The 114,296-nt window shown below is 66.9% G+C and carries 101 protein-coding genes (2 of these 101 running past the window's edge); 53 read left to right on the top strand and 48 right to left on the bottom strand.

Features of this window, described 5'->3' with window-relative positions; all coding sequences use genetic code 11:
* The 5 genes from D3877_RS22050 to D3877_RS22030 all read left to right on the top strand — a co-directional run.
* Positions 1-1,087, top strand: the 3' portion of a protein-coding gene (locus D3877_RS22050) for an ABC transporter substrate-binding protein (protein ID WP_238475024.1). It extends 101 nt beyond the left edge of the window; the window shows 1,087 of its 1,188 coding nt (coding positions 102-1,188); its start codon lies off the left edge, out of view; its stop codon occupies positions 1,085-1,087.
* A 70-nt stretch (positions 1,088-1,157) separates the two neighbouring features.
* Complete coding sequence (locus D3877_RS22045; protein ID WP_119832916.1) at positions 1,158-2,027, top strand: branched-chain amino acid ABC transporter permease; 870 nt, start codon at positions 1,158-1,160, stop codon at positions 2,025-2,027.
* Positions 2,024-3,067 (top strand): branched-chain amino acid ABC transporter permease, encoded by a 1,044-nt coding sequence (locus tag D3877_RS22040; protein ID WP_238475023.1) that lies wholly within the window; start codon positions 2,024-2,026, stop codon positions 3,065-3,067. The genes D3877_RS22045 and D3877_RS22040 overlap by 4 nt, the downstream gene beginning before the upstream one ends.
* On the top strand, positions 3,064-3,819 hold the full coding sequence (locus tag D3877_RS22035; RefSeq protein WP_119832915.1) for an ABC transporter ATP-binding protein: 756 nt from the start codon (positions 3,064-3,066) through the stop codon (positions 3,817-3,819). Before D3877_RS22040 ends, D3877_RS22035 begins: the two co-directional genes overlap by 4 nt.
* The gene (locus D3877_RS22030; protein ID WP_119832914.1) at positions 3,809-4,534 is read left to right on the top strand and encodes an ABC transporter ATP-binding protein; all 726 of its coding nucleotides are present in this window, start codon (positions 3,809-3,811) and stop codon (positions 4,532-4,534) included. The genes D3877_RS22035 and D3877_RS22030 overlap by 11 nt, the downstream gene beginning before the upstream one ends.
* Positions 4,535-4,536: 2 nt before the next feature.
* Here the strand turns inward: D3877_RS22030 and mog are convergent, their stop codons facing one another.
* Complete coding sequence (gene mog, locus D3877_RS22025) at positions 4,537-5,073, bottom strand: molybdopterin adenylyltransferase (protein ID WP_119832913.1); 537 nt, start codon at positions 5,071-5,073, stop codon at positions 4,537-4,539.
* Between the two features lie 197 nt (positions 5,074-5,270).
* Between mog and D3877_RS22020 the strand changes: the two genes are divergently transcribed.
* The 4 genes from D3877_RS22020 (at position 5,271) to D3877_RS22005 (ending at position 11,883) form a co-directional block, all read left to right on the top strand.
* Positions 5,271-5,471: a hypothetical protein gene (locus tag D3877_RS22020; protein WP_147395255.1), complete on the top strand. Its 201-nt coding sequence runs from the start codon at positions 5,271-5,273 to the stop codon at positions 5,469-5,471.
* 207 nt (positions 5,472-5,678) lie between these two features.
* Positions 5,679-8,018 carry a heavy metal translocating P-type ATPase gene (locus D3877_RS22015; protein WP_119832911.1) on the top strand — a complete coding sequence of 780 codons (2,340 nt, stop codon included), beginning with the start codon at positions 5,679-5,681 and terminating at the stop codon, positions 8,016-8,018.
* A 136-nt stretch (positions 8,019-8,154) separates the two neighbouring features.
* Positions 8,155-8,610, top strand: coding sequence for an RrF2 family transcriptional regulator (locus D3877_RS22010; protein ID WP_119832910.1), 456 nt, complete (start codon positions 8,155-8,157; stop codon positions 8,608-8,610).
* A 369-nt stretch (positions 8,611-8,979) separates the two neighbouring features.
* A complete protein-coding gene (locus D3877_RS22005) occupies positions 8,980-11,883 on the top strand; it encodes an EAL domain-containing protein (protein WP_119833156.1) in 2,904 nt (967 codons plus the stop codon).
* Positions 11,884-11,901: 18 nt separating this feature from the next.
* Here D3877_RS22005 and D3877_RS22000 read toward each other — a convergent pair whose 3' ends face one another.
* Positions 11,902-13,095: a 4-hydroxybenzoate 3-monooxygenase gene (locus tag D3877_RS22000; protein WP_119832909.1), complete on the bottom strand. Its 1,194-nt coding sequence runs from the start codon at positions 13,093-13,095 to the stop codon at positions 11,902-11,904.
* A 164-nt stretch (positions 13,096-13,259) separates the two neighbouring features.
* Here D3877_RS22000 and D3877_RS21995 point away from each other — a divergent pair, with 164 nt between their 5' ends.
* Positions 13,260-14,225 (top strand): helix-turn-helix domain-containing protein, encoded by a 966-nt coding sequence (locus tag D3877_RS21995; RefSeq protein WP_119832908.1) that lies wholly within the window; start codon positions 13,260-13,262, stop codon positions 14,223-14,225.
* A 40-nt stretch (positions 14,226-14,265) separates the two neighbouring features.
* Positions 14,266-15,099 carry a serine O-acetyltransferase gene (gene cysE, locus D3877_RS21990; RefSeq protein WP_119832907.1) on the top strand — a complete coding sequence of 278 codons (834 nt, stop codon included), beginning with the start codon at positions 14,266-14,268 and terminating at the stop codon, positions 15,097-15,099.
* 144 nt (positions 15,100-15,243) lie between these two features.
* On the opposite strand, the gene D3877_RS21985 is transcribed toward cysE, so the two are convergent.
* Complete coding sequence (locus D3877_RS21985; protein ID WP_119832906.1) at positions 15,244-16,008, bottom strand: substrate-binding periplasmic protein; 765 nt, start codon at positions 16,006-16,008, stop codon at positions 15,244-15,246.
* A 327-nt stretch (positions 16,009-16,335) separates the two neighbouring features.
* On the opposite strand from D3877_RS21985, the gene ppc reads away from it, so the two are divergent.
* A complete protein-coding gene (gene ppc / locus D3877_RS21980; protein WP_119832905.1) occupies positions 16,336-19,107 on the top strand; it encodes a phosphoenolpyruvate carboxylase in 2,772 nt (923 codons plus the stop codon).
* Positions 19,108-19,153: 46 nt separating this feature from the next.
* On the opposite strand, the gene D3877_RS21975 is transcribed toward ppc, so the two are convergent.
* Both D3877_RS21975 and D3877_RS21970 read right to left on the bottom strand, forming a co-directional pair.
* Complete coding sequence (locus tag D3877_RS21975; RefSeq protein ID WP_147395254.1) at positions 19,154-19,708, bottom strand: hypothetical protein; 555 nt, start codon at positions 19,706-19,708, stop codon at positions 19,154-19,156.
* Between the two features lie 109 nt (positions 19,709-19,817).
* Positions 19,818-21,083, bottom strand: a complete 1,266-nt coding sequence (locus D3877_RS21970; RefSeq protein WP_119832903.1) for an MgtC/SapB family protein — start codon at positions 21,081-21,083, stop codon at positions 19,818-19,820.
* A gap of 311 nt (positions 21,084-21,394) precedes the next feature.
* Here D3877_RS21970 and D3877_RS21965 point away from each other — a divergent pair, with 311 nt between their 5' ends.
* Both D3877_RS21965 and D3877_RS21960 read left to right on the top strand, forming a co-directional pair.
* Positions 21,395-21,589 carry a hypothetical protein gene (locus tag D3877_RS21965; protein WP_119832902.1) on the top strand — a complete coding sequence of 65 codons (195 nt, stop codon included), beginning with the start codon at positions 21,395-21,397 and terminating at the stop codon, positions 21,587-21,589.
* Positions 21,586-22,926 (top strand): DUF3422 family protein, encoded by a 1,341-nt coding sequence (locus tag D3877_RS21960; protein ID WP_199720888.1) that lies wholly within the window; start codon positions 21,586-21,588, stop codon positions 22,924-22,926. The genes D3877_RS21965 and D3877_RS21960 overlap by 4 nt, the downstream gene beginning before the upstream one ends.
* A gap of 36 nt (positions 22,927-22,962) precedes the next feature.
* Here D3877_RS21960 and D3877_RS21955 read toward each other — a convergent pair whose 3' ends face one another.
* The 6 genes from D3877_RS21955 to D3877_RS21930 form a co-directional block, all read right to left on the bottom strand.
* On the bottom strand, positions 22,963-25,581 hold the full coding sequence (locus tag D3877_RS21955; protein WP_199720887.1) for a methyl-accepting chemotaxis protein: 2,619 nt from the start codon (positions 25,579-25,581) through the stop codon (positions 22,963-22,965).
* Between the two features lie 275 nt (positions 25,582-25,856).
* Positions 25,857-26,936, bottom strand: a complete 1,080-nt coding sequence (locus D3877_RS21950) for an aldose epimerase family protein (protein ID WP_119832900.1) — start codon at positions 26,934-26,936, stop codon at positions 25,857-25,859.
* Positions 26,933-27,265 (bottom strand): cupin domain-containing protein, encoded by a 333-nt coding sequence (locus tag D3877_RS21945; RefSeq protein WP_119832899.1) that lies wholly within the window; start codon positions 27,263-27,265, stop codon positions 26,933-26,935. The genes D3877_RS21950 and D3877_RS21945 overlap by 4 nt, the downstream gene beginning before the upstream one ends.
* 110 nt (positions 27,266-27,375) lie before the next feature.
* Positions 27,376-28,659, bottom strand: a complete 1,284-nt coding sequence (locus D3877_RS21940; protein WP_119832898.1) for a TRAP transporter large permease — start codon at positions 28,657-28,659, stop codon at positions 27,376-27,378.
* Positions 28,650-29,189, bottom strand: a complete 540-nt coding sequence (locus D3877_RS21935) for a TRAP transporter small permease (protein WP_119832897.1) — start codon at positions 29,187-29,189, stop codon at positions 28,650-28,652. Before D3877_RS21935 ends, D3877_RS21940 begins: the two co-directional genes overlap by 10 nt.
* A 70-nt stretch (positions 29,190-29,259) precedes the next feature.
* Positions 29,260-30,255 carry a TRAP transporter substrate-binding protein gene (locus D3877_RS21930; RefSeq protein ID WP_119832896.1) on the bottom strand — a complete coding sequence of 332 codons (996 nt, stop codon included), beginning with the start codon at positions 30,253-30,255 and terminating at the stop codon, positions 29,260-29,262.
* A gap of 555 nt (positions 30,256-30,810) precedes the next feature.
* On the opposite strand from D3877_RS21930, the gene D3877_RS21925 reads away from it, so the two are divergent.
* Positions 30,811-33,003, top strand: coding sequence for a methyl-accepting chemotaxis protein (locus tag D3877_RS21925; protein WP_119833154.1), 2,193 nt, complete (start codon positions 30,811-30,813; stop codon positions 33,001-33,003).
* Between the two features lie 27 nt (positions 33,004-33,030).
* Here the strand turns inward: D3877_RS21925 and D3877_RS21920 are convergent, their stop codons facing one another.
* The 12 genes from D3877_RS21920 to kduI all read right to left on the bottom strand — a co-directional run bounded on the left by D3877_RS21920 (position 33,031) and on the right by kduI (position 43,057).
* Entirely contained in the window at positions 33,031-33,747 is a 717-nt protein-coding gene (locus D3877_RS21920; RefSeq protein ID WP_119833153.1) for a FadR/GntR family transcriptional regulator, read from the bottom strand.
* 198 nt (positions 33,748-33,945) lie between these two features.
* Entirely contained in the window at positions 33,946-34,719 is a 774-nt protein-coding gene (locus tag D3877_RS21915; RefSeq protein WP_119832895.1) for a GntR family transcriptional regulator, read from the bottom strand.
* Complete coding sequence (locus D3877_RS21910; protein ID WP_119832894.1) at positions 34,716-35,654, bottom strand: sugar kinase; 939 nt, start codon at positions 35,652-35,654, stop codon at positions 34,716-34,718. Before D3877_RS21910 ends, D3877_RS21915 begins: the two co-directional genes overlap by 4 nt.
* Positions 35,655-35,656: 2 nt before the next feature.
* Positions 35,657-36,586: a 2-hydroxyacid dehydrogenase gene (locus tag D3877_RS21905; protein WP_119832893.1), complete on the bottom strand. Its 930-nt coding sequence runs from the start codon at positions 36,584-36,586 to the stop codon at positions 35,657-35,659.
* Between the two features lie 7 nt (positions 36,587-36,593).
* Positions 36,594-37,436 (bottom strand): fumarylacetoacetate hydrolase family protein, encoded by an 843-nt coding sequence (locus tag D3877_RS21900; RefSeq protein WP_119832892.1) that lies wholly within the window; start codon positions 37,434-37,436, stop codon positions 36,594-36,596.
* Between the two features lie 28 nt (positions 37,437-37,464).
* A complete protein-coding gene (locus tag D3877_RS21895) occupies positions 37,465-38,205 on the bottom strand; it encodes an SDR family oxidoreductase (RefSeq protein ID WP_119832891.1) in 741 nt (246 codons plus the stop codon).
* A 154-nt stretch (positions 38,206-38,359) separates the two neighbouring features.
* Positions 38,360-39,160 carry a transporter substrate-binding domain-containing protein gene (locus tag D3877_RS21890; RefSeq protein ID WP_119832890.1) on the bottom strand — a complete coding sequence of 267 codons (801 nt, stop codon included), beginning with the start codon at positions 39,158-39,160 and terminating at the stop codon, positions 38,360-38,362.
* 41 nt (positions 39,161-39,201) lie between these two features.
* Positions 39,202-39,930, bottom strand: coding sequence for an amino acid ABC transporter ATP-binding protein (locus D3877_RS21885; RefSeq protein WP_119832889.1), 729 nt, complete (start codon positions 39,928-39,930; stop codon positions 39,202-39,204).
* Positions 39,905-40,567: an amino acid ABC transporter permease gene (locus D3877_RS21880; protein ID WP_119832888.1), complete on the bottom strand. Its 663-nt coding sequence runs from the start codon at positions 40,565-40,567 to the stop codon at positions 39,905-39,907. Before D3877_RS21880 ends, D3877_RS21885 begins: the two co-directional genes overlap by 26 nt.
* A 17-nt stretch (positions 40,568-40,584) precedes the next feature.
* The gene (locus D3877_RS21875) at positions 40,585-41,268 is read right to left on the bottom strand and encodes an amino acid ABC transporter permease (RefSeq protein ID WP_119832887.1); all 684 of its coding nucleotides are present in this window, start codon (positions 41,266-41,268) and stop codon (positions 40,585-40,587) included.
* 194 nt (positions 41,269-41,462) lie between these two features.
* The gene (kduD, locus tag D3877_RS21870) at positions 41,463-42,224 is read right to left on the bottom strand and encodes a 2-dehydro-3-deoxy-D-gluconate 5-dehydrogenase KduD (protein WP_119832886.1); all 762 of its coding nucleotides are present in this window, start codon (positions 42,222-42,224) and stop codon (positions 41,463-41,465) included.
* A complete protein-coding gene (gene kduI, locus D3877_RS21865; RefSeq protein WP_119832885.1) occupies positions 42,221-43,057 on the bottom strand; it encodes a 5-dehydro-4-deoxy-D-glucuronate isomerase in 837 nt (278 codons plus the stop codon). Before kduI ends, kduD begins: the two co-directional genes overlap by 4 nt.
* Before the next feature lie 258 nt (positions 43,058-43,315).
* Here kduI and D3877_RS21860 point away from each other — a divergent pair, with 258 nt between their 5' ends.
* Together D3877_RS21860 and D3877_RS21855 are read left to right on the top strand one after the other, a co-directional pair.
* Positions 43,316-44,236 carry a MurR/RpiR family transcriptional regulator gene (locus tag D3877_RS21860; RefSeq protein WP_119832884.1) on the top strand — a complete coding sequence of 307 codons (921 nt, stop codon included), beginning with the start codon at positions 43,316-43,318 and terminating at the stop codon, positions 44,234-44,236.
* Positions 44,233-44,880, top strand: coding sequence for a bifunctional 4-hydroxy-2-oxoglutarate aldolase/2-dehydro-3-deoxy-phosphogluconate aldolase (locus tag D3877_RS21855; RefSeq protein WP_119832883.1), 648 nt, complete (start codon positions 44,233-44,235; stop codon positions 44,878-44,880). Before D3877_RS21860 ends, D3877_RS21855 begins: the two co-directional genes overlap by 4 nt.
* A 61-nt stretch (positions 44,881-44,941) precedes the next feature.
* Here D3877_RS21855 and D3877_RS21850 read toward each other — a convergent pair whose 3' ends face one another.
* A complete protein-coding gene (locus tag D3877_RS21850; protein WP_119832882.1) occupies positions 44,942-45,247 on the bottom strand; it encodes a DsrE family protein in 306 nt (101 codons plus the stop codon).
* Positions 45,248-45,250: 3 nt separating this feature from the next.
* Entirely contained in the window at positions 45,251-46,273 is a 1,023-nt protein-coding gene (locus D3877_RS21845; RefSeq protein WP_199720886.1) for an ABC transporter substrate-binding protein, read from the bottom strand.
* 203 nt (positions 46,274-46,476) lie between these two features.
* Between D3877_RS21845 and D3877_RS21840 the strand changes: the two genes are divergently transcribed.
* Both D3877_RS21840 and D3877_RS21835 read left to right on the top strand, forming a co-directional pair.
* The gene (locus D3877_RS21840; protein ID WP_147395253.1) at positions 46,477-46,797 is read left to right on the top strand and encodes a cupredoxin domain-containing protein; all 321 of its coding nucleotides are present in this window, start codon (positions 46,477-46,479) and stop codon (positions 46,795-46,797) included.
* Between the two features lie 16 nt (positions 46,798-46,813).
* A complete protein-coding gene (locus D3877_RS21835; protein ID WP_119832880.1) occupies positions 46,814-48,313 on the top strand; it encodes an adenylate/guanylate cyclase domain-containing protein in 1,500 nt (499 codons plus the stop codon).
* Here D3877_RS21835 and D3877_RS21830 read toward each other — a convergent pair.
* Entirely contained in the window at positions 48,255-49,481 is a 1,227-nt protein-coding gene (locus D3877_RS21830) for a Bcr/CflA family multidrug efflux MFS transporter (protein ID WP_119832879.1), read from the bottom strand. The two genes, D3877_RS21835 and D3877_RS21830, sit on opposite strands and share 59 nt — an antisense overlap.
* Positions 49,482-49,754: 273 nt before the next feature.
* On the opposite strand from D3877_RS21830, the gene D3877_RS21825 reads away from it, so the two are divergent.
* From D3877_RS21825 to D3877_RS21800, 6 genes are all read left to right on the top strand, one after another.
* Complete coding sequence (locus tag D3877_RS21825) at positions 49,755-50,771, top strand: BMP family lipoprotein (protein WP_119832878.1); 1,017 nt, start codon at positions 49,755-49,757, stop codon at positions 50,769-50,771.
* A 139-nt stretch (positions 50,772-50,910) separates the two neighbouring features.
* Positions 50,911-51,930, top strand: coding sequence for a quinolinate synthase NadA (gene nadA / locus D3877_RS21820; RefSeq protein WP_119832877.1), 1,020 nt, complete (start codon positions 50,911-50,913; stop codon positions 51,928-51,930).
* A 215-nt stretch (positions 51,931-52,145) separates the two neighbouring features.
* Positions 52,146-53,810, top strand: coding sequence for an L-aspartate oxidase (locus D3877_RS21815; RefSeq protein WP_119832876.1), 1,665 nt, complete (start codon positions 52,146-52,148; stop codon positions 53,808-53,810).
* Complete coding sequence (nadC, locus tag D3877_RS21810) at positions 53,795-54,628, top strand: carboxylating nicotinate-nucleotide diphosphorylase (RefSeq protein ID WP_119832875.1); 834 nt, start codon at positions 53,795-53,797, stop codon at positions 54,626-54,628. The genes D3877_RS21815 and nadC overlap by 16 nt, the downstream gene beginning before the upstream one ends.
* Before the next feature lie 269 nt (positions 54,629-54,897).
* On the top strand, positions 54,898-57,036 hold the full coding sequence (locus D3877_RS21805) for a 3-hydroxybutyrate oligomer hydrolase family protein (protein ID WP_158599967.1): 2,139 nt from the start codon (positions 54,898-54,900) through the stop codon (positions 57,034-57,036).
* A gap of 25 nt (positions 57,037-57,061) precedes the next feature.
* On the top strand, positions 57,062-57,808 hold the full coding sequence (locus D3877_RS21800) for an outer membrane protein (protein WP_119832873.1): 747 nt from the start codon (positions 57,062-57,064) through the stop codon (positions 57,806-57,808).
* Positions 57,809-57,866: 58 nt separating this feature from the next.
* Here the strand turns inward: D3877_RS21800 and D3877_RS21795 are convergent, their stop codons facing one another.
* Complete coding sequence (locus D3877_RS21795; protein ID WP_119833151.1) at positions 57,867-58,580, bottom strand: ArsR/SmtB family transcription factor; 714 nt, start codon at positions 58,578-58,580, stop codon at positions 57,867-57,869.
* A gap of 133 nt (positions 58,581-58,713) precedes the next feature.
* Here D3877_RS21795 and D3877_RS21790 point away from each other — a divergent pair, with 133 nt between their 5' ends.
* Positions 58,714-59,619 (top strand): DMT family transporter, encoded by a 906-nt coding sequence (locus D3877_RS21790; protein WP_119832872.1) that lies wholly within the window; start codon positions 58,714-58,716, stop codon positions 59,617-59,619.
* Between the two features lie 4 nt (positions 59,620-59,623).
* On the opposite strand, the gene gspD is transcribed toward D3877_RS21790, so the two are convergent.
* On the bottom strand, positions 59,624-61,933 hold the full coding sequence (gene gspD / locus D3877_RS21785; protein ID WP_158599966.1) for a type II secretion system secretin GspD: 2,310 nt from the start codon (positions 61,931-61,933) through the stop codon (positions 59,624-59,626).
* Between the two features lie 376 nt (positions 61,934-62,309).
* Between gspD and D3877_RS21780 the strand changes: the two genes are divergently transcribed.
* The 12 genes from D3877_RS21780 to D3877_RS21725 all read left to right on the top strand — a co-directional run bounded on the left by D3877_RS21780 (position 62,310) and on the right by D3877_RS21725 (position 71,660).
* Positions 62,310-63,899: a GspE/PulE family protein gene (locus D3877_RS21780; RefSeq protein ID WP_158599965.1), complete on the top strand. Its 1,590-nt coding sequence runs from the start codon at positions 62,310-62,312 to the stop codon at positions 63,897-63,899.
* Positions 63,900-63,911: 12 nt separating this feature from the next.
* Positions 63,912-65,114, top strand: coding sequence for a type II secretion system F family protein (locus D3877_RS21775; protein WP_119832869.1), 1,203 nt, complete (start codon positions 63,912-63,914; stop codon positions 65,112-65,114).
* Entirely contained in the window at positions 65,098-65,532 is a 435-nt protein-coding gene (gspG, locus tag D3877_RS21770) for a type II secretion system major pseudopilin GspG (protein ID WP_119832868.1), read from the top strand. Before D3877_RS21775 ends, gspG begins: the two co-directional genes overlap by 17 nt.
* Positions 65,486-66,010: a GspH/FimT family pseudopilin gene (locus tag D3877_RS21765; protein WP_119832867.1), complete on the top strand. Its 525-nt coding sequence runs from the start codon at positions 65,486-65,488 to the stop codon at positions 66,008-66,010. The genes gspG and D3877_RS21765 overlap by 47 nt, the downstream gene beginning before the upstream one ends.
* Complete coding sequence (locus tag D3877_RS21760) at positions 66,007-66,390, top strand: prepilin-type N-terminal cleavage/methylation domain-containing protein (protein ID WP_119832866.1); 384 nt, start codon at positions 66,007-66,009, stop codon at positions 66,388-66,390. The genes D3877_RS21765 and D3877_RS21760 overlap by 4 nt, the downstream gene beginning before the upstream one ends.
* Positions 66,387-67,061, top strand: coding sequence for a prepilin-type N-terminal cleavage/methylation domain-containing protein (locus D3877_RS21755; protein WP_119832865.1), 675 nt, complete (start codon positions 66,387-66,389; stop codon positions 67,059-67,061). Before D3877_RS21760 ends, D3877_RS21755 begins: the two co-directional genes overlap by 4 nt.
* Positions 67,058-67,885 (top strand): type II secretion system protein GspK, encoded by an 828-nt coding sequence (locus D3877_RS21750; protein ID WP_147395252.1) that lies wholly within the window; start codon positions 67,058-67,060, stop codon positions 67,883-67,885. Before D3877_RS21755 ends, D3877_RS21750 begins: the two co-directional genes overlap by 4 nt.
* Positions 67,882-68,880: a PilN domain-containing protein gene (locus D3877_RS21745; protein WP_119832863.1), complete on the top strand. Its 999-nt coding sequence runs from the start codon at positions 67,882-67,884 to the stop codon at positions 68,878-68,880. The genes D3877_RS21750 and D3877_RS21745 overlap by 4 nt, the downstream gene beginning before the upstream one ends.
* Positions 68,867-69,424 (top strand): type II secretion system protein GspM, encoded by a 558-nt coding sequence (gspM, locus tag D3877_RS21740; protein ID WP_119832862.1) that lies wholly within the window; start codon positions 68,867-68,869, stop codon positions 69,422-69,424. Before D3877_RS21745 ends, gspM begins: the two co-directional genes overlap by 14 nt.
* The gene (locus D3877_RS21735) at positions 69,421-69,834 is read left to right on the top strand and encodes a hypothetical protein (protein ID WP_119832861.1); all 414 of its coding nucleotides are present in this window, start codon (positions 69,421-69,423) and stop codon (positions 69,832-69,834) included. The genes gspM and D3877_RS21735 overlap by 4 nt, the downstream gene beginning before the upstream one ends.
* Positions 69,835-70,012: 178 nt before the next feature.
* The gene (locus D3877_RS21730; protein ID WP_119832860.1) at positions 70,013-70,666 is read left to right on the top strand and encodes a chemotaxis protein; all 654 of its coding nucleotides are present in this window, start codon (positions 70,013-70,015) and stop codon (positions 70,664-70,666) included.
* A 13-nt stretch (positions 70,667-70,679) separates the two neighbouring features.
* Entirely contained in the window at positions 70,680-71,660 is a 981-nt protein-coding gene (locus tag D3877_RS21725; protein WP_119832859.1) for an endonuclease/exonuclease/phosphatase family protein, read from the top strand.
* A gap of 12 nt (positions 71,661-71,672) precedes the next feature.
* Here D3877_RS21725 and D3877_RS21720 read toward each other — a convergent pair whose 3' ends face one another.
* The 6 genes from D3877_RS21720 to exbB form a co-directional block, all read right to left on the bottom strand.
* The gene (locus tag D3877_RS21720; protein ID WP_119832858.1) at positions 71,673-72,932 is read right to left on the bottom strand and encodes a PepSY-associated TM helix domain-containing protein; all 1,260 of its coding nucleotides are present in this window, start codon (positions 72,930-72,932) and stop codon (positions 71,673-71,675) included.
* A gap of 41 nt (positions 72,933-72,973) precedes the next feature.
* On the bottom strand, positions 72,974-73,654 hold the full coding sequence (locus D3877_RS21715) for a Fe2+-dependent dioxygenase (RefSeq protein ID WP_119832857.1): 681 nt from the start codon (positions 73,652-73,654) through the stop codon (positions 72,974-72,976).
* Positions 73,655-73,778: 124 nt separating this feature from the next.
* Positions 73,779-75,917, bottom strand: a complete 2,139-nt coding sequence (locus D3877_RS21710) for a TonB-dependent receptor (protein ID WP_119832856.1) — start codon at positions 75,915-75,917, stop codon at positions 73,779-73,781.
* Positions 75,918-76,114: 197 nt separating this feature from the next.
* Positions 76,115-77,008: an energy transducer TonB family protein gene (locus tag D3877_RS21705; protein WP_119832855.1), complete on the bottom strand. Its 894-nt coding sequence runs from the start codon at positions 77,006-77,008 to the stop codon at positions 76,115-76,117.
* Entirely contained in the window at positions 77,005-77,433 is a 429-nt protein-coding gene (gene exbD, locus D3877_RS21700) for a TonB system transport protein ExbD (RefSeq protein ID WP_119832854.1), read from the bottom strand. The genes D3877_RS21705 and exbD overlap by 4 nt, the downstream gene beginning before the upstream one ends.
* Positions 77,434-77,439: 6 nt before the next feature.
* A complete protein-coding gene (exbB, locus tag D3877_RS21695; RefSeq protein WP_119832853.1) occupies positions 77,440-78,300 on the bottom strand; it encodes a tonB-system energizer ExbB in 861 nt (286 codons plus the stop codon).
* Positions 78,301-78,641: 341 nt separating this feature from the next.
* Here exbB and prs point away from each other — a divergent pair, with 341 nt between their 5' ends.
* On the top strand, positions 78,642-79,541 hold the full coding sequence (prs, locus tag D3877_RS21690; protein ID WP_119832852.1) for a ribose-phosphate diphosphokinase: 900 nt from the start codon (positions 78,642-78,644) through the stop codon (positions 79,539-79,541).
* 216 nt (positions 79,542-79,757) lie between these two features.
* A complete protein-coding gene (locus D3877_RS21685; protein WP_119832851.1) occupies positions 79,758-81,488 on the top strand; it encodes a methyl-accepting chemotaxis protein in 1,731 nt (576 codons plus the stop codon).
* A gap of 51 nt (positions 81,489-81,539) precedes the next feature.
* Here the strand turns inward: D3877_RS21685 and thiD are convergent, their stop codons facing one another.
* The 7 genes from thiD to D3877_RS21650 all read right to left on the bottom strand — a co-directional run bounded on the left by thiD (position 81,540) and on the right by D3877_RS21650 (position 88,852).
* Positions 81,540-82,340 (bottom strand): bifunctional hydroxymethylpyrimidine kinase/phosphomethylpyrimidine kinase, encoded by an 801-nt coding sequence (gene thiD / locus D3877_RS21680; protein WP_119832850.1) that lies wholly within the window; start codon positions 82,338-82,340, stop codon positions 81,540-81,542.
* Positions 82,337-83,713 carry a phosphoglucosamine mutase gene (glmM, locus tag D3877_RS21675; RefSeq protein WP_119832849.1) on the bottom strand — a complete coding sequence of 459 codons (1,377 nt, stop codon included), beginning with the start codon at positions 83,711-83,713 and terminating at the stop codon, positions 82,337-82,339. Before glmM ends, thiD begins: the two co-directional genes overlap by 4 nt.
* Before the next feature lie 161 nt (positions 83,714-83,874).
* Positions 83,875-85,038, bottom strand: a complete 1,164-nt coding sequence (gene folP / locus D3877_RS21670; RefSeq protein WP_119832848.1) for a dihydropteroate synthase — start codon at positions 85,036-85,038, stop codon at positions 83,875-83,877.
* Between the two features lie 134 nt (positions 85,039-85,172).
* A complete protein-coding gene (locus tag D3877_RS21665) occupies positions 85,173-85,721 on the bottom strand; it encodes a cytochrome b (RefSeq protein WP_119832847.1) in 549 nt (182 codons plus the stop codon).
* Between the two features lie 187 nt (positions 85,722-85,908).
* A complete protein-coding gene (locus D3877_RS21660; protein ID WP_119833150.1) occupies positions 85,909-86,169 on the bottom strand; it encodes a hypothetical protein in 261 nt (86 codons plus the stop codon).
* A 102-nt stretch (positions 86,170-86,271) separates the two neighbouring features.
* The gene (locus D3877_RS21655; protein WP_119833149.1) at positions 86,272-87,138 is read right to left on the bottom strand and encodes a universal stress protein; all 867 of its coding nucleotides are present in this window, start codon (positions 87,136-87,138) and stop codon (positions 86,272-86,274) included.
* Positions 87,139-87,298: 160 nt separating this feature from the next.
* The gene (locus tag D3877_RS21650; RefSeq protein WP_119832846.1) at positions 87,299-88,852 is read right to left on the bottom strand and encodes a bifunctional aminoglycoside phosphotransferase/ATP-binding protein; all 1,554 of its coding nucleotides are present in this window, start codon (positions 88,850-88,852) and stop codon (positions 87,299-87,301) included.
* Between the two features lie 115 nt (positions 88,853-88,967).
* On the opposite strand from D3877_RS21650, the gene D3877_RS21645 reads away from it, so the two are divergent.
* From D3877_RS21645 to D3877_RS21630, 4 genes are all read left to right on the top strand, one after another.
* Positions 88,968-89,639 carry an acyloxyacyl hydrolase gene (locus tag D3877_RS21645; protein ID WP_238475022.1) on the top strand — a complete coding sequence of 224 codons (672 nt, stop codon included), beginning with the start codon at positions 88,968-88,970 and terminating at the stop codon, positions 89,637-89,639.
* Positions 89,640-89,780: 141 nt separating this feature from the next.
* Positions 89,781-90,347: a DUF2934 domain-containing protein gene (locus tag D3877_RS21640; protein ID WP_119832845.1), complete on the top strand. Its 567-nt coding sequence runs from the start codon at positions 89,781-89,783 to the stop codon at positions 90,345-90,347.
* A 150-nt stretch (positions 90,348-90,497) separates the two neighbouring features.
* A complete protein-coding gene (locus tag D3877_RS21635; RefSeq protein WP_238475021.1) occupies positions 90,498-91,394 on the top strand; it encodes a DMT family transporter in 897 nt (298 codons plus the stop codon).
* A gap of 130 nt (positions 91,395-91,524) precedes the next feature.
* Positions 91,525-94,158, top strand: a complete 2,634-nt coding sequence (locus D3877_RS21630) for a TIGR02302 family protein (protein ID WP_119832843.1) — start codon at positions 91,525-91,527, stop codon at positions 94,156-94,158.
* A 20-nt stretch (positions 94,159-94,178) separates the two neighbouring features.
* Here the strand turns inward: D3877_RS21630 and D3877_RS21625 are convergent, their stop codons facing one another.
* Positions 94,179-96,452, bottom strand: coding sequence for a methyl-accepting chemotaxis protein (locus tag D3877_RS21625; RefSeq protein WP_119832842.1), 2,274 nt, complete (start codon positions 96,450-96,452; stop codon positions 94,179-94,181).
* 427 nt (positions 96,453-96,879) lie between these two features.
* Between D3877_RS21625 and D3877_RS21620 the strand changes: the two genes are divergently transcribed.
* The 4 genes from D3877_RS21620 (at position 96,880) to D3877_RS21605 (ending at position 102,798) form a co-directional block, all read left to right on the top strand.
* A complete protein-coding gene (locus D3877_RS21620; RefSeq protein WP_158599963.1) occupies positions 96,880-98,529 on the top strand; it encodes a PAS domain-containing sensor histidine kinase in 1,650 nt (549 codons plus the stop codon).
* A gap of 3 nt (positions 98,530-98,532) precedes the next feature.
* Positions 98,533-99,735, top strand: coding sequence for an HDOD domain-containing protein (locus tag D3877_RS21615; RefSeq protein WP_119832840.1), 1,203 nt, complete (start codon positions 98,533-98,535; stop codon positions 99,733-99,735).
* A gap of 196 nt (positions 99,736-99,931) precedes the next feature.
* Complete coding sequence (locus D3877_RS21610) at positions 99,932-101,083, top strand: hybrid sensor histidine kinase/response regulator (protein WP_119832839.1); 1,152 nt, start codon at positions 99,932-99,934, stop codon at positions 101,081-101,083.
* Positions 101,084-101,106: 23 nt separating this feature from the next.
* Complete coding sequence (locus D3877_RS21605; protein WP_119832838.1) at positions 101,107-102,798, top strand: response regulator transcription factor; 1,692 nt, start codon at positions 101,107-101,109, stop codon at positions 102,796-102,798.
* Positions 102,799-102,826: 28 nt separating this feature from the next.
* Here D3877_RS21605 and D3877_RS21600 read toward each other — a convergent pair whose 3' ends face one another.
* From D3877_RS21600 to D3877_RS21590, 3 genes are all read right to left on the bottom strand, one after another.
* Positions 102,827-103,513: an MJ0042-type zinc finger domain-containing protein gene (locus tag D3877_RS21600; protein WP_119832837.1), complete on the bottom strand. Its 687-nt coding sequence runs from the start codon at positions 103,511-103,513 to the stop codon at positions 102,827-102,829.
* 140 nt (positions 103,514-103,653) lie between these two features.
* Positions 103,654-104,898: an ABC transporter substrate-binding protein gene (locus D3877_RS21595; protein WP_119833147.1), complete on the bottom strand. Its 1,245-nt coding sequence runs from the start codon at positions 104,896-104,898 to the stop codon at positions 103,654-103,656.
* A 60-nt stretch (positions 104,899-104,958) separates the two neighbouring features.
* Positions 104,959-106,227, bottom strand: coding sequence for a hydroxymethylglutaryl-CoA reductase, degradative (locus tag D3877_RS21590; protein WP_119833146.1), 1,269 nt, complete (start codon positions 106,225-106,227; stop codon positions 104,959-104,961).
* A 157-nt stretch (positions 106,228-106,384) separates the two neighbouring features.
* On the opposite strand from D3877_RS21590, the gene D3877_RS21585 reads away from it, so the two are divergent.
* On the top strand, positions 106,385-107,779 hold the full coding sequence (locus D3877_RS21585; RefSeq protein WP_119832836.1) for an aminotransferase-like domain-containing protein: 1,395 nt from the start codon (positions 106,385-106,387) through the stop codon (positions 107,777-107,779).
* A gap of 10 nt (positions 107,780-107,789) precedes the next feature.
* On the opposite strand, the gene D3877_RS21580 is transcribed toward D3877_RS21585, so the two are convergent.
* Both D3877_RS21580 and D3877_RS21575 read right to left on the bottom strand, forming a co-directional pair.
* Entirely contained in the window at positions 107,790-108,974 is a 1,185-nt protein-coding gene (locus D3877_RS21580) for an MFS transporter (RefSeq protein WP_119832835.1), read from the bottom strand.
* A 178-nt stretch (positions 108,975-109,152) separates the two neighbouring features.
* A complete protein-coding gene (locus D3877_RS21575) occupies positions 109,153-110,166 on the bottom strand; it encodes a LacI family DNA-binding transcriptional regulator (RefSeq protein ID WP_119832834.1) in 1,014 nt (337 codons plus the stop codon).
* A gap of 188 nt (positions 110,167-110,354) precedes the next feature.
* Here D3877_RS21575 and hemP point away from each other — a divergent pair, with 188 nt between their 5' ends.
* Positions 110,355-110,522: a hemin uptake protein HemP gene (gene hemP / locus D3877_RS21570; RefSeq protein ID WP_119832833.1), complete on the top strand. Its 168-nt coding sequence runs from the start codon at positions 110,355-110,357 to the stop codon at positions 110,520-110,522.
* 366 nt (positions 110,523-110,888) lie between these two features.
* Here the strand turns inward: hemP and infC are convergent, their stop codons facing one another.
* Positions 110,889-111,428 (bottom strand): translation initiation factor IF-3, encoded by a 540-nt coding sequence (gene infC / locus D3877_RS21560; protein WP_119832831.1) that lies wholly within the window; start codon positions 111,426-111,428, stop codon positions 110,889-110,891.
* A gap of 473 nt (positions 111,429-111,901) precedes the next feature.
* Here infC and D3877_RS21555 point away from each other — a divergent pair, with 473 nt between their 5' ends.
* The 3 genes in view from D3877_RS21555 to D3877_RS21545 are tightly spaced (at most 59 nt apart) and all read left to right on the top strand, a layout consistent with a single transcriptional unit that may run on beyond the window.
* Positions 111,902-112,321 (top strand): SRPBCC family protein, encoded by a 420-nt coding sequence (locus tag D3877_RS21555; protein WP_119832830.1) that lies wholly within the window; start codon positions 111,902-111,904, stop codon positions 112,319-112,321.
* A 59-nt stretch (positions 112,322-112,380) separates the two neighbouring features.
* Positions 112,381-113,772, top strand: coding sequence for a GntP family permease (locus tag D3877_RS21550; protein WP_119832829.1), 1,392 nt, complete (start codon positions 112,381-112,383; stop codon positions 113,770-113,772).
* A 2-nt stretch (positions 113,773-113,774) separates the two neighbouring features.
* Positions 113,775-114,296, top strand: the 5' portion of a protein-coding gene (locus tag D3877_RS21545) for a CoA transferase subunit A (RefSeq protein ID WP_119832828.1). 135 nt of this gene lie beyond the right edge of the window; only the first 522 of its 657 coding nucleotides appear in the window; the start codon lies at positions 113,775-113,777; the stop codon falls past the right edge of the window.

Genomic DNA, 114,296 nt, shown 5'->3' with positions numbered 1-114,296 from the left:
CGCCCCCTTCTCCGGCCCCTTCGCCATGTTCGGCCAGACCTTCAAGGAGGGCATCGCCATCTATCAGGCCGAACATGGCAAGACGGTCGGCGGCGACACGGTGGAGTTTGTTTTCAGGGATCTCGATCAGGCCAACCCGGCGCAGTCGAAGGCTTTGGCGCAAGAGTTGATCGTCAAGGAGCGGGTGAGCTTCCTGGCCGGATTCACCTTCACCCCCGACGCGATGGCCGTGGCCCCCCTGATCGACGAGGCCAACATCCCCGCCGTGATCTTCAACGCCGCGACCTCCGCCATCACGGAAAAATCGCCGCGTTACGTCCGCACCTCCTTCACCTTGTGGCAGAACACGGTGCCGCTGGCCAACCACATCGCCAAGCTGGGCGTCAAAAAGGCGATCACCGCCGTCAGCGATTACGGCCCCGGCATCGACGGCGAAACCGCCTTCAAGGCCACCTTTGAAAAGGCGGGCGGCGCAGTGGTGGACACCATCCGCATGCCGCTGAAATCAAACGATTTCGCCCCCTTCATGCAGCGCATCAAAGACAGCGGCGCCGAAGCGGTCTACGCCTTCCTGCCCGCCGGGCCGACGACTCTGGCCTTCGCCAAGGCCTTCACCGACAATGGCCTGAAGGAGAAGGGCATCCAGTTCTTCGGCCCCGGCGACATCACCCAGGAACCCGACCTTCCGGCGCTGGGCGACGCGGTGCTGGGGATGACCACCAGCTTCCATTACAGCCAAGCGCACGAGTCGGCGGCGAACAAGAGCTTTCTGGCGAAATACAAGGAGCTGTTCGGCTCGTCGGACAACGCCACCTTCACCTCGGTCGGCGCTTACGACGGCGTGCATCTGATCTACACCATGATCGCGAAGACCGGCGGCAAGATCGACGGGCTGAAGGCGGTGGAGGCGGTGAAGGGCATGAGCTGGGAAAGCCCGCGCGGCCCCGTGACCATCGACCCCGACAGCCGCCACATCCGCCAAACCGTCTATCTGCGCACGGTGGAGCGGGTGAACGGCAAGCTGCAAAACACCGAAAAGGCGTCCTTCGCCGACCAACCCGATTTTGGTTACAAGGTCGGCAAGTAAGCGGGTTGCGTGACGCCCCCCTCTTCCCGTGTGGGAGAGGGGACGGCCCAGCGAACAGGCGGAGCGTTTCATGGAAACCATGTTTGGCATCGCCGTGGACGGCGTCGCCTATGGGATGATCCTGTTCATCATTTCGGTCGGCCTGTCGGTGACGCTGGGGCTGATGCGGGTGGTCAATCTGGCCCATGGCGCCTTCGCCATGGTCGGCGGCTACGTCGCGTCCTACGCCGCGCAATCCTTCGGGCTGCCCTACGCGGCGGCGCTGCTGGTCGCGGTGCTGCTGACGGTGTTGGCGACGCTGCCGCTGGAAAAGCTGCTCTACCGCCGCATCTACGGCCATGCGAACGAGCTGTCGCAGGTGCTGCTGACCATCGGCTTGACCTTCGTCATCGTCGCGTCGGTCAATTACCTGTTCGGCCCGTCGCTGAAGCGGATCCCGTTGCCCGACCTGCTGCTCGGAACCGTTTCCTTGGGGCCGAAATCGATCCCGACGCACCGCGCCTTCGTCATCGCCGCCGGAGCCGTCACCCTGCTTGGCCTGTGGTGGTTGCTGGAGCGCACCGATTTCGGCATCCGCCTGCGGGCGGCGGTCGATGATCCGGCGATGGCTGCCGCGCTCGGCATCCGCACCGAACGGCTTTACATGGCGACCTTCGCCTTGGGCACCGGCCTCGCGGCGCTGGGCGGCGTGTTGGGGGCGGAACTGCTGCCGTTGGAACCCTATTACGCCATCCGCTACATCGTGCTGTTTCTGGCGGTGGTGGCGGTCGGCGGGGCGGGCAGCATCTTCGGATCCGCCGCCGCCGCTCTGGCCTTGGGAATCACCGACACGGCGGGCAAATATCTGATCCCGAATTTCGGCGAGTTCTTTTTCTACGCGGCCTTGATCCTGATCCTGTTCCGCTGGCCGCACGGCTTCTTCAAGGGGAAGATGGCATGAGCGCCACCATGACCGATGGCCTGAGCAAAGGAACGACCGGCCCGATGACCCGCGACACCACCGCCCTGGCGGCGCCCCGGCGCGATTTCGGTTGGCTGGCCGCGCCGATCACCGGCGCGCTGGGGTTGGCGGCCTTCTGGCTGTTCCCCGAGGATCTCGGGCTGATGACCCGCATCGCCGCGACCGCGCTCTATGTGCTGTCGCTCGATCTTGTGCTGGGCTATTGCGGAATCGCCACGCTGGGGCATGCGGCGATGTTCGGAACCGGAGCCTACGCGGCGGGGATCGCGGCGGTCCATCTGGTCAACGACCCGCTGGTCCTGCTGCTGATCGGCGGCGCGGCGGGCGGCGTGATGGCGCTGGTCACGGGCGGCTTGATCCTGCACGCGCGCGGCCTGACCCTGCTGATGCTGACCATCGCGGTGACGCAGATCGTCCAGGAGGTCGCCAACAAGGCGCGCGACTGGACCGGCGGCAGCGACGGCCTGTCCGGCGTCGATCCCGCCCCGTTGTTGGGCCTGTTCCGCTTCGACATGTTTGGCCGGACCTCCTACCTGTTCGCGGTGGCGGTTCTGGTGGTCGGCATGGTGGCGGCGCGGCGGATCGTGCGCTCCCCCTTCGGGCTGGCCTGCCGGGGGGTGAAAGAGGATCCCTTGCGGATTTCAGCGCTGGGCGGCTCGCCGCGCGCCTATCTGGTGACGATGTACGCGGTGGCCGGGATTTTCGCCGGGGTGGCCGGGGCGCTGACCGCCGTCAGCAGCGGCATCGTCGGCTTGGACAGCGTCAGCTTTTCCTGGTCGGCGGAGGCGCTGGTCATGCTGGTGCTGGGCGGAACCGGGCGGCTCTATGGCGCGGTGATCGGCACGGTGGCCTTCATGACCGTGCACCACATTCTGGCGGCGACCGATCCCTTTCACTGGATGCTGTTCATCGGCCTGTTCCTGATGGGCATCGTCCTGTTCCTGCCTGGCGGCATCGCGTCGGGCGGCGAGCGGTTGCGCGCCCTGCTGGCCCGCAAGGGCGAGGGAGATCAGGCATGACCATTCTTTTGGAGGTTCAGGGACTCAGCAAGAATTTCGGCGGGCTTCAGGTGTCCTCCGACATCAGCATGAGCCTGAAGGCGGGCGACCGCTGCGCCCTGATCGGGCCGAACGGCGCCGGGAAAACCACCTTCGTCAACCTTGTCACCGGCGTGCTGCCGCCGACCGCCGGGGCGATCCGGCTGGATGGCCGCGACGTCACCAAATTGTCGGCGGCGGATCGGGTGCGGCGCGGCTTGATCCGCTCCTTCCAGGTCGCCCGCCTGTTCAAATCCATGACGGTGCGCGAGCATATGGAGCTGGCGGTGCTGCAACGCGACCGCCGCACCTTCCGCCTGTTCGCCTCCGTCGCCAAAACCGCCGGGCTGGCCGACGAGGTGGCGGAGTGTCTGGGCCTGATGGGGCTGGGCGCGGCGGCGGAAACGCCGGTCGGCTCGCTGGCTTACGGGCAACAACGCTTGCTGGAAATCGCCTTGGCGCTCGCCATGCGTCCGAAAGTGCTGATCCTCGACGAGCCGGCGGCGGGCGTTCCCCATTCGGAAAGCCAGCGCATCCTGGACGCCATCGACCGCCTGCCCAAGGATCTGGCAGTTTTGATGATCGAGCACGACATGGATTTGGTGTCGCGCTTCGCGTCCTCCATCGTCGTGCTGGCGCAGGGCAAGCTTTTGTGCAGCGGCGCGACGCGCGACGTCATGGCGGACCCCCGCGTCCGCGAGGTTTATTTGGGGAGCCGGGCCAATGCGCATTGACGGCCAGGGTATCGAAAAGGGCTTGCTGGAGATCGGCGACCTGCGCGCCGGGTACGGCGCCACGGTGATTTTGGAGGGCGTCTCCTTCACCGTGCCGCCGCGTGGGCGTCTGGCCCTGTTGGGGCGCAATGGCGTCGGCAAATCGACGACTCTGGCGACGCTGGTCGGGCAGACGACGCGCCATGGCGGCTCGATCAAATTGGACGGGGTGGAGTTGAGCGGCTTGGCCTCCTCGGCGCGGGCGGCGGCGGGGTTGGGTTATGTGCCGCAGACCCGCGACGTCTTCAAATCCCTGACGGTCGAGGAAAACCTCGTCACCGGCCTGAAGGGCCGTCCGCGCGCCGCGTTGGAGGAGGCCTACGCCCTGTTCCCCCGCCTGGGCGAGCGGCGGCGCAACGGCGGCGCCGAGCTGTCGGGCGGCGAGCAGCAAATGCTGTCGGTGGCCCGCGCGCTGCTGGGCCAACCCACTGTCCTGCTGCTCGACGAACCGTTGGAGGGGTTGGCCCCGGTGATCTGCGACCTGCTGATGGACGCCCTGTCCAAGCTGGACATGACCGTCATCCTGGTGGAGCAGCAGATCGACCGGGCGCTGGAGTTCGCCGACAGCGTCGTCTTCCTCGACCGGGGCCGTGTGGTCCACGCCGGACCCGCCCAACACGCGGCGGACGACGCGGCGCTGCTGGAACGCCATCTCGGAGTCGCCTTGGCGGCGTGACCTTATGAGCCGGGGCGGAAGGCGCGGCAGACCTCCGGGTCGGTGTCGATCCGCCCCGCCCCGATCAAATCCAGGCAATAGGGAATCGCCGGAAACACGGCCATCAAGCAATCCTCGATGGCCGAGGGTTTGCCCGGCAGATTGACGATCAGGCAGGATCCGCGAATCCCCGCCGTCTGGCGCGACAGGATGGCGGTCGGCACGACCTCCAGGCTGACCTTGCGCATCACCTCGCCAAAGCCCGGCATCATCTTCTGGCACACCCGTTCGGTCGCCTCCGGCGTCACGTCGCGCGGGGCGGGGCCGGTGCCGCCGGTGGTGACGATCAACCCGCAACCCGCCGCGTCGGCCAACGCCGCCAACGTGGCGGCGACGCCGTCCAGATCGTCGGGGATCACCCGCGCCTCGGCGACCCAGGGGGAGGCGATGACGCGCGCCAACACGGCGCGAATCGCCGGGCCGCCCTTGTCCTGATAAACGCCCTGGCTGGCGCGGTCGGAAACGGTGACAATGCCGATGCGGATCGGGGTTGCGGTCATGACGCGTGGCGTCCTTCTGACGGTCGAACAGACAAGAGCGCGACCATAGCCGAAAGCCGCCCCCGCCGGGTTTGACCGCCGTCAAGTCGCGCGGACTCCCTCACAAGGATGTGAACCCTCATTAGATTTAATTCATGATGGGCGTCATGACCCCGGTGCTAAGGTTCGACCATTGCGACAACATTGGGAGAATCATCATGATCGGTGGGGTATCATCCTCGACGCCGTCCTATTCCCCCCAACAGCTTCAGGCCGCCGCGTCTCAGGTTGCGAAGGTGGACAGCGACGGCGACAACGACGCCACGGAATCGGCGTCGGTGAAAGCCAAGGAGTCGGGCGGCGCGCCGTCGTTGCCGACCGATCCGAACCGTGGGCGGAACCTCAACATCTCCGCGTAACGGCGCAGCATGGTCAAGGAGCGCCGCCGTTTCGGCGCCCGCTTGGCCGTGCCGTGTGCAGCCCTGACCATTTCGACCCGTTGATCTCCCTTCACTCCGCCTACGCCCCGCAGGGCGCCTATGGCGGATGCGCAGGGTCGCCACGCCTGACGCCGTGCTACCATTGACCTGACAATCTGTGTGCCTTTGGCGCCGGAGGAGCGTGTCATGGCCCTCCCTCTTTTCCGCAAGCTCGCCTTGTTCGCCCTCGCCGCCGCTGGCCTGATGTTTGGGATTGGCGCCTGGTGGCTGGGCGAGGATCGGATCGCCGCCTGGATTTGGGCGGCGGGCAGCCTGCCGACGCTGGCGGTTCTGCTGCTCCACATTGTTCAGGCGATCCGACGCGGCGAAGCCGGGCTGGACATCATCGCCGTGCTGGCCCTGTCGGGAACGCTGGCCTTGGGCGAGCCGCTGACCAGCGCCGTCATCGCCCTGATGGTCTCCAGCGGGCAGCTTTTGGAAGGCTGGGCGGCGGCGCGCGCGCAGCGGGAAATGACGGCGCTGCTCGACCGGGCGCCGCGTCAGGCCAACCGCTGCGAGGCCGACGGGCAGATCGTCACCATCCCCCTCGACGACGTCAAGGCGAACGACCGGCTGCTGGTCCGCGCGGGCGACGTGCTGCCGGTGGACGGCACGCTGGCGGCGGGCGTCGCCGTGTTGGACGAAGCGGCCCTGACCGGCGAACCGCTGCCGACCCGTCACGAGGCGGGCGGGCGGCTGCGCAGCGGCGCGACCAACGTCGGCGACGCGTTCGAGTTGATCGCCGTCACCACGGCGGCGGACAGCGCCTATGCCGGAATCATCCGGTTGGTGCAGGCGGCGCAGACGTCGAAGGCTCCGGCCTCGCGGCTGGCCGACCGTTACGCCTTGCTGTTCGTGCCGTTGGCGCTGCTGGTGGCCGGACTCGCCTGGCTGTTGTCGGGGGATCCCAACCGCGCCCTGGCCGTTCTGGTGGTGGCGACCCCCTGTCCGTTGATCCTGGCGGTGCCCGTCGCCATCGTGTCGGGCATGTCGCGGTGCGCCAAACGCGGCGTTCTGGTCAAGGGGGCGGGGGCGTTGGAAACGCTCGCCACCGTGAAAACACTGCTGTTCGACAAGACCGGCACGCTGACCGGCGGGCGGGCGCGGGTCGTGGCGCTGGAGATCGGAGACGACGGCAAAGACGCGAACGGGCAGGGCGGCGCCATCGACCCCAGCGAGATGTTGCGGTTGGCCGCGTCGCTCGATCAGGCGTCGCAGCATGTGCTGGCGGAGGCGATCATCGCGGCGGCTCAGGCGCGCGGCCTGTCCCTGTCGGCCCCGACCGCCGTCCACGAACAGCCCGGCGCGGGGTTGACGGGACAGGTCGATGGCCGCCGGGTGTCGGTCGGCAGCGTCGCCTATGTCGAGGAACAGGCCCCGGCCCCACAGCCGCCACCCTGGCGCGCCCGCTTCCTGCGCCGCATGGGCTATGAGGGGGCGGCTGGCGTCTTCGTCGCCGTCGATGGCGACATGATCGGCGCGATCCTGCTGGCCGACGAGATTCGCCCAGAGGCCGCCCGCTCGCTCCGCCTGCTGCGCAAGGCCGGGGCCGAACGGCTGGTGATGGTGACGGGCGACCGCAGCGACGTCGCCGAAACCATCGGCGCCGCGCTGGGGCTGGATGACGTGATCGCCGATTGCACCCCTGCCGACAAGGTGGCGGCGGTTGAGGCGGCGAAGCGCCTTGGTCCGACCCTGATGGTGGGCGACGGCGTCAACGACGCGCCCGCCCTGGCGTTGGCCGACGTCGGGGTGGCGATGGGCGCGCGCGGCGCCGCCGCCTCGTCGGAAAGCGCCGACGTGGTGCTGCTGGTGGATCGGCTTGACCGGCTGGCCGAGGCGATGCGCATCGCCCGCCGCTCGTGCCGCATCGCCGTGGAAAGCGTGCTCGTCGGCATGGGGTTGTCCTTCGTCGCCATGGGCGTCGCGGCGGCGGGCTTTTTACCGCCCTTGAGCGGCGCGGTGTTGCAGGAAATCATCGACGTCGCGGTGATCGCCAACGCCCTGCGGGCGCTGGGCGACGGGCGCTTTGGCCGCAAAGCCGACGCCTTCCCCGCTGGCGAAGCCGCCGGGCTGAAGGCCGAACATGACGCGCTGCTGCCGCTCCTCGACCGCATCCGCGCCACCGGCGACCGGCTGTCGGCGGGACAGACGGCGCCGACCAAACAGGATTTGGCCGATCTGGCCACTCATCTGCGCGACGAGCTGCTGCGCCACGAGCAGGAGGACGACCGCGCGCTCTACCCGAAGGTCGCCCGGCTGATCGGCGGCGCCGATCCGATGGCGGCGATGAGCCGGGGCCATCGCGAGATTGGCCAATTGGTGCGCCGCTATGGCCGGATGGTGGCCGACCTCCCCGACGACGCCCCGGACGATCCGGCGGCCTTGCACGAGACGCAGCGCGTTCTTTACAGCCTGGACGCCATCCTGCGCCTGCATTTCGCGCAGGAGGAAGAGATTTATCACGCGCTCGCCGACGCGGCGTAAGGAAGCGGCGCCGCTTCCCTTGTGTGACGCTCGCCTTGCGCGGGGAAAGTCACTACAGTCCGCGCTATGGGATTGGCGGAGAAACCGCGCCGATCATGGGTTGTCACGGTTCCGAACAGGGTGGGTTGTCTCCGGGATGCTGTCGCAAAAAGCCAAATACGCCCTTCGCGCGCTTATCATGCTCGCCGAACAGGCCAACAACGACGATCTGATTTTGATCGCCGACATCGCCGAACGCGAGAACATCCCCCGCAAATTCCTGGAAGCCATCCTGGTCGAATTGCGCAAGCACGGGCTTCTCTACGCCAAACGCGGCAAAAGCGGCGGCTATCGTCTGGCCCGCCCGGCGTCGGAGATCTCCTTTGGCGAGGTGATCCGGTTGATCGACGGGCATCTCGCGCCCTTGCCCTGCGCCAGCAAATTTTCCTTCAAGCCGTGTGAGGATTGCGGCGATCCCGCCGTCTGTTCGGTGCGCTGGTTGATGATGCAGGTCCGCGACGCCACCGCAGGGGTTCTGGACAATCACAGCCTGTCCGACGCTCTGCGCCACCGTCAATCCACCGGCGCTTTGGCGATGAACTTCGACATTTGAGCGGGGCCTGGACCGTCCAGGAACATCCCGCAAATCGAGCGCCGCCGCAATTCGGGTCGCCCCCAATCGGTGGAACGGTCGTGGGCGGGGGAAAGTACAATCCAATTCCCTTATAAAAGAGTATCATGAACCACAAGGGGTTTGCGGGCGTTCGTCCCCTGCAAGCGCCGCCAAGTGGCGCACGTCGCGCGGCGACCGGGATCAAATTTGGATCCAGGTCGGAGGGGGTGATTCATGGTCGAAGCAATCAAATCAAAAATTCCGAGTCCAACCCACAAAAAAGACAGCGGCGTTCATCTTTCAAAAACATTGATTTTATTGCTGCTTCCACTCCTTTTTTTCCTCCATCTTCCCATCGCCGTTGGGTCGATGGAAATCCTGCACTACCTGCCGCTCCACACGCTGTTTGAGACCTTTTCCATCGCTGTGGCGGCTCTTGTCTTCGCCATCGGTTGGAACTCCTACACCCAACAGACGACTCCGGCCCTTCTGGCGCTGTCCACGGGTTTCCTCGGCGTGGCTTTGCTGGATTTCGGGCATCTCCTGTCCTACGCCGGAATGCCGGATTTCGTGACCCCCTCCGGCCCGGAAAAAGCCATCGTCTTTTGGCTGGCGGCGCGGTTCCTTGCGGCGATCTCCTTGTTGGCGGCGGCCGTGCTGTCCTGGAAGCCGCAACCGTCGCAAGCGCCGCGCTATCTCCTGATCGTCGCCGTGTTGCTGGCGACGGCGGCGGTCTATGGCGTCACCCTGTGGTTTCCAGAGATTTTGCCGCGCACCTTCATTCCGGGGCAGGGGCTGACGCCGATCAAGCTTTACGCCGAATACACGCTGGTTGCGCTGTATGGTGGAGCGGCCCTGGCCTTCCACTGGCGCCGCCGCCGCCCATCGACGTTGGACGTGCCCCGGCTGATCGTCGCCGCCGTCGCCATCGTCATGAGCGAGCTGTGCTTCACCCTCTATTTCAGCGTTTACGACCTGTCGAACGCCGCAGGCCATGTCTACAAGGTGATTGGCTATTGGTTTTTGTACCGGGCGATCTTCGTCACCTCCGTTCACCACCCCTATGACGCGCTGAACCAATCGCAATGGGAGTTGTGGGCGGAAAAGGAGCGGATGCGCGTCACGCTGCTGTCGATTGGCGACGGGCTGATCGCCACCGACACCGACGGACGGGTGACGCTGATGAACCGCGCCGCCGAACGGCTGACCGGCTGGACCATGGCCGAGGCGCTGGGCAAGCCGGTGTCGGATGTTTTCACCATCGAAAACGCCGAGACCGGGCGGGCGGTCGCCGTTCCGGTCGAACAGGTTCTGCGGGATGGCGAGATCGTCGGTTTGGCCAATCACACCATACTGGTGTCCCGCGACGGCGCCCGCAGCCACATCGCCGACACAGCCGCGCCGATCCGCGACCGCAGCGGCGCGTTGCACGGCGTCGTGCTGATTTTCCAGGACGTGACGGAAACCTACAACAGCCGCGAAGCCCTGAAGGAAAACCTGTCGCTGACCACGGGCGTTCTGGAAAGCGCGGCTTGCGGCGTCATCGCCACCGGCCTGGACGGCGTCGTCCGCGTCTTCAACCGGGAGGCCGAACAGATCACCGGCTACAGCGCCGGGGAGATGTTGGAACAGCCGTCCTCGGCCCTGCTGCGCCTGCACGACGCCGAGGAGTTGCGCGCCCAGGCCGAACGGGTGAGCCGCGCGCTGCAACGCCCGATCAAGCCGGATTTTGAGCTGTTCGTCGCCGCCGCGCAGGACAGCGGCCTGCCCGAACAGCGGGAATGGACCTGCGTCCGCAAGGACGGGGCGCGGCGAACGGTGTCGCTGGTGGTCAGCGTTCTGCGCGACAGCGGCGGGGTAATTCGGGGCTATTTGGGCATCATGCTGGATGTCACCGAAAAGAAGCTGGCCGAACGGCAAATCGAAAATTTGGCCTATTACGACCCCTTGACCAATTTGCCCAACCGCCGCTTGCTGCTGGAAAGTCTGAGCCAAGCGCTGCAAACCGCCCGTCGGGCCGGGCGGCATGGCGCGCTGCTGTTTCTTGACCTCGACCATTTCAAAAATCTCAACGACGCGCGCGGCCACACGGCGGGCGACGCCCTGCTGCGCGAGTTGGCACAGCGTCTGCGCGGCGTTCTGCGCAAGGAGGAGATGGTCAGCCGTTTGAGCGGCGACGAATTCGTCATCCTGTTGCCCGACCTGGGCGCCGATCAGACGGCGGCGGCGTCCATCGCCCGGCAGGTTGCCGACAAGCTGCGGCTGGCCGTGGCCCTGCCGTTCCGCTTGGACCAGCAGGATTACAGCCTGTTCGCCAGCGTCGGTCTGACGGTGTTTCCCAAGACGTCGGATGAAACGGTGGACGACATCCTGATCCAGGCCGACAGCGCCATGTACGCGGCGAAGGACGGCGGCCGCAACGGTGTTCGCGAATTCGATCCGCAGATGCGGGCGGAGGCGGAATCGCGCCTGCGGCTGGAGCAGGATTTGCGCAAGGCGGTCGAAGGCGACGAATTCACCCTGTTCCTGCAACCGCAAACCACCGCCGACGGCGCGTTGGTCGCCGCCGAAGCGCTGGTGCGCTGGAACCACCCGACGCGCGGGCTGGTCGCCCCCGGCGGGTTCATCGCGGTGGCTGAAAATTCCGGGCTGATCCTGCCCTTGGGCGATTGGATTTTAACCGAAGCCTGCCGCATCCTCCGCCGGTTGGAGGACGCGGGCAGCCCCTGCCATTTGTCGGTCAACATCAGCCCCCGGCAGTTTCGCCAAACGACTTTCTGCGCGACGGTGCTCGCCATCCTGAACCAGACGCGGGCCAACCCACGGCGGTTGACGCTGGAAATCACCGAAGGCATCGCCATCGACGACGTCCATGACACGGTCGCCAAGATGCGGGAATTGAGCGCCTGCGGGGTGTCCTTCTCGTTGGATGATTTCGGCACGGGTTACTCGTCGCTGTCCTACCTGAAGCAGCTTCCGGTCAGCGAAATCAAAATCGACCGCTCCTTCATCCAGGATGTGGACGGCAACAGCCACAACGCCGCGCTGGTCGACATAATCCTGTCCATCGCCGACCGGCTGGGGTTGCGGACGGTGGCGGAAGGCGTGGAAACCGCCGAGGATCGGGATTTCCTGAAAGAGCGCGGCTGCGCCATCTTCCAGGGCTATTATTTCAGCCGCCCGATCCCGGTGGACGCCTTTTTCCGCGCCTATGCGCCACCTGCGCTCCCGGAAAACGTCCAGCCGCGCGTGGAGGCCGACGCCCTGTCCTAGCCTCCGCTCGCCGGGCCGTCACTCCATCGGCAGGCCGACGTAATTTTCCGCCAGCGCCGTCATCGCCGCGCGGGAATGGACGACGTAATCCAGATCGGCCAGATGAATGCGCTGCTCGAACGAGGTTTCGTTCGGGTTGTGGTGCAGCATCGTCGTCATGTACCAGGAGAAACGCTCGGCCTTCCAAATGCGGCGCAGGCATTGCGCGCTGTAGCCCGCCAAACCGTCGCCGTCGTTCGATTTGAAAAAGGCGGTCAGGGCGCGGGACAGGACCAGAACGTCGGCGACCGCCAGATTCAGCCCCTTGGCCCCCGTCGGCGGCACGATGTGGGCGGCGTCGCCCGCCAGGAACAGGCGGCCATGCCGCATCGTTTCGCAGACGAAGCTGCGCATGGCGATGATGCCCTTTTGGAACACCGGCCCTTCGGTCAGGGACCAGCCGCTTTTGTCCTCCAACCGGGTGTGCAGTTCCGACCAAATGCGGGCGTCGGACCAGTTGGCGATGTCGTCTTTGGGATCGACCTGGATGTAAAGCCGCTGCACCTCCGGCGAACGGGTGCTGAGCAGAGCGAAGCCACGCTCGTGCGCGGCGTAGATCAACTCCGGGTGCGAGGGCGGGGCGGAGGTCAGAATGCCAAGCCAGCCAAAGGGATAGACGATCTGATGCTCGCTGCGGATCGCCGTGGGGATCGTCTGACGGCTGGGGCCGTGGAAGCCGTCGCAGCCAGCGATAAAGTCGCAGCGCAGCTCTTCGACCGGCCCGTCGGGGCTGCGGCGGAAGGTGATGGACGGCTGGTCGGTCTCCACGCCATGAAGCTGGACGTCGGACACGCCGAAAAGAATCTCTCCGCCATCCTCCAGCCGGGCGGCGACCAGATCGCGGATCACCTCATGCTGGGCGTAGACGGTGACGCGCTTGCCGCCGGTCAGCTCCGCCATGTCGATGTGATGGCTTTCGCCGTTGAAGCGCAGGGTGATGCCGGAATGGAAATGGCCCTCGCGCATCATGCGCTCGCCCAGGCCCATCTGATTCATCAGATCAACCACCCACTGCTCCAACACCCCGGCGCGGATGGTGCCTTCGACCTCCGCCCGGCTGCGGCTTTCCAGAATGACGGTTTCGATGCCTTGACGGTGCAGCAGATGCGCCAGAAACAAACCGGCGGGTCCGGCGCCGATGATGCCGACGGGCGTGCGGGTGATGGTGGCCATGTCTCTCAAACCTTCTGCGCGGGATTTTGCGGATGGAGCTTTTGAATAACAATCGGCTCCATCAATCGTTCTGAGCCGATCCTACCCCGCGCTTGGCGAGGGCGGACATAGACGAAGCGCTGAAAGTCTTGTACTTTTCATCGTCCATTTCTCCGGTCCCCGGCATGCCCGCATCCCTTGAACCCATTCCACGCTATTGGCTTTATGGCGAACCTCCAGCGGTTCCCGAGCTGCGATTCGTCCATGTTGAAACGATTCCAGAGCGGATGCGCTTGCACAATTGGGAGGTTCAACCCCACCGCCATGACGGGTTGAGCCACAGCCTGCTGGTCACGCGCGGCGGCGGGCGGCTGACGGTGGACGCGGAGGAGTGGCGGTTCCGCGCGCCCGCCCTGATCGCGGTTCCGGCCCAGGTGGTCCACGGCTTCCGCTTCGATCCCGACACCGACGGGTCGGTGTTGACCATGTCGGAGGGGTTTCTCGCCAGCGTGCTCGCCGCCGTTCATGACGCGGAGTTGCGGGCGGCGTTGGCGCTTCCCTTCGCCCATGATCTGGCCGCCGACGCGCCGGAAACCGCCGACCTCGCCGCCGCCTTCGCCGCCATCACCGCCGAATTCCGCGCCCACCACGTCGGCCGGGCGAGCGCCATCGCCGCCCAGGTCACGCTGACGCTGGTGACGACGGCCCGGCTATTCGCCGCGCAGGGCAGGGGGGAACAGGGGCAATCGCCCGACATCCGCTTGCTGGCCCGGTTGCGCCACCTGATCGACGAGCGGTTTCGCGCGCATTGGCCGGTGGACCGCTACGCCGCCGCGCTGGGCGTCACCACCGGACGGCTCAACGCCGCCTGCCGCCGCGTCACCGGGCGGTCCACCCTGCAACTGATCCACGCCCGCCTGATGCTGGAGGCGCAGCGGTCGCTGATCTACACCGGGCATGGCATGGCCGAGATCGGCTACGCGCTGGGCTTTGAGGATCCGGCCTATTTCTCGCGTTTTTTCACCCAACGCGGCGGGCAATCGCCGCAAGCCTTTCGTCGGGCGCATTGGGAAGATCGCCGACATGCGTCAACCGGGGGCGATCCTGACCGCATAGAGCTTGACCCGGACGGGGCGTCCTTACCAAACTAGTCCCGTTGGATTTTAGCAAACGGCTGGGAAAGACGGACGGATGGACACCCTCGGCCTTACGGTGCGCGACCCGTCGCCGGTCGGGCAAAACCTGTGGCGAACCCTGTGCGCCGACGCCACCCGCGTCGCGGCGGAAGAAAAGACGCTGCGCGTGTTCCTGAACGAATCCGTCCAGTCGCATGATTGTTTTGGCTCGGCGCTCGCCGCGCTTTTGGTGCGCAAGCTGGCCGACCGGGTGATGCCGCCGGACCGGCTGGCCGTCACCGTGCAGGCGGCCTTTGATTCCGAGGCGGGCATCGTGGATTCCGCCGCCGCCGATCTGGCCGCCATCCTGGCCCGCGACCCGGCGGCGGACAGTTGCCTGACGCCGTTTCTCTATTTCAAGGGCTACCACGCCTTGCAATGGCACCGCGTCGCCCATTGGCTGTGGAAGCAGGACCGCCACAACCTCGCCCATTTCCTGCAAAGCCGGGTGTCGGAAACCTTCGCCGTGGACATCCACCCAGCGGTGCCGGTCGGGCGCGGGGTGTTCATCGACCATGGCACCGGCGTCGTCATCGGTGAAACGGCGGTCATCGGCAACGACGTCTCCATCCTGCAAAACGTCACGCTGGGCGGCACCGGCAAGGAGCATGGCGACCGTCACCCCAAGGTGCGCGACGGCGTGCTGCTGGCGGCGGGGGCCAAGGTCCTGGGCAACATCACCATCGGCGCCCACGCCAAGGTTGGCGCGGGCAGCGTCGTTTTGAAGGACGTGCCCGGCTGCGCGACGGTGGCCGGCATCCCGGCCCGCATCGTCGGCTGGTGCCGCGACGAGCTGGCCCCGGCGCTCAGCATGGACCAGAGCCTGCAACAGGGCGATTACAGCATCTGAGGGAAGCGCCGCGCGCCCGGTTCGGGCGTGTGGCGCTTCAGGATAGAACCCACCGATTCAGGCAAATTAAACGCATAATTATTCTTATGGAAAATAAATCCGTCTCACACGACAAACCGCCGCCACGCGGGAATCCCTGCGCGCTTAATCAATCTGTTCCGGGTTCAAATTGTATTTTCCATAAATCGCGGCAACCCGACCGCTCGCGGCCATATTCTTCAGGATGCCGTCGAGTTCGGCGGCGCGCTTGGCCAACCCGCTGTTCTTGGCCATGCCGTAATAATTTTCGCCGTCGATGGCTTGCTGGTAGGGAGCGTAGGCCACATTCGTGACGTTCAGCGCCTTCAGCGTCGCGTCCAGGGCGGGTTTGTCCACGGTGGCGATGACGTCAAAACGCCCGGCGGACAGCATGTTGACGAGGCTGCCGTCATCGTTGGATTCAACCTTCTTCAGAGTCTTGTCCGCGTCGAAACGATCAAAATACGCGGTGCCGCGCTTGATCCCCACGGTCAGCCCCGCGAGATCCTCGTATTTCGACACGGATGCTTTGCCATTGGGAGCGAGGAAATACACCTTTCGCTTTTGCACCGCGATCGGGCCAAGGAAGGTGATGTAGGGTTCCCGGTCCGCCGTCCGCCGCACCCGTGGCACAATCACATCCTTGCCGCTCTGCAAATCTTGGACGCTGCGGGGAAATGGGACGTTTTCCCAAGCCAGCGTGACGCCCATCTTCGCCACGGCCTCGTCCAGAACATCTTTCAAGGGGCCGGAAATCGTGCCGCTCTCCACCGTAAGCTCCGGTGGGCGGGGCCGGGCGTGGGCGGTCACGGTGTCCGCCCGAACGGATGAGAGCGACGCGGACAAAGCCGCGACCGTCAGAAACACCGCCGCTGTGATCGACAGCCTCATTCCTTCCTCCCTGACCTGTTTGGCGATCCGGCCACGCTCATGCGCCGCCAGAGAAACCCCATTCTGCTGATTGTTTTATTAACAAACCAATATGGTCCACTGGCGTTCTTCCTCCATCGGACATGATCCGGCCACGCCGCCATACGCCCCAGCACAGTTTGGAAAACATATTGCAGGTGCGCACGGATGGTTGAAACTTGAACAGGAATCGGCATTCTGTTCACTCTGGTCTGACCAATTGAAACGCAGAGTCTTGTCTGCCGCTTTTTTGGCCACATCCGTTCCGACTGACCCGCGACGCCCGCCTTTTTGAGGAATCAACCGCCCATGCCCGACATCGTGCTCCAGGAAGAACCCGAGAAGGATCGCCCGCTTCGCGACGACATCCGCCTGTTGGGCCGCATCCTGGGCGACACCGTGCGCAGCCAGGAAGGCGAGGCCGTCTTCGACATCGTGGAACTGATCCGTCAGACCTCCATCCGTTTCCACCGGGATGAGGACCAAGGCGCGCGGCGCGAGTTGGAAGGCATTTTGAACAGCCTGTCGCCCAAGCAGACCTCGCGGGTCGTCCGCGCCTACAGCTTCTTCTCGCATTTGTCGAACATCGCCGAGGATCAACACCACATCCGCCGCACCCGCGCCCACGCGCTGGCCGGATCGGCCCCGCGCCCCGGCACCATGGCCCACGCGCTGGGCGAGGCGCGCAAGGCGGGCGTGACGTCGCAGCAATTGCAAGAGTTCTTCGCCACCGCCCTGGTCAGCCCGGTGTTGACCGCCCACCCGACCGAGGTGCAGCGCAAAAGCATCCTGACCGTCCAGATGGATCTGGCCCGCCTGCTGTCGGAGCGTGAGCGCGGCCCGATGACGGCGGAAGAGGAGCAGGTCAATCTGGAAGGCATGCAGCGCGCCGTCCTGACCCTGTGGCAGACGGCGATCCTGCGCGGCTCCAAGCTGGCGGTGATCGACGAGGTGGTCAACGGCCTGTCCTTCTACGATTACACCTTCCTGCGCCAGATGCCGCGCTTCTACGCCGCGCTGGAAGACCAGTTGCGCGCCCAGGATCCAAGCTGGTCCAGCACCGAGCTGCCCTCCTTCCTGCGGATGGGAAGCTGGATTGGCGGCGACCGCGACGGCAACCCCTTCGTCACCGCCCCGGTCCTGCGCGACGCGATGCGGATGCAAAGCACGCGGGCGCTGACCTTCTACCTTGAGGAATTGCACACGCTGGGCGCGGAGTTGTCGCTGCACACCCGCAACGTCAGCGTGTCGGAACCGTTGCGCCAACTGGCCGATCTGTCGCCGGACACCTCCACCCACCGCAAGATGGAACCCTACCGTCAGGCGATCTCCGGGATTTACGCCCGCTTGGCGACGACGTTGCAACAATTGGACGGGCGCGAATCCGCCCGCCACGCCGTCGGCGCGGCCAACCCCTACGCCACGGCGGCGGAACTGCGCGCCGATCTCGACATTCTCGACCGTTCGCTGACCGTCAACGGCTCGGCGGCGCTGGCCAAGGGGCGGTTGCGCCATCTGCGCCGGGCGGTCGAGCTGTTCGGCTTCCACCTCGCCAGCGTCGATCTGCGGCAGAATTCCGACGTGCATGAGCGTTCGGTCGCCGAACTGCTGGCCTTCGCCAACCCCGACATCCGTTACAGCGACTTGTCGGAGGATGAGCGGATCGAGCTTCTGCTGACCGAGTTGCAGACCAACCGCCCGTTGGCTTCGGCCTACGCCGACTATTCGGAGGAAACCAGTTCGGAACTGGCGATCCTGCGCGCCGCCGCCGAAAGCCGCGCCCGCTTCGGCGCCAACGCCGTGGTCAATTGCGTCATCTCCAAAACCGACGGCGTGTCGGACATTCTGGAGGTCGCGGTCTTGCTGAAAGAGGCGGGGCTGCTGCGCCCGAAGGACGGCGCGCTCGACCTCAACATCTCCCCGCTGTTCGAGACCATCGGCGATCTGCGCAACTGCGCCGCCACGATGGACCGTTTGCTCTCCCTGCCCGCCTACCGCCGTTTCCTCGACAGCCGGGGCGGCGTGCAGGAGGTCATGCTGGGCTATTCCGACAGCAACAAGGATGGCGGTTTCCTCACCTCCGGCTGGGAGCTTTACAAGGCGGAAATCGCCCTGGTCGAGGTGTTCGCCCGGCACAAGGTGCGGCTGCGCCTGTTCCATGGCCGGGGCGGTTCGGTCGGTCGCGGCGGCGGACCCAGCTATCAGGCGATCCTGGCCCAACCGGCCGGCGCCGTTCAGGGATCCATCCGCATCACCGAGCAGGGCGAGGTGATCGCCGGCAAATACTCCAACCCCGAGGTTGGTCGGCGCAATCTGGAAACGCTGGCCGCCGCCACGCTGGAAGCGACCCTGCTGCACCCGGAGGCCGCCGCCCCCTGCTCCGCCGAGTATCTGGCGACGATGGAGGAGCTGTCTGGCCACGCCTTCGCCGCCTATCGCGGTCTGGTTTATGAAACCGAAGGGTTCGAGACCTATTTCTGGCAATCGACGGTCATCGGCGAAATCGCCAATCTGAACATCGGCAGCCGCCCGGCCTCGCGCAAGAAATCGACCAGCATCGAGGATCTGCGCGCCATTCCCTGGGTGTTCAGTTGGGCGCAATGCCGCCTGATGCTGCCGGGCTGGTACGGCTTCGGTTCCGCCGTCAAGGCGTGGCTGGCCGCCAACCCGGACGACGGTTTGGCCCGCCTTCAGGCGATGCACCGCGATTGGGGCTTTTTCCGCACGCTGCTGTCCAACATGGACATGGTGCTGGCGAAGTCGAACATCGCCATCGCCTCGCGCTATGCCGAGTTGGTGGTCGATCCGGTCCTGCGCGAAACCATCTTCTCGCGCATCCGGGCGGAATGGCAGGACAGCATCGACGCCCTGCTGGCCATCACCGGGCAAAGCGCCCTGCTCGACGGCAACCCGCTGCTGGCCCGCTCGATCCGCAACCGCTTCCCCTACCTCGACCCGCTCAACCATGTGCAGGTCGAGTTGCTGAAGCGCCATCGCTCCAGCGACAGCGGCGAACAGATCGCGCGCGGCATCCACCTGACCATCAACGGCATCGCAGCGGGCCTGCGCAACAGCGGTTGAACGGGGGAATGGCGAGGGGATTTTTTCCCCTCGCCTGCCCTCTCGCTCACTCGGCGAAGACGTCGCCGATGCTGACGCCCGGCATGCCGGGAAGATTGGCCCAGGACTCATCGCTGGGCGTCGATTGCACCATGTAGGACCAATGGGTGACGTTTCCGGCGCCGGTCCCGTTGGTCATCTGCATCAGGAACGCCCAGACGCCATCGCGCTGGATCATGCGGCCCGCGCCGGTGCTGAGCGACGCGGTCGTGACGCCGTCGCGCAACGACAGGCTGACGGTGTCGGTGGACGCGAAACTCACCGACACGTCGCCCAGCGGCGTGACCGAGCCGACCATCGTCAAGGGCGAGAATTCCGCGCCATCCAGGCTGATGGCCGCCCGACCGATCAGATAGCCGGATTCGTAACGCTCGATGAACCACAGGGTTTGGTCGTTGATGATGCGGCTGCGCTGTTCGCGAATGTCGACAACCTGAAGAGCGGGCAGCGTTTCGGTCGGCACATACCAATAGGTTCCGGCCAACCACGCCCAGCGGTCAGACGTGAAATCATCGGAATAGGGGGATGGTTGGGCGCTGCCCGTGCTGGGGGACGCGGTCATCGGGGGACTCTCCTCCTGAAGGATGAACATCACGGAGGGTAGGCAAGCAATCCGGGAGTCTTCGTAAAAATCATACCTTTAAATGGAAAATCGTTGTTGCGCCCGATCGTCAGTTCAACGGCGAGAGCCACAGCGCCGCGCCGCCCAGCGCCAGGCTGACCAGCAGCGACGCGGCGACGGCGAGCGCCATCCGGCCTCCGGCGACGACGGCGACGATCACCGTTTTGGCCGTGGTGTTGACCGCCGCCGTCAGCAAAATGACGCTGGCCGCCGTGAACAACGGCAGGCCGCCGCTCACCATCCCCCCGGTGGACAGGGTCATGGCGTCCACATCGGCCAGCCCGGCGATGAGCGCCAACGCGTAAAGCCCGACGTCGCCCAACCAATCCTGCAAGGCCCTCGCCAATAGCTGAATTCCGGCGAGCAGCGCGCCAAACTTCAAGGCGATCCCCAACTCAAAGGGGGACGCCGGGGCGCCCGTCGATTCGACGGCGCGCTCCGCCGCCCCGGAGCGGACCAGCAGGATAACCGCAATGCCGCCGCTGACCGCCATCGCCAGCACCGGCGCCAACAGAAACGGCAACAACGCCGGAGCGATCGCCAAAGCCATCAGCATCATCCGGGGAACCATGATGATCGACGCCATGACGACCCCGGCGGCCAGCGTGTGTTCCAGCCCCGGTTGACGCGCCGCCATGCGGGACAGCGACAAGGCCGTCGCCGTCGAACTGGCCAGACCGCCAAAGGCGGCGGTCAACAGCACGCCCCGCCGCGCCCCAATCAAGCGGGACGCGGCGTGCCCGACAAAGGACAGCCCGGCGACCAGAATCACCATCCACCAGATGCTGTAGGGATTCAGCGCGCCATAGGGACCATAGCCATGATCGGGCAGAACCGGCAAAACCACGGCGGTGATGAGCGCCAGTTGCAGGGCGGCGGACAGTTCCACCGGAGCGATGGCGCGGATCCAGCGGTGCAGGACCGGCTTGCCGCTCAACAGAATGGCGATGACCACGGCGCAGGCCACCGCCGGAACGGCGTGGCCGACCGCCGCCATGCCGCCCAACCCGAAAACGGTCATGGCCGTGACTTCGGTGGTCAAGCCCCGGTCGCGGTCCTCGCGGGCGGCCAGCCAATGGGAGGCGGTCAGCAATCCCACCAGCGCCAGCAGGGCCAGCCCGAACACCGCCGCGCCCAAGGATTGGGCGAGCAACCCCAGAACCCCACCGGCCAACCCAACCAGCGCGAAGGAGCGCAGCCCCAATTCACGGCTGCCGTCCGCCGCGTCGCGTTGCTGCCAACCGCGTTCCAGCCCGACGATCAGGCCGACGCCCAGGGCGACCGCCAAACGAACCAAAACCTCTCCCTGCTCCATCCCCGCTCCTTGGCCTCATCCCGTCGGTCCAGCGACAGTATGCGGATCGTGGCGCTGTGACGCCAGACGCGCGTCCGCTTGTTTCATGAGAAACTAAAACAATCCGCAGTCCTGACAGATTGGTGACAGGTTTTTCGGTTAATCTGCCGACAAGCCCGATCTTAACCACCAATCGGATCCGTTGTGGCGACCAAGAAACATACGCTTCCGAACTGTCCGGGCCGGAATCATTTCGGCTCTGATTGCTTGGATTTTGGTTGATTGGCTTTCGGCCATCTGATAGACGGGCGCCCACCACAGGAGGAACTGGTATGACCACTCAATCTCAACAGCAGACCATGGCCCAACCGGAAACGGCGCAAGCGGGCCAGCCCCAGGACACAGCCCCGACGCAGGGCGGCGCGCTCGACGGTTTCGTCGGCGCGGCTTGCGGCGCCGGCGCCGGCGCGGCGATGATCTGGCAGCCGGTGACGGTGCGCAGCGATCGGCCGTCGGGTTCCCGGTGATCGCCTTGCCGGCGGGCCGCCCCGCCGCCGACAGCGCCGCCAACGCGGCGGGGGAGCAAAGCCACCCGCTGCGTTGGTCGTTGAACGCGGAGATGCACGCCCGCCCCTTCATGACGGTCGAAGCCCCGGCGCGTTTGCTGCACATCGCGCTGCTCGACACGCCGGATGGCCCGAGCGGTGCCGATCTGCTGGCCAGCTTCTGCCGCTGTCTTGGCGTCACCCCGCCACAGGTCGATCAAGCCCATCACACGCTTGATCTCGGCGATCTACGGCTGAAGTGGGAGCAACACACCGAATTCACCAGCTTCACCCTGCTGTTGCCCGGCGTGTTCGACCATCCGTTCGACAACGCGCTGCTTCAGGCGGTGCCGATGAGTTGGTGGAAGGGCTTGCAAGGCCGCGTTCTGGCCGCCGCCCAGGTCGCCATCGGCAAGGGCGACCGCCCCGACATTCTGTCCGACGCCGACAGCCGCTGTTTCAGCGGCATCCCGGTGGCGGGATCGCGGGTTCTCGGCGGCGGCGCGCGGATCTGGAGCGATTTCCGCATCGGCCCCGACGGGTTTTCGCGCTTTCTGCTGTGGGACACGGCGCTGCGCGAACAGCAGGCCGGGCGGCTGATCCAACGCATTTTGGAAATCGAAACCTACAGCATGATGGCGCTGCTCGCCCTGCCGATGGCCCGCCGTTCGGTGGCCGAGGTGACGGCGGCGGAGGCCCGCACGGCGGAGCTGACCAACCGCATGCTGGGCAACCCGCATGGCGAGGTCGAGCATGGGCTGTTGGAGGATCTGACCGAACTGGCCGCCAACGTTGAGGGCATGATCGCGGGCAGCAGTTACCGTTTCAACGCGACGCTGGCCTATCACGCCCTGGTCGAATCGCGCATCGCCGAACTGCGCGAGGAGCGCATCGAAGGCACGCCGACCTTTGGCGAGTTCATGGAGCGGCGGCTGGCCCCCGCCATGCAGTTCTGTCGGTCGATGGCCCGCCAGCAAACCGACCTGTCGCAACGGATCATGCGGGCGACGGAGTTGCTGCGCACGCGGGTGGACGTCGCGCTGGAGCGGCAGAACCGCGATTTGCTGCATTCCATGGACCGGCGCGCCACCATGCAGTTGCGGCTTCAGGAAACGGTGGAAGGGCTGTCGGTGATCGCCATTTCCTACTATCTGGCCTCGCTGCTCGGCCATCTGGCGGAATGGGCGTCGTCCGCCCTGTTCGGCCATGAGCTGCACCACGTCACCGGCGCGCTGGTGCTGCCGATCCTGGCCACGGTTTGGCTGGGCGCGCGGCGGATGCGCAAGCTGTTGCACGGAGCTGGGGCGACGCCAAGCTGACGCCGCCCCCCTGCCCTGTTCGTCTTGCGTCGCGGGTCAGCCCGCCCGCATCCGGTCCACCAGCGTATCGACCTGCGAGCCGAGCGACCGCACCTCCTCCGTCACCGTCGAGGAGGCGGCGAGCACCCGGTGCGCCGATTCGCCCGATTCAGCGGCGGCGCGCGCCACCGAATCGATGTTGCGGCGAACATGCTGGGTGCCGTCGGCGGCCTCCACCACGTTGCGGGCGATTTCGCGGGTGGCGGCGCTCTGCTGATCGACGGCAGCGGCCACGTTGGTGGCGATGTCGTTGATTTCGCGGATCGTCGCGGCGATGGAGCGGATGGCGTCCACCGTTTCCTGAGTCACCGCCTGCATCGCCGTGATCTGCCCGGAGATCTCTTCGGTCGCTTTCGCCGTCTGGTTGGCCAGACTCTTGACCTCCGACGCGACGACGGCGAAGCCCTTGCCCGCTTCGCCCGCGCGCGCCGCCTCGATGGTGGCGTTCAAGGCCAACAGGTTGGTTTGGCTGGCGATGTCGTTGATGAGCTGCACCACCTCGCCGATCTTGTTGGCGGTGTGCGACAGTCCTTCCACCGTGCGGTCGGTGCGGGTGGCGTCGTCCACCGCCTTGCGGGCGATGCGGCTGGAGGTGTTGACCTGACTGCCGATTTCCTGAATGGAGGCTGACAGCTCTTCGGTCGCGGCGGCCACCGCCTTGACGCTGCCCTCCGCCTGTTGCGAGGTGGTGGCGGCGGTCGCCGCTTCGCCGGTGGTGGTTTCGGCGTTGCGGCTCATCCGCTGGGCCATGTCCTGCATCTCGCTGGCGGCGTGCGACACCCGTTGCAGAACGGCGCGGACGCTGCTTTCAAAGCTTTCCGCCATTTCGATCCGCGCGCGGCGACGCTCCTGGGAGGCGCGGCCGCGCTCCTCCTCGGCCTGGGCGGCGGCCTCGTTGGCGCGGTTGGCGGTGTCGCGGAAGACGACCAGCGCTTGCGCCATGTCGCCGATTTCGTCAGACCCCGCTTGCGGAATCGCCGCGTCCAGATTGCCGCCCGCGATGGCGCGCATGGCGTCCGACAATTGGCTGATGCGGGCGACGATGGTGCGGCCAACCACGAACCAAGCCAACGCGGCGGCGATGACCAGGCTGGCCACCGCGAACAAAATCAGCACCATCCGCCCGGCGTCGATGGAGCGCAAAGCGTCGGCGGCGGCCAAATCGGCTTCGGCCTTCATCGCCGCGATCTGCCGGTCCACCGTGATGGCGAATTGCTGAGCCAATTGGCGGTTTTCGTTCAACACGCCTTCGTTGTCGCTGATGGCGCTCAGCTCCGCCCGACGCAGTTCGAACAGGCTGGTGTCGCCCTTGCCAAAAGAGGCCAGCTTTTCCGCCGCCTTGGCCAGTTTGGGCAGGCCGTCGTCGCCACCCTGGCTCAAGAATTTAACTTTCTCGTCCAACGCCTTGGCGGCGGCGGCGTAGCGCGACAGCAGAACGCGCAACCGCGCGCCGTTCGGGGCCTGCGCCGCTTCGTTCAACGCGCTGGTCAGGGCGTTGCCCTGGGTGGACAGCTCCAGATAGGTGCGGAAGCGCGCCAAGCCGTCGCCCAGCAACTCCTGCATGGAATCGCGGGTTTGCGAGCGGACATTGACGGCGGACAGGCGAATTTCCGCCTTCAGCCGCATCAAGGGCGCTTCCAACTGACCAACCAGCACGCTTTGCTGCATCTGCGCGTCCGCCAGCCGCTCGACAATGCGGGCCAGAATCGGCGCGCGCTGGGCGTCTGGGGTTTCCAGCGCCTTGCGGCGCAAATCGAAGATGCCGTCGTCGCCGTCGCCCAACAGGAAAAACTCGTCGAGCGCGTCGGAGGTGGTCTTGCTCAACCGGCTGCCAACCTGGGCGGTGGCGCTGACCAGACGCGCGGCGGCCTCCAGATAGGCTTGCTGGTGGGTGGTGACGGCCATCGCCGTGGTGGCGGTTCCCGCCCGCACCATGGATTCCGAGGCCAAACCGATGTCGCCGCGCAACTCATACAGGCTGATGAGCGACCGCACGGCGTCGGTCAGACCGTCCATGTCCTTTTCGGTGCTGGCGTCCAGCTCCTCGCCCTTGGCGCGCAGCTTGACGCCCGCCCGCTCGGTCAACGGAGCCAGAGCGACCAGGAAATCATCATAGGCGGTGGACAGCGCGATGACGGTTTCCTCGCGCTTGGCGCGCACGGCCAGCCGCTGGCTCACCGCCTTGTTTTCCGCGTCCAACGTGGCGATCAGCGCGTTGGTCTTGGCGCGGACGTCGGGCAATTGCGGGTCGTTCGGGCGACGCGCGGCCAATTCATCGACCAGCGCCACCAGCCCCTTGCCGCGCCCCATGATTTCGGTGAAAAGGGTTTCCCGCGCGGTTTGATTTTCGGCGGCGTCCAGCGTCGGGGCGGCGGCGGCGATGCCGCTGCTTTCGCCCGACAGGCGCTTGGCCAGCTCCATTTCCGGCAGGCTGGTGCCGACGATCCGGGTCAGCGGCCCTTCCACGGCGGAGAAGGACGTCAAGCCGACAAGACTGGCGGCGACCGTCATGCCCGCCATCCCGGCAAACGCCAACAACAACTTGGCCCGCACGCCAAAGCGGCGGCCTTGTCTGGCTGTGGATGGGGACAAAACAGTGTGGGTGTCGATGGTCATCGTGTGCATTTCCTCCCGGCGCCGCTTTGTTTTCCCAGGCTTGCCGCCTGTGTGTCGTATTTATGACAATGCTTATGGAGTTGCTCCAATCACCCGACGCGTTGCCGCGCGGCTGCTTGACGCCCTCTAATTGGTTGTCTTACCAACCATACTCCAGTGTGACCAACAGATCATCACCGGAAAAGTCCTAATTTATTAAACACGACTGAATGATTTAAGCACGCGACACGCGTGCTTTGGTCGGCGGTCGGTCGGATTTCAGGGAATGCACCGTTTCACGTCTGCGTCGTGAAACGGTAGGCGATGACTCCCCGGAAAATGGCGCCGGGTTCCAGGACCGTCGACGGGAAATGCGGGTGATTGGGGGCGTCGGGAAAGCCCTGCGGTTCGATGCAGAAGCCGCCGCGCCGCTGGAACGCCACGCCCCCCTTGCCCAGATCGCGCGGGACGGCGCCGGTCAGCGCGTTGCCGGAATAGAGTTGCGCGCCCGGCTCCGTGCTCGACACCTCCAGCACGCGGCCCGACGCCGGATCCTCGAACACCGCCACCAATCCAAACGCGCCGGGCGCCTTGTCGATGACCAGCGTGTGGTCGTAGCCATCGGCGTGACGAAGCTGTTCGTCGTCCGCGTCGATGCGCGCGCCGATGGGGTGAGGGCGGGTGAAGTCGAACGGCGTTCCGGCGACGGCGCGGATTTCGCCCGTGGGAATGGCGGTGGAGTCGATGGGCAGGAACGACCGCGCGTTCATCGTCAGCCGATGGTCGAGGATCGTCCCCCGCCCCGCCAAATTGAAAAAGGCGTGGCCGGTGAAGTTCACCACGGTGCGGCGGTCGGTGGTCGCCTCATACTCCAACCGCAGCGTGTCGCCGTCGAGCCGGTAGAGAACGGAGGAGCGCAGCTCCCCCGGATAGCCTTCTTCGCCATCGGCGTAGGTCAGGCTCATGCGGACGGCTCCGGGAGCGAGGCGTTCGGCGTCGAACACGCGAAAGCGGCTGCCTTTCAGCCCGCCATGCAGATGGTGCGCGCCGCCGTTCCGGGCCAAACGCCGCTCCACCCCGTCAAGCGTGAAGCGCCCATGGGCGATGCGATTGGCGAAACGCCCGATGAAGGCCCCCATCGACGGCTGTCCGCCCTGGATCGCCGCAAGGCTGTCATAACCCAACACCACGTCGCCCAACCGGCCCTGACGATCCGGGGCCAGAATCTGAACGATCCGCGCCCCAAAATCGCACAGATTGACGGTGACGCCGCCGTCGCCGGTCAGAGTCCACAACGCGGTCGGCGCTCCGTCGATTTCCCCGCGAAAGGCGGCGGGGGCGAGCGCGACGGGCGGCGGCGGCTCCGTCGTCGTCATGCCAAAAAATCATCCCGGATTGGGGTGAAGGCGTCGACCAGCACGGTCGGCTCCAGGATCGTCACGCCGTGCATCGTGCCGGGTGGCACGTAATAGCTGGCCCCCGGCCCCAAGCGCTGGGTTCCGTAGCCGTCCATCGTCAGATCGAGCGCGCCCGACACCACGTAACCAACCTGCTCATGCGGGTGGCTGTGCATCGGCGCGACGATGCCCGCCTTGAAGGTGAATTCGACCAGCATCAACCCGGCGCCATGGCTCAACACCCGGCGCTCGGCCCCCTCGGGCGTGATGACCGGCGTCTCTTGCGCCGCATCGGCCAAAATTTTCATGATTCAGCATCCTCGTCAGCAAAAGATCGGACGGAAAAGAAGGCCCGCCGCATGGGACATGCGCCGGGCCGCGAGTTGGGGAGGAACGCACGCTCAGAAAACGAACAGGCTCAATGGATCAGCAGGCGCGGCAACCACATGGAGAAGGCTGGCATGTAGGTCACAAGCCCCAGCGCCAAAATCAGCGCCGCGTAGAAGGGCATGATGGTCTTCATCACCTCGCCCACTGAAATCCCGCCGATGGCGCAGCCGACGAATTGCGTGGTGCCGACCGGCGGGGTGTTCAAACCCAGGGCGCAGTTGATGAGCATCACCATGCCGAACTGCACCGGATCCATGCCGTATTGCTGGGCGATGGGCAGGAAGATCGGCGTGCAGATCAGGATCGTGCTCGCCATGTCCATGAAGGTGCCGAGAACGAACAGGATGATGTTGATGAGCAGGAAGATGACCCAGGGGTTGGACGAAATGCCCGCCATCATCTCGCCGGTCAGATCGGCGACCCCATACAGCGCCATCAGATATTGGAACATGGTGGAGACGCCGATCAACAGCAGCACGACGCCGGTGGTCTTCACCGCTTTCATCGTCGCCGTGACGAATTTCGGCCAGGTCAGCGTCTTGTAGGCGAAAACGGTCAGGCCCAGCGAATAGACCACCGCCACCGACGCGCCTTCCGTCGCCGTGAAGATGCCCAGCAAAATGCCGCCCAGGATGATCGCCACGACGAACAGGCCGGGCAGAGCGTACAGGAAGGATTGGAGCACCGTCGGCCAGCCAGGGAAGGTTCCCGCCGGATAGCCGCGCTTCACCGCCACGAAATAGGCCGCCGCCAGCATGCACGCCGTCATCACCACCACCGGCATCAGCCCGGCGGCGATCAACGAGCCGATGGACACCTTGCCGCCCGCCGCCAGCGAATAGAGGATCATGTTGTGGCTGGTCGGCATCAACGCGCCGACCAGGGAGGCGTGCGTCGTCACATTCACGGCGTAATCGGTGTGGTAGCCCTCGCGCTTCATCATCGGAATCATCACCGATCCCATCGCCGACACGTCGGCCACCGGCGATCCCGACACGCCGCCGAACAGCGTGCAGGCGACGACGTTCGCCATGCCCAACCCGCCCCGGATGTGGCCGACCATGTTGCGGGCCAGCGTCACGATCTTGTCGGCGATGCCGCCATGCAGCATCAACTCGCCGGAAAAGACGAAGAAGGGAATCGCCAGGAAAGAGAAGATGTTCATGCCCGAGGTCATCTGTTGAAAGATGACGGCGCTGGGCAGCCCCTCATACATAATCGTGAAGAGCGACGAGAGGCCGATGGCGAAGGCGACGGGAACGCCCAGGATCAACAGACCGAAGAATGAGACGGAAAGGACGATCAATTCCATGTCGGCTCGACCTCTTCATGGCGCAGCAGGGCGAGCGTATGCTCGACGGAGAACAGGACGATCAGGCAACCCGACAGGCTGAGCGGGATGTAGCGTGAGATTTCCGGCAGGCCCAGATTGGGGATCAGGTAGGACGACACCGACATGCCAAGGATCCAGCCGTTGTAGGCCATCGCGGCGCCGAACCCGGCGACCAGGATGTGAATGACGATCTCGAACCAACGCTGAACATGCAGGGGCAGCAGCACGACCACCGAATCCATGCCGATGTGCCCGGCGTCGCGCACAGCGACCGCCGCGCCCAGCATCGTCACGTACAGCACCAGAACCAGGGCCAGACTTTCCGCCCAGGTCGGCGTCTGGTTGAAGACGTAACGTCCGACAACCTCATAAAAAACGATGGCGACGATGCTCATCAATCCTGTGACCGCGATCACCGTGCTGATCCGCGCCAGGGTGATGTTCACCGAGGTCAAAAGCCGCCGGGGTTGCGCGCGCGTTCCGCCGTCCACCAAGCAATCTTGCATCATGGCTGCTCCCAGGGGCCGGGGCGGGCGGCGGGCGTTGCGGAACGCCCGCCGTCCGAACCGGCCTTGATCGTTACTTGCTCTGTTGAATGCGGGTGACGAGGCTTTGCAGGGCCGGGGTGTTGGCGAACTTCTCGTAGACCGGCTTCATCGCGTCGATCAGTTCCTGCTTGTTGGCGATGGTGGTGATCTGGGCGCCGCCCGCCTCCACCAGCTTGCGGGAATTGATCTCGCGCTCGTCCCACAGCTTGCGCATGTAGGGAACGGAGTCCTTGGCCGCCTTGCGGATCAACGCTTGATCGTCCTTCGACAGCCGGTCCCAGATGGGCTTGGAGAAGACCAGCACTTCCGGGGCCAACGAATGTTCGGTCAGGCTGTAATAGCGGGCCGCTTCAAAATGGCGGGAGGATTCATAGCTCGGCCAGTTGTTCTCGGCCCCATCGACGATGCCGGTCTTCAGCGCGGTGTAGACCTCGCCATAGGGCATCGGCGTCGGGTTGGCCCCCAGCGCGTTGACCATGCCGACGAAGAGTTCCGAGGGCTGGACGCGGATCTTCAGGCCCTTGAAATCCTCAAGCGACTTGATCGGCTTTTTGGCGGTGTAGAAGGAGCGCGATCCGCTGTCGTAAAAGGCCAGACCAATCAGCCCCTGCGCTTCCATCGCCTTCAGAATGTCCTCGCCGATGGGGCCGTCCAGCACGTTGCGCATGTGGGCGGTGTCGCGGAAGATGAAGGGCAACACGGTGACAAGAGTTTCCGGAACGACGCTGTTCAAGGCGCCGACGTTGATCCGCATCATGTCGAGGCCACCAAGCTTCAACTGCTCGATGGTGTCCTTTTCCGTGCCCAGCGCGCCCGAGGGGAACACGCGGATGTTCATCTTGCCGCCAGTTTTCTCGGCAAGCGCGCGGCCCATCTGCTTGACCGCTTCAACGGTCGGATAGTCGGCGGGGTGGACGTCGGCGGAGCGGAAATCGCGCGCTTGGGCGGTCATGGGCGCGGTCAGGGCGACCGTCGCGCCAAAAGTGAGCGCCGCAGCGACGGCCAGTGAACGAAGCAACCCGGACATCAACGTCTCCTCCGTTGTTGTTCGCGCGCGGCGGCAAGGCCGCGTTCGCGTTTGGTGTGTGGGGTCTGGATAAGGCTGACGCACGGCGCGACGCCGTGCGCCGCGCCAACGCCTTTGTTCATCAACAAAAACGAATGAATTGTGGAAAACCCGTAACCCGTTCAGAACCGTATGCGGGTTCTGTCAGACAACTGACCCGAAATTCTCAGACAACCACCATCGATTCCTGTCTCAATCCGGGATCGCTTGTGGATTCTCCTTATTTCTTTCTTACGTCACTTTGCGCATTCATATCGTCAACGGGGTTGCACCTGTTCAATGGCGTCCGATTTGTGTGGATCGGCTTGGCCAGCTCTGCGTTTGGAGCGGCGGCTTTCGACGACTCCGCAAACACTTTGTTTGGCCAGCCATTGATTGGACCCGCTAAAGCCACTCTAGCCGCGTCGCGCGCAAGTGGTCAAGTGGTAAGATGACTTTGTGCGGCGTCTGAACGATTCAGGGTTCGCAGGGCGGCGCGTTGACGATGGGGCGAACGAGATGTCAAACAAGGCGACGATGGCAGTGACGCAAACAGCGGCGACCCAGGATCCCCACGGCTCCAAGCACGCCGACGAAACCAACGGCCCATGGTATTCCGGGCTGCGCGGCAAGCTGATGATCGCCATCGGCGTGGTTCTGTCGGGCACGCTGATCGCGGCGGCGGTGGCCTTGGCCGGTTACGCCAACGTGCGCGCCACCATCGACGTCATCGTTGGGCAGGCCGTCCCCGCCATGAAAGAGGGCATGTCCGTCGCCCAGCAAGCCGAACGGCTGGTCGCGCTGGCCCCCGCCCTGTCGTCGGCCAGCGACGTCAAGACGCGCGAAGAGGTGTCCGCCCGCATCCAGCAGGCCCGTCAAGAGTTCGCCAACCGCCTGGATCGCCTGCGGGCCACCGGGTCGGGCGGCGAGCAGCTCGCCGCCATCGAAGAGGCGTCAAAGGCCCTGCTTGGCAATCTGGCCCAGTTGGACGCCGCCGCCGCCGAACGGGTTCGCCACGCCGGACAGCGGGCCGCCCTGCTGCCCAAACTGCTGGAGGCCGACGGCCAGATCCAGAAATTCACCGCTCCCTGGCGCACCGTGATGGCCAACGAAGAGGAGCAGGCGCGCGAGACCCTGGCCGACGCCGATTCGTCCGCCGATGAGTTGCGCGGCGCCGCCGACACGCTGAACGATGTCAGCAAGCGGGCCAAGCCGCTGATCGGCGTGATCGAGGAAGCCACCAGCGCCCGCAACATGCTGTTGGAAGCCTCTGGAAGCAGCGACGAGCAACGCTTGTCCATCATCGAAACCCGGTTGGGTCTGGTCTTCGCCAACCTCGCCAACGCCGCCGCTCTGCTGCCGGAAAAACTGGCCGCCGCCATTGGCGCCCAAACCAAAGCGTTGCGGAGCATAGCCCTTGGCGACAACGCCCTGATTGAGTCGCGCCGCAAGGAGTTGGCGATCCAAAGCCAGTCCTTGGCTCTGCTGGAGAGCAACCACGCCCTGACCGAGCGGATGGCGACCAGCATCGCCGCGATGGTGCAGAATCAGGAACGCGGCATCGCGGCGGCCAGCGGCGCCACCGGGCGGATGCTGGACAACAGCCGTTTGACGCAAATCGCCGTCAGCGTGGTCAGCGTCATCGTGTCGATTCTCGTTGTCTGGCTTTATGTCGGGCGCAGCGTGGTGCGGCGGTTGATGACGTTGAAAAGCGGCATGCGGCGCATCGCGGCGGGCGATCTCGACACCGACATCGCGCTGGACGGGCGCGACGAGATCGCCGAAATGGGCGCGGCCCTGCGAATCTTCCGCGACACCGCGCGGGAGGTCGAACACACCCGCGCCGAAGCCGAAAGCGAGCGGACGCGGGCGGCGGGCGAGCGGCGGCAGGCGATGCTGACCATCGCCGATCAATTTGAAAGCGGCGTCAAGATCGTGGTGGAAACCGTGTCCGCCGCCGCCACCCAGATGCACGAAACCGCGTCCACCATGGTGGAAACCGCCGAGGACACCTCCCGCCAAGCGGGCAGCGCGGCGGCGGCGGCGCAACAGGCGTCCAGCAACGTGGACAGCGCGGCCTCGGCGGCGCATCAACTGTCGCTGTCGATCAGCGAGATCTCCCGCCAGGTGACGGAATCGGCGACGATCACCGGGCAGGCGGCGCAGGACGCCCAACGCACCGACGCCACCATGCGCAGCCTGAACGACGCCGCCACCCGGATTGGCGCCGTGCTGGATCTCATCACCGACATCGCCGGGCAAACCAACCTGTTGGCGTTGAACGCCACCATCGAAGCGGCCCGCGCCGGGGAGGCGGGCAAGGGCTTCGCCGTCGTGGCCTCAGAGGTCAAACAACTCGCCAGCCAAACCGCCAAGGCGACCGATCAAATCGCCGGGCAAGTCGGCGCGATGCAAACCGCCACCAACGAGGCGGTTGGCGCCATCCGCACGATTGGCGCCACCATCGCCCGACTGAACGACATCGCCACCGGCATCGCCGCCGCCGTCGAGGAGCAAGGCGCGGCGACGGCGGAAATCGCCCGCAACGTCCAACAGGCGGCGGGTGGCACGGCGCAGGCGTCGGAAAACATCGGGCAGGTCCGCACCGCCGCCGGACAGACCGGCGAATCAGCGCAAGCCGTGCTGTCGGTCGCCGGGCAGGTGTCGAACGAAACCTCCCGCCTGTTGCAGCAGATCGACCGCTTCCTGCGTCAGGTCCGTTCGGCGTGATTTGGCGGCGGCGATGCGCGCCGCCGCTTAGACGTCTTGGTGCTGGTCGGTGATGCGCTGGCGGGCGCGGTTGATGTGGTAGCGCATGGCGAGGTTGGCGGCGTCGGCGTCGCCCATGGCGATGGCCTCGTAAATCCGGCTGTGCTCGTCCAAAACCCGGCGGATCCGCTGGTCGGAGCCTTCGCGCGTGATGTTCAGCGCCACCGCCATGGAGTTTTCAATCGCGGCGTGCAGGGATTCCAGGATCGAGACGAACATCTCGTTGCAACTGGCCTCCGCCACCGCGCGGTGAAAGGCGAAATCGGCGGCGCTGGCCGACGCGCGGGCCTCGACCACCCGGCCCAGATCGTCGAGCGCCGCCTTGATCTGGCCAAGCTGTTCCGACGAACGGCGTTTGGCGGCGAGCGCCGCCGCTTCCCCCTCCAACGGCACGCGCAACTCGTAGCAGCGCAGGATTCCGGCGATGTCGGACGCCCCGGCGATGGCGATCAAGCCCTGCGGCGGGCGGCGCTGCACATAGGTGCCCGATCCCTGGCGGGCGACGACCAGACCATCGGCCTGCAACAGCATCATGGCTTCGCGCACCACAGGGCGCGAAACCTCGAACATCAGGCACAGTTCCTTTTCCGACGGCAGCTTGTCGCCCTCTTTCAGCGCGCCGGACACGATCTGCTCCAGGATTTGTCCATAAAGCTGATCGCCCAGCCGCTCCTTGCGCTTGGGCTGCAACGTCAAACCGGCCATCTTCGCCATTCCCAACACCTGCCACAACAGATCCTACAGATCATGTTAGCAGACAAGTTGACCTATAGGAACGCCGCAATTGGGAGTATTGGCCAACGCCGACAAGACCGGCGACCCACGTCGCCAGCCCACATGCGATCCAGACCCTGAAAAAAATCCGCCTTCTCTTTTTAAAAACTCTCCATCGCTGTGAAGGATTCAGGCCGACCCGCGTGGCGGGCGGTCGTCGATGAAACAGTCCGGCTCCTCGATGCGGAAGGCGTCGATGCCCTCGCGCAGCTTTTCCAGATGATGCTTGATCGCGCGGGCGGCGCCGTCGCCGTCATGGGCGGCGATGGCGGCGACCACCGCCGCGTGCTCACCGATCACCCGCTCCATCCGGCCCGGTTCGGGCAGGGTCAGACGGCGGTAACGGTCGATCTGCACCTTGACCTGTTGGATCAGCGTCCACACGCCGGGCAAGCCGGCGGCCTCGGACAAAGCCGCGTGGAAATCCTCGTCGGCCAGATGGAAGCCGTCCCGGTCCGCCGCCGCCGCCATGGCGCGTTGCCGGTCGATGATCGCCGACAGGCGCGCGACCTGATCCGCCGTCGCCCGTTCGGCGGCGTGGCGCACGCTGGCCTCTTCCAGCGCCGAGCGGATGACGATGGTTTCCGGCAGATCGGACAGCGGGATGCGGGCGACGAAGGTGCCGGATTGCGGAAACACCTCGATCAAGCGTTCCGAGGCCAGCTTCAGCACGGCCTCGCGCACCGGGGTGCGGCTGACGCCATGGGCCTGAGCCAGATCCTTTTCGCTGATCGGTTCGCCCGGCTTGCGGTGCAAGCCCAGGATTTCAGCGCGGAGCTGCTGGTAGACCTGTTGGGCTGCGGTCAAGCCACGCTCGCGGGCCACCGCCGCCGGTTTTGGCGCTCGCCGGCGCGGCCCGTTCAGAGCCGGGCCGGAGGCGGAAGCGTCATCCGCCGCCGTCATGCCGCCCCCCGCAGTTCCGCGACAACCGCCGCCGTCGCCTCCGCCGGAACGATGGCGCCGGGATGGCCAATGACGATTCCGGCCAGCCGATGGCCAAGCCGCGCCGCCGCCGCGATCCCCTGCCCGGCTTGCCGCGCCGCCAGATAGCCCGCGCAAAAGCTGTCGCCCGCCGCCGTCGTGTTCACCACCCGCGTCACCCGCGTCGCCGGAACCTCATCAACCGCGCCGCCCTGCTCCCACACCAGACAGCCGTCGCCACCGTTCTTCACGATGATTTCGCTGGCGCCAGCCGCGCGCCAACGGTCGATGATGGCCGTGGGAGCTTCCGCGCCGAACAGCAACGCCTCGTCCTCCACCCCCGACAGCACGATGTCCACTCGGCCCGAGAGCGCGGCGTAGGCGTCGCGGGCGGCGTCCAGGCTGGGCCAACCGCGCGGGCGCAGGTTGGTGTCGAAGGCCACCTTGGCCCCGGCGGCGCGCGCCCGGTCCAGCGCCGCGTGCAACCGCGCCCGCCCCTCCTCGCCATAGAGCGACAGGGAAATGCCGGACAGCATCAACAACCCGTAACCGGGCAAGGCGTCCACCAGGGGCGCCGCGTCGGGGTGGGTGAACAGCTCGCGCGCCGGGGCGCGGTCGCGCCAATAGAAGAAGGAGCGTTCGCCCGTGGCGTCGGTTTCGATCACGTACAGGCCGGGCATCCGCCCGGGCAGACGGACGACGCGGCCCGTGCCGACGCCCTCCGCCGCCCAAGCCGTCAGCATGTCGGCGCTGTAGGGATCATCGCCCAGCAGCGTCACATAATCGACCGCCACGCCCAGCCGGGCCAGATACAGCGCGCAATTCAGCGTGTCGCCGCCGAAGCCGAAGCGGGCGGTTCCGTCGCCGGTCCGCCGGATCTCCACCATGCACTCACCGATGGCCGCGATGCTCGTCATTCTCAAACGCTTCCCTTGCCTGCAAAATGAGTCACCAGCGCGTCGCGCATCATCCGCGCCATGCGCGCCCGCGTCTCTTCCGTCGCCGAACCGACATGGGGCAGCAGCACGATGTCGGGATGGCCGATCAATTCCGGGCGCGGCGTCGGTTCATGCTCGCACACGTCCAGCCCGGCCCCGGCGATGGTCCCGTTGGCCAGCGCCGCCAACAGCGCGTCCTCGTCCACCACGCTGCCGCGCGCCACATTCACGACGACGCCACCCGGCCCCAACGCGCGCAAAACCGCCGCGTTCACCAGATGGCGCGTTTCTGGCCCGCCTGGACAACAGACCACCAGAAGGTCGGACGCCGCCGCCAAACCCTCCGCCGTCGGGTGGAAGGGATAGGGGAAGGCCGCCTTTTCGCGTGGCCCGTGATAGGCGACCGACAGGCCGAACACCGCCGCCCGCGCGGCGATGGCCGCCCCGATGTGCCCCAGCCCGATGATTCCCAACCGCCGCCCGGCCAAACTGCGCGACAGCGGAAAGGCTCCCTCGGCCCAGGCCCCGGCCCGAACGAAGCGTTCCGCCGCCGAGAAGCGGCGCAGCGTCGCTAGCATCAGCGCGATGGCCGTGTCGGCCACGTCGTCGGTCAGCGCCGCCGACGTGTTGGCGATCGCCAGACCGCGCCGCCGCGCCGCGCCCAGATCGACATAGTCCAATCCGGCGCTGTAGGAGGACAGGATTTCCAGATTGGGCAGCGCCTCCAGCAGCGCCGCCGTCACCGGAACCGGCGGACGCGCCGCCAGCCCCCGGATGCGCGGAGCCAGTTCGGCGAAGCCGGGGGACTCGACCACCTCCGGCCCATGCACAAGGAAGCGCTCCGCCAGATCCTCGGCCACGCCGGGGGGCATGGGCGCGGTGAGCAGAATGTCGATGCCGGTCTGGCTCATCGTGGGGTCAGCCCTGCACGGTGGTCTGGCGCTGGCTGCCCAGCCCGTCGATGCCCAGCGTCACCACGTCGCCCGCCTTCAGATAGGTCGGCGGCTTCTGCCCCATGCCGACGCCCGGCGGCGTGCCGGTCGAAATGATGTCGCCGGGTTGCAGCGACATGAAGCGCGACAGATAGGACACCAGGAAACGCACGCCATAGACCATCGTCGCCGTGCTGCCGTTCTGGTAACGGTGGCCGTTGACCTCCAGCCACATCGGCAGGGCCTGCGGGTCGGCGACCTCGTCGCGCGTCACCAGCCAGGGGCCGGTCGGGCCGAAGCTGTCCGCCGATTTTCCCTTGGTCCATTGGCCGTGATGTTCGGTCTGGAAGGCGCGCTCCGACACGTCGTTGATGACGCAGTAACCGGCGACATGCTCCATCGCGTCCTCTTCGGACACGTATTTCGCCGTCTTGCCGATGACGACGCCCAACTCGACCTCCCAATCGGTCTTGAACGAGCCGCGCGGGATTTCGATGACGTCGTTCGGGCCGGTGATGGCGCTGGTCGCCTTCATGAAGATGATCGGTTCCGGCGGCACGGTCGCCCCGGTTTCCGCCGCGTGATCGGAGTAATTCAGGCCGATGCAGATGAATTTCCCGGTCCCGGCGACGCATGGCCCCAGACGCGGATCGCCCACCACCAACGGCAGTGACTCCGGATCCAGCGTGCGCAGCGCGTCCAGCCCTTCAGGCGACAGCACAGCGCCCGCGATGTCGGGGACTTGGGCGGACAGGTCGCGGATGCGGCCCACGGAATCGAGCAGACCGGGCTTTTCCTGGCCGACCGGGCCGTAACGAAGCAGTTTCATCGGAGTTCCCCGTGAATGTGAAACAGTGTCAAGCCGCCCAACCGCCATCGATCACATGGACCGCCCCGGTGGTGTAGCCCGCCGCGTCGGAGGAAAGATAGACCACCAGCTCGGCGATTTCCTCCGGCTTTCCCAACCGCCCGATGGGCTGGCGGGCGACGAAAGCGGCGCGGGTGGTCGCATAATCGCCCTGCGCGCGCAAGCGCTCCTCCAGCGAGGGGGATTCGACGGTGCCGGGGCAGACGACGTTGCAGCGAATTCCGCGCCCGATGAAATCGGCGGCGACCGCCTTGGTCAAGCCGATCACAGCCGCCTTGGTCAGGCTGTAGACGTAGCGGTTCGGCACCGCTTTCACGCTCGACGCAACCGACGCCATGTTGACGATGGAGCCGCCGCCCTTCTCCACCATGCCGGGCAGCGCGGCGCGGATCATCCGGTGCATGGATTTGACGTTCAGATCGACGCTGACATCAAAGGCGTCGTCGTCGCAGTCCAGAATCGTGCCGCTGTGGACGAAGCCCGCGCAGTTGAACAGCGCGTCCACCGGCCCGATGTCGGCCACCGTCGCGGCGATGGCGGCGGCGTCGCGCAGGTCGAGCCGCCGGGTGGTCACGCCGGGAAGGGCGGCGAGGTCGGCCAAGCGCGCGTCGTTGATGTCGAGCGCCCAGACCCGCGCGCCCTCCCGCGCGAAGGCCTCCACCGTCGCCCGGCCAATGCCTTGCGCGGCGGCGGTGATGATGGCGGTTTTGCCGTGAAGTCGTCCGGGCATGGTTGGTCCTGATGTTGCGGCAGGAACAGGCCCCCTCCCCGACTCTCCCCCGCTGCGCGGGAGAGGGAGATTGTGGCGGAAGCCGAACCTGTCCCCTCTCCCGCGCAGCGGGGGAGGGTTAGGGAGGGGGCGCGCGGCGTGACCTTTGCGCGTCTCACTGACGCGTCAGCAAATCCGCAGGCAGATCGCGGTCGTGAAAGGACGAGAAGATGGCGTTCATCTTGCCATTCTCGAAATTGGTCTTAAGCCAAGCGTTCACCCACGCCTTCAGCCGGTCCTCGCCCTGTGGCAGCGCGATGCCGAGATTCAGCTCCTGCTGAACGAATTTGACCTTCAACAGGCTTTGCGGGCGTTTTTCGTTCATCGCCGCCAGCACGGCGGTTTGGGTGGACACGACGTCGACCTGCCCCGACACGGCGGCGGTGATGAGCGTCGCGTCATCCTCGAAACGCAATATCTCCGCCCCCTTGGCCCCCTTCGTCACCATGCTGTCGTTGACGGTGGCGCGGGTCAGACCGATCTTTTTGCCATTCAGGTCATCATACCCCTTGATCGCGTTGTCGGCGGTTCCAGCGACGATGATGTCGAGCGTCGCGTAGGGAATCGTGAAATCCACCACCTTCTTGCGTTCCGGCGTGATCGCCAGCGTGGCGATCAGAAGATCGGCCTTGCGGGTTTGGATGGTCGGCACCCGGGCGGCGTTGGTGATCTCCACCAGCTCCAACTCAACGCCCATGTCGCGGGCCAGCAGCCGGGCGGTTTCCACGTCGGAGCCGGTGGCCTTCACGTTCTTGTCGACAAAGGCGAAGAGCGGAATGCCCATCGCCACGGCGATGCGGATCTTTTTGGCCTTCAGGATGTCGTCCAACTGGTCGGCGTGGGCCACCGGCGCGGCGGCCAGCCACAGGGCGGCGACGGCGGTCACGGTGGCGGCGAGAAGTTTGCGGATGCGCATCGTCGGTTTCCTCCAGTTTTGTTTTTTGAAAAGGGCGAGCGTCACAGGCCGTTGGCCAGAAAGGCGCGCAGTTCGGGCGTTTGCGGGTCGTCCAGCATCGCGCCGGGGCCGGTTTCCCAGACGCGGCCCTGATGCATGAAAATCACCCGGTCGGCGACGCGGCGGGCGAAGGCCATTTCATGCGTGACCACCGCCATCGTCATGCCGCCCTGGGCCAGAATTTCCATGACGCGCAGCACCTCCCCGGTCAGTTGCGGGTCGAGCGCCGAGGTCACTTCGTCGAACAGCATCACCTTCGGCTGCATCGCCAGCGAACGGGCGATGGCGACGCGCTGCTGTTGACCGCCGGACAGTTGCTCAGGGTAGGCGTCGATCTTCTCGGCCAGCCCGACCCGTTCCAGCGACGACAGCGCCAGCGCGCGGGCGTCGCGGGTCGGCAGCTTCTTCACCCGGCGCGGGGCCAGCGTGATGTTTTCCTCCACCGTCAAATGGGGGAAGAGGTTGTAGCTTTGGAACACCATGCCGACATCCTGGCGCAGCGCGCGCAGATCAAGGTCGGCGTGGTCGATGCGGTGGCCGCAGACCTCCAGCGTGCCGGATTGGATGGTTTCCAGTCGGTTGATGCAGCGCAGCGCCGTGCTCTTGCCCGAACCGCTGCGCCCGATGATGGCGACCACCTCGCCCTTGTCGATCTCGAACGACACGCCCTTCAGCACCTCGACGCTGCCGAAGGATTTGTGGATGTCATGCAGCTTGACGACGGCCGACATTGAGCTTCCTCTCAAGCGAACGGCTCCAGCGCGACAGCGGGTAGCACAGGGCGAAATACAGAACGCCCGCGATCCCGAAGACGAGGAACGGCGTGAACAGCGAGTTGTTGACGACCTGCGCCGCGCGGGTCAGTTCGACAAAGCCGACGACCGAGGCGAGCGAGGTGCTTTTGAGAACCTGGACCAGAAAGCCGACGGTCGGCGGCGTGGCGATGCGCGCGGCTTGCGGCAGGATGACGTCGACCAGCGTTTGCCAACGGGTCAGCGCCAGCCCCTCCGCCGCCTCCCACTGGGTGCGCGGCACCGATTCCACGCAGCCGCGCCAGATTTCGCCGAGAAAGGCGCTGCAATAGACCATCAGCGACACCCCGGCGGCGAGCAGCGGCGGCAGTTCGATCCCGACGACGCCCAGACCGAAATAGACGACGAACAGCACGATCAACAGCGGCGTGCCTTGGATCACTTGGACATAGACGAAAGAGATCTGCCGCAAAAGGCGCGTGCGCGCGGTGCGCATCAGCATGACGCCGAACCCGGCGACGCTGCCCAACAGGAAGGCCAACGCCGACAGCACGACCGTCCACATCATGCCCTGAAGCAGATAGACCAGATGGTTGATGGTGAAGCTTCCGCCCATGATGGTTCCCTCCGGCCTTACAACGGCGTGCCGAGACGGCGGCGGCGCGGAAAAATCGCCTGCCCGAACAGGTGAAAGGCCAGCTTCAGCAGCATCGCCAAAACGAAATACAGCCCGGCGACGACGATGAAGGTTTCAAAGGAGCGGAAGCTTTCCGACTGGACGGAGTTCGCCACGCCGGTCAACTCCTCCGCCGAAATCTGCGAGGTGACGGAGGATGACAGCATCATCAGCACGAACTGCCCGGTCAGCGACGGATAGACCCGCTCCAGCGACGGGCGCAGGATGACGTCCCAATAGATTTGCGGAACCGACAGGCCCAACGCCTCCGCCGCCTCGATCTGGCCGGGATGGATGGTGTCCATGCCCGCCCGCACGATTTCGGCGGTGTAGGCGCCGACGTTGAAGACCATGGTCAGCACGGCGGCGGCGAAGATCGGCAGCCTCAACCCGGCGGACGACAGGCCGAAGAAGATGAAGAAGATCTGGATCAGATAGGGCGTGTTGCGCACCACCTCGACATAGGCGCCGCACAGGGCCGCCAGCCATTTGCGCTTTCCCCGCCGCCCGATGGCGCACAGCACGCCGATGACCAGACCAAAGACGCAGGCGATGACCGTCATTTCCAACGTCATCAGCGCGCCGCGCAGAAACTCCGGCCAGTATTCTTGCAGGCTGGCGAAGTCGAACGTGTATTTCACAAGGCGTCCTCCCGATGTCAGCCCGGCTTGGCGTCGGGTCTTTGGTGATTGTGGGGAAAAAGGCCCTTGCGGCGCTTGCCCCCTCCCCAACCCTCCCCCGCTCACGCGGGAGAGGGGGCCTTATGAACAGGGGCACGCCATCCCCTCTCCCGCGTGAGCGGGGGAGGGTTAGGGAGGGGGCATGGCGAAACAACTCACCGCGCCATCCACCCGCCATCGACCGGCAGCACCACGCCATGCACGTAATCCGACGCGGCGGAGGCCAGGAACACGGCGGCGCCGCCCAACTCCTTGGGTTGGCCCCAGTGACCGGCGGGGATGCGGGCCAGGATGTCGGCGTTGCGTTTTGGATCGTTGCGCAGGGCTTCGGTGTTGTTGGTGTCGAAATAGCCGGGCGCGATGGCGTTCACGTTGATCCCCTTGCCCGCCCATTCGCAGGCCAGCAGCCGGGTCAGCCCGGCCAGACCACTTTTGCTGGCGGTGTAGGACGGGATGCGGATGCCGCCCTGGAAGGACAGCAGCGAGGCGATGTTGATGATCTTGCCGCCGCGCCCGTCGCCGATCATCGCCCGGCCCACCGCCTGGGTCAGAAAGAAGGTGGTCTTCAGGTTGACGTTCATCACGTCGTCCCAATCGGCTTCGGTGAAGTCCACCGCGTCGGCGCGGCGGATGATGCCCGCGTTGTTGACCAGAATGTCCACCCGCGCGCCGGTCGCCTGCGCCTGCTCCATCACCGGGGCGACGGCGGCGACGCTCGACAGATCGGCGCGGATCTCCTGAAAGGGAACGCCGGTGGCCGCGACCAACCCCGCCGTTTCGTCCATGGCGGAACGGCCCACGGCGATGATCCCGGCCCCGGCCTCGGCCAACGCCACGGCGACGGCTTGGCCCAAGCCGGTGTTGGCCCCCGTCACCAGCGCCGTTTTGCCGGTCAGATCAAAGGGGGAGCGGCTCATCGCAGCGTCTCCATCGGGATCCAATCCATGTCGGTGTAATCGACGTTGTCGCCGCCCATGCCCCAGATGAAGGCGTAGTTGCTGGTGCCGACGCCGGAATGGATCGACCAGCTTGGCGAGATCACCAGCTCGTCGCTCTTCACCACGATGTGGCGGGTTTCCGTCGGCTCGCCCATCAGGTGGAAGATGCGGGCGTTCTCGGCGAGGTCGAAGTAGAAATACACCTCGCAACGGCGGCCATGGCTGTGGGCGGGCATGGTGTTCCACATGCTGCCCGGCTCCAACTGCGTCAGCCCCATCACCAGTTGGCTGGTCTCGCAGACGCCCGGCAGGATGTATTGGTAGATCACCCGCTTGTTGGAGGTCGCGCCGTCGCCGACCGCCATCGTCTTGGCCTGATCCTGGCGGATGAGGCGGGTTTCAAAACGGGCGTGGGCGGGCGTGCTCATCAGATAGAATTTGGCCGGGTCGGTCGGATCGACGCTTTCAAAGCGGACGTCCACGCTCTCCTTGCCAATGTAGAGCGCGTCGCGCTTGCCCATCTCGTAAGTCGTTCCGTCCACCACCACGCGGCCCGGCGCGCCGACGTTGAACACGCCCATCTCGCGCCGCGCCAAAAAGGTGGGGGAGCCGATTTCCTTCGGCGCGGTCAACGCGACTGAGTCCGTCGTCGGCAATACGCCACCCACCACCACCCGGTCCACCGTGCTGTAGGTCAGATGGATTTCGTTCGGCTGGAACAGCTTTTCCATCAGGAAATGACGACGCAACGCGGCGGTGTCGTAACCCTTGGCGTCGTCGGGGTGCGGCGCGTAGCGAAGATCGATGTTCATGCTGTCTCCCTGGGGGCCGACGGGGAAAGGGTGGGCTGGGAAGCCGCGCTTCGCCCGGTCAAGCCGTCCTGCTGGCGGAGCGCTGGCGAGCGCCGGTGTCTGGAGGCAGCAATAGGATATACTAGTATATCAGTCAAGCGGGAATCCATCGCCCCACGAACAGAGTTGTCCGCCAACAGTGTGTAGCCCGGCTTCATATCGCCCTCGACGAAGGCTGATTCTTGTAGTACAGCTACAAAATCAACCTGTGGACCCCCCATGCTCGCCAGCCTGCACGCCTCCCTGCCGCATCTGCGCCGCGCCGAATTGGCGGTGGCTCAGGTTGTGTTGGCGGCGCCGGACGCGGTGGTGGGCGACAGCATCGCCCAGCTCGCCGCGAAGGCGGAGGTCAGCGAGCCGACGGTGGTCCGCTTCTGCCGGGCGGTGGGGTTCGCCGGGTTCCAGGATTTCAAACTGCGCCTCGCCCAGCATCTGGCGGCCAGCGCCGCGCGGGCGCAGGTCGCGGACGGCGCCTTGGCCCTGGTGCGCGATCTGTCGCCCGACGACAGCGTGTCGAGCGCGGCGGAAAAGGTGATGAACCGATCCATCGACGCGCTGGTCCGCCTGCGCGACACGTTGGACGCCACGGCGCTGGAACGCGCCGCGCGGCGGCTGACTCAGGCGGGCCGGGTGGAGATCGTCGGCGTCGGCGCGTCGGGATCCGTCGCCATCGACGCCCATCACAAGCTGTTCCGCCTGCTGCCCTCGGTCGCCGCGTCGTCGGACGCGCATTTGCAAACCATGGCGGCGGCGACGCTTGGCCCCAACGACGTTCTGTTGACGATTTCCAAGACCGGCACCAGCGCCGAGATCCTCGACGCCGCGACCATCGCGCGCGACGGCGGCGCCTGCGTCATCGCCATCACCAGCGCCCGCGCGCCGCTGGCGGCGCTCGCCGATCTGCTGCTGGCGGTGGAGGTGGACGAGGACACCGCCGTGCACACGCCGATGGCCTCGCGCCTGGCGCAATTGGCGCTGGTGGACGCGCTGACCGTCGCGGTCGGCCTGCTGTCGCCGCCCGAAACCAACCAGCGGCTTGCCCGCATCAAGGCCGCGCTGCGCGGTCGCCACCGGATGGCGGTCGTTCCGCCAGCCGCCCAACCGCTCGCCAATCTCTTGCCCGCGAAGGACGCGCCATGACCGACACCCCCGCCGCGATTCTCGACCAGCTCGCCGCCTTTGGCGTGGTGCCGGTGATCCGCAACAGCTCCGCCGATCTGGCGCGCACCGCCATGACGTGGCTGCGCGAGGCGGGTTACGGCACCTTTGAAATCACCATGACCACCCCCGGCGCGGTCGGCCTGATCGCCGAGCTGAGCGCCCAGGGCGGCGCCCTGATCGGGGCCGGAACCGTGCTGACCGCCGCCGGCGTCGCCGAGGTGGTCGCGGCGGGCGCCCGCTACGTCGTTTCCCCCTGCGTCGTGCCGGAGGTGGCCGCCGCCTGCCGCGCCCATGGCGTGGCCTGCCTGATGGGCGCGTTGACCCCGACCGAGGTCCACGCCGCCATTCTGGCCGGGGCCGACGCCATCAAGATCTTCCCGGCCTCCACCGTCGGCCCGGCGCACATCAAGGCGCTGAAATCGGTGTTCCCCGGCGTGCGCTTTGTCCCCACCGGCGGCATCGACGCGGGCAACGTCGCGGCCTATGTCGCGGCGGGCGTCGCCTGCGTCGGCGCGGGCGGCAAGCTGGTCGATGAATCGCTGGTCAAGCGCGGCGACCGCGACGGAATTTTGAACGCTGGACGCCAGCTTCTGGACGCTTACAAGGCGGCCAAGGCGGCGTGACCTGGAGCGGGGGGCGGGTCGATACGCCCCCCGCTCCATTTTTCTTTTGTCAGAATTGCTGTCAGGCGCGCAGGTAGCTCCAGCCCTCGGCCTGCGCCTCGGCGATGTCGAGAACCGCCGCCGGAACCACCGTCAGCCCGCCCGCCTCGCGGCCCAGCGCCTTCAGGCTGTTGCCGCAGATCCGCAGCACGGAATCGGTCGCCGGATCGGGCTGGTCCAGCGCCGCCGCGACCGCCCCGGCGTTGGCGACGATGCGAATCTCCGCGTCGGGCCGCAGTTTCCGCAGATTGGCGGCGTTGCGCCGCCCCCGTTCCAGCGCGCCCGGCGTCGGCGCGTGGATGACCAACCGCAACAGCGCTTGTTCCATGGTTCAGCCCGCCTTCGCCGCTTCGTAAAAGGAATGGTCGAACAGCGCGTCGATGTCCACCGGATCGGTGATTTGCCCCAGGCTTTGCTGGAAGGCCTGCATCCGCTTGGTGGAATCCACGATGCGGCGCGGGTCGTCGACGAAGTTGGTGGCGCCGGAGGTCAACGCCGCCCGCATCACCGCCGGTTCGATCAACCCCTTGCCAATCGCCTCGGTGACGATCACCGCTGTCCGGTCGGGGTTGGCGTTGGCGAAGGCGGTGGCGCGGATGTGCAGCTTGACCAGCGTGGCGACCGCCGCAGGGTCGCGCTTGATCGCCGCCTCCGTCACCGCCAGGATCGCGCCGGGCTGTTGCGGGAACAGGCTGCCCGCCTTGGCGACGATGCGCGCGTCGGGCAGGCGGGTTTGCACCAGCGTCAAGGTCGGTTCCAGGATCGACGCGCCATCGACCGCGCCCGACAGCAGCGCCTGCTGCACCTGCTCGTCGCCCATGCCGACGATCTGAATGTCGCTGGCGGGGATCTTCGCCACCTCTTGCGTCCAATAGCGCAGCACCGTGTCGGGGACGGAACCGGCGGGCAGGCTGGCGATTTTGGCCGGGCGGCCCTGCGCGGCGCGGAAGGCGGCGAATCCCTCCGCCGGGCTGGACGCGCTGGCGGTGACGGCGGCAAACGGGCCGCGCCCGATCAAGGCGACCTGATCGATGACGTTCGCCGCGACCACCTTCACCGCCACCCCCTTGGAGCGCGCGATCATCACCGGGCCGATGCCGACATAGGCGACGTCCAGCGTGCCAGAGGCCAAGGCCTGAATCATCGCCGGACCCGATTGGAAGCTGGTCAGCGTCAACTCCAACCCCGCCTCTTTCGCCCAGCCCTCTCGCGACAACACGTAAAGCTGGGTCATCGGGATGATCGGGATGTAGCCGACCCGCAAGGGCGTGGCGGCGGCGGACAGGCGCGGCAGCGCGACGCTTCCGGCCAGAGCGACGGCGGACGCCAGCAGGGCGCGGCGGTTCATCGGCATTCTCAAAAATCCCCTTGTGATCCCGCCCGCAGGGTACGGTGTGAATTGGCGGAAGACAATTCACCTTTTCAGTGATTTTTGAACGAGTATTAAACGACTTTACTTTGTTGTTGTGGATCCTTTCGCGCCTCCGCTTGGCATTGAACGGCGGTGGGTTCGGCGCGTATCCTTCCGCCAACGACAAAGACGGGAAGGAACACGCCATGGTGGGGAAAATTGCGCTGGGCGGCGCGGTCGCGCTGGCCCTGACAGTCGGAACGGCCTGGGCCGCCGACATCGTCGTCGAGCAACAGAACAAGGCTTTCACGCCGACCTCGGCGGCCGCGCAGGTTGGCGACACGCTGACCTTCACCAACGGCGACCTTTACACCCACAACATGTTTTCCGGCACGCTGGGGCACGAGTTCAATTTGGGCGGCCAAAGTCCGGGCGAAAAGAAAAGCATCACGCTGACCAAGGCCGGAACCTTTGAGGTGGAATGCCAAATCCACCCGCGCATGCATCTGACCGTCACCGTGAAGTGATCGGCCCGCTCCGCTGATGCTCGATCACATTCCCATCCGTTACAAGCTGACCCTGGCCTTCGCGCTGATCCTGGCGATCACGGCGGTCGGCGGCTGGTTCGGCGTGTCGGCGGTGACGGAGGTTGGACGGCTGGTCGTGACTTTGTACGACAAGCCGTTGCAATCCATCGACTTCAGCCGGTCCGCCCAGCTTCATGTGCGGGCGATGGTGATGGCCCAGCGAGTCGCCTCGCTTGGCGAGCCGCACATGGCGGAAAACGCGCGCGCCGAATACCGCGCCGCGCGGGACGAGTTCGACGACGACGTCGCCGTCGCCCGCCGCCGCGCCTCCAGCGACGCGCTGCGCCAACGGCTGGACGAGGTCAGCGCCCTGATCGTCCAATGGGACGCCCTGATTCCGCCGAACGTCTCGACCGCGATGGACAACCCGGCGATTCATGATCTGAGCCGCCGCATCCTTGGCACCATTGATCTGGCGGTGGAGAACGCCAAGTCGGACGGCTTTTATTTCGTCGAGAACGCCCGCGCCCAAGCCGCCGAAACCCGCCAGACCACTCTGGTGATCGTTGTCGCCGTCGTGCTGGTCGGGCTGCTGGTCGCCGCCTTGCTGACCCGCAACATCGTCCATCCGCTCAACCGCGCGGTGCGCATGGCTGAAACCATCGCCGGGGGGCATCTGAGCGAATCCGTGGCCAGTCTGCGCCGGGATGAAAGCGGCAAGCTGTTGCGCGCCATGGAGGTGATGCGGGCGCAACTGCTGCTGCGGGTCGAGGCCGACCGCCGTTTGGTGGAATTGGAACGCGAAAGGCGGGTCAATCTGGGGCGCTATCTGGATCCGAAGATCGGCGAATGGCTGGCCGACAACAGCCCGGAAACCGTGCGCGCGGGCGCGCGGCAGGAGGTGGGGATTCTCTTCACCGACATTCGCGGCTTCACCCGCCGGGCGGAAAGCCTGGACCCGACGGCGCTGGGCCGCTTCGTCGGCGAATTCCGCGCCTGCGTCGCCGCGTCCGCCACCGCCCATGGCGGGGTGATCGACAAATTCATCGGCGACGCCGCCATGCTGCTGTTCGGCGTTCCCCACCCGCGCGACGGCGCGGCGGCGGACGCGCTGGCCTGCGCGCAAGATCTGCTGGAACGGGTCGCCGCCTGGAACGCCGAACGGGCCGAACGGGGGGAGGATGCGGTGCGCATCGGCGTCGGCGTCCATTGGGGGCCGGTCTTTTGCGGGGCTGTCGGCGACGATGTTCGGTTGGAATACACGGTGCTGGGCGACACGGTGAACGTCGCCGCCCGGCTTCAGGACGAAACCAAAACCGCAGGGGTTCCGCTGATCGCGTCAAAGGCCGCGCTCGCCGCTGCGGGCGTACTGGCGGGGGGACTGGACGGGGCCGGACAGCCGCAGGGGGCGGGTTGGCGCGCCCTGCCGTCCAAGGAACTGCGCGGGCGCGACGGCGTTATGGAGCTGTTTGGCTGGGCGCCCGCCGCACCAGAGTCACGTTCAACAGCAGGCTGAGCAAAGCCGAGCCGCAGATCACCATGCCCATCGGCCCCGCCGTGCCGTTCGCCAGCAAGCCGACGACCCAGCCCGCCACGCTGCCGACGCTGAATTGCAGCATCCCGGCCAAGGCCGAGGCGGTGCCCGCCATGTGCGGAAAGGACTGCATGGCGCAGGCCATGGCGTTGGCGTTGATGAGCGCCATCATCGCCATGAACAGCAGCAGCGCGCCGACCAGCCCCCACAGGCCGCCCAGCCCCAGCGCCGCCACAACCAGCACCAGCAACCCAGCGGCGGCGGCCAGCATGGTCCCGATCCGCAGGATCCGCTCCGCGCCAAAGCGCATGACGATGCGGCTGTTGACCGTGCTCATCGCCATCATGCCGACGATGTTGATGCCGAAGAGAAAGCCGAAATTCTCCGGGGCCACCCCGAACAGGTCGATGTAGACAAAGGGCGAGCCGGAGATGAAGGCGAACATCCCGCCATAAATGCAGGCGCTGCCAAAGGCGTAGCCCAGATAGGAACGGTTGGTCAGCAATTGGCGGTAGGACAGGGCGAGCGTCATCGGGCGCAGGCTGCTGCGCCGGTCGCGCGCCAATGTTTCCGGCAGGGTGAACAGCGCCAGCATGGCGATGGCGCCGAAAATCCCCTGCCCCCAGAAAATCCAGCGCCAGTTGGCCCAGACCAGGATTTGCCCGCCGATCAACGGCGCGATGATCGGGGCCGCGCCCATCACCAGCATCATCATCGACAAGGTGCGGGCGGCGCGGTCACGCTCGAACACGTCGCGGATCATGGCGCGGACCAGCACCGGCCCGGCGCAGGCCCCCACCCCCTGGATGAAACGCCAGCCCGCCAGATGAGCGATGTCGCTGGACAGCGAACAACCGACGCAGGCGACGGCGTACAGCAGAATGCCGATGGCGATTGGCCCGCGCCGCCCGAAACGGTCGCCCAACGCGCCCCAGATCAATTGACCGACGCCAAAGCCCAGGAAAAAGGCCGACAGGGTCCATTGCACCTGATCCTGGGTCGCCCGCAAATCGACGCCGATGGTGGGCATTCCCGGCAAATACATGTCGGTCCCCATCGGTCCGAAGGACGTGAGAATCCCAAGAGCGGCCATGAAATAGGGGCTGTTGGCGGGCGACAGGGCGCGGACGGCGGCAAGACGCGCAAGCATCGGACATCCAGAGGTGGGGATCGCGGGGGAGGGTATAGAAAAGGTCAGACAGCAAACACGAACAGTGAGCGTGCAAACGCGCCACGGAAACCCCCTGTCTTGGAATGGCAGCCCTGCCCGCAGGGCGATTGAGCGGGCGCCGGGCGTTAATCGAACGCTGTGGAGAGTTTTTCCCTCATCGCACGCCCTTGCGGCGCCTTTCCCCTGGATGCGCGGCGCGCTCCGTGGCTAACTTTGACTCCTGATTGCCGCCCCCTGACAAAAGGCCGCGCCATGACGCCCCTGTCCCGCCGTTCGGTTCTGGTTCTGGGCGCTTCCAGCCTCGCCGCCGCCACCGCGACTTGCGGTTCGTCCCTTCCCGCCTTGGCCGCCGCCCCGGCCAATTTCGTTCCCGGCCTTGTCTACGCCGTCGGGCAGAAGTTCGACAAAAGCTTCAACGAGGGGGCCTTCACCGGGGCGGAGCGCTTCAAAACCGCCACCGGCCTGTCCTATCTGGAATATATGCCGAACAACCTGGCGCAGTTCGACCAGGGGGTCGCGGCGCTGGTCCGGCGCGGGGCCACCGACATCGTCACCATCGGCTTTTACTACGCCACCGCCCTGACCAAGCTGGCCCCCCGCCACCCCGATCTGCGTTTCACCATCGTGGATTCGGTGGCCGAAGGGCCGAACATCCGGTCGATCACCTTCAAGGAGCAGGAAGGCTCCTTCCTGGTCGGCGTGCTGGCGGCGCTGGCCTCGAAAACCGGGACCGTGGGCTTCGTCGGCGCGCTCGACATTCCCTTGCTGCGCAAATTCATCGCCGGATTCACCCAAGGGGCGCGGCACGCGCGCGGCGATATTACCGTTCTGGTCAATTTCGTCGGGACCACCGCCGACGCCTTCAACGACCCGACCACCGGGGCGGAGGTGGCGCGCAGCCAGTTCCAGCGCGGGGCCGACGTGGTGTTCGCCGGGGCGGGCGTGTCGAATTTCGGCGTGTTCGCCGCCGCCAAGGATGGCGGACGGCTGGCCATCGGCGTGGACAGCAACCAGAATTATCTCTACCCCGGCACCATCCTGACCTCGATGCTCAAGCGCGTCGATCTGGCGGTGGACGCCGCCTTCCAGGCCGGTCAACGCGGAACCTGGACGCCCGGCCCGCGCGTGCTGGGGCTGGCCGACGGCGCCGTCGATTACGCGGTCGATGAAAACAACCGCGAGCTTCTGACCCCGGCCATGCTGAACGCGGTGGAGGAGGCCCGCCGCGCCATCATCGCCGGACGGATTCCGGTGTCCGACGGGGCCTGATCCGCGCCGTTTCCGCCCGCCTCGCGCGCCCGTTTCGCCCCCTGTTTCGTCATCGTCCGTTCGGCCTATCGTTTTCTTCTTGATATACTCGTTTCGAGCAAATATGGTTTTGCTCGAAACGAGTATTTTGGAGCGCCCGATGCCCGACGCCGCTGGCCCCGCCGCCCTCGCCTTCACGCCCGCGATCGCCGAGGCGACGGCCCCGATTTACGAACGGATGAAACGCGTCGTTCCCGCCATCGAATGGCCGTTTCACGCCCCGCTGATCCACGCGATCAACCAACTGAAGCGCGAACGCAACGCCGTCATCCTCGCGCACAATTACCAGACGCCGGAGATCTTCCACGGCGTGGCCGACATCGTCGGCGACAGCCTGGCGCTGGCCGCCAAGGCGACGCAGACCGACGCGGACGTCATCGTCGTGGCGGGCGTGCATTTCATGGCGGAGACGGCGAAGCTGCTGAACCCGTCCAAGACCGTGCTGATCCCCAGCCGCAACGCCGGTTGCTCGCTGGCCGATTCCATCACCGCCGCCGACGTCCGCCTGCTGCGCGAGGCGCATCCCGGCGTGCCGGTCATCGCCTACGTCAACACGTCGGCGGAGGTGAAGGCGGAGGTGGACATCTGCTGCACGTCGGGCAACGCGGTGGAGGTGGTGGAATCGCTGGGCGTGGACCGCGTGCTGTTCCTGCCCGACGAGTATCTGGCGAAATACGTCGCCACCCAGACCAAGGTCGAGATCATCGCCTGGAAGGGCCATTGCGAGGTGCATGAGCGTTTCACCGGCGCGGAGATCACCGAATTCCGCAACCGCTTTGATCGGTTGACCGTGATCGCCCACCCGGAATGCCCGCCCGACGTGCTGGCGGCCGCCGATTTCGTCGGCTCCACCGCCCGGATGATCGACTTCGTCGGCACTGAGAAGCCGCCGCGCGTGCTGATGGTGACGGAATGCTCGATGAGCGACAACGTCGCCGCCGCCTCCCCTGACACGGAGTTCGTGCGGCCCTGCAACCTGTGCCCGCACATGAAGACGGTGACGCTGGCGAGCATCCTCGACTCCCTGCAAACGCTGGAGCCGCGCGTGGAGATCGCCCCCGCTCTGGCCGACCGCGCCCGCCGCTCGGTCGAACGGATGCTGGCCGTCAAACCGAAGTGAGGGAATTCCCCCTCTCCCCCCCGGGGAGAGGGACGGGGTGAGGGGGATGCGCCGCGAACCGTCACGGAACAGGCGCCGCCCCCCGTTGACGCCGCCCCGTTGATGCGAACGCCCTTTGTGAACCTGTCGCCGTGCGTCCCCCTCACCCCAAACCCTCTCCCCGGGGGGGAGAGGGGGGAGATGGCGGGAAGCCACCCAACCCTGGTGAGGGAACCATGACCAACACGCCGTATCAGGTTCGTGACGCCGAGGTCATCGTCGTGGGGTCCGGGTTGGCCGGGATGACGGCGGCGCTGGCGCTCGCCCCGCGCGCCGTCACGCTGCTGACCAAAACCGCCGATCTGCCGGGCGGGTCGAGCCTCTACGCCCAGGGCGGCGTCGCCGCCGCCATCGGTCCCGGCGACCGCCCGGAGGATCACGCCGCCGACACGCTCGCCGCTGGGGCCGGGCTGGTGGACGCCGCCATGGCGGCGCTGCTGACCCGCGACGGGGTCGCCCAAGTGCGCGCCATGCTGGCCGACGGCCTGCCCTTCGACCGCGACGCCGATGGCGCGCCGCTGCTGGGGCGGGAGGCCGCGCATGGAACTGCCCGCATCGTCCACGCCGGGGGCGACGCCACCGGGCGCACCCTGGTTCTGGCGCTGGCCGAGCGACTGCGCGCCGCGCCGTCGGTGCGGGTGGAGGCCGAGGCCTTCGCCGTCGATCTGGTGATGCGCGGCGCCCGCGTCTGCGGCCTGCTGGCCATGCACCCCGACGGTTGGGTGTTTCACCGCGCCCCGCGCGTCATTCTGGCGACCGGCGGGGTGGGCGCCGCCTTCGCCCGCACCACCAACCCGGCGGAGGCGACCGGCGACGGGCTGGCGTTGGCCGCCCGCGCGGGCGCGCGGCTGGCCGATCTGGAGTTCGTGCAGTTCCACCCGACCGCGCTCGACGTCGAGGCCGACCCCCGCCCGCTGCTGACCGAGGCGCTGCGCGGGGCGGGCGCCACCCTGCTCGACCGCGCCGGACGCCGCTTCATGCTCGACGAACATCCGTTGGCCGAACTGGCGCCGCGCGACGTCGTGGCGCGGGCCATCGGCGCGCGGATCAAGGCGGGGGAGCGAGTCTTCCTCGACCTGCGCCCGGCGCTGGCCGCCAAGCCCGATGGCTTCCCCACCGTGCTGGCGATCTGCGCCGACCATGGCTTGGATCCGTTCAAGGAACCGATGCCGGTCGCCCCCGCCGCGCATTACCACATGGGCGGCATCGTCACCGACGCCGACGGGCGGACCAGCCTGGATGGGTTGTGGGCCTGCGGCGAGGTCGCCTGCACCGGCGTGCATGGCGCGAACCGGCTGGCCAGCAACTCGCTGTTGGAAGCGCTGGTGTTCGGCGCGCGGGTCGCCCGCGACGTCGCCGAACGGGCGTTGGCCCCGCTGCCGCCCTTCGCCCTGCCCACTCCGCCCGCCGTCGCGGCGGAGGTCGGCGGCGCGCTGCTCGACGCGCTGACGGCGGAATCCCGCCGCGTGCTGTATGAGGGGGCCGGGCTGGTCCGCGACGGGCTGGGGCTGCTGGCCGCCCGGCGCAAGCTGGGACGGCTCGCCGCCGCGCTCGACAGCCTGCGCGGCGAGGAGGCCGACGGGGACGCCGCCATCACCCCCGTCATCGACCCCGGCGCCGTCCGTCTCTGGGGCGAGGCGCGCAACCGGCTGCTGATTGGTCGCCTGATCGTTCACGCCGCTTTGGCGCGCGAGGAAAGCCGGGGGGCGCATTGCCGCGCCGATCACCCCTTGCCCAACCCGGCCTTTGGCCGCACCGCTGAAAACCGCACGCTCACCCTCACCGATTTGGCCGGTCCCACCGGCCCGCTGCCCGGAGACGCCGCATGCTGCATCCTTTGACCGTCGAACCGATCATCCGCGCCGCGCTGGCCGAGGATCTGGGGCGGGCGGGCGACATCACCACCGACAGCATCATCCCCGCCGACGCGGTCGCCACCGCCCGCATCGCCGCGCGCAAGGATGGCCGCGTCGCCGGTTTGGAGGCCGCGCTGATCGCCTTCCGCCTGCTCGACCCCGGCGTCGCCGTTCAGATCGACGTGGCGGACGGCGGCGACGTGCGCCCCGGCGGGATCATCGCCACCCTGAGCGGATCGGCCCGCGCCCTGCTGACCGCCGAACGCACCGCCTTGAACGTCATGGGCCGCCTGTCCGGCATCGCCACCGCCACCCGCGCGCTGGTCCGCGAAGTGGACGGGACCAAGGCGCGCATCGTCTGCACCCGCAAGACCACCCCCGGCCTGCGCGTGTTGGAAAAGCATGCGGTCAAGCTGGGCGGCGGTTTCAACCACCGTTTCGGCCTGGACGACGCCGTTCTCATCAAGGACAACCACATCGCCGTGGCGGGCGGCGTCCGCGCGGCGGTGGAGCGGGTGCGCGCCAACATCGGCCACATGGTGAAGGTGGAGGTCGAGGTGGACACGCTCGACCAGTTGGACGAGCTGCTGGGCCTGCCGGTGGACGTGGTGTTGCTCGACAACATGGATCCCGACACGCTGCGCCGCGCGGTGCGGATGATCGACGGTCGGCTGCTGGCCGAAGCGTCGGGCAACGTGACGTTGGCCACCGTGCGCGCCATCGCCGAAACCGGGGTGGACATGATCTCCTGCGGCTGGCTGACCCACAGCGCGCCCAACTTGGATCTGGGTTTGGACATGTGAGGACGGGCGCCGCCCCGATTTGAAAGGTGATGCGGACGGCGAACTGTCCGCGTCTCCACACACCTGTCGGAACGGCGGACAGGTCGCCGCCGGAACCGCCCCCGCCACGCCCCTGTCAGACCCGGCCAAAAACCATACGCCGCAAGGGTTGCGGCCCGTCCATCTCTGCCTTTTGTCAGCCTGTCCAACTGCGGCACACACGTTGCATCTTTCTGTCGACCGTGACGCCCGACACCGCGTCGCGACAAGAAGACATGAGGGGGAAACGGATGCTTCGTATGCGTGTTGGGTCGAAGGCGCTCGCCTTTGGTCTGCTGGCCTCGGCCGCGCTTGCGCCGGGCCTGCTGGCAGGAACCGCGTCGGCTCAGAACGCTCTGCCCAGCTTCGTGCTGCCGCAGACGTTGAGCTTCACCGATTACGACGGCGTGTCGGACGATCTGCTGACCGCTGGTCTGGGCGTCACCGGCCTGTCGTCCGCCGTCGCGCCGACCGTCGCCAACCCGTTGTCCCCCACCGTGGCGGAGCTGCGCCGCCGGGCCATCCACAACGCCTATCGCGGTCTGGTCGACACCTCGACCGGCGGCGGCTGGCGCGTGTTGTACGGACCGAATCTGAACGCGAATTATGTCGACACCGGGACCGAGGGGAAGGTCGCGGGGCGCGAATACATCGCGCTGACCGATGACGGATCAGGGTCGAACTATCAAACGATGATCGTCCAGATCCCGGCCAACGCGAACCAGACCCAGCCCTGCATGGTCACGGGACCGTCATCCGGCTCGCGCAACGTCTATGGCGCCATCGGCACCGCTGGCGAATGGGCGTTCCGCAACGGCTGCGTCGCCGTCTACGCCGACAAGGGCACCGGAAACGCCTTCCACGACGTCACCCGCGATTATCTGTACGACCGCTTCGGCCAATTCCTGCCGCGCGGCTCGGTCGGCGCGGCCACCAACTTCGCCGCGTCCTTCACCACCAGCCAAGGCGCCTTCGCGGCGGCCTACCCGAACCGGCTGGCCTACAAGCAGGCGCATTCCGGCAAGCTGGTCGACGGCAAATGGGGCGACTACACGCTCCAGGCCATCGAGTTCGGCTTCTACGCGATGAACCAATATTTGGCGGCGGGCGCGGCGCGCTTCGCCCCGGCCAACACCACGGTCATTTCCGGCGGCGTGTCGAACGGCGGCGGCGCGGCGGTGATGGCGGCGGAAAAGGACACCAAGAGCTTGGTGGACGGCGTCGTCGCGGTCATCCCCAACGTCATTCCGCCCCAGCGCTCCGGCCTGTCGATCCGCTATGGCGCCAGCACGCTGACCGCGCCCGGCAAGCATTTCATCGATTACTACACGCAGATCGCCATCTACGCGCCCTGCGCCGCGCTAGATTCCTCGCTGACCGGGGCGGTGCTGAACGCCGATCCCAGCGGATCGCCCAGCGGGTCGCGCGCCAACCGTTGCGCCGCCTTGAAGGGCAAGGGGCTGTTGTCCTCCACCACGTTGGCGGCGCAGGCGGCGGAATCGCTGCAAATCATCCACAATTACGGCTATCTGGTCGAAGGCGACTGGGAAATTCCCTTGATGGAAAATCTCAACGCCTACCGTCAGATCATCGACACCTACGTCGCCGAATATGGCCGTTTCCGCGCTGATGACGCGCTGTGCGGCACGACTTTCGCCGCCACCAACGCGGCGGGCGCGCCGATCCAGCTTCCCATCGCCACCGCCGCCCTGCTGTTCGCGGCGGGCAACATCATCCCGCCCGCCGGCGGCATCAGCGTCATCGCCGAAAACGCCGCCAACGGCCCAATCAACGAGGTGATGGCGGTGTCGCGCTCCACCGGGTTGGCCGATCTCAATCTGGACGCGGCGCTGTGCTACCGCAGCCTTGTGACCGGCGACGCGGCCCCGGGAACGAAAATGAGCATGCGCGACAAGGTCAATTCGACCCGCGTCCGTCAGGGCATGCAGGAGGTGGTCGGAACCGCCAATCTGCGCGGCCTGCCGTCGCTCATCATCCAGGCCCGCAACGACGAGGTGATTCACCCCAACCACGCCGGGCGCGCCTATTTCGGCTGGAACAAGATCGTCGAGGGTTCGGCCAGCAAGCTGAGCTACATCGAGGTTCCCAACACCCAGCATTTTGAATCGCTGATCGGCACCTTCGGCCCGGCGGCGGCGCCGATCTATCTGCCGATCCATCATTATTTCGTCCGTGGCCTCGACGCCATGCTGGCCAACCTGCGCACCGGCGCGACCCTGCCGCAAAGCCAGGTGGTCCGCACGGCGTCGCCGCGCACGGCGGCGCTGACGGCGGTCAATTACAAGAGCTTCCTGCCGGACATGGCGACGGCGCCGTCGGCGGCGAACGCCATTTCGGTGTCGAACAACACCGTCGTCATCCCGCAATAACCCGCCGCCCGGAGAAGGCACGATCATGACGAAGACGTTCACAAACACCCTGGCGGGTCTGTTGTTGGTCACGGCGACGGCGCTGCCCGCCGCCGCCCAGACGAACACCCAGACGGCCGCCAAAACCGGCCCCTACGTGAAGCTGGAAACCGGCGCGTCCTTTGGCCGCTCCTTCGATTTCCGCGCCGACGACATGGGCCAGACCATAAGCCGCAAGCTGCCCAGCGCCGCCATCGTCGGCGGCGGGGTCGGCTGGCAGATCACGCCCGCGCTGCGCACCGACCTGACGCTGTCCTACCGTTTCCCCAAGAACTGGAACGGAACCGACAGCGTGCAGAGCCTGACCTACGACGGCAAAGTCTCGTCGCTGCGCGGCTTCGCCAACCTGTATCTGGACGTCGCCGGGCTGACCGACGGGTTGGGCGTGTTCAAACCCTATCTGGGCGCTGGCGTTGGCTTCTCCCGCAACAAGCTGGCGGATTTGACCGTCACCGACACGACGGTCGGGGCGCTGGCGACCAATCCAGCGAATTTTGACCGCTACACGCTGAACGGCTCCACCCGGACGAATTTCGCGTGGCAGGTGATGGCGGGAACCGGAATCGCCGTGACCGACGCCATCACGGTCGATCTCGGCTATCGCTACGTTGACGCGGGCAAGGCCAAGAGCGGCGTCACCCTGACCGGGCTTGGCGTCACCACGACGGTGGACGCCCGCAACGCCAATGTCCGCACCCACGAGCTGACGTTGGGTCTGCGCTACGCCTTCTGATCCGCTTTCCGTATGACGATGAAAAGCCGGTCGCTCCATCCAGGGCGACCGGCTTTTTTTATGGCGGGTCGCGCCAATGTTCCGGCAGGCCGAAAATTTCGGCGAAGCCCCGTTCCCCTTCGGCGGTGACGGCGACGGCCCGGCTGTCGGGATTCCGCGCCAACCAACCCAAGGCCAACGAGCGGTCCAGCAACCCGGCTCCCAAGCGCCCGGCCAGATGATGACGGCGCTCGCTCCAATCCAAACAGGCGCGGCAGAGCGGGCGTTTGCCGAGGCTCCCGCTGGTCAGATCGACGCCGAACTCCCGGAAAAAACGTTCCCCCTCCGGCGTGACGGCGCCAACGCCGTCGGCCAGATGGACATGCTCCCGCGCGCGCAACGCGTCGGCCAGGGCGATGCCCAACCGCCCGGCGAGATGGTCGTAACAGGTGCGGGCGGCGCGCAGCGCCTCATCCTTCGGGCCAACCGGACGGTGTCGTTTCGGCCCGGTTCCGGCAAGCGCCATCAAGGATTCCATCGCCTGGGCGACGTTGGCGGAAGACAGGCGGTAGTAACGGTGGCGTCCCTGTTTTTCGACCGAGAGCAACCCGGCCTCGGCCAGTTTCGCCAGATGGCCGCTCGCCGTCGGCGCGCTGATTCCGCCATGCCACGCCAGTTCCCCAGCGGTCAGCGCCCGCCCGCCCATCAGGGCCGCGAGCATGTTGGCGCGGGTCGGGTCGCCGATCAGGGCGGCGACCGCCGCGATGGCGTTGCCGGAAGCGATGTTGGACATGACCGCCAGCATAGCGCTTTTGCGGGCCAAAATCCCGCCCCCACGCTTCGGCCTGCGCCGAAACGTTGAAGCCGCCCGCCGCACGCCAAGCCGACTATGGTGGCGCTCGTCTGACTTTGACCCGAGGCCGCCGATGACCACCGCATCCCCCAATCTGAAAACCGAACTGGCGCTGTTGCTGCTGCTCGCCACCCTGTGGGGCGCGTCCTACAGCTTCATCAAGCTGGGGGTGGCGACCATTCCGCCGATCACGCTGATCGCCGCACGCACGGTGATCGCCGGAACCCTGCTGCTGCTGGTCATCCGCGCGCGCGGTTTGGCGATGCCGCGCGACGGGGGAAACTGGGGCAGCTTTCTGATTCAAGCCTGTTTGAACAGCGTCGTTCCCTTCACTTTGATCGCCTGGGCGGAGCGCAGCGTGGACGCGGGCATGGCGGCGATCCTCAATTCAACGACGCCGATCTTCGCCTTCCTGCTGACCGTGTGTCTGACCCGGCACGAGGCGGTGACGGCGCGCAAAACAATCGGCGTCGTCGCCGGAATCGCCGGAACCTGCCTCATCATCGGGGTGGAGGCGTTCGGCGGGTTTGGTCAGGAGTTGGGCGCGCAGCTCGCCATCGTCGCGGCGACCGTCTGCTACGCTGGGGCCGCCATTTTCGGCAAGCGTTTCACCGGGCTGGATCCGACCATTCCGGCGGCGGGGTCGCTGCTGTGCGGGGCCGCGATCCTGATTCCGCTCAGCCTGTTGATTGACGCGCCATGGACGCTGACGCCGTCGTCACAGTCGGTCGCCGCGCTGTTGGGATTGTCGGTGTTCTCCACCGCGCTGGCCTTCGCCATTTATTTCCGGTTGGTGCGGACTCTCGGCTCGGTCGGCACGACGGCGCAGGCCTATCTGCGCGTGCCCATCGGGGTCGCCATCGGCGTTGTGTTTCTCGGCGAGAGTCTGACCGCCAGCGCCTGGGCGGGCTTCGCCTGCGTGATCGTCGGCGTCGCCGCCATGACCATTCCGGCCAAACCCCGCCCCGCCCTCGCCTGACCTCTCACCCGCCGGTGGTCTTGCCGTTTTTGGCGGGGGCCGCCGCCGGGGCCTGAAGCGAACGCAAACGCCCCATCAACTCCTCCGTCACCCGGCGGGCGTCGTTGGAATCGCGGATGATGCGCGGGGTGATGAAGACGATCAACTCGGTGCGTTTGCGCGTCCGGTCGTTGTAGGAGAACAATTCCCCCAACACCGGCACGTCGGACAGCAGCGGAACGCCGCTGCGCCCGCCTTGGTCGTCTTCGGAAATCAGGCCGCCCAGCGCCACCGTTTGGCCGTTGCGCACGCTGATGGCGCTTTCGATGCGGCGCTGGGAAATGGTCGGCGTCAGCGTGCCGGTGTCGGCGCTGCGCGACACGGCGCTGACCTCCTGCACCACGTCGATGGAGACGGTCCCGTCGGCGTTGACGCGCGGCGTCACCGACAGGATGACGCCGGTGTCGCGGAACTCGATGGCGTTGACCAGCGGCGCGTTGGCGGTGGTGGTGGACACCACCTGTTGGGTGATGACCGGCACCTTGTCGCCGACCTTCAACAGGGCCTGCTGGTTGTCCTCCACCACCACCTGCGGCGAGGAGACGACCTTCACGTTGGTGATGCTGTCGAGCGCGCTGATGACCACGCGCGGGTCGGTGACGTTGCCCAAAACGGCGTTGAAGCCGGGCAACAGCGACTGCAAACCCGCCGTGCTGCTGTTGTCAAAGCCCAGCGAACTGCCCTTGACGTTGGCGAAGCCGTTGCCCTTCAGGAAATACTGCACGCCATAGCGCAGGGAATCGTTCAGCGTCACCTCGGCGATGGTCGCCTCGATCATCACCTGTTGCGGGACAAGGTCCAGCTTGGCGATGGCCGCCTGGATCAGCCGGTATTCCGCCGGGGTGGCGAAGATGACCAAGGAGTTGCTGGTGGTGTGGGCGACGACGCGCGGCGCGTTGCCGCCGCCGCCGCTCGCGCCGGACTCCAACCCGCCGACGTCGCCCGCCCCAAAGCCTGCGGCGTTGCGGTTGGTCCGCGCGCTCGACAAACCGCCATTTTGCCCGCCGGTCGAACCGGAGGAAGAGGACGCGCCCGCCGCCGTTCCGCCGCTGGTGGACAACGCCCCCGACGTCGCCGCGCCGCTTCCGAATCCCGAGTTCCCCGGCCCGGCGCTGTTGGCGGAATCCACCGACAGCCGCGCGCCCTGGACGTTCGGCGCCAACGGCGACCCGCTGGCGCCGTCACCGCCGCCGCTGCCGAAGAGACGGGACAGCACGCGGGCCAGATCGGCGGCCTTGGCGTGCTGCAAGGGATGGACGTTGATCGTCCGCTCCCCGTCGCCGCCCTGGTCGAGCCGCCGGATCCACACGCCCGCCTGATCCAGCATCGCGGCGCGGCGCGCCACCACCAAAACCGCCTTCATCCGGTCCACCGGCAGAAAGCGGATGGAACTGTCCGCGTTGCCCTTGATGGCGTAGATCATCCCCAGCTCGTCGATCACCTCGGCGGGCGTGGCGCGGGACAGCGGGAAGACGCCGACCGATTGACCGGCCAGGAAATCCTGATCGAAGCCCTGCGCCGCCTCGATCACCGCGCGGCGCTCCTCGCCGGTGCCCGACACGATCAACAGATTGCGGTCCGGGTCGGCCTGGATCATCCCCTGAATGGGGTAAAGCGGCTCCAGAATCGTTTTCAGGCTGCTCGCCTGCCCGTGGCGCGGGGCGTAGATGCTGAAGGCGCTGCCGACCGCCCCCGCCGCGCCGCCAATGTCGGCGTAACGCGCCGGATTCCCCGGCTGGCGCACTTCAGACGCCGGAACGACGTTATAAACGCCGTCATTGACCAGCAAGGCCGCGCCGTTCATCCGCAAGGCGGTTTCAAACACGCTCAAGGCTTCGGCGCGCGCCATCGGGCGACCGGCGGACAGCGTCATCCGCCCCTGCACGCGCGGATCGACGGTGTAGGACAGCCCCAGCAAATCGCCCAAAATCGTCTTGGCGACGGTCGGGATTCCGGCGTCCTCAAAATTCAGCTCAATGGCCCCGCCACCGGCCAGCGGACGCGCTGGCGCGCTGGTTCCGACGCGCGGCTCTTGACCGCGCACGATGATCGGTTGAGCGGGCGCCGGCGCGCTGGCCCCAACACGCCCGTTCGCCGTCAAGGATTGCGGGTCGAGGGGCCGACCGCTGGTGTCCAGCCCCAGCTTGGCCAGCGTTTCCGCCAGAGGCGGTTCGGCCCGATCCCCCTTCGTCCCCTGACAGGCGCCAAGCGCCAACGCCGCCGCAGAGGCCAAAATCCAGCCTGTCCGCAGCCGTCCTCCCCCCAATGTCGTCACCCCAATCCCCCTGAGCGCCGGATGCGGACTTATCGCCGCTTGTCTGGTTGCAGGGCACATTTCCGCGCTCCGCCCCCTCCCGTCCAGTGAATTGTTCGGGTTCCGGCGCGATTGCCGGAAAGCCTTGCCTCTCCATAAAAAAACAGGGCCAAAAGGGGCAAAATAAGGATGGCGGACGGTGGCTTTTGTAACGCACAATCGCGACAATCATCCGGCCAACGCGCCTTGCCAAAGCGGCGCGCGGGATCGGTTCCGGCCAAGAATCCGGATGCGCCAGGGAAACGCCACACCAGGACGACGCCTCACATGACAGGCGACCAAACCACGTACCCCTTGCGGGCCGACCATGCGGGCTGAGTCACCCTCCGACATCCCCATGGCCAACGCCGAACGATCCGGCGACCCGACCGGCGGCGGGTCGGAGCAGGCGCGCGCCCGCGCGTTGGCCGACCACCGCGCCCTGCCCTTCGTCACGCTCGACGAGATGGAGGGGCTGGCCCCCGCCGCCGCCGGGGTGTCGGCGAATTTTCTGCGCCAGGCCCGCGCCTTTCCCTTTTCGGAGATCAATGGCGCCCTGATGGTCGCCATCGCCGACCCCGACAACGTCGAGGCGCTGGAATCGCTGGAAATCGCTTGCGGCCTGCCGGTTTACGCCTGCGTCGCGGCGCCGGGCGACGTCGAGGCGGCGATCGATCGCGCCTGCGGCGGTCTGTCGGCGATGGGCCGCATCGTCGCCGATCTCGATGGCGGCGGCCCGCCGGACGACGACCTCGACCAGTTGAAATCGCTGGCGAGCGAGGCTCCGGTGGTCCGGCTGGTCAATCATCTGATCGGCGAGGCGGCGCGGCTGGGGGCGAGCGACATCCACATCGAACCCTTCGCCGACCAGATCGCCGTGCGCTTTCGCGTCGACGGCGTGATGCGCGATCAAGAGCCGGTGCCCAAACGGCTGGGGCGCGCGATGGTCTCGCGCATCAAGATCCTCGCCAATCTGAACATCGCCGAACGGCGTTTGCCGCAGGATGGCCGCATCGCCCACCGCGTCGATGGCCGGGCGCTGGATCTGCGCATCTCCACCCTGCCGACCATCCATGGCGAAAGCGTGGTGACGCGCCTGCTCGATCCCGGCGCCGGGGTGCGCAGCCTGTCGTCGCTGGGCTTCGACGCCGACCAGGAGGCCATGCTGCACCGGCTGGTCCAGGCCCCCAACGGCATGGTGCTGGTGACGGGGCCGACCGGCAGCGGCAAATCCACCACGCTCTACGCCGCGCTCGGCCTGATCGACGCCAAGCAGCGCAAGGTTCTGACCGTCGAGGATCCGGTCGAATACCACATGGCGCGGGTCAATCAGGTGCAGGTGAAGCCCGCCATCGGCCTGACCTTCGCCACCGTGCTGCGCGCGCTGGTCCGCCAGGATCCCGACGTCATCATGGTGGGCGAAACCCGCGACCCGGAAACCGCCGACATCGCCGTTCACGCCGCGCTGACCGGCCATCTGGTGCTGTCCACCTTGCACACCAATTCGGCGGCGGGGGCGTTGACGCGCCTGATCGACATGGGGGTGGAGCCGTTCCTCCTCACCTCCTCGGTGCGCGCGGTGATCGCCCAGCGGCTGGTTCGCGTGCTGTGCCGCGCCTGCCGCCACGCCGAACCCGCCGATCCGGAAACCCGGCGCTTGCTGACCGACGCCGGTCTGATCGCGCCGGGGGCGAGCGTTTCCGTTCATCGCCCCGCCGGTTGCCCGGATTGCGGCGGCACCGGCTACGCCGGGCGCGTCGGCATTTACGAAGTGATGACGATGAACGAGCCGCTGCGCGCGCTGACCTTGCAACGGGCCGGGGCCGACGCCATCCAGGCGGCGGCGATGGCGGGCGGCATGGCCACCCTGTTCCGCGACGGGTTGGTGAAGGTGTTGCGCGGCGTCACCACGCTGGAGGAAGTCCAGCGCGTGTGCGACGTCTGGTAAGGGGAACCGCCGGTGCCGCATTTCACCTACAGCGCCCTGACCCCGGCGGGCGAGCTGCGCGAAGGCCGGATGGAGGCGCGCGACGCCCGCGCCGTGCTGCGCCATCTGGAAACGCAAGGGCTGTTGCCGGTGGAGGCCAAGCCGGTGATCGCCAGCGGCTCCCGCTTCCGCCTGTCGCCCGGCGCGGGGGCGGAGGCGCGCGATCTGGCCGTGGCCATGCGCGAAATGGTGCTGTTGATCGGCGCCGGGCAAACGGTGGAGCAGGCACTGCGCCTGTTGGCGATGGAGGCCGGGCCGCCCCGCCTGCGCCCGCGTCTGGAGCAGGTGTTGGAACGGCTGCGCGGCGGCGGCAGTCTGGCCGAGGCGATGACGGCGGCGGGCGGTTTTCCGCCGCTGGTGCTGGCCATGGTCAAGGCGGGCGAGGCGGGCGGCACGCTGGACGTGACTCTGGCCAATCTCGCCGACCTGTTGGAACGGGCGCTGAAGCTGCGCGAACAGATTCAGTCGGCGCTGATGTACCCGATGGTTCTTCTGATCGCGGCGGTCGGCTCCCTGCTGCTGCTGTTGACCCAAGTTGTGCCGCAATTCGCGCCGATGTTGAAACAGGGGGGCAAGGCCCTGCCCGCCTCGACCAGCCTGGTGCTGGCCGCGTCGGACGCTCTGCTCGCCCATGGGACGGCGCTGATGATCGGCGCGTTGGTTTTGGTGGTCGCCGCGCCGTTGATCCTGCGCCGCCTGCCGCCCGGTTGGTGGGAGGGGGCCGTTCTGAAAACGCCGGGGATTGGCGAGTTGGTCGCCATGGCGGCCACCGCGCGGCTGTGCCGGACGCTCGGCACCCTGCTGAAAGGCGGCGTGCCGCTGCCGACGGCGCTGGGTTTGGCGTCGGAGGTGGCGGGTTTGCGCAGCCTGTCGCGCGCCACGCTGGCCATGCGGGCCGGGGCGGCGGAGGGGCGCGGGCTGGCCGCGTCGCTGCCGCCGGATTCGCCGATGCCGCCGCTGGCGGTGCAGCTTCTAAAGGTAGGCGAGGAAAGCGGACGGATCGAGGAGATCCTGAGCCACCTCGCCGGGCTGTTCGACGCCAAGGTCGAGCTGGCCCTGAAACGCGTGCTGGCGGTGTTCGAGCCGGCCTGCATCCTGCTGCTGGCCATTCTGGTCGGCGGCATCGTCGTGTCCATCCTTTCTGCGGTGATGTCGATCAATGAACTCGCTTTCTAAGAAAAAGCCCTCGCGCGAGGCCGGTTTCACGCTGATCGAGCTGCTGGTCGTCCTGGTCATCCTGGGGCTGCTGGCCGGTCTGGTCGGGCCGCAGGTGTTGAGCTATGTCGGCGGGTCGAAGACCAAGTCGGCCAAGCTGCAAATCGAACAGCTCAGCGCCGCGCTGGACCTGTACCGGCTCGACGTGGGCCGCTACCCGACCTCGGCGCAGGGGTTGAAGGCGCTGGTCGAATCCCCGGCGGGAACCAACGGCTGGCACGGCCCCTATCTGGCCAAGGGCGGGACGGTTCCCGCCGACCCGTGGAACAACCCCTTCACCTACCGTGCGCCGGGCCAGGGCCGTCCCTACGACCTCATCAGCCTGGGCCGCGATGGCCGCGAGGGCGGCACGGGCGAGGATGAAGACGTCCGCAACTGACGCGACAGACGCACGGCGGGCCGCAAGGTCGCGAGGTCAGGGCGGTTTCACCCTGATCGAGCTGTTGGTGACGCTGACGCTGGCCGGGCTGCTGCTGTCCATCGTTCCGGCGATGTCGAGCCATGGCGGCGACAAGGCGCGCTTGAGCGCGGCGGCGCGCAGCGTCGCCGCCGCGTTGGCGCTCGCCCGCAGCGACGCCGTCATGCGCAACGCCGAATCCGCTTTCGTGCTGGATCTCGATCAACGGCGCTTCGGCTTGGCCGGGCAGGCGTTGGACGGCGCGCTGGACGCGGGGCTGAGCGTCGCCATGACGGCCAGCGGCGCGGCGTCGGCCTCGCGCGGGTTGATCCGCTTTTACCCGAACGGCGGGTCGGACGGCGGCGACATCACCCTGCGCAACCCGGCGGGCGGCGTCACCTTGCGCGTCGATTGGCTGTCCGGCGCGGTCACGGCCACACGTATGGCGCTTCCCGCATGACCCGCTCCTCCGATGGCTTCAGCCTGATTGAGGTTCTCGCCGCGCTGGTGGTGTTGGCGCTGGTGTTGGGCGGCGCGTGGCGGGTCATCGACGTCAGCCTGAACGCCGCGCGCGTCGCCGCCCAGCGCGCCCGCGCGGTGGCCTTGGCGGAAGCGACCTTGGCCGAGGCGATGGCGCGCGAACCGGCGCGGCCCGGCGACTGGACCGGCGAGGGGATGGACGGGATGCGCTGGAGCCTCGCCGTGCGCCCGCAGACCGGCGGCGCGCTGCCCTTTGTTCCGCCGCGCGGGGTCGCCGCCTACGCCGTCACCGTCACGGTGCGCTGGGACGGCGCCCGCAGCCTCACCCTGTCCAGCCTGAAGCTGGGGAAACCGGCATGACGCGGGCCAACGCGCCAACCAACCACCCGCAAGCGGGCTTCACCCTGATTGAGCTGCTCGTCGCCATGACGTTGCTGGGGCTGGTTCTAGGCGCGGCGGCGGGCGGCGTGCAACTGGCCGGACGGGCGCATGAGCGGGGAACGGCGATGCTCGCCGAAACCGCCGCCTTCGCGGTGACTGAGGATCTGTTGCGCCGCCAGATTGGGCGCGGTTTTCCCCTGGCGGTCGGGCTGGCGCGCGAGGCGACCTATGTCTTCACCGGCGAAACCGCTCAACTGGCCACCCCGGTCTTCGGCGATCCGGCGCGCGAGGGGGCCGGGCTGCATCTGGCCGTCTTCCGCGTTGAAGACTCGCCATCGGGCGCGCGGCTGGTCTACCGCGAGCATCGGCTGTTGACCCGCCCCGGAATTCAGGCGCTGGAGCCGCCCTTGCGCGCCGCCACCCTTTTGGATGGGCCGTACCGGCTGGCCTTGGGCTATCATGACGGCGCCCGCTGGCTCGACCGCTGGAGCGCCAAACAGGATTTGCCCCATCTGGTCCGCCTGAGCCTGCGCGGCCTGGACGGCAAAACCCTGTGGCCCGACATCGTCATCCGCCCGCACAGCGACGGCGACCGGGGCTGTCTCAGCGCCGCGCCGCTTCTGTGCCGCGACGCGCCGATTCCGCCATGACCCAACCCGCCACAACGCGAGCCGCCCGCCAATCCGGCTTCGCCCTTGTTTTGGTGCTGGGCGTCGTCGCCGTCGCCGCGACGCTGGCGACCGGGCTGGCCACCACGGCGCGTTACGAGGTCCGCCGCATCGCCAACGTCGGCGCGGCGGCGGAGGCGCGCGCGATGCTGGACGCCGGGGTGGCGCTGGGCGTGCTGGGGGCGACCGACCCGGAGCGCAGCCGCCGCGTCCCGACCGACGGCACGCCGCGCGTCATCCCCTTCGCCGCCGGGCGCGTCGAGATCCGCGTGTTTGAGGAGGCCGGGCGCGTCGATCTGAACCGCGCTCCCGCCGCCCTGCTCGCCGCGCTGTTCGGCGTGGCGGGCGTCGCCAACCCGATGGAGCTGGCGCAAGCGGTCGTGCAATGGCGCGGCGACGATGACGGCGGCGCCAGCAGCCCCGACGGCCTGCCGCGCCGTTCCTTCCTGTCGGTGGACGAGCTGTCCAGCGTTCCCGGCGCGCCGCCCGATCTGGCCCGGCGGTTGGGGGAGGCGCTGACGGTGGACGGCTCCATCCTTGGGCTGGTTCCGTCCGCCGCCGGGCCGCTGGTTGGCGCCGCCCTGCCCGAACGCCGCCCCGCGCAAAACAACGTCCTTGAGATGCCCGAACCCACCATCCCGTCGGTTGGCCGCGTCGTATCGGTGCGGACGCGCGCCACCGGCCCGTCCGGCGGCGTCGCCACAGCCGAGGCCACCGTCTTGCTTCTGGACCCGCCCGACCCGGTTCCGTACCGTGTGCTGGAGTGGCGCGAGCCAGTCCCCTTTGCCGTTGGAACCGCGCCATGACCGCACCGTCGCTGAGCGTCGCCGCCCATCAGCCCGTCTTCCGCCCGCTGGCCGCGTGGCTGACGGCGGAACTCGTCACCTGGATTCCGGCGGCGTGGCGGCGCGACGGCGACCCCGCTTTGTTGGCGGTGCGCGAGGATGGCCGCATCCGGCTGCTGCGCCGCGACGGCGCGCCGCTGGACCGCGCGCCCCGGCGGGGCAGCCGCGTGGTGGTGCGTCCGGGCGTGAAGGCGCTGCACCGCCGCTTCGCCTTGCCCGTCGCCGCCGCTGGGCATCTGCGCCCGATCATCGCCAACCAGATCGACCACCGCACCCCCTGGCCCGCCGATCAAGTCTGGTTCGGAGCCGCCATTCTTGGCCACAATGAGGATGAGCGGCTGATTGACGTCCGCATGACCGTGACGCCGCGCGCCAGCGTCGAGGCCCCGCTGGACGCCGTGCGGGCGCTGAATCTGCGGCCCACCGCGTTGGAGGTCGAGGATGGCGAGGGCGGCTGGATCGCCCTGCCGCTTGACGAGGACGACGCGCCGTCCGCCGCCCGGCGGGCGCGGCGCTGGCTGCCCGCCCTGATTCCGCTGGCTCTGCTGGCCGGTCTGTTCGCCCCGCCCCTGCTGGAGCGGGCGGCGCTGACCGCCGCGCTGGAGGAGTCGGGCCGCGCGTCCGCCGAGGTCCGTCGCCTCGCCACCGCGCTGGAGGACAGCAAGGCCGCCTCCGCCTACGCCGAACGCCGCAAGACCGACACGCCGAGCGCCGCCGTGGTGTTGGAGGTGTTGAGCCGACTGCTGCCCGACGACGTGTGGCTGAACGAGTTTCACCTCGACGCCGGAACCGTGCTGCTGATGGGACAGGCGGCGGACGCGAACCGGCTGCCCGCCCTGCTGTCCGCCTCCTCCCATTTCGCCGACGTGCAGTTTCGCTCCGCCGTGGTGCGCGAAGCGGCGGGGGGCGACCGCTTTCAACTGTCCGCCCGCGTGGTGCCCCATGCCGCTCCCTAAATGGTCCCTTCCGCAGCCGGGAACCCCGGCCTCCCGCCTTGCCGCTGGAACGCTGGTGGCGCTGGTGGCCGCCGTCCTGCTCGTGCCGCTGTTGGGTTTGCGCGCCGATCTGGTCGAGGACATCGAGCGGGCCGAGCGGCAGTTGGAGCACCAGCAACGCCTGCTCGAACGCCGTCCGGCGCTGGAGCAGCAGCGCGACGCGCTGAAGGCCGCCGGATCGCCCGATTTCCTGCAAGGCGCCACCCCGGCGCTGGCGGGGGCGGATCTGCAATCCAAGATGACCGATCTGGCCACCGCGCGCGGCGCGCGGGTGCAAAGCACGCAGGTGATGGAGGAGCGGGAGGATGACAACGGCTTCCGCCGCATCGCCGTCCAGGTCCGCGTCGCCGCCGACCCGCGCGCGCTGCGCGACCTGCTGCACGCGGTGGAAAACGGGCGGCCCCGCTTGCTGGTCGATGGCTTGGCCGTGCGGTCGCTGGCCTTTGGGACCGATCAGATGGACGTGACCTTCACGGTCATCGGTTTTCTGGAAAGCGCGTCATGACCCGCTTGTTCGCTTGTCTGACCATGTCGCTGGTCGCGCTGGCCGCCGCTTGGCCCGCCGAAGGGTTCGAGTTGCCGCCGCGCGAGAGTTTCGACGCGACGGTGCAACGCCCCCTGTTCTTCCCCAGCCGCCGGGCCGGACCGCCGCCGGACTCCGCCCCGACCGAGGCCACGCCCCCCGCCTCCGCCCCAATGGACGGCGCGCGGTTGATCGGCGTGGCGGTGGACCGCCAAGGCCGCGCCGTCGCCGTGCTGCGCGCCGGGGCCGGAACTGAGCGACGGGTGGTCGTTGGCGACACGATCCAAGGCTGGGTGATCGAGGCGATTGGCCGCAGCGGTCTGGGGCTGACTCTGGCCGGTCAACGCGTCAGCGTTCCCGTTCTGGGACTGCTGCCCAAGACGCCGGAATAGGGGGACGGCGCGGCGGATGGAATCGCGCCCCCGCCGAACAGCGGTGTGGTTGCTCTTCGCGTCCTGCTAGGGAAAACACGGGGTTGGCAAAAATTTCAGAGTGCCACACACTACCAAAAGTAATTAAAATGCTTATTTAGGGTCTTCGACCGTCACGACCGGGGAAACACAGCAGACGATGCCGCCCGACCCACTGCGCACGGCACGACCCTTTCACAGCCCGTTGAAGCGCATCCTGGAGCGGCAGGATGTGGCCGCCAACCGCTATCATGACCGGCGTTTGGATGCGGAGGTGGTCAACATCGTGGTCGGCGGTTGCGTGGTCAGCGACAGCTCGGACGTCATCATCACCACCACGCTGGGATCCTGCGTCGCCGCTTGCGTTTACGACCCGGTCGCCGCCATTGGCGGGATGAATCACTTTCTGCTGCCCGACGCCGGGCTGGACACGGCCTCGCTGTCCTCGCGCTATGGCAGCGCGGCGATGGAGCAGCTCATCAACCGGCTGCTGACCGTCACCGGACGGCGCGACCGGCTGCGCGCCAAGGTGTTTGGCGGGGCCAACGTCAACGTCGCCACCCTGCGCACCGCCAACATCGGCCAGCGCAACGTTGAATTCGTCATGGAGTATCTCGCCACCGAAGGCATTCCGACGGTAAGCTGGGACGTCGGCGGGACCAGCCCGCGCGCGATCCGTTTCTTCCCAACCTCTGGACGGACCCAACGGCGTTTGATTGGCGACGAGACGCTTCGCGACATCGCCCGCAGCGAATCCTCCTTCATCGAACGGTTGCGCACCACCCAGATTGAGGGCGACGTCGAACTGTTCTGACCCAGGTTGCGCCATGGCCGAGACTCTGTTCCGCATCGCCACCTTCAACCTGGAAAGTCTGGACGACGACGTCAGCGATCCGCCCTTCGCCGCGCGCATCGCCACGCTGCGCCCGCAACTGGAACGGCTGTCCGCCGACATCCTGTGTTTGCAGGAGGTGGACGCCCAACACCCGGTCAAAAAAGAGCCGCGCGTCCTGCGCGCCCTAACCCGCTTGCTCGATGGCACCCGCTACGCCGGGTTCCACGTCACGGCGGGCGATGGGCCGTCGCCCGCCGACCGGCACAATCCGGTGCTGGTCAGCCGCTGGCCGATCACGGCGGCCCGCCTGCTGCGCCACGATCTGGTCCCGCCACCGCGCGTCCACCTCGCCACCGCCGTTCCGCCGATGGCGGACGCGGTGGAGGTGTCATGGGACCGTCCGGCGCTTCAGACCGCCATCGCGCTGCCCGGCGGGCGGGTTTTGCACATTTTCAATCTGCATCTGCGCGCGCCGCTGGCCGCCCCGGTGCCGGGGCAAAAGGCCGGGGCCTTCGTTTGGAAAACGGCGGAGGGCTGGGCCGAGGGCTATTATCTGGCCGCTTTGAAACGGGCGGGGCAAGCGCTGGAAACCCGGCTGGCGGTGGACCGGCTGTTCGACGCCGACCCCGACGCCCTGGTGATGGTGGCGGGGGATTGCAACGCAGGCATGGAGCACACGCCGCTGCGGATCCTGTGCGCCGACCTGGAGTCCACCGGCAACCCGGCGCTGGCCGGGCGCGTCCTGTCGCCGTTGGAGCGGATGATTCCGCCCGACCGCCGCTTTTCCGTGCTGCACGCCGGGGCGGCGGTGATGCTGGACCATCTGCTGGTGTCGCCCGGGTTGGCCGGATGGTTCCGCGACGTCGCCATCCACAATGAAGGGTTGAGCGACGAGGTGTTTCACCCCACTGACGCGCGGTCGCCGGAAAGCTACCACGCGCCGATGGTCGCCAGCTTCGCCCTGCCGGGCTGAAGGCGGAGTCCGCTACTCCGCCGCCGCCGCGCCCGCCAGCGCCGCCGCGCGTTCGGCGTCCTTGGCCTTGCGCGCCTTGCGCTTCAGCCACCACATCGCCGTGCCGGTGACGGCGAACAGCGGCGGCAGCACGCCCGACAGGAAGACCAACCACTTCCACAGGGCGCCCAGCCCCTCGCCCGCGTGCAACGGACGCTGCCACGCCAGCAGGGTTTCGCCCAGGCTGTAGCGGACCGGATCGCGGATCTCGACGACACGGGCGGCCCAGGGGTCAACGAAGACGGTGGCCATCGGCGCGCCGTGGCTGTGCCCGGCGGGGGCCAAACCGACCCGATAGGCTTGGTTGGGCCGAGCGGGCGGCGAGACGGAGCGCAGGGTCGCGCCTGGCAGGACGTTGACCGCCAGTTCGACGACCTGATCGACGTCCAGCGGCTTGGCCCCCTTGACCGGCTCCACCGACACTTGGGCGCGCAGGTCGCGGGCCGGGAAGATCGCCGACACACCGTCGCCCAAGGTCTGCGGGAAGGCCAGATAGACGCCCGAAAAGCTCACCACCATGAAGATGACCAGCGACCAGATGCCGACCGCGCCATGCAAATCGCGGTGCAGCCGAACGCCGCGCGCCCCCGCCTTGACCGTGAACGCCGCCTTCCAGCGCCCCGGACGCGGCCACCAGATGATGAGGCCGCTGACGCCCAGCGCCAGCATCGCCACCCCCAGCCAGCCGATGATCTCGCGCCCGCTGCGGTCGCGGATCAAGAAATTGGCGTGCAGCATGTGGACCGTGCGCAAAAAGCCGTCGCCCGGCGTTTGCGACCCGACGACCGCCAGCGACACCGGGTCGATCAACAACACGCCCATCGGTCCCTGCGGCGCGGCTTGCGGCGGCGTCTGCGCTCCTGGTTGTTGGCCCGGTCCACCTTGCGGCGCGCCACGCTCGCCCCCCGGCGGACGGGCGGCGGTCAGGCGGACGGTGACGGGCTTGCCCGGTTCGTCCGGCAGCGTCACGAAACCCGGTTGCGTTCCGGTGGGGGCAGCGCCCTTGGCCGCCGCCAGGATCGCCGAGATCGGCTTGGCCGCGCCCGCTTCCAACGCATAGGTTGGACGGTCGCCGGTCAGATCCCGCAACTCGTCCTCCAGCACCAGGATCGAGCCGGTGATTCCCAGCATGACGAGCGGCAGGCACAAAATCAGCCCGGTCCACAGATGGATGTTCTGAAGCGTGCGGAACCACAGGCGTTGACGCTGCGGCTTGGCGGCGGTGATGGCCATGATGCGTTGCCCTTTTCAAACGGCTGCGGAGACGACGACGCTCAGGTGTCGGCCCAGTGGCGGAGCAGATTGTGGTAAAGCCCGGTCAACTGCACGACCCCGGCATGGTCGGGCAGATCGCCGTTGATTTTTTGAATGGCGGTGTCGAGGTCGAACAGCATGGTCCGCCGCCCGTCGTCGCGAACCATGCTTTGCATCCAGAAAAAGGAGCAGACCCGCGCGCCCCGCGTCACCGGGCGCACCTGATGAAGGCTGGTGGACGGGTACAGCACCATGTCGCCCGCCGGAAGCTTGACCATGTGGACGCCATAGGTGTCCTCCACGGTCAGTTCGCCGCCGTCATACTCGTCGGGGTCGGTGAAGAACAGGGTGGCGGACAGATCGGTGCGCACCCGGTGCGGGGTGCCGGGGATCTGGCGGATGGCGTTGTCGACATGAACGCCGAAGCTCTGGCCCCCGGCGTAGCGGTTGAACAGCGGCGGAAACACCTTCAGCGGCAGGGCCGCCGCCATGAACAGCGGGTTGCGCTCCAGCGCCGCCAAAATGACGTCCCCCAATTGGCGGGCCGCCGGATGCTGTTCCGGAATCTGCATGTTGTCTTTGGTCTTGGCCGATTGATGACCGGCGGTGACGGCGCCATCCACCCAATCGGCCCCGTCCAGAACGCGGCGCGCCTCGGCGACCTGCTCGCCCGTGAGAACGTTGGGAATGTGCAGCAGCATGCGCGTCTCCTGACCTTGGCGCGGGAACGGATGGAAAAAAGCGTCGGGGCCGCCCCATTGCCGCAGAGCGGCCCCGACGTCGCAGTTCGGCCCACCAGGCCGCCGAACAGACCGCTTTTTCGCTCTAGAACTTCACGTTGGTGGTGAACATCGCGGTGCGCCCGGCGCCCGCCACCGCGTGGCCGCCGCCCGAATGCACCCGCTCAATGTAAAATTTGTCGGTCAGGTTGTAGATGTTGACCTGCAACTCGACGCCCGGACGGATCGCGTAAGCGGCCATGGCGTCAAACACCGCGTAATTCGGGATCTTGCCCAGATTGGCGTCGGTCCAATAACGGTCGGCGACATACTGCACGCCGGCGCCGACCTTCAGGTTCCAGGGCAGCTCATAGGTCGACCACAGGCTGAAGGTGTGCTTGGGCGTGCTGGCCAGTTCCTTGCCCTTGTTGGCGGCGGTGAAGGTCTCGACGATCTCGCTGGTTTGATAGGTGTAGCCGCCGAAGACCTGCCACTTGCTGGTCAGATGACCGGCGACGCCCAACTCGAAACCATCGACCCGGCGCACGCCGTTCAACACCTGAACCGTGCCGCCGGGCAGGGTTTCGCGCGCGTCGGTCTTTTCCGTGCGGAACACCGCGCCGGTCAGCGACAGCGCGTCGCCCAACACGTCCCATTTGGCCCCGACCTCGTAGGTCAGGTTTTTTTCCGGCGGGGTGGTTCCGTTCGCCGCCGTCAGGGCCAAGCCCTCCGCCGACGGGTTGTAGGCGGTGGACGCGCTGGCGTAGAGGCTGGCGTTGGGAACCGGCTTGTAGACGATGGCCCCGCGCCAGCTCAGCAGATTGTCGGTGCGGGTCGGGTTCAGCGCGGCAGTGGTCGACGTCGCGGCGATCTTGGTGTCGGTGTGGAAGCGGTCATAACGCAGGCCGCCCGCGATTTCCCACTGCTCGCCGATCTTGACCGTGTCCATGACGTAGAGCGCCGCCGTGGTGCTCTTGGTCTCGCTCTTGGCGCCCAGCGTGCGCGTGCCGCGATAGATGGCGAAGGGGTTGGGATCCGACAGGCTGGTGGTCGCGGCGGTGAAGCTGTAGGGCTGGTTGTCGTAGCTTTCCGCCGCCAACTCCACGCCCGTCACCAACGAATGCTTCAGCCCGCCGGTGGAGAATTTGAAGGTGACGTCGGTCTGGTTGTCCAGGCTTTTCAACGTCGTGTCGCGCGCCGTCGGCGTCCGGGTCATCGTGTTGGTGATGGTCGAAGCGCTGCGCGGCACCGACACGTTGGAATAGCGCTTGGTCTGCGACGCGCGCAGCGTGTTGCGCACGCTGACGACGTCGTTGACTTCATGCTCCAACCGGGCCGTGCCCATGTCGGTGCGGGTGTTTTCGGCGTTCAGATCCTTGAAGCCGTAATAATTCTCCCGCTTCACGTTGGGCAGCGACGTGCCATTGAGCACCGGAATTCCGTAATCGGGGATGTTGTCCTCGACCAGATGCATGTAGCTGAAGGTCAGCTTGGTCGGGCCGCTCAGACCGAACGTCACCGACGGGGCGAAACCCCAGCGGTTGTTCTCGACGACATCGCGCCCGGCGACGCCCGATGCGTGCCCCATCACGTTCAGCCGCACAGCCGCGTCAACGCCGTATTCGGTCAAGGAACGGTTGACGTCGGCGGTGATGCGCTTGGTCCGGTCGGTTCCCAGCGACACCGACCCGGCGGTGATCGCCTCCTTGGCCGGGGCCTTGGTGACGAGGTTGACCGCGCCGCCGGTCGAGCCACGGCCCGACGAGGTGGCCGACGCGCCCTTGATGACCTCGACTTGTTCCAGATTGAAATTGTCGCGGCTGTATTGGCCCTGGTCGCGCATGCCGTCGATGAACAGATCGGTGTTGGCGGCGAAGCCCCGGATTTTCAGATTGTCGCCCTGCGGCCCGCCGCCCTCGCCCGCTGACAAGGTGATGCCCGGCACCGTGCGCAGCACGTCGCGCAGCGTGGTCGCCCCCCGGTCGTCCATCACCTCGCGCGGGATCACCGTGATCGACTGCGGCGTGTCGAGCAGCGGCTCGGTCAGCTTCGGCGACGACGCGCGGTCAGCCTTGTAATCGCCCTGGGGCTTGGCCCCTTCCACCGCGATGGCGGGAAGCTGCTGTTCGCCCGCCGACGGGGTCGCCGTCTGGGCCGAAGCGGGTTGCAAGGCGGTGCAGCTCAAGGCCAAGCCCAGCGCCGCCCCCAGCGCTGGCGACGTGACGATGGGCCGGGACACTCTCATGGACACGAGTACGGCGGTGGACGCTGACACGGAAAATCCCCCCAAACGAGACAAAAGGTCATATGCGATTGGTTCTTAAAATCACTTCGGTTTCGAAGCAAGTCAAAAATGATAATAATTCTTATTCGCTTAAAACAGCAACGCCCGCGTCGAACAAGACGCGGGCGTTGCTGTCGCCATCATCGGGACGAGGTCGGCTATTTCAGAAAAAACTGAACCGGAACAACCAGCTCGATACGCTCCTGCGTCATCTCGTCGGGCGGCGGCGGCAGGGGGGAGGCCCGACGCACCATCTCCAACGTCTCCTCGTCCAGCAACTCATGCCCGGCGCTGCGGTCGAGTTTGACGGCCAAAACCCGCCCTTCGCGGTCGATGGTGAAGCGCACCTGCGCCACCCCTTCCTGGCGGCGGGCCTGGGCCGCGCGCGGGTAACGCTTGTAGCGTTCCAGATGGCTCAACACCCGCCCTTGCCAGGAAGGAGAAACCCGCGCCGGGGCCGTCGATGGCGCCGGAGCCGCCGCCACAGGAGCCGGGGCGGCGACCGGCGGGGCCGCCGTTGGCGTTGTCGGCGCCGCCGGGCGCGGCGGCTTGGGTTTCTCTGGCTTTGGCTTGTCCGGCTGGGGTTTGGGCGTTTCCTTTTTCGGTTCCGGCTTGGGTTTGGGCGGATCGGGCGGCGATTTGGGCAGAACCACTTCCGGCTCAACCACGGGCGGCGGTTCTGGCGGCGGGGGCGGCTCTGGAACAGGTTCCGGAGGTGGCGGCGGTTCGACGACAGGGTCGGGTGGCGGCGGTTCCGGCGGCGGTTCCACCACCGGCTCGGGCGGCGGCGGCGCGGGCGGAACCTCCGCAACCGGAATCGGCTCCGGCGGGGCGACCGGAAGCGGCGCCAATTCCAGCAGCACGGCCGGCGGATCGGCGGCCAAAGGCGTCAGCGGCACATGCCACGCCACCATGGCCAGCGCCGCCGCCGCATGCGCGCCCAAGGCCAGCGCGAGGCTGCCGCCCCAGCGGGTTGCGCCGATGGCCGGGCGCTCGACCGTTTCGCTCCAAGCGCCGGGCGGCCAATCGCTGTGGTGAGACGCCGCCGTCATGGCGAGGGGGCCGCTTCCAGGCCGACCAGGCCGACCTTCAGATATCCGGCCCCGCGCAGGCTGTTCATCACCTCGGTCAACGCCCCGTAATCGACCGACTTGTCGGCGCGCAGGAACACCCGCGCCGTCTTGTCGCCGCCAGACGCGGCGTCCAGCGCGGCGGCCAACCCCTCGCGCGTGGTCTTGACCTCGCCCAGAGACAGGCTTTTGTCGGCTTGGATCGACAGGAACAGCGGCTTGTCCGGGCGCGGCGTCGGCATCGCGGTGGATGCGGGCAGATCAACCGGCACATCCACCGTGGCCAAGGGGGCCGCGACCATGAAGATGATGAGAAGAACCAGAACGACGTCAATGAAGGGCGTGACGTTGATCTCGTGCGTTTCCGCCAGATCGTCGTCGCCCCCGGATCCCAAACGCGCGCCCATCGCCGATCACTCCGCCGCAGCCGAATTGTTGGCCGCCACCGCCGATCCGCGCGGCAGGGCGCGGCGGTCGATGTCCCGGCTCAACAAACGCAGCACGGCGGCGGACGCGTCGGTCAACTGACCCTTGTGCCCGGCGATGGCCCGGCTGCACGCGTTGTAGACGACCACGGCGGGAATCGCCGCCACCAGTCCGATGGCGGTGGCCAACAGCGCCTCGGCGATGCCCGGCGCCACCACGGCCAGATTGGTCGTTTGGGCGCGCGAAATGCCAATGAAGCTGGTCATGATGCCCCACACCGTGCCGAACAGCCCGACAAAGGGGCCGGTCGAGCCGATGGTGGCGAGAATGCCGGTGCCGCGCGCCATCCGCCGCCCCGCCGCCGCCTCGATCCGCTCCAACCGGGAGGCCGCGCGGTCCATCAACCCGTCGCGCGACGGCGCGTCCGCCGATTGGTGGGTTTCCGCCAGCACCGCGCGCACCAGAACCGCCGCCGTCCCCTGGCTGAAGCCGATCCGCTCCGCCGCCTGCGACAGGGAACGCGCGTCTTCCAGCATGGTCAGCGCCGCCCGCGCCTTGCGCCGAGCCGAGGTCAACTCAATGATTTTGGCGATGGCGATGGTCCAGGTGGCGACGGAGGCCAGCGCCAAGCCGATCATCACCGCCTGCACCACGGGGCTGGCCCCCAGGAACATGCCCCAGGGCGACAGATCATGCGGCAGCGTCGCCAAGGCGGCGGCGGTCGTGGTGGCGGGGGCTGGCGGAACCGCCGCGCCCTCCTGCGCCATCGCCGCCCCGGCGGTCAGTGAAACGGCGCATCCGGCAAGGGCCGCAGCGGCGGCGCGAAGGCGATGACGCGATGTCGGCATGACGGTTGAACTCCCCCAGAGCGCGCCCCAAACGCGCGCTGCAAAATCCCTACAAATCTCAGGGCGACGCCCTATGTCTCTATAATGCGAACGAGTCTCAATCGCATCATTAATCGACAGACGGGCGCTGATTTTTTCGCATTGCGGCATGGCGCCATGCCGGATTTCCCGAAGACCACGAGGCGTTTGCCAAAGGCCAGGGCGCTTGTCAATAATGCGACTCATTTTCAATATCATGGTCTTGGCGACAAAGCCAGCCCTTCACCCGGCGATTGACGCGTCAACCCTTGCGGCGCCAAGCTTGGCCCCCATTTGACGCGGTTTGGTTGGGGAGACGGGCCATGGCGCCCCACACAGGTGTTTACGGGTTTCCAGAGTCAGCGACGCAGGCGCAAGACTTGGCGCAGGCTTTGGGCATCCCCTGCCACATCGCGGAATTGCACCGCTTTCCTGATGGGGAAAGCCTCGTCCGGCTGCCCCAGCCGATGGAGCGGGCCATCGTCTACCGTTCGCTCGACCAGCCCAACGACAAGCTGGTGGAACTGACGCTGGCCGCGTCGGTGTTGCGCCGCCAGGGCGCGACCGATCTCTGCCTCGTCGCCCCTTACATGGCTTACATGCGGCAGGACATCGTGTTCAAGCCGGGCGAGCCGGTCAGCCAGACGGTGATCGGCGACTGGCTGGGCCGTTGCTTTGACCGCTTCGTCTGCGTCGAGCCGCATTTGCACCGCACCCCGACGCTGGACGCCGTGTTCGTCGGACGACCGTCCATCGCGTTGAGCGGCGCCGGGCCAATCGTGGCGCGCCTGCGCGCGGATTCCGTCGCCGCCAACACCGTCATCATCGGCCCGGACGAGGAATCCGCGCCGTTGGTTGACGCCATTGCCGGACCGCTGGGGCTGACCGGAATTGTTGGACGCAAGGAGCGGCGCGGCGACCGCGACGTGACCGTCGCCCTGCCCGCCGACGCGTCATTGACGGGGCGTCCGGTGGTGATCGTCGATGACGTCATCAGTTCTGGCGAGACCATCTTTTCCTGTGGGCGGGCGGCGCGGGCGCTGGGCGCGGCGTCGCTGCGGGTGTTCGGAGTCCACGCTCTGTTCCCCGAAGGCGTCGCCCATCGTTTCGTGACGGAGGGGTTTGGCGCGCCGCTGTCTTGCGACGGAGTGCCGCACCCAAGCAACGCCCTGCCCCTCGCGCCCCTGTTGGCCGACGCAATTCTGGGGTTTTGGGAAGAATAATCCGCATTTGTGGTTTGTTTCGATCAACATTTTGTGTGTTACGAAAACAAACGATCAAGGTGAGCGCTCTGACGGTTTTGCAACCCATATCGCTCTTGGGCGCCTGCATTCCGTCGCATTGGCACGCACTCTGAAGAGCCGTATAAATGTCATTGTTGTAACGCGACGGCAGCCCAGGACACCCTAAAAACCGCCGCGAAAACAGGCGGATGCATCATGAGCGGCATGACCACCGGCCAACGGGCCGACGCGGCGTTTTTCGGGCTGACCGAAAACGAACGGACACTTCTGGAATCCATGGGGCGGCTGATCGACGCGCAACTCCCAGCGCTGTCGGAGCGGTTCTACGCGCATCTGACGCGCTGGCCGACCATGAAGACGCTGTTGGACACTCATGGCAACCTCAACCGCTTGAAGACCACCCAGGCTGACCATTGGCGCCGCCTGTTCCGCGATGTTGGATCGGCGGAGCATGAGGCCCGCTGCCACGCCGTCGGTTTGGCGCACCAGCGCATCGGCCTGGAACCCTCCTGGTACATCGGCGCCTACGCCATCGCGCTCAGCGATCTGGTCGGCATCGTCCGCAAGGCGCTGCGCTGGCGGCCCAGAACGGCGGACGCGGCGGTGGCGGCGGTCATCCGGGCGGTGTCCTTCGATCTGGACCGCACCTTGGCCGTCTACACCCAGTCGCAGACCTCGCTGCAAACCAGCAAGGCGATGGACGGCGTCGCCGCCGCCCTGATGGACCGCACGGTGGAGGCCGCCATCGCCATCAACGATTCCGCCGTCGCCAACGCCCACATGGTGGGCCAGTTGCGCGCGGTCGATCATGAATCCCAGGCCATCGCCGCCGCGACCGAAGAAACCGTCACCGGCATTCAAGAGATTTGGGCGCGCAGCCGCGAGGTGGCGACGCTGGCGACCGAGGCGCAAAGCGTGACGGCGGACGGCGGGCGCACCGTCACCGACGCCGTGGGGCGCATGGGGGTGATCGCCGACGCGGTGCAAAGCGCGGCGCGGCGCGTCAGCGAATTGTCCGTCGCCTCCGAACGCATCGCCGAAATCGTCTCCACCATCGAGGCCATCGCCAAGCAGACCAACCTGCTGGCGCTGAACGCCACCATCGAGGCGGCGCGCGCGGGCGAAGCGGGCAAGGGTTTCGCCGTCGTCGCCAGCGAGGTGAAAGGCCTGTCCAACCAGACCGCGCGGGCGACCGAAGACATCCGCCTGCGCATCGAAGGTCTGAAAAGCGAAATGAGCGCCATCATCACCTCGATGGAGGATGGCACCCGCGCCGTTCAGGGCGGGCAGGAGGCGATCCGCGCGGTCAGCGACCGCATGGCCGACATCGGCCATCACATCGACCGCACCGAACAGCGCATGTCGGACATCGCCAGCGTGCTGACCCAGCAATCCGCCGCCGCGAACGAGGTCGCCGCCGGAACCGCCCGCATCGCCGAAAGCAGCGCCGCCAACAGCGCGTCGATCCTGCGCAGCGTCGAGGCGACGCGCGGCGTCGAAACCCTGCTGGGCAACCAGTTGAAGGTGCTGTTCGAGCAGGACATCCCCGGCAAGATCATCAAGATCGCCAAGGTCGATCACGTCATTTGGAAAAAACGTTTGGCCGACATGCTGGTCGGGCTGGAAACCTTGCGGGCCGACGAACTGGCCAGCCATGAAAATTGCCGGTTGGGCAAATGGTATTACGGCCCGGCCTCGTTGCCCTACCGAAACAGCCCGGATTTCGCCCGCCTGGAAGCGCCGCACCGCAGCGTCCACGATCACGGCAAGGCGGCGGCCAAGGCCTACGCCGACGGCGACATGCCTCGCGCTTTGCAGGAGGTGACTGAGGTGGAACGCGCCTCCGCCGACGTCATCGCCGTTCTCGACGCGCTGGATCGGCGCGGGCCGGTCGGGGCGACGCCAAGCTCCGCCGTCGCTTTCTGACAACGTCCCCGCCGCCCGGCCTTGAACGCCGGGCGGCGGCGGTCGTCGAGTTTAGGGAAAATCGCGAACCGTGTGCAGATGGTTCAACGGGCCGTGGCCATGGCCCAAGCCCGGCGCGGTCAAAATCGCCGTTTCCACATAGGCCCGCGCGCGGGCGACCGCGTCGTGCGTGTTCAATCCCTGCGCCAGACCGGCGGCGATGGCCGAGGCCAGGGTGCAGCCGGTGCCGTGGGTGTGGGGCGTGTGAATCCGCGCGCCCTCGAACACGGTCTCGCCGTCTTCGCTCAACAGCAGGTCATAGAGCCGGTCATCCTCCAGATGCCCGCCCTTCAGCAGCACCGCGCGGGGGCCGAAGGTCAGGATCAGTTTGGCGGCTTGGCGCATGCCGTCCAGATCGCGGATCGGCACGTCGGTCAACGCCTCGGCCTCCGGCAGATTGGGGGTGACGATGGCCGCCAGCGGCAGCAGCCGTTTGCGCAGAGTCAGCACCGCGTCCGGCTCCAGCAGAAAATGGCCGCTCTTGGCGATCATCACCGGATCGACGACCAGCGGAACGTTGCCGCCCTGCGCCTCATACTCCGTCGCCACCGCTTCGATGACGGCGGCGTTGGCCAGCATGCCGATCTTCACCGCGTCGGCGCCGATGTCCTCCAGCACCACCTTCATCTGAAGCGCGACGAAGGCCGGATCAATCGGCAAGACGCCATAGACGCCTTGGGTGTTCTGCGCCGTCAACGCGGCGATGGCGGTGGCGGCGTAGGCCCCCAGCGCGCTGACCGTCTTGATGTCGGCCTGGATGCCGGCGCCGCCACCCGAATCCGACCCGGCGACGATCAGAACGCGACCCTTCATGATGCGGCTCCCGCTGCGGAAGTTTCGGCGCTGACCCGGATGGACTCAGCGATGTCGGCGACCACCTGAAGGACCAAGGCCTCGTCGTCGCCCTCGGCCATCACGCGGATCAAGGGTTCGGTGCCCGATTTGCGGATCAGCAGACGCCCGCTGTCGGCCAGACGTGCCTCGCCGTCGCGGATGGCGCTTTGCACCATCTTGTCGTCCAGCGGCGTGGAACCGGGGGAAAAGCGCACGTTGGTCAGCTTTTGCGGCACCGGGGCGAAGACGCGGCACAGCTCGCTGGCCGGGCGGCCGTTCGACTGGATCAGCACCGCCAGAACCTGAAGCGCGGCGATCAACCCGTCGCCGGTCGTCGAGTAATCGGACAGCACGACATGGCCCGACTGCTCGCCACCGACGTTGTAACCGCGCTCCCGCATCATTTCGACGACGTAACGGTCGCCGACCGGCGTGCGCGCCAGATGCAGGCCAAGGCCGGTGAGGTGCCGCTCCATGCCGAGATTCGACATGACCGTCGCCACCACCCCGCCGCCGCGCAGCGTCTGCGACGCCGCCCAGGACGACGCGATCAACGTCATCAACTGGTCGCCGTCAATCGGGCGCCCGGCCTCGTCCACCATAATCAGGCGGTCGGCGTCGCCGTCCAGCGCGATGCCCAGATCGGCGGCGTGGAAGATCACCTGCTCTTGCAGGCTTTGCGTGGCGGTGGCGCCGCAGCCCTTGTTGATGTTGGTGCCGTCGGGGCTGACGCCGATGGGAATGACCTCCGCCCCCAGCTCATACAGCACCTTGGGCGCGACGCGGTAGGCGGCGCCGTTGGCGCAGTCGATGACGATCTTCAGCCCGTCCAACCGCAGGCCGCGCGGAAAGGTGTTCTTCACATATTCGATGTAACGCCCGGTCGCGTCCTCCATCCGGCTGGCGCGGCCCAGGTCGGGCGATCCGGCCAGATCGGGGGCGAAGGGCTGGCCCATCCGGGTTTCGATGGCGATCTCCACCTCGTCCGACAGCTTGTAGCCGTCGGGGCCGAACAACTTGATGCCGTTGTCCTGATAGGGGTTGTGCGAGGCCGAGATCACCACGCCCATGTCGGCGCGCAACGACCGCGTCAGCATGGCCACCGCCGGGGTCGGCAGCGGCCCGACCAGCACGACGTCCATGCCCATCGAGATGAAACCGGCGGTCAGCGCCGGTTCCAGCAAATAGCCGGACAGGCGCGTGTCCTTGCCGATCACCACCCGGTGGCGGTGGTTGCCCCGGCGGAATTGCAGCGCCGTCGCCATCGCCACCCGCAACGCCGTTTCGGCGGTCATCGGATCGACGTTGGCCGTGCCGCGAATGCCATCGGTGCCGAACAGGTGTCGCGTCATGGGAAAACCTCGGGAAGAAACGTGAAGCCGTCGCCCAATCCACCCGCGCAAGCGGTGATGACGGAGCGATGACGCTGCTTCTTGGCCCCTCGCCGCCCCTGCGGTCAAGCCTCGTCACAAAGGCGTCAGGGCAACCCCTTATGGATCGCGACGATCCGTCGTCAGACCGGATGCAGCGCTTCCCACACGGCGCGGGCTTGGGCGGTTTCGGCGACGTCATGGACGCGCAGCATCTGCGCCCCTTGGTTGAGCGAGTCGAGACCGGCGGCCAGCGACCCGGCCAACCGCGCCCGTGGCGGCTCGCCGCGCGACAATTGCCCGATGAAGCTCTTGCGCGACAGCGCGATCAGCAGCGGGCAGCCCAGCGCGTGGTACAGCGCCGCGTGGCGCAAAATCTCGACATTGTGCGCCGCCGTCTTGCCAAAGCCGATGCCGGGATCCACCGCGATCTTGTCCAGCGCCACCCCGGCGGCGACGCAGGCCGCCACCCGCGCCTCCAGCCAATCGAACAGGTCGAGCGCGGCGTCGCGGTACTGCGGGTCGCTCTGCATGGTGCCGGGTTCGCCCTGCATGTGCATCAGCACCACCGGCGCGCCCGATTTGGCCACCACCGGCAGGGCCAGCGGATCGGCCAGCCCCGCGACGTCGTTGATGAGGCGCGCGCCCGCGCCGATGGCCGCCGCCATGACGCGGGCGTGGCGGGTGTCCACCGACACGGCCACGCCTTTGGCGGCGAAATGGCGGATCACCGGCAGGACGCGCGCCTCCTCCACATCGGGGGGGACGGGGGCCGCGCCGGGACGGGTGGATTCGCCGCCGATGTCGAGGATGTCGGCCCCCGCCGCGACCAACGCCTCGCCATGGGCGATGGCGGCGGCAGGGTCGAGGAAGTCGCCGCCGTCGGAAAAGCTGTCGGGCGTGACGTTGACGATGCCCATCAGGCGCGGTCGGCTCAGATCGACCCCGGCGAAGGCCGGGCGGGCGCGGGTCAGCGCGCCAAGCTGGCGATCCAGCCTTTCCGCCACCCCCCGCGACCGCTCCCACCCCCAGGCGAGAATTTCCGACAGCGGGGCGAAGGCGCGCTCGATCCGGTCCGCGCCGTCGGGGCGGTCAAGCTGTCGGACGATCAATTCAGCGGCGGCGAACGAAAAACGCCCGCCCGCCAACGGCACCGCCGCGCCCTTGGCCCAGGCGGCCAGCGGCATCAGCCCGACCGGGCGCAAGTAAACCCGCACCCCCTCCTCCCCCGCCCACGGGCAGAAGGCGGCAAGCGATCCGCAAGCCGATTTGGCGGCGGGTTTGGCGGGGGGAGGAATGGGCGGCATCGGGCAAGCCTCGCGACAAGGGGCGTCGCCTCGTTCCTGGCACGGCAAGGGGCCTGCGCGCAAGCCGCAAGCCCCTCATCACGATCATGCCCTCAACGCTCCGCCGACAACGCCGTCGCGGACAAAAAGCCCGCTCACGCGTCGGCGTTGGATCCCGGCAGCATCCGCGTCAGCACGTCGTCGCGGCGTACATAGTGATGCCACAGCGCCGCCGCCGCGTGCAGACCGGCCAGCGCCAAAATCAGGTTGGCGGCAAGCTCGTGCAACTCCTTGACCGTGCGGCCCAGTTCGCGATCCGGCGCGAAGGGGGCCGGGATGGTGAACAGGCCGAAGAAGGTCAGCGTGTCGCCGCGCAGCCATGTCAGAACGACGCCGATGACCGGAATGGCGATCATCAAGGCGTACAGCCCAAGATGGGCGAGTTGGGCCAGCCGCTGCTCATTCACCGACATCGACGACGGCAGATTGGGCGCGCCCCGCGTCAGGCGCAAGCCAAGCCGCGCCACGACGGCCCCGGCCAGCAGAAGCCCGAAGGAGATGTGAAGCCACCAGACCATCGCGCGCTCTGGAGTGCCGCGAGCGTACAGATCCTCGGCGAAGGTGATGCCGTAAAGACCGATGACCAGCAAAAAAATCAGCCAGTGCAGCCCCTTTTGCGACGGGCTGTAGGAGGATGTCGCCATGGAAGGCTCCAGGTTGGGTGATGGCGCGTCGCGCTGGGCGCACGCCAACAATCAGGAGAGAAGGACGGGATCAAGCCCCGCCGTGACAGGTGCATGACCCTAAAGCCCCCTTCCTGAACCCGCGCTGAACGGCCCGACCGGCGACGGCTTCCCCGTCTTCACCTGTGACCGAGGAAGCCGTCCCACCTCATTGCGGGCTGTGCGCGACGACGAAGTCGCGCAGGACCACCACCAATTCCTCGGCGTGGCGGTCATGCCCGTGGGCGCGGGCGTCGGCGATGTCCTCCACCAGGATCTCCGCGATCCGCATGGGTCCATCGGGGCTGTGGGCCAAACAACAGCCCATTTCCGCCGCGATGATGCTCGGCACATGTTCGTGTTCGGCGATGGCCTCGACCTCGGCCTCGGTCAAGTCGCTCAAGCCGATGCAGTCTTTAATCGTCAACATGGCGCGTTCCTCCCAGAACGGCCGAACGCCGGTCGCGTCGGAACCATCGACCGTCGGGGAGGGCGCCCCCGCCAAACAAGCGGCGGGAGCGTCGCGCGCCGATCAGTGGGTCATCAGCACCGGCAATCCGGCGTGATTGAGCACGTAACGAGTGACGCCGCCAAGGATCATTTCCCGCATCCGGCTGTGCCCGTACCCCCCCATAACAAGGAGGTCGGCTTTCAGTTCCACGGCTTTTTCAACGACCGCCTCTCCGACGGGTTTTGATCCAGGCTTCAACACTGTCAGCGCGGGATTGACCCCCTGCCAAGTCAGATATTCGGCAATGCGACGCCCTGCCGCAGCGTCCGTCGCCGAGGTTTCGGCGGTCAGCACCATCACCTGATCGGCGCTGCGCAGGAAGGGCAAGGCGGCGGACACCGCGCGGGCGGATTCGATCTTGCCGTTCCAGGCGACGGCGACCTGATGCCCGATGCCGTCGGGCAGAGTCTTCGGCACAATCAGCAACGGACGACCGGCGCTCAACAGCGCGGTTTCCATGGTGGCGTAACCCTGGGTGTCGGCGTCCAGCGTGGTTTGGGCGAAGACGATCAGATCGGCCAGACGGCCTTCCTGCGGCACGACGTCTTCCACCCGGCCAACGACGTCGCGCCAAGCGGCGGACGGCGTCTCGACCCCGTTGGGGGCGTCGCGCAGCTCGACGCCAGCCTCACCCACGGCGGCGTCGAAGACGCGGCGGGCGGCGGCGCGGTGCGTGCTCGACTCGCCTTCCGCCGCGCGCATGATTTCGTCCACCATGGCGCCCGACATGCCTTCGCCCAGCATCGGCACCGCGTCGCGCGGGTCGAGCGTCACGAACAGGCCGACGACATGGGCGTCAAAGTCACGGGCGACCAACAGGGCGGCCTTCATCGCCACCGCGTCGTTGTCGCCGCCGCCAAGCGGAACCAGAATGGTTTTGTAGGTCATGAACATCCTCCCGAGCCGGATCGAGCGGCCCTCTCGGACGGTGGAGGCCGTGTTCGCCGGATTGACCGGCCAAACGGCGGCCCCCATCGTCATTCTTCGGTCACGCGCGCGTGGCTGACAACAGGACCGAGGCCAGCGGCGCGCCGCCCGTCTGGTGAAATTACACCAACCTTTTCAGCGCCTCGGCAAGCACATCCGACGCAACCCTGCCCGTGTCCAGACGCGTCCAGCGCATGTCGCCCAAATCGTAGGTTTCCTGCCGTTTCACCACATCCGCCGTCGCGTCGGAGGCGTCGTTGCGGCGATTGGTCACACGTTGCGCGCGCAGGTTGAGCGGCGCGTCAAGCCACAGCCCATCGAACCGCACCGCTGCGGCGGCGGCCACGGACTCGAACAGCGCCCGTTCGTCCGGGCTGGCGCACACCGCGTCGATCACCACGGCCTGACCGGCGGACAAGGCCAACCGCGCCCGCTCCGCCAGCCCGTCATACACCCGCGCGGTGAGATCCGGGGCGTAGGCGTCTGGCGGCAAACGGTCGGTTTCGGCCACCCCGCACAGGCGTTTGCGCAGAACGTCGCTGCGCAGGACCAGCGCCCCCGGCGCGCCGCCCAAATCCGGCGCGACCCCACGGGCCAGCCGCGACTTGCCGCTGCCCGACAGGCCGCCGACCGCCACCAGCCGGGGCGGCGGCGGCTCCAGCGCGGCGATGGCGTCGTCGAGATAACGGCGGGCCTCCGCTTGAGCCGCCGCGTCGGGGGCCAGTTCGTCCGCCGCCGCCAGCACCTTCGCCCGGATCGCCGCGCGGGCGGACAGGAACAGCGGCAAGGTCGCCACCCCGCCAACGTCGCCGGTTTCCTCGACGTAACGGTTCAGCACGGCGTTGCCCAACGGACGCAGGCCGCGATGATCCAGATCCATCAACAGAAAGGCGAGGTCATAAAAGACGTCGGTGACGGCCAGCGATTCGTCGAACTCGATGGCGTCGAACAGGGTCGGCCCATCGTCCAGCAGCACGATGTTGCGCAAATGAAGGTCGCCATGGCAATGCCGGACGAAGCCGTCGCGCCGCCGATCCCCCAGCACCGCCCGCAGCCGGTCGAGCGCCGCCGCCGTGCGCTCGCCCAACCGCGCCACCCGGTCGGCGGGAAACAAGGCGGGAAAGCTTTGCAGCGCGTCGATGTTGCCATCGACCACCGCGCGCATCCCCGCCAGACCGCCGCCGTCGCGCCGAGGCTCCGCCGCCGCGTGAAAGGCGGCGATCCGTTCGGCCAAGGCCCGCATGATGGAGGGCGTCAAGGCTTGACGTTCGGCCATTCGCTCGAACAGCGCCTCGTCGGGGAAGCGCCGCATCGTCACCACCCAATCGACGGCCTCGGCGTTGGCCGCAGCGTCCACCCCGTCCGACAGCGGAGCCAGACGCAAGCCGCCATCCACCCCGCGCAGAATCGCCTGAACGCCCAAATACAGGGACGGCGCGGTGCGGCGGTTGATCGCCAGTTCGGCCAGACAGGCGACCCGGCGCTTCTCCGCCGTCGCGTAATCCAGATAGGGATAGCGCACGGCCCGCTTCAGCTTGTAAGCGCGCTCCCCCACCAGAAAGACCATGGCGGCGTGGGTGTCCACCCGCGTCACCGCAGCCCCATCATGGTGGCGCGGGTCGTTCAGAAAGGCGATCGCCTCCTGCGGCTGCGGCGTGGCGTGATCCGTGTTCATGGCGCTCAAACTAGCAGTTTCGTCGTCTGTTCGTCCCTACCACTTTCGAGCTTGAATTGTGGCGACGGACAACGACATTCTGGGTTGCAGCACCGCTTCGCCGGAGGGTACGCCTGTGAGCCGTCCGTCCGTCTTTCACGACACACAACCGCCCTGGGCCTGCCTGGGCGGCGCGGCGACGCTGCTTGCCCTGTTTTGCGTCCTGCTCAGCCCCGCCAGCGCGGCCCCGACCAGCCAAAGCATGGTTGGCGCGCCGTCGAATCGCCTGGACCATTGGACGCTTGGCGATCTGGCGTATGGCCTGCCCGCCCTCGACGCCCCGTCCAACGATCGCAAGCTGAGCGACAGCCGCCTGTCTGGCCTGAACAACAAGATGCGCCTTGGCGGCTCGCTGATGCCCGCCATCGAGGCCTATGCGACCATCCGCCCATGGATCGGGATGGGCGACGGCGGTGGCGGGCGGGCGCTGACCGGCGGCGGCCTCGGCTCCAGCGGCGCGGGCGGGGTCATGGGCGGCGTTCTCATCGACGTGCCGCTTGGCTCCTTCGTCTTCACCCCCAGTTTCGGCGCCAGTCTTGGCCCGACCAATCTGCCGCGCGGGCAACGCGACGCGGGCGCCACCACGGAATTCCGCTCGCAATTGGAACTGGGCTACGTCTTCGACAACAAGTCGCGCTTCAGTCTTGGCTACAGCCGAATCGCCACCGACGGCAACGCCGTTGATCCGACCACCGCGCCGAACAACGTGTTTGGCTTTTATTACCGTTTGCCTTTCGGCGGACCATGAACAAGCCCGAACATGGAGCGCTCCGGCGAATATGCCGCAGTCAATCCAGACCACAACCACCCACCTCACACATTCCTTAACCACATCTTAATCATGGTTCGTTCTATTGATCGTGGAATGAACGCTCCCGGGGAATCACCAATGGCCACCAAGCGCAAGACCGCCGCCTCCGCTCCCGCCGCCACCGTTGCCGAGGCTCTCGCCAACACCGGCGTTCCCGCCAACGCTGGCATTGAGACCGTGATTGAAACCGGCGCGGACGTCGTTCTGCGCACCAACTTCGCCGTCGTCGAACAGGACAGCATCGCCCTGCTCCACGCCGCCAGCCTGCTGTTGGAGGCCGAAGGCCCCGATAATGTCAGCGTCGCGCTCGACCACAATCTGAAGCTCTGGATCGCCATCAAGACGGTTCTGAGCAACGACGCCTGCACGCTGGAACCGGACGTGAAGGCCAACCTGCGCAATCTGGCGCAGTATGTCGTCTCCACCACGATGGAGGCCACGGAAGGCGCGATTGAAGAGCGTCGTCTGGTCTCGCTCGCCCGCATCAACATGAGCATCTCCGAAGGGCTTCTGCGCGGTCAGCAGAACAAGATCGTTCAGGAACGCGCCTATGAGATCTGGGAAGCCGAAGGCCGCCCCGAGGGCCAGGAGCAAGCCCATTGGCTGCGCGCCGAGGCCGAGATCACCGGCCTCCTGAAAGGCTGAACAAACACAAGTCCATAAGGCCGCAGGGCCGCCATTCCGCCCGAACATGCCCGCCCGCGTCGCGACACCGTGACGCGGGCGGCTTTGTTTTGATAGGGTCGATGAATTGTGACTCCCCCTCCCGGCCCAACGTCCATTCCGCATGTTCGGGTGGACAACACCCCGCTCGGCATCGCATCGATGTTCGGCTCGGTGTTTCTGTTTTCGATCATGAACGTGCTGGTGAAGCTCCTGATGGATCGCTTCTCCGTGACCGAAGTCGCGTTCTTTCGCAGCCTGTTCGCGTTGCTCCCGGTCTGCCTCGCCATTCACCTGAGCGGCGGGTTCCGAACCGCCCTGCGAACGGCGCGCCCGATGGGGCATCTCACCCGCTCGCTGATCGGGCTGTCGACGATGATCGCCATGTTCTGGTCCTTTCATTTGCTGCCGCTGGGCGACGCCATCGCCTTGAACTTCGCCGCGCCGCTGTTCTTGACGGCGCTGTCGGTGCCGATGCTGAACGAGAAGGTCGGCATCCACCGCTGGAGCGCTGTGCTGGTCGGTTTTTCCGGCGTGGTCATCATCGCCAAGCCCAGCGGCGATCTGCTCAGCCTCGGCGTTTTGGTGGCGTTGATCGGCGCCTTCTGCAACGCCACGGCGATGATCACCATCCGCCAGCTCAGCAAGTCCGAGGCGTCCAACACCATCGTCTTTTACTTCACCCTGTTGACCACGGTTCTGGTGGGGTTGGCCCTGCCATTTTCCTGGACGACGCCCAGCCCGACCGAATGGGCGATGCTGACCGCCATGGGCCTGTTGGGCGGCTGCGCGCAATTGCTGATGACGCGCGCCTATTCGCTGGCCCCCGCCGCTGTGGTCGCGCCGCTGACCTACAGTTCGTTGTTGATCGCGGTTCTGTTTGGTTGGCTGCTGTGGGGCGACGTGCCAACCGCGTCCATGGGGCTGGGCGCCGCCGTGGTGATGGTGAGCGGCCTTTACATTCTGCACCGCGAAACCCGGCGCAACGCCACCCCCTCGCGCCCGCCCCCGGCGGGATCGGACGACTGACCGTTGGCGATTTTTTCCGCTGCGGCCCTCGCCTTGCGTCACACTGTCGCCATGTCGGGATGATGTGCTGTAGCATCGCCGTGACGCCCGCCACGCGCCGCCGCGCGGGCCGGGTTGGAGGAAAGCCGGGATGACGCAGAAGGACCAGACGACCGCGTCGGCGGACCCGACCGACCCCAACGACGCTTCCCCGCCGGTCGAGCCGCGCGCGCGCCTGTGGCAGGCCGGGGCCGCCCTGCTGTGGGAGGCGCTGGGTCCGGCGCTGTGGGCGCCGCTGACCCTTCTGGGCGCGTTCCTGGCGCTGGCGCTGTTCAACCCGCTGCCCAGCCTGCCGGGCTGGCTGCACGCCGCCCTGCTTGTCCTTTTGCTGGGCGCCGTAATCGCCACCGCCGCGCGCGGCCTGCGCCGCCTGGCCCTGCCCAGCAAGGCCGAGGCGCTGCGCCGGCTGGAGCGCGACAGCGACCTGCCGCACCGCCCGCTCTCCACCCTGCGCGATCGCCCCGCCGGGGACGATCCCATGGCCGTGGCCCTGTGGCGGTTGCACCAGGAGCGGGTCCGCGCCGCTCTCGGCCGGTTGCGGGTGTCGTGGCCGCGCTCCCTTGTGCCGTCGCGCGACCCCTTTGCCCTGCGCGCCTTGGTCATCCTGTTGGTGGTGGTCGCCGGGGGCGTCGGCTGGGGCGACTGGCGGCCCCGTTTGACAGCGGCGCTGTGGCCGCGCTTTGACGGCGGCAGCGGCGGCGCCAGCGCCGCGCTCGACCTCTGGATCGCGCCGCCCGATTACACCAACCTGCCGCCGGTCTTTTTGAAGACCCGCGCCGGGGCCGGAAACAGCGACGCCGCCGCGAACGCCCAACCGCTGGCGGTTCCCACCGGCAGTCTGGTGATGGCCCGCGTCAGCGGCGGCGGCGTCCCGCCGGTTCTGGAACTGGCCAACCATGCCACGCCTTTCGAGACGGTGGACGCCGCCGCCTTCCAGATCCAGCGCCCGATCGTCGGCGGAACCCGCATCGCGGTGCTTCAGGACGGGCGGCTTCTGGGAAGCTGGCCGGTGCGCGTCGTCCCCGATCTGCCGCCGCAGATCGCCCACGCCAGCCCCCCGGCGGCGGGGGAACGCGGGGCGTTGCGCCTGGATTACGCCGCCCGCGACGATTACGGGCTGGCCGAGGTGAAGGCCCGCATTCGCCCAATGCCCGATGGTCAAACGGGCGACGTCGCCGACGGCGCGCCGCTGGACTTGCCGCTCGCCCTGCCCGGCCTGCGCCCGAAAGAGGCGCGCAACAGCGGCTTTCACGATCTGACCGCTCATCCTTGGGCTGGCCTGCCGGTCGCCGTTCGGCTGATCGCCACCGATGGCGGCGGGCAGACCGGCCAGTCGGACGAGTCGCCCCTCATTCTGCCCGAACGGACCTTCAACCATCCGGTCGCTCGCGCGATCATCGAGCAGCGGAAAACTCTGACCCGCCGCCCGCAAGCGGCCCGGACCGAGGTCGCCCGCGCGCTGGCGGAGATTTCGGCGCGGCCCAGCCAGTACGGCCATGATCTGGTCGCCTTCCTCGCCCTGCGCGCCGCCGTCGCCCGATTGATGCTGGACCGCGTTGACGCCGCCGCCGTTCCCGCCGTGCAGGCTCTGTTGTGGGAAACCGCTTTGCGCGTCGAGGATGGCGGGCTGTCGCTGGCCGAACGCGACCTGCGCGAGGCCGAACGCCGCCTGTCCGAAGCGCTCGACAAGGGGGCCAGCGACGCCGACCTCAACCAGTTGATGGACGAATTGCAGGCCGCGCTCGACGCGTTCATGAACGCCATGGAACAGAGGATGATGGACGCGCTGCAACGCGGCGAACAGGTTCCGACCATCCCCCCCGAACTGGCCGACCGCATGACCGACCGCAACGATCTTCAGCAGATGCTGGACCGCATGCGGGAGATGGCGCAGACCGGATCGCGCGACGCCGCCCGGCAAATGCTGTCGGAGTTGCAGAAAATGCTGGAAAGCATGCAGTCGGGCGCGATGGCCCAACAGGGCCAGCCGAACGGCCAAAACGACTCCTGGCAAATGATGCAGGAGTTGCAAGCGCTCAGCCAGCAGCAGCAACAGCTTCTCGACCAGAGCTTTCGCCAGTCGCAGGACGCGCTGAACCAACCCCAACAACAGCCCGGCCAGCAAGGGCCGCGCGGTCGCCAACAGCCGGGCCAATCCGGGCAACAGGGCCGCAACAGCCCCAACGGCAAGCCCGGTGAGATGACCGGCAGCCCGACCCTGCAAAAGCAGGCCGAACAGCAGGAGGCGTTGCGCCGCCAGTTGGGCGAATTGATGCGCCGGATGGGCGAGCAGTCCGGCGGCGAGATCCCCCGCCCGCTGGGTCAGGCCGAACGCGCCATGCGCGACGCCGCCCAGGCCTTGCAGCAAGGCTCCCCCGGCGCCGCCGTGCCCTCGCAAACCCAGGCGATGGACGCGTTGCAGCAGGGGATGCAAAGCATGGCCGAACAGTTGGCCAACCAGATGGCCCGGCAAGGGGGGCAGGGCGGCCCGGCCATGATGGGCCAGTCGGGTCAGCCGCAGCCCCGACCGGGCCGGGGCCGCGACCCGCTGGGCCGTCGCCCATCCGGCATGGGCAGCCAGGACGCCAACGACGTCAAGATCCCCGAACAGTCAGAGCTTCAGCGCGCCCGCGAAATCCTCGACGAGCTGCGCCGCCGCTCTGGCCAATACAGCCGCCCGCAGCCGGAACGTGAATACATCGACCGGCTGCTGAAGCGGTTCTGATCCTCCTTGCCGTTTGACGATCACGCCGCCCGATGGATCGGGGTCAGACCAGCGGTCAAACGATGGAACGCCTCACGGTAGGCCTCGGCGTCCGCCGGGCTGAGTTGGAAGCGCACATGCGCCTCCCCCCCATTCTGGCTGAGCGTCGTGAAGGGCAACGCCAGCGGCGCGCCGTCCAGACGCAACACCCCCTCGTCCAACAGCGTTTCGTTCGACTCCAATCTCAGCGTGGCCCCGCCTTCCGACAGATTCAGCACGCGGGCGGAACGCGGAGCGCCGACGCCCTCGATCCGGGCGGCGATTTGCACGGCGAAGCGCGGCTGGCGGCGGCGATCCACATCCTGGGTCGCCGTGCGCACCACCCGCACCAGGGTGCCGCGCAGGGTGTCGATGCTGCCCGACACGCTGGACGCGACCTCGCGGACGGTGGACGCGTGCCGCCCGGTGGCGTCGGCTTCGGTCGAGACCTGACTGATGCGGCGTGACACCTCCTGCACGGCGACGGAGGTTTCCTGCACGTTGCGGGCGATTTCCTGGGTGGCGGAGGATTGCTCCTCCATCGCGGCGGCGATGGCGGCGGACACTTGGTCGATTTCGGAAATCGAGCGCCCGATGCTGTCCACCGCCGTCACCGTGCCGTTCGTCACCGCCTGAATGTCGGCGATGCGGCGGCCAATGTCTTCGGTGGCGCCCGCCGTCTGGTTGGCGAGGTTTTTGACCTCGCTCGCCACCACGGCGAACCCCTTGCCCGCCTCCCCCGCCCGCGCGGCTTCGATGGTGGCGTTCAGCGCCAGCAGATTGGTTTGCTGGGCGATTCGCTGAATCAGCACGGCGACCTCGCCAATCTGATCGACGGCGGCGGACAGGGACCGCACCGATTCTTGCGTCGCCCGACCCTGCTCCGCCGCGCGTTGCGACACATCGCTGGCTTGCGCGACCTGCGAGGAGATTTCGCGAATCGAGGCGCTCAGCTGCTCGGTCGCGGCGGCGACGGTCTGGGCGTTGCTCAGGGCCTGTTCCGCCGCCGCCGCGACGCTTTGCGAATCGGCGCTGACATGCGCCGCCGACTCCGCCATCGCCGCCGCGCTTTCATCCATCCGGCGGGTTTGTTCGGCCACGCGGTTGACCGCCGAACGGCTTTCCCCCTCGACCGTGGACGCCATGCCTTCCAGCGCCGCCAATTTGGCGGCTTCGGCCTTGACCTGCTCCTCCTCCTGAAGCGTGCGCAGGCGCAAGGTTTCCAAGCCGTTGTCGCGGAAGACGCCGACGGCCCGCGCCATCGCCCCGACCTCATCGCCACGATCCTGATCGGGCACGAGGCTGCCATAGTCGCCCTGCGCCATCACCCCCATCAACGCGGTCAAGCGCCGCACCGGAATGGTGATCGACCGGCCAATCAGATAGCCGCCCAACGACAGCGCCGCCAACAGCCCGACCACCGACGCCATCAGCAGGGTGTGAATCTCGTCTTGAGTCGTCAACACCGCGTCACGGTCGCGGTCGGCGGCGGCGAAGGCGGCGGTTTCAGCCGCAAGGGCGCGGGTTGCGGCGGCGTCGAACTTGGCGTCGCTGTCGGCCCGCGCCACGGCCAACGCGTCGGCGCCGTCGGCGAAGGCGTTGACCGTGGTGACGTAATCCTCCAACAGCCGAGTCACCTCCTCTTTCAGGCGGTCCAGCAACGGCGCGGTTTTCAGGATCTCCAGGACCTCTGTGCGGCGTTCGGCGATCTGCCCCATGTAGCGGGCGCGCTCGCCGCGCAGCATGTAATCCTTTTCGTGCCGCCGCATTTGCAACAGCAGCACCATCATCTGGTTGACCACCTCCAGCCGCGTGCCGATGGAGTCGGCCCGGATCTCGTCGAAGCGCTTTTCCACCGTGCGCACGGCGGTGCGCAGGCGCAATTGCAGCCCATGATTTTCGGTGACGCCCAATGTTTCCACCCGATCATGGATCGTCGCGGTGGTCGCCAGATAGGCCATGACCAGGGGCGAGAGGTCAGCGCTGTTCAGCGCCGCGACGTCGTCGGCGGCGCGGCTCCGCAGGGCGTCCAGGCGCCCTTGGGAATCGGCGTTGCGGACCAGAACGTAACGGTCAAGCGCCTGCTTGTGCGCCAGAATCCCCCGCCCAACGCTTTGCGCCAACCGGGCGTCATTCTGACTGCGCTGCGCCGACAGCAAATCCCGCTCGGTTCGCTGAAAGGCCAGTTGATTGGCCAACAGCAACGCGAGCAACCCAACCGCCATCAAAGCCTGCAAGGCGATCAGCCGCGCCGTGATCGACAGCTTAACTCTCATAGAAGCACCCTCCCCCGCGCCGAAGGCGATCAAAATCAGAAAATCGGCAATTTTTATTGCTTCAGTTTTTTGAACTTTATGTTACATTTTGATGAACTCTTTTGTGACCTTTGTTTGCACCATAATGAATAGAGCGAATGGAATTTCCAGAACTTTCTGACGTCGAAACAATATTTCTATAGATCTTTCGTTTGTTATAAAACGGACACGGGAGCACTTCCGGCGTTAAAAATTGTCTTTGTTCATGAAAACTGAAGAGGCCAACCCGGCGCAAAATCTTAGCCCGCCGCGCCCTCGGGGGCGCCCCCAGCTTGGCAACTCCACCAACAAGGGCGACACAATGGGCTTTGGCTCCTGGAGCGATTGTTGCAATCTTTGCTTTAGGGTCTTCGGCGCCGTCATTCGGTCTGACATCTGGAGGGTTCCTATGGCCGCCAATCAATCATCGGACAGCGCTGGCTTGTACGATCTGCTGGTTGCAGCCATCAGCGCGTCCGGTCGCCATTGGGCGTGGGAGTGCGACGCGGATTTGCGCTTCACCCGCTTCACCGATGGTTTTCGGGAAGCCACCGGCCTCAGCGTGGAGACGATGATCGGCGTCAGTTGCTTGGATTTCCGACGGCGGGGCGCCAAAAGCGAGGCTCTGGAACACCACATCGCCACCATGGCGGCGCACAAGCCGTTCTATGATTTCGCCTACAGCCTGACCGACGACACGGGCCGGGCGCACCACATCACCATCAGCGCCAGCCCCTTTTTCACCGCCGACGGGGCGTTCGCCGGGTATCGCGGCCTTGGATCGGAAACCTCCGCCACCTATGGCCGCTTGCAATACATCGAGCTTCTGGAACGCGCCAAGGCGGAGAGCGACCGCCGGGTGAAGGCGATTTTCAACGGAGTCGGCACCTTCGTCATGCTGCTGCTCATCGACGGCGCCGTCGTCGAAATCAACCACGCCGCGCTCAGTTTTCGCGGATTGGCGCGCGAGCAGGTGACGGGAGAACCCCTGTGGGATGGCCCCTGGTTCGGGACCGAAGACGCCGCCCGCGCCGCCATCCGGGACGCGGTGGAAACGGCGGCTTTGGGAGACGCCACATCGCTCGACCTGCAATTCGCCAACATCGCCGACGCCTCCCACCATTTCACCGTCACCTGCCACCCGGTGCGGTCAGCGGGGGGCGACGTCCTCTATGTCCTGCTGGAAGCGCACGACATGACCGACTTCGTCACCATGCAACGCCGCAACCGCGAGCTTGAGTTGGAGGTGATGCACGGTCAGAAGATGGAATCGCTGGGCACCATGGCGGGCGGCATCGCGCACGAAATCAACACCCCGATGCAATACATCGGCGACAACATGAAGTTCGTCCGGGATTCCTTCATCGAGATCCGCGACCGTCTGGTCACGGCGGTCGGAACGTTGGACGACGACTCCCAGTATCTGGTCGATGAAATCCCCACCGCCCTGACCGAAGGGTTGGAAGGGGTCGAGCGGGTGTGCAAGATCGTCAGCGCCATCAAGGAATTCTCCCACCCCGACACCGGGCACAAGGCCTGGACCGATTTGGCCCGCGCGCTGGAAACCACAGCCACCGTCACCCGCAACCAATGGAAATACGTCGCCAACGTCGTCTTTGACATTGAACCTGACCTGCCGCCGGTCTTTTGCGAGGCGGGCGGCATCAATCAGGTCATCTTGAATTTGATCGTCAACGCCGCTCACGCGATTGAGGACAAGAACCGGGCGTCCGGCGCCGACAACAGCGTCAAGGGAACCATCACGCTGGGGCTGAAACGCGCCGACGATTGCGTGGTCCTCAGCGTCCGCGACACCGGCTGCGGCGTTCCGCCTGAGAATCGGGAGAAGATCTTCGACCTGTTCTTCACGACCAAACCGCCGGGCCGGGGAACCGGGCAAGGGCTGTCGATTTGCCAGAGCATCGTCTTGCGCCGTCACGGCGGACGGATCAGCGTGGAAAGCGAGGTTGGACAGGGCGCTTGCTTTCATGTCCAATTGCCCATCGCCGACGTCTCCGACAACGACCGTTCGGAACGCCAACCTCAAGAAATGGCTTAGGCCATGCCCCTGTCGATCCTCTTCGTCGATGACGAACCGCAGACCCTGCGCGGTTTGCAACGGTTGATACGCGCGGCCGGTCTTGATTGGCGGGTGGCGATCGCGTCCAGCGGCGAAGCGGCGTTGGAAATTCTCAATCGTCAGACCATCGACGTGCTCGTAACCGATCTCAACATGCCCGGACTGCATGGTCGATCTCTGCTGACTGAAATTGCCCGCCTCCATCCCGCTGTCCTGCGCATCGTTCTGACCGCCGAGGCGGATCCGCACGACATGATGAGCATCGTCGCCGCCAGCCATGCGGTGCTGTGCAAACCCTGCCCCGGCGATCGGCTCATCAGCCGCATCACCCGCGCGGCGGGATTGCGCCGTTTCCTCGATCAAGCCGACGCCCGCGCCCTGGTGTCCGGTTTGCCGAATCTGCCGACCCTTCCACGAACCTATCTGGCTTTGCACGCTGAGATGGAACGCGCCGAACCGTCGGAAACCCGCATCGTGGCGATCATCGACGCCGATCCGCCCGTGGCCGCTCAATTCCTGCACGTCGCCAATTCCGCCTATTTCGCGCCCCGCGCGCCCATCCAGCGGACGTTGGCGGCGGTGCGGGCGCTGGGCTACGACATTGTCCGGGCCGTGGTGCTGGAACGCGGGATCATCGCCCAGTTCGATCCGGCGCGGCTGCCGCCGTCCTTTGACAGCCTCGGCCTCTGGTCTCATTGCTTTCGGGTGGCCGCGCTGGCCCGCAAGATCGCCACGATCAACGGATGCAACGCAACCGAACGGGATGCCGCCTTCACCGCCGGATTGCTGCATGATTTGGGCTGGTTGATCGTCGCCGCCAATCGCCCGGTCGCCTATCAGGCCATCGCCAAGGCGCCGCGCGATCTGCCCGCTGCCAAGCGGGCCGACATCGAACGGAGCTGCGCCGGGGCCACCCATGAAGAGTTCGCCGCCTATCTGCTGGGGTTGTGGGGGTTGCCCGACATGATTGTCGAGGCGGTGGCCTACCATCACGACCCGCTTGCCCACATTGGTCCGGCCATCGGGTGCGACGGCGCGCTGCTGGCCGTTCACATCGCCAACGCCCTGGTTGACGCCGACCCGAGCGACCCGTTGCGCGGCCTTGATCCGGGTTTGGCGCTCCACCCCCTGGTGACGACCCATCAGGCGGAATGGATCGCCGCCGCTCAGAGCCTGCAAACCTGATCGCCAAGGGGGAGAGGAACGCATGCCCATGGGCAAACAGGGACATGGTGTCAATTTGCGCTGCATTTTGCGACGATCAGCCGACGTTTGCGGGTCGTCGTCGCCCTGACAGACAGCCACACCCCGATTCACGCCAGCGGCCAGACGGCACAAAATCTGCATAGTTTGCTCACCCCTAGGGAAAAGAGCCGGTCGGATGCCCGAGCACATCGAAAAAGTCCTGCTGGTCGATGACGACCCCAACGTTCTGTCCGGCTACCGCCGCCATCTGGGCCGCCGCTATTCCCTGCTGACCTCATTGGGCGGGCAGGAAGCCCTCGCCATTCTGGCCAACGAACCCGACGTCGCCGTCATCATCGCCGACATGCGGATGCCGGGCATGAACGGCGTGCAATTTCTCGCCGAATGCGAAAAGCACCACAGCGCCGCCGTCCGCATCATGCTGACCGGCAACGCCGACCAGGACACCGCGATCCAGGCGGTGAATCGGGGCCATGTCTTTCGCTTCTTGAACAAGCCGACGCCGGTGGAAATCGTCATCGAGGCGGTGGACGCCGGATTGCGGCAATACCGGCTGCACCAGGCCGAGCGCGAGTTGATCCGGCAGGCCGACGTCACCCGCAACGCGCTGGAACGGGAACGCGCCGCCGCCAAGCAGCAGCGTGAGTTCGTCGCCATGGTCAGCCACGAATTCCGCACGCCGCTGGCGATCATCGACAGCGCCTGTGAAATCCTCGGCGGCCCCTACCAGATCACCGAGCAGCAGCGTGGCAAGCGCATCGACATGATTCGTGATTCGGTGCGCCGGATGACCGAACTGATGGAAAGCGTGCTCAGCATCTCCAAACTGGAAGCCGGGGGCTTGGAGCCTCATCCGCAACCGATCAATCTCGACGCCCTGCTGCGCGCCGCCGTGGAACGGCTCCAAAGCGCCACCACCGGCCACCAGATCGTGATCGAAACAGGGCGCTTGCCGACCGATTTCCAGGCCGATCCGCGCATGCTTGACCACATCGTCACCAACCTGTTGAGCAACGCCGTCAAATACTCGCCCGGACGCGACCGCGTGCTTTTGCAAGCGGCGATCAACGGACACGAGGTTCACATCACCGTCGCCGACGAAGGAGTCGGCGTTCCACCGGATGAAATTCCCCGATTGTTCGACAAGTTCTTTCGCGCCTCCACATCCAGCGGCATTGCCGGAACCGGAATTGGATTGTACTTGGCCGACCAATTCGCCCGCATGCACAGCGGCCGGATCGAGGTGCGCAGCGCCGTCGGCCGGGGCAGCCTGTTCATCCTGCATCTGCCATTGGGCGGCGCGACACAGGAAACGACGGCGCGCTGACCAGCGCCAGAAAGGGGGACGCCATGGCCCATGTGCTGCTGGTCGAAGACGAGGTTGATCTGCGCGACAACCTGGAAATCGTGCTGACCCACGCCGGGCATCAGGTCTCGACCGCCGGAAATGGACGGGAGGCGCTGACCCTGATTGAGCAATCGCCGCCCGACCTGGTGCTGTCCGACATCTCGATGCCGGTGATGAACGGCTTGCAAATGCTGGCGGCGATTCGCGACGAACACCCGACCCTGGCGGAGATGCCGGTCATCCTGCTGACCGCGCTCAGCGACAAAGAGGATGTGATCGCCGGGCGGGAGATCGGCGCCGATGATTATCTGACCAAGCCGGTGGATTACCGTGTGCTTGTCGCGACCATCGACGCGCGGCTGTCCCGCGCCAAACAGGCGGTGGAGCTGAAAGAAAAACAGTTCATTCGCCTGTTCAAAGGGCTGAAACGCGAAAACCACATCGACGACAGCGTTGCCGAACCGCCGCCGCCGACCCCGTTGGACCGCATCGCCGACATCGCCGCCCCGTCGCTGAAGGGCCGCGTCTTTGTGATTTCACCGGAAGACATTCACCGCGACTATCTCACCCTGTCCAAATCGGCGCGCGCCAAGATCACCGCCGTTCTGGGCCGGGTGCTGCAAGAAACCATCACGCCGTCCGACGTGATGATCGAATTGGGGGCGGGAACCCGTCTGCTCGTGCTGGCCACCACCGACCGGGGCGACGCCGCCGACCGGATCGGCCTGCTGCGCATGCGCCTGACCCACGCGCTGGGCAAGAGCAACGCGGACAGTGGGGGGGAATCGGGGGCGGGATTGGCGGCGCCCAGCGGCCTTGCCGACCCGGACGACCCGCCGCCCGACCCGGAACTTTCCCGCACTCTGAAAAGCCTGTTCGCCAGCGCCCTGCGCGGCCCTGGCGAAAACGGCGCGCCACCGCCGGAAACCTTCGCCGACATCGCCGATTCGATCCGCATGGATTATCAACCCCTGTGGGACGCGCGCAGCCAGGCGGTCACAGCCAGCCGGATTCACACGCGCCGCAAGATCGACGGGATCTTTGTTCCCGAAGACCGGACGTTGATCCGGGGCGTCACCGATCCGATGATGTGTGATCTGCAATGCCATCTGATCGACACGGCGGTGCGCGACGTGATGACCGCCGCCGCGTCGCCGGACATCGGGCGCAAGCTGGGAACGGTGCTGGTTCCGCTCGCCATCCCGGTGTTTCAGGAAATTGGCGCCTACAAGGTGGAACGCCAGTTGGAAGACGCGACCCGCCTGCTGGACAAGGGGCAGATCGGCTTTCTGCTGACCCATCTGGACGATCAAGTTCCCACCGGCCTGTTGCGCCACATCATCGCCAAACTGACGCCGCTTGGCGGCCCCATCGCCACCGCGCTCGACGTCACCGACCCACGCTTGACCAGCTTGAAGCCGCTGGGGGTCAGCATTCTGCATCTCGACGCCGCGATCTTGCACAGCACGGGCCTGCGCCGCGAACGGATGGCGCAAGCGGTGCAAGAGGCGGTGCGGGCGGCGGCGAACGCCGGGTTCGACGTGTGGGCGTCCAACGTTGACGCCAGCGTGGTGTGCCGCCAGATGGTCGCGGCGGGCGCGGTCCTCATCTCCGGCAAGGCCATCGGCGAGGCCAAACCGGAACCCGAGCGGCCCTATCGCCTGCCGTCGAACAAAGTGTTCCTGTCGGTGTGAGCGTTGCCTGTCAGCGTGACCGCCGCCGTCATCCGCCGTCCAGCGTGATCGTCACCTCGGTGACGGGGCCGGGGTCGGGCTGGCTGTGGCGGAAGGTGGCGAAATCGCCCGGTTGCAGGCGTTCCGCCGAGGGATCCATCAGCCAGCTTTGCAACGGCTTGTGATCGGGACCCAACGAGACGGCGCGCAGACGCGGCACCATCCGCTCGACGTCCGACACATTCACGATCTGGCCCTGAACGATCAAGCTGGTCGCCCCGCCTTCAACTTTCTGTTCGGAGCGGACATTCTGCAATTGCAGCCCGGCGCCCGGCGCTTCGACCGCCATGCCCAGCGTCTCATACAGCAGGGCGGCGGGCGGCCAGCGGTGAACGACGTAATCGCGGGCGACATAGGCCCCGCCGCCAATCGCCGCGACGACGAGGACCAGCGCCACCAGACCGATGATGGTGCGTTTGTCGGGCCGGGCGCTGGCTTTCTTGCCCGCCGCCTTGGCCCCACCCTTGCCGCCCTTGGCCGCTCCGCGCCCCACGGGGTGGGAGGGGCGGATTTCCGTCGGCGCGTCGGACAGGTCGGCGCTGAAGAAATCGGTTTCCACCGCCCGCTGCCACCAGATGTGGCCGCATTTGGCGCATTTGACCTTGCGACCGTTCGCCCCGACCGACGATTCGGACAGGGTGTAGCGCGTCGAGCAGTTCGGACAGGAAACGATCATCGCGCCGTCGAAGAAAGGTTGCCATTTGCCTTATAGTTAGCTGCGCCCCCAGACGCAACCCGCAGCCTTTCGCCTCAACGGTCAACAGCGCGCGCGCCGGGGCCGACGCGGCCAATCGCGTCGGCCCCGGCGTCCCCGCGTCAGGATTTTTTGACGAGCGGGCAGTTGCCTTGATCCAGCGGGCGGAACGCCTCCGCCGCCGGAATGGTCTTCAGATGGGTGTAGTAATCCCACTCCCCCTTCGACTCCGCCGGGGTTTTGACCTGGAAGAAATGCATGTCGTGCACCGCCCGACCATCGACGCGAACCACGCCCTTGCCGAACAGCGCGTCGTCGATGGGCAGATCGCGCATCGCCCCGGCCACCACGCTTGCGTCGGTGGTTCCGGCGGCCTTGACCGCCTTCAGATAATGCAGCGCGCCGCTGTAGACGCCCGCCTGATTGCCGGTCGGGCGGCGGCCCTTCATCCGGGCGGCGAAGCGGTCGGCGAAGGCGCGCGTGCCGTCGGTCAGATCCCAATAGAAGGCTTCGGTCAGATACAGCCCCTGCGCGGCTTGCAGGCCAACGGCGTTGACGTCGGTCAACTGCATCAGCAGCGCCGCCAGCTTTTGCTGATCGCCGCCGGTCACGCCGAATTCCACAGCCTGCTTGACCGAGTTGATGGTGTCGCCGACGGCGTTCGCCAGCCCGATGATCTGCGCCCGGCTCGCCTGCGCCTGCAACAGGAAGGACGAGAAATCCGACGCGTTGGGCGGGTGGCGGACGTTGCCCAGCACGGTTCCCCCGGCGCTTGTCACCACCGCGCCCGCGTCGCGTTCCAGCGCGTGGCCAAAGGCGTAATCAGCGGTCAGGAAATACCAGCTCTTGCCGCCCTGCCCGACCACAGCCCGCGCGGTGCCGTTGGCGAGCGCCCAGGTGTCGTAAGTCCATTGAACGGTGTTGGGCGAGCATTTCGGCCCGGTCAGTTCGGTGGTGCCGGGGCCGGACGCGACCATCATCGCCTTTGACCCGCGCGCCACCTCGTTGACCGCCAGAGCCACCGAGGAGAAGGGCACGTCGAGGATGGCGTTCACATGATCCTGGTCCAGCCATTGCCGGGCGATGGAGGATCCCAGATCCGGCTTGTTCTGGTGATCGCCGACGACGACCTCGATGGTCACGCCGGGAAGCTCCTTGGCGAAATCCTCCGCCGCCAATTGGGCGGCGACCAGCGAGCCGGTGCCGGTGGAATCGGCGGCGAAGCCGCTCATGTCGGTCAGCACGCCCAGCTTGATCCGGTTGCCCGCGATCTCCGCCGCCGCCGGACCCGCCCCAGCCAACACCCCCGCCGCGCACAGTCCCGCCAGGGAGAGAGCCGCGCCGCCCATGAATCCACGCTTGGCCATTGTGTCCTCCGCATCATTGTTGTTGTTTGCGCCGATCATGTTGGCGTCGGGTCGCCGCAGTCAGGAGTTCCGCAGATCGGCCAGAACCGATTGCGCGACGTCGATCCGCACGACGCCGCCCGCGACCAGCGCGGCGGCGACCCGTTCGATCTCGTCGCCCAACGCGCCGGCCATCATCGCGATGTTTTGCGCGTGCAGGGCCATGTGGCCCTTTTGGATGCCGGTGGTCGCCAGCGCCTTCAGCGCCGAGAAATTTTGCGCCAGACCGACCGCCGCGATGATGCGGGCCAGCCGCTCCGCCGAGGTGACGCCCAGAATCTTCAGGCAGCTTTGCGCCGTCGGGTGCAGCCGGGTGGCCCCGCCGACCAGACCGACCGCCATCGGCAATTCGATGGAACCGGACAGATCGCCGTCCGCCGTCACCTCGAACCGCGTCAAACTGCTGTAGGAGCCGCTGCGGGCGGCGTAGGCGTGGGCGCCCGCCTCCACCGCGCGGGTGTCGTTGCCGGTGGCCAGCACCACGGCGCTGATGCCGTTCATGACGCCCTTGTTGTGGGTGGCCGCGCGGTAAGGGTCGGCCGCCGCGAAGTGATAGGCGCTGATGATCCCGTCGCGCACCGCGACGCCGCCAATGTCCGCGCAGCGCCAGACGGCGCGGGCGCGGGCCAGACGACGGTCCGCCAGATTGGACAGGATGCGCAGATAGACCCGCCCGCCGGTCCAGCGCTCGATGCTCGGGGCCAGCTTTTCCGCCATGCTGTTGACGGCGTTGGCTCCCATGGCGTCGCGGGTGTCCACGATCAGATGGGTGATGAGCATCACCCCGCCCGCCGTCTCCAACACGCGCGCCTCAACGTCGCGGAAGCCGCCGCCCAGGCTCACAAGAACCGGGTCGCAGGCGTCGCACGCCGCTTGGATCGCCGCGCGCTGGTCGAGGATGCGCAGGCGGGCGGCCTGCGGGTCGGCGACGTTCACCGCCTGGATCTGGGCGATCATCACCGTGCCCGACAGGGAGGTGGCGAAGCCGCCATTCTCGTAGCATTGCCGCCCGGCGTTGCAGACCGCCGCGACGACCGAGGATTCCTCCGTCGCCATCGGGATCAACACGTCCTCGCCGTCAATCCGCATGTTGGTGGCGACGCCCAGCGGGATGTTCATCGTGCCGATGACGTTTTCAATCAGCCGGTCGGCCAGGGCGGCGTCCAGATTGCCGGTGTCGCCCAGCCGTTCGACGGCGTCGGCGTCCAACCCGGCGAAGGCGGCGACCGCCGCCAGCCGTTCGCGCGGGGCCATGCGGTGAAAGCCGGGAATGCGGGAGGTTTTCGTCATGGTCACAGCGGCGTGTCTCCATCGCGGCGGCAGGTGAGGAGGTTTGTTTGTTGGCGCGATGGTCCGTGATACGAAGGGACGGCACAAGGGACAGTTGGCCGGTTTCTTCCCCAGACTGTCCCAGTGTTTGCGGTGGGACAGCGTGAGGACAACCGGCATGAGCCGCGTCGGCGACATCGTCGATCAAATCAACGACCAGATCGACCGGGGCCTGTTGAAAACCGGCGACCGCCTGCGCTCCGTGCGGGAGGGCGCGCGCGAGCATGGCGTGTCAAAGAACACCATGGCCGACGCCTATGATCGGCTGGTCGCCATGGGACGGGTGGAGGCAAAACAGGGGTCCGGCTACACCGTCGCCCGCGCCGCCAAACCCCGGCAGGAGCCGCGCCCGCCACATCTGGCCGACGCCGTCGATCATGTTTCGCTGCTGCGCGAACAGTTGGAGCGGCATTACAGCGTCCGCGTCGGCGACGGGCGCCCGCCGCCAAGCTGGATGGAGCGGTTGGAGGTCGGCAGCCACGCCCGCCTGATGCGGCCCAGCGGCGGCGGCGACCTTGACCATGGCTATGGCAGCCCGTGGGGCTACGGCCCCTTGCGCGAGCGGATCGCCTTGACGTTGGCCGAACGCTCCATCATCGCCCCGCCCGACCGGATTTTGCTGACCCAGGGGGCCAACCACGCGCTGGACCTGATTTGCCGCCATCTGCTGGAGCCGGGCGATTGCGCGCTGGTGGACAGCCCCGGCTATTACCCGTTGTTCGGCAAACTGACGCTGGCCAAGGTGACGGTCGCCGGGGTGCGGCGGCGGGCGGACGGCCCCGATCTGGAGGAGTTCGCGGCCAAGATCGCCGCGCTGAAACCCAAACTCTTCTTCACCCAATCGCTGGCCCACAACCCGACCGGCGGCTCAACCAGCATCGCCGTGGCGCACAAGCTGTTGCAGATCGCCGCCCAGCATGGCGTGACCATCGTGGAGGATGATCCCTTCGCCGACGTCCTGCCCGCCAGCGCGCCCCGTCTGGCCGCCTTGGACCAGTTGGAGCGGGTGATCTATGTCGGGACGTTTTCCAAAACCTTGTCGGCCAGCCTGCGCGTCGGCTACCTCGCCGCCGCGCCCGCGCTGGCCCGCAGCCTGTGCGATTTGAAAATGCTGACCATCGTCAGCACGTCCGATTACGTCGAACGGCTGGTCCACGCCTTGATCGCCGGAGGGCAGTATCTGCGCCATCTGCGCCGTCTGAAGACGCGGATCGAAACGGCGAGCGCCGAGGCGTTGGCGGCGCTGGAGCGGGTTGGCGTCGCCGTTCCGGTGGCGCCAACCGGCGGCTTCTACATTTGGGGCCAACTGCCTGAGGGGCTGGAGGAGGCCGCCTTGGTCCGCGCCGCCGCCGACCAGGGGATTTTCCTCGCCCCTGGTTCGGTGTTTTTCCCGGAGCGGGGGGAAAATGGCGGGGGCGGGGGTGGGCTGGCGATGCGGATCAACGTCGCCTACGCCGCCGACCCGCGCTTTCTTGATTTCATCGCCGAACAGACAACACAGCGCGCCGGTTGAGCGGCGCCGCTCAGGTCGGGGTGTCGCAAACCAGTTCGTCGTCGGCCTGTTGGCGCAGGCTGGCGCCCCGCGCGCTGAGCGTCAGCCCAAGGGCCACCATGGCGACCGCCGCGCTGATCCAGGGCAGTTCGGCGTAACCGACCCCGGCGCTGATCGCGACGCCGCCAATCCAAGCCCCCAGCGCGTTGCCCAGATTGAAGGCTCCCTGGTTGAGGGTGGAGGCGAGGTTCGGCGCCTCGGTCGCCGCGTCGACCACCCAAAGCTGAAGCGGCGCGCCGACGGCGAAGGCGACAAAGCCCCAGACGCCGACCGTCAGAACCGCCGGAAGGGCGGACGCGCTGGTGAAGGCGAAGGCCACCATCACCAGAACCACCATCAGGAAGCTGCCCGCGATGGTCGCCAGCGCGCTTTTGTCGGCCAGACGGCCACCGGCGAAATTGCCCAGCGTGATGCCGATGCCGAAGACGAACAGCGCGCCCGTCACCGCCTGCGGCGTCAGGCCGCTGACATGCTCCAGCAGCGGGGCGATGTAGGTGAAGGTGCCGAACAGGCTGATCGACGACACCACGCTGATGAGCATCGGCAGCAGCACCGGCCAGCGGCGCAGCGCGCGGAACTCCGCCGTCAAGCCGCCCGGCGATCCCGGCAAGCCCGACGGCAGGAAGCGGATCATGGCCAACCCGGCGACCACGCCGATGGCCACCACCGCGACGAAGGTGGAGCGCCAGCCCGTCACCTGCCCCAGCGCGGTTCCCAACGGCACGCCCAGAATGTTGGCGATGGTCAGGCCGGCGAAGACCAGGGACACCGCCTGCGTGCGCTGGTGACGCGGCACCAGATCGCTGGCGACCACCGCGCTGATGCCGAAAAAGGCGCCATGGGCGAAGGCGGTCAAAACCCGCGCCGCCATCAACAGCCAATAGCTCGGGGCCAGCGCGCAGCCGATGTTGCCAATCAGGAAGATCGCCATCAACGCCATCAGCGCCGTCTTGCGCGGCAGCCGCGCCGTCGCCATCGCCATCAAGGGCGCGCCGACCACCACGCCCATGGCGTAGCCCGACACCAGATAGCCAGCCTGCGGCACGGTGACGTCCAGGCTGCGCGCCACATCGGGCAACAGCCCCATGATGACGAATTCCGTGGTGCCGATGCCGAAAGACGCGGCGGCAAGGGCCAAGATGGGAAGCGGGACCATGCGGCAAGCTCCTGACGTCGGTCAGCGGATGGATCGGGCGGGAACGCGGGGGGCGGAGAGTATTATGCTGCGGCGCAGCGTCACACCATGAAACCCGAACTCCGGGTCATTGCATAGCTATGCAATGCGCAGAACAGCCTTGCGCCGGATGCGCGACAGCGCGGCACAGGCTTCGCGATCAAGGGGTCGGGTTGCGGGTGGAGCCGCGCGGGATGAAGCGGGCCTCGACCACGCGAACCCGCCCGCGCGCCGGGCCGTTCTCGCTCATCTCCCGCACAAGGTCGAGCGCCTGGACGACCAGCCCCTCGGGATCCTGGTCAAAGGTGGTCAAATCGTAAGAATCCCAGGCGGCGGACGGGATGTCGTCATAGCCGATGACCATGACGTCCTCGGGGATGCGCAAGCCCAGGCGCTTGCGGATCGCGTCCATCGCCCCCAGCGCCACCAGATCGTTGGCGCAGAAAATCGCGTCGGCGGGGGCCTCGGCGAACAGCCGCGCCGCCGCCGCCCGCCCGCCGTCATAGCTGTAATCGCCGATCACCACGCGCGGCTCACCCAACCCCAGCGCCGCCAGACCGGCGCGGAAGCCGTCGAGCCGGTCGCGGCTGGCCGGGCTTTCCTCCGGCCCGGCGAGGTAGGCGAAGCGCGTCCCGCCGCAGCGACGCAGCCATTCGGCGGCGACCCGCCCGGCCCCCCGGTTGTCGGAATCGACCGAGGCCACCCAATCGCTGGTGACGCTGGTGTTGCAGGACACGATGGGAATGCGGAAGGCCGACAGCGCGTCGGCCACCTCCTGCGACAACACCGCCAAGCCGCTGACGATGGCGTCCACGCGGTAGCTGCGCAGCTCCTCCAGCACGGTGTCGAGCGAATAGTCGCTTTCCACCGGCACCAACAGCACCTGATGCCCGGCGTCGCGCAGCCGGGTGGCGAAACGCTCCAGCACCGCCCCGTAAAAGGCGTTGCGCAAACCGCCGACGATGACCGCGACCAGACCGGAACGGTTGGTCAGCATGATCTGCGGAATGATGCTGGGCCGGAAGCCAAGCGCGTCCGCCGCCGCCATCACCTTGCGCCGGGTTTCCGCCGACACGCTGGCCCCCGGCGTGAAGCTGCGCGACACCGCCGACTGCGACACCCCGGCCAGCCGGGCCACGTCGGTGGACGAGGCGTATCGCTTGCCCGGTGTCATGATCGCGCCGCCGCCTCGTTCGGGTTGTGATGTTGGGCCGGGATGATAGGGGATCCCGCCCGCCACCGTCCACGCTCGCGGAGGTCGCCGATCAAATGCGAATGACTTGCAATTGCGATTTGACTTTTGTAGGCTGCTCCTCGCACACCCTATCCATCAACCCCACCCATCCAACAGAGAGCGCTCCCATGCTGCAAAACGCTGTCGCCGTCCCGTCCGCCGGTCCTGCCTTGTCGCTGCCGGTGGTGGAATCCGCTGGCCTGATGGCGGGCGGGCGGGAAATCGTCATCCAGCACGCCGGGCAGAGCTACCGCCTGCGCGTGACGCGGGCCAACAAGCTGATTTTGACCAAATAAACGGGGCGGACTCTTATTTTCCGCCACGGGTCAGCAAAAACACAAAGACGCCGACGGTGACGACGATCACGCTGGCCGCCCCGACCAGGGCGATGTAGGTCTGCATGTCGAAATTCATGATGCTTCTCCCCGGAACGCGCGCCGCGACGGCCTGAACGGTCCATCGGCGCCCATGCCGGAACGCTAAATGGCTGTCGGGTCGCCGCCATTGCGAATTGTCAACGCCGGGTTGCGACACAATGGCCAGCCCATGGCGAACCAGTCCGCAGCGAACGCCCCAAACGAAAAGGCCCACCCCCGGACGGGGATGGGCCTTTTTTCTGTACGCAGCGCCGATGTCGTGACCGGGTCCGCGCCGGGCTGGGGTCAGCGCGGCGAGAGCACCATAATCATCTGACGCCCTTCAAGACGGGGCATCTGTTCGACCTTGGCAGCCGCTTCCAACTCGTCGCGGACGCGCATCAACACGTTCATGCCGATGTCCTGGTGGGCCATTTCACGGCCCCGGAAGCGCATGGTCATCTTGACCTTGTCGCCTTCCTCCAGGAAGCGGCGCGCCGCGCGCATCTTCACTTCGTAGTCGTTGTCGTCGATGTTCGGACGGAGCTTCAGCTCCTTGATCTCGACGATCTTCTGCTTCTTACGGGCCTCGTTGGCTTTCTTCTGCTCTTCAAAGCGGAATTTGCCATAATCGAGCACCTTGCAGACGGGCGGATCAGCGTTCGGGACGATCTCGACAAGGTCAAGATCGGCGTCGGCGGCCACCGTGAAAGCTTGATGAAGCGGGACAATGCCCACCATCTCGCCTTCCGCGTTGATGAGGCGCACCTGACGTGCCGTGATCTCGCGATTCAGGCGCGGGCCTTCGCGAACGGGATCCTGATCGTAAAGCTTTGCTATGACCATCTCCTTGGATGCGCCGAGCGGAAGCCCACCCCCCGAACGGCAACGACGGCGCTGGATGCAACCGATATCATGCCGCCCTTTAACAGCAACAATGACACAGGTGCAACAGTTTCTCGGTTCCATCGCGATGAAACCGGCGGACACGACGCCCAGCGCTGACGCTTTGGCGGGCGTAACCCGCTCAAGAATGAAAAATAGGCTCTGCCCGAGGATTAATCCAGGTTTTTTTCCAGTCGGATTCGTGCTAACGGCCGCGAATCCAAAAATCTCGTTTTCGATATTAATATCGTTTTAGAGACAGTAAAATTGTAAAATTTCTCTTTTTCGAGACACAGCAGAACGCAGCCAAAACGGCGAATGGCGGATTTTCAAGGGTTTCGGCGACTCACAACCGCGCCGCAAGGCTGGCACGGCCCTTGCGATGAACAGCGGCATGCCCCACCGGGGCGCCCCCGCCGCCAAAGACGCCGCCCATGCCGCTCGTCACCACCAACATTCTGCTGCCCGACCCAGCCCACCGCCTGTGGCCGCTGGTGCGGTGGGATGGCCGTTTGTGCGACTGGTATCCCGGCGCGGTGGCCTTGACGGTGCATGGGCATGACAAAGGCGCCCAACGGCGCCTGTTGTTGACCGACGGAAGCCGGCTGACGCAGCGACTCGACCATGTCAGCCAGATCGACGACGCCTACAGCTACACCATCCTCGACAGCCCCTACCCGGTGGCCGACCTGCTGGCGCAGATCCGCGTTCACCCGACCGGCGACGGCAACGCCGTGCTGACCTGGACCGCCAATTTCCAGACCACGACGCTCAGCGAAAGCAAAACCGAACGGTTCGTCCGCGACCTCTACGAGGTGGGAATCGAACGGCTGCGCCGCCTGTTGATTCACTAAAGCCGACAAAACACCGACCCGACGCCGACAACAAAAAGCCTAAAGGGAGCATCGTCCAAATGAGTTTTCTGATCTGCTTGGGAGCGCTCGCGTTCCTGATGCTGGTCGCGTATCGCGGCTTCAGCGTCATCCTTTTCGCGCCGGTCGCGGCGCTGGGTGCGGTTCTGTTGACCGACCCGTCCGCCGTGCCGCCGGTCTTCACCGGCCTGTTCATGGACAAGATGGTCGGCTTCGTGAAGCTCTATTTCCCGGTCTTCCTGCTGGGCGCGGTGTTCGGCAAGGTGATCGAGCTGTCGGGCTTCTCCAAATCCATCGTGTCGGCGGTCATCAAGCTGATCGGGCGTGAACGGGCGGTGATCTCCATCGTCCTGGTCTGCCTGCTGCTGACCTATGGCGGCGTGTCTCTGTTCGTCGTCGTCTTCGCCGTCTACCCCTTCGCCGCCGAGATGTTCCGCCAGAGCGACATCCCCAAGCGCCTGATCCCCGGCGTGATCGCGCTGGGCGCCTTCACCGTGACGATGGACAGCCTGCCCGGCACCCCCCAGATCCAGAACATCATCCCGACCACCTTCTTCAAGACCGACGCCTACGCCGCCCCCTGGCTCGGCACCATCGGCGCGATCTTCATCCTGATCGTCGGCATCGTTTATCTGGAATGGCGCGTCCGCTCCGCCGCCGCCAAGGGCGAGGGCTATGGCGAGGGCCACATCAACGAGCCGGAGGCCGTCGCCACCGAGAGCCTGCCCAATCCGCTGATCGCGCTGCTGCCGCTGGTCATGGTCGGCGTGCTGAACAAGGTTTTCACGCTGGCCATCCCCGGCATTTATGGAGCAAGCCATTCGGTGGCCCTGACGCCGGGGGCCAAGCCGCTGGTCACGGCGGTCGGGTCGGTCGCGGGCATCTGGGCGGTCGAAGGCGCGCTGCTGTCGGGCATCCTGATCGTGCTGGCCTTCGCCTGGAAGCCGGTCTCCCAGCGCTTCGCAGAGGGCACCAAGGCCGCCATCGGCGGGTCGTTGCTCGCCTCGATGAACACGGCCTCGGAATATGGCTTTGGCGCGGTCATCGCCGCCCTGCCCGGCTTCCTGGTCATCGCCGACGCGCTGAAGTCCATCCCCAACCCGCTGGTCAACGAGGCGATCACCGTCACCACGCTGGCCGGGATCACCGGATCGGCGTCGGGCGGGATGAGCATCGCGCTGGCCGCAATGGCCGACCAGTTCATCGCCGCCGCCAACGCCACCGGCATTCCGATGGAAGTCCTGCACCGCGTCGCCGCGATGGCCAGCGGCGGCATGGACACGTTGCCGCACAATGGGGCCGTCATCACCCTTCTGGGCGTTACCGGCTTGACCCATCGGCAATCGTACGGCGACATCTTCGCCATCACCTGCATCAAGACCCTGGCGGTCTTCGTTGTCATCGCCGTCTACTACCTGACCGGGATCGTCTGACCATGAGCAAACTGATTTCCCTGGAAGACGCGGTCGCCCGCATTCCCGACGGCGCGTCCCTGCTGATCGGCGGCTTCATGGCCGTCGGCGGTCCCAACCGGCTGGTGGACGAGCTGATCCGCCAGCGCAAATCCAACCTGACCATCATCGCCAACGACACCGCGCGGCCCAATTTCGGCCTGGGCAAGCTGGTGGTGGAAAAGCTGGTGGCCAAGGTCGTCACCAGCCACATCGGCCTGAACCCGGAAACCCAGAAGCAGATGATCGCCGGGGACATCCAGGTGGAGCTGGTGCCGCAAGGCACGCTCGCCGAGCGCATCCGCTCCGGCGGCGTCGGCCTGGGCGGCGTGCTGACGCCGACCGGCGTCGGCACCTCGGTGGAAGAGGGCAAGCGCACGGTGGAGATCGACGGCAAAACCTATCTGCTGGAATTGCCGATCAAGGCCGATTTCGCCCTGATCGCCGCCAAGCAGGCCGATCTCTACGGCAATCTGACCTACGCGCTGACCGCGCGGAACTTCAAC

It is taken from the genome of Azospirillum cavernae (assembly GCF_003590795.1).
GTDB classification, from domain to species: domain Bacteria; phylum Pseudomonadota; class Alphaproteobacteria; order Azospirillales; family Azospirillaceae; genus Azospirillum; species Azospirillum cavernae.
Note: the sequence above shows the minus strand (reverse complement) of the source record. Positions and strands in the feature narration are given on the sequence as shown.

Excerpts from the sequence above, each read along its gene's own strand:
- D3877_RS21595 (WP_119833147.1), bottom strand. The coding sequence starts at position 104,898 with ATGGCCAAGCGTGGATTCATGGGCGGCGCGGCTCTCTCCCTGGCGGGA.
- D3877_RS21985 (WP_119832906.1), bottom strand. The coding sequence starts at position 16,008 with ATGAGGCTGTCGATCACAGCGGCGGTGTTTCTGACGGTCGCGGCTTTG.
- D3877_RS21760 (WP_119832866.1), top strand. The coding sequence starts at position 66,007 with ATGACCCGCTCCTCCGATGGCTTCAGCCTGATTGAGGTTCTCGCCGCG.
- D3877_RS21600 (WP_119832837.1), bottom strand. The coding sequence starts at position 103,513 with ATGATCGTTTCCTGTCCGAACTGCTCGACGCGCTACACCCTGTCCGAA.
- D3877_RS21605 (WP_119832838.1), top strand. The coding sequence starts at position 101,107 with ATGGCCCATGTGCTGCTGGTCGAAGACGAGGTTGATCTGCGCGACAAC.
- D3877_RS21835 (WP_119832880.1), top strand. The coding sequence starts at position 46,814 with ATGCTCGATCACATTCCCATCCGTTACAAGCTGACCCTGGCCTTCGCG.
- exbD (WP_119832854.1), bottom strand. The coding sequence starts at position 77,433 with ATGGGCGCGCGTTTGGGATCCGGGGGCGACGACGATCTGGCGGAAACG.
- nadC (WP_119832875.1), top strand. The coding sequence starts at position 53,795 with ATGCTGCATCCTTTGACCGTCGAACCGATCATCCGCGCCGCGCTGGCC.
- ppc (WP_119832905.1), top strand. The coding sequence starts at position 16,336 with ATGCCCGACATCGTGCTCCAGGAAGAACCCGAGAAGGATCGCCCGCTT.
- glmM (WP_119832849.1), bottom strand. The coding sequence starts at position 83,713 with ATGACGCGACACCTGTTCGGCACCGATGGCATTCGCGGCACGGCCAAC.
- cysE (WP_119832907.1), top strand. The coding sequence starts at position 14,266 with ATGGACACCCTCGGCCTTACGGTGCGCGACCCGTCGCCGGTCGGGCAA.
- D3877_RS21550 (WP_119832829.1), top strand. The coding sequence starts at position 112,381 with ATGAGTTTTCTGATCTGCTTGGGAGCGCTCGCGTTCCTGATGCTGGTC.
- nadA (WP_119832877.1), top strand. The coding sequence starts at position 50,911 with ATGCCCGACGCCGCTGGCCCCGCCGCCCTCGCCTTCACGCCCGCGATC.
- D3877_RS21910 (WP_119832894.1), bottom strand. The coding sequence starts at position 35,654 with ATGACGAGCATCGCGGCCATCGGTGAGTGCATGGTGGAGATCCGGCGG.
- D3877_RS22045 (WP_119832916.1), top strand. The coding sequence starts at position 1,158 with ATGGAAACCATGTTTGGCATCGCCGTGGACGGCGTCGCCTATGGGATG.
- D3877_RS21630 (WP_119832843.1), top strand. The coding sequence starts at position 91,525 with ATGACGCAGAAGGACCAGACGACCGCGTCGGCGGACCCGACCGACCCC.
- D3877_RS21965 (WP_119832902.1), top strand. The coding sequence starts at position 21,395 with ATGACCACTCAATCTCAACAGCAGACCATGGCCCAACCGGAAACGGCG.
- D3877_RS21580 (WP_119832835.1), bottom strand. The coding sequence starts at position 108,974 with ATGGTCCCGCTTCCCATCTTGGCCCTTGCCGCCGCGTCTTTCGGCATC.
- D3877_RS21925 (WP_119833154.1), top strand. The coding sequence starts at position 30,811 with ATGGCAGTGACGCAAACAGCGGCGACCCAGGATCCCCACGGCTCCAAG.
- D3877_RS21860 (WP_119832884.1), top strand. The coding sequence starts at position 43,316 with ATGCTCGCCAGCCTGCACGCCTCCCTGCCGCATCTGCGCCGCGCCGAA.
- D3877_RS21780 (WP_158599965.1), top strand. The coding sequence starts at position 62,310 with ATGGCCAACGCCGAACGATCCGGCGACCCGACCGGCGGCGGGTCGGAG.
- D3877_RS21975 (WP_147395254.1), bottom strand. The coding sequence starts at position 19,708 with ATGACCGCGTCCCCCAGCACGGGCAGCGCCCAACCATCCCCCTATTCC.
- D3877_RS21615 (WP_119832840.1), top strand. The coding sequence starts at position 98,533 with ATGCCCCTGTCGATCCTCTTCGTCGATGACGAACCGCAGACCCTGCGC.
- D3877_RS22020 (WP_147395255.1), top strand. The coding sequence starts at position 5,271 with ATGATCGGTGGGGTATCATCCTCGACGCCGTCCTATTCCCCCCAACAG.
- D3877_RS21685 (WP_119832851.1), top strand. The coding sequence starts at position 79,758 with ATGAGCGGCATGACCACCGGCCAACGGGCCGACGCGGCGTTTTTCGGG.
- D3877_RS21575 (WP_119832834.1), bottom strand. The coding sequence starts at position 110,166 with ATGACACCGGGCAAGCGATACGCCTCGTCCACCGACGTGGCCCGGCTG.
- D3877_RS21715 (WP_119832857.1), bottom strand. The coding sequence starts at position 73,654 with ATGCTGCTGCACATTCCCAACGTTCTCACGGGCGAGCAGGTCGCCGAG.
- D3877_RS21625 (WP_119832842.1), bottom strand. The coding sequence starts at position 96,452 with ATGAGAGTTAAGCTGTCGATCACGGCGCGGCTGATCGCCTTGCAGGCT.
- infC (WP_119832831.1), bottom strand. The coding sequence starts at position 111,428 with ATGGTCATAGCAAAGCTTTACGATCAGGATCCCGTTCGCGAAGGCCCG.
- D3877_RS21905 (WP_119832893.1), bottom strand. The coding sequence starts at position 36,586 with ATGAGCCAGACCGGCATCGACATTCTGCTCACCGCGCCCATGCCCCCC.
- D3877_RS21825 (WP_119832878.1), top strand. The coding sequence starts at position 49,755 with ATGACGCCCCTGTCCCGCCGTTCGGTTCTGGTTCTGGGCGCTTCCAGC.
- D3877_RS21845 (WP_199720886.1), bottom strand. The coding sequence starts at position 46,273 with ATGCCGATGAACCGCCGCGCCCTGCTGGCGTCCGCCGTCGCTCTGGCC.
- D3877_RS21945 (WP_119832899.1), bottom strand. The coding sequence starts at position 27,265 with ATGAAAATTTTGGCCGATGCGGCGCAAGAGACGCCGGTCATCACGCCC.
- gspG (WP_119832868.1), top strand. The coding sequence starts at position 65,098 with ATGAACTCGCTTTCTAAGAAAAAGCCCTCGCGCGAGGCCGGTTTCACG.
- D3877_RS21935 (WP_119832897.1), bottom strand. The coding sequence starts at position 29,189 with ATGATGCAAGATTGCTTGGTGGACGGCGGAACGCGCGCGCAACCCCGG.
- D3877_RS21650 (WP_119832846.1), bottom strand. The coding sequence starts at position 88,852 with ATGAACACGGATCACGCCACGCCGCAGCCGCAGGAGGCGATCGCCTTT.
- D3877_RS21590 (WP_119833146.1), bottom strand. The coding sequence starts at position 106,227 with ATGACGAAAACCTCCCGCATTCCCGGCTTTCACCGCATGGCCCCGCGC.
- exbB (WP_119832853.1), bottom strand. The coding sequence starts at position 78,300 with ATGCCGACATCGCGTCATCGCCTTCGCGCCGCCGCTGCGGCCCTTGCC.
- D3877_RS21815 (WP_119832876.1), top strand. The coding sequence starts at position 52,146 with ATGACCAACACGCCGTATCAGGTTCGTGACGCCGAGGTCATCGTCGTG.
- D3877_RS21665 (WP_119832847.1), bottom strand. The coding sequence starts at position 85,721 with ATGGCGACATCCTCCTACAGCCCGTCGCAAAAGGGGCTGCACTGGCTG.
- gspM (WP_119832862.1), top strand. The coding sequence starts at position 68,867 with ATGCCGCTCCCTAAATGGTCCCTTCCGCAGCCGGGAACCCCGGCCTCC.
- D3877_RS21795 (WP_119833151.1), bottom strand. The coding sequence starts at position 58,580 with ATGTCCAACATCGCTTCCGGCAACGCCATCGCGGCGGTCGCCGCCCTG.
- D3877_RS21940 (WP_119832898.1), bottom strand. The coding sequence starts at position 28,659 with ATGGAATTGATCGTCCTTTCCGTCTCATTCTTCGGTCTGTTGATCCTG.
- D3877_RS21725 (WP_119832859.1), top strand. The coding sequence starts at position 70,680 with ATGGCCGAGACTCTGTTCCGCATCGCCACCTTCAACCTGGAAAGTCTG.
- D3877_RS22000 (WP_119832909.1), bottom strand. The coding sequence starts at position 13,095 with ATGGCCACCATCACCCGCACGCCCGTCGGCATCATCGGCGCCGGACCC.
- D3877_RS21840 (WP_147395253.1), top strand. The coding sequence starts at position 46,477 with ATGGTGGGGAAAATTGCGCTGGGCGGCGCGGTCGCGCTGGCCCTGACA.
- D3877_RS22010 (WP_119832910.1), top strand. The coding sequence starts at position 8,155 with ATGCTGTCGCAAAAAGCCAAATACGCCCTTCGCGCGCTTATCATGCTC.
- D3877_RS21955 (WP_199720887.1), bottom strand. The coding sequence starts at position 25,581 with ATGACCATCGACACCCACACTGTTTTGTCCCCATCCACAGCCAGACAA.
- D3877_RS21660 (WP_119833150.1), bottom strand. The coding sequence starts at position 86,169 with ATGTTGACGATTAAAGACTGCATCGGCTTGAGCGACTTGACCGAGGCC.
- D3877_RS21745 (WP_119832863.1), top strand. The coding sequence starts at position 67,882 with ATGACCGCACCGTCGCTGAGCGTCGCCGCCCATCAGCCCGTCTTCCGC.
- D3877_RS21920 (WP_119833153.1), bottom strand. The coding sequence starts at position 33,747 with ATGGCCGGTTTGACGTTGCAGCCCAAGCGCAAGGAGCGGCTGGGCGAT.
- D3877_RS21750 (WP_147395252.1), top strand. The coding sequence starts at position 67,058 with ATGACCCAACCCGCCACAACGCGAGCCGCCCGCCAATCCGGCTTCGCC.
- D3877_RS21555 (WP_119832830.1), top strand. The coding sequence starts at position 111,902 with ATGCCGCTCGTCACCACCAACATTCTGCTGCCCGACCCAGCCCACCGC.
- D3877_RS21765 (WP_119832867.1), top strand. The coding sequence starts at position 65,486 with ATGGCCGCGAGGGCGGCACGGGCGAGGATGAAGACGTCCGCAACTGAC.
- mog (WP_119832913.1), bottom strand. The coding sequence starts at position 5,073 with ATGACCGCAACCCCGATCCGCATCGGCATTGTCACCGTTTCCGACCGC.
- D3877_RS21885 (WP_119832889.1), bottom strand. The coding sequence starts at position 39,930 with ATGTCGGCCGTCGTCAAGCTGCATGACATCCACAAATCCTTCGGCAGC.
- D3877_RS22040 (WP_238475023.1), top strand. The coding sequence starts at position 2,024 with ATGAGCGCCACCATGACCGATGGCCTGAGCAAAGGAACGACCGGCCCG.
- D3877_RS21655 (WP_119833149.1), bottom strand. The coding sequence starts at position 87,138 with ATGACCTACAAAACCATTCTGGTTCCGCTTGGCGGCGGCGACAACGAC.
- D3877_RS21730 (WP_119832860.1), top strand. The coding sequence starts at position 70,013 with ATGCCGCCCGACCCACTGCGCACGGCACGACCCTTTCACAGCCCGTTG.
- D3877_RS21720 (WP_119832858.1), bottom strand. The coding sequence starts at position 72,932 with ATGGCCATCACCGCCGCCAAGCCGCAGCGTCAACGCCTGTGGTTCCGC.
- folP (WP_119832848.1), bottom strand. The coding sequence starts at position 85,038 with ATGCCGCCCATTCCTCCCCCCGCCAAACCCGCCGCCAAATCGGCTTGC.
- D3877_RS21585 (WP_119832836.1), top strand. The coding sequence starts at position 106,385 with ATGAGCCGCGTCGGCGACATCGTCGATCAAATCAACGACCAGATCGAC.
- D3877_RS21610 (WP_119832839.1), top strand. The coding sequence starts at position 99,932 with ATGCCCGAGCACATCGAAAAAGTCCTGCTGGTCGATGACGACCCCAAC.
- D3877_RS22035 (WP_119832915.1), top strand. The coding sequence starts at position 3,064 with ATGACCATTCTTTTGGAGGTTCAGGGACTCAGCAAGAATTTCGGCGGG.
- D3877_RS21620 (WP_158599963.1), top strand. The coding sequence starts at position 96,880 with ATGGCCGCCAATCAATCATCGGACAGCGCTGGCTTGTACGATCTGCTG.
- D3877_RS21805 (WP_158599967.1), top strand. The coding sequence starts at position 54,898 with ATGCTTCGTATGCGTGTTGGGTCGAAGGCGCTCGCCTTTGGTCTGCTG.
- kduD (WP_119832886.1), bottom strand. The coding sequence starts at position 42,224 with ATGAGCCGCTCCCCCTTTGATCTGACCGGCAAAACGGCGCTGGTGACG.
- D3877_RS21890 (WP_119832890.1), bottom strand. The coding sequence starts at position 39,160 with ATGCGCATCCGCAAACTTCTCGCCGCCACCGTGACCGCCGTCGCCGCC.
- D3877_RS21830 (WP_119832879.1), bottom strand. The coding sequence starts at position 49,481 with ATGCTTGCGCGTCTTGCCGCCGTCCGCGCCCTGTCGCCCGCCAACAGC.
- D3877_RS21850 (WP_119832882.1), bottom strand. The coding sequence starts at position 45,247 with ATGGAACAAGCGCTGTTGCGGTTGGTCATCCACGCGCCGACGCCGGGC.
- kduI (WP_119832885.1), bottom strand. The coding sequence starts at position 43,057 with ATGAACATCGATCTTCGCTACGCGCCGCACCCCGACGACGCCAAGGGT.
- D3877_RS21950 (WP_119832900.1), bottom strand. The coding sequence starts at position 26,936 with ATGACGACGACGGAGCCGCCGCCGCCCGTCGCGCTCGCCCCCGCCGCC.
- D3877_RS21915 (WP_119832895.1), bottom strand. The coding sequence starts at position 34,719 with ATGACGGCGGCGGATGACGCTTCCGCCTCCGGCCCGGCTCTGAACGGG.
- D3877_RS22005 (WP_119833156.1), top strand. The coding sequence starts at position 8,980 with ATGGAAATCCTGCACTACCTGCCGCTCCACACGCTGTTTGAGACCTTT.
- D3877_RS21755 (WP_119832865.1), top strand. The coding sequence starts at position 66,387 with ATGACGCGGGCCAACGCGCCAACCAACCACCCGCAAGCGGGCTTCACC.
- D3877_RS21855 (WP_119832883.1), top strand. The coding sequence starts at position 44,233 with ATGACCGACACCCCCGCCGCGATTCTCGACCAGCTCGCCGCCTTTGGC.
- D3877_RS21900 (WP_119832892.1), bottom strand. The coding sequence starts at position 37,436 with ATGAAACTGCTTCGTTACGGCCCGGTCGGCCAGGAAAAGCCCGGTCTG.
- D3877_RS22030 (WP_119832914.1), top strand. The coding sequence starts at position 3,809 with ATGCGCATTGACGGCCAGGGTATCGAAAAGGGCTTGCTGGAGATCGGC.
- D3877_RS21895 (WP_119832891.1), bottom strand. The coding sequence starts at position 38,205 with ATGCCCGGACGACTTCACGGCAAAACCGCCATCATCACCGCCGCCGCG.
- D3877_RS21800 (WP_119832873.1), top strand. The coding sequence starts at position 57,062 with ATGACGAAGACGTTCACAAACACCCTGGCGGGTCTGTTGTTGGTCACG.
- D3877_RS21640 (WP_119832845.1), top strand. The coding sequence starts at position 89,781 with ATGGCCACCAAGCGCAAGACCGCCGCCTCCGCTCCCGCCGCCACCGTT.
- D3877_RS21705 (WP_119832855.1), bottom strand. The coding sequence starts at position 77,008 with ATGACGGCGGCGTCTCACCACAGCGATTGGCCGCCCGGCGCTTGGAGC.
- D3877_RS22015 (WP_119832911.1), top strand. The coding sequence starts at position 5,679 with ATGGCCCTCCCTCTTTTCCGCAAGCTCGCCTTGTTCGCCCTCGCCGCC.
- D3877_RS21970 (WP_119832903.1), bottom strand. The coding sequence starts at position 21,083 with ATGGAGCAGGGAGAGGTTTTGGTTCGTTTGGCGGTCGCCCTGGGCGTC.
- D3877_RS21735 (WP_119832861.1), top strand. The coding sequence starts at position 69,421 with ATGACCCGCTTGTTCGCTTGTCTGACCATGTCGCTGGTCGCGCTGGCC.
- D3877_RS21995 (WP_119832908.1), top strand. The coding sequence starts at position 13,260 with ATGCCCGCATCCCTTGAACCCATTCCACGCTATTGGCTTTATGGCGAA.
- hemP (WP_119832833.1), top strand. The coding sequence starts at position 110,355 with ATGCTGCAAAACGCTGTCGCCGTCCCGTCCGCCGGTCCTGCCTTGTCG.
- D3877_RS21880 (WP_119832888.1), bottom strand. The coding sequence starts at position 40,567 with ATGGGCGGAAGCTTCACCATCAACCATCTGGTCTATCTGCTTCAGGGC.
- D3877_RS21930 (WP_119832896.1), bottom strand. The coding sequence starts at position 30,255 with ATGTCCGGGTTGCTTCGTTCACTGGCCGTCGCTGCGGCGCTCACTTTT.
- thiD (WP_119832850.1), bottom strand. The coding sequence starts at position 82,340 with ATGAAGGGTCGCGTTCTGATCGTCGCCGGGTCGGATTCGGGTGGCGGC.
- D3877_RS21790 (WP_119832872.1), top strand. The coding sequence starts at position 58,714 with ATGACCACCGCATCCCCCAATCTGAAAACCGAACTGGCGCTGTTGCTG.
- prs (WP_119832852.1), top strand. The coding sequence starts at position 78,642 with ATGGCGCCCCACACAGGTGTTTACGGGTTTCCAGAGTCAGCGACGCAG.
- D3877_RS21710 (WP_119832856.1), bottom strand. The coding sequence starts at position 75,917 with ATGAGAGTGTCCCGGCCCATCGTCACGTCGCCAGCGCTGGGGGCGGCG.